General features: G+C 65.4%; 117 protein-coding genes and 1 other RNA gene (2 of these 118 only partly in view). 70 read left to right on the top strand and 48 right to left on the bottom strand.

Annotated elements, in window-relative coordinates:
- The 3 genes from ACYQR9_RS00960 to ACYQR9_RS00950 form a co-directional block, all read left to right on the top strand.
- Window positions 1-960 carry the 3' portion of a PepSY-associated TM helix domain-containing protein gene (locus ACYQR9_RS00960; protein WP_461228389.1) on the top strand. The gene continues 558 nt to the left of window position 1, outside the view, so 960 of the gene's 1518 nt are visible here — the last part of the coding sequence; the start codon falls outside the window, past its left edge; the stop codon is at window positions 958-960.
- Window positions 957-1295 (top strand): DUF3325 domain-containing protein, encoded by a 339-nt coding sequence (locus ACYQR9_RS00955; protein ID WP_461228388.1) that lies wholly within the window; start codon window positions 957-959, stop codon window positions 1293-1295. The genes ACYQR9_RS00960 and ACYQR9_RS00955 overlap by 4 nt, the downstream gene beginning before the upstream one ends.
- 75 nt (window positions 1296-1370) lie before the next feature.
- The gene (locus ACYQR9_RS00950; RefSeq protein WP_461228387.1) at window positions 1371-2666 is read left to right on the top strand and encodes an ArgE/DapE family deacylase; all 1296 of its coding nucleotides are present in this window, start codon (window positions 1371-1373) and stop codon (window positions 2664-2666) included.
- Between the two features lie 66 nt (window positions 2667-2732).
- Here ACYQR9_RS00950 and ACYQR9_RS00945 read toward each other — a convergent pair whose 3' ends face one another.
- The gene (locus ACYQR9_RS00945) at window positions 2733-3479 is read right to left on the bottom strand and encodes a glucose 1-dehydrogenase (protein ID WP_461228386.1); all 747 of its coding nucleotides are present in this window, start codon (window positions 3477-3479) and stop codon (window positions 2733-2735) included.
- A gap of 106 nt (window positions 3480-3585) precedes the next feature.
- On the opposite strand from ACYQR9_RS00945, the gene ACYQR9_RS00940 reads away from it, so the two are divergent.
- Both ACYQR9_RS00940 and typA read left to right on the top strand, forming a co-directional pair.
- Window positions 3586-3939, top strand: a complete 354-nt coding sequence (locus tag ACYQR9_RS00940; RefSeq protein ID WP_461228385.1) for a helix-turn-helix domain-containing protein — start codon at window positions 3586-3588, stop codon at window positions 3937-3939.
- 345 nt (window positions 3940-4284) lie between these two features.
- Window positions 4285-6105 (top strand): translational GTPase TypA, encoded by a 1821-nt coding sequence (gene typA / locus ACYQR9_RS00935; RefSeq protein WP_056434487.1) that lies wholly within the window; start codon window positions 4285-4287, stop codon window positions 6103-6105.
- Window positions 6106-6265: 160 nt separating this feature from the next.
- Here typA and ACYQR9_RS00930 read toward each other — a convergent pair whose 3' ends face one another.
- The 6 genes from ACYQR9_RS00930 to ACYQR9_RS00905 form a co-directional block, all read right to left on the bottom strand.
- Window positions 6266-7918, bottom strand: a complete 1653-nt coding sequence (locus tag ACYQR9_RS00930; protein ID WP_461228384.1) for an acyl-CoA synthetase — start codon at window positions 7916-7918, stop codon at window positions 6266-6268.
- A 150-nt stretch (window positions 7919-8068) separates the two neighbouring features.
- Complete coding sequence (locus ACYQR9_RS00925) at window positions 8069-8248, bottom strand: hypothetical protein (protein ID WP_056434484.1); 180 nt, start codon at window positions 8246-8248, stop codon at window positions 8069-8071.
- 25 nt (window positions 8249-8273) lie between these two features.
- Window positions 8274-8525, bottom strand: a complete 252-nt coding sequence (locus tag ACYQR9_RS00920) for a hypothetical protein (RefSeq protein WP_311276284.1) — start codon at window positions 8523-8525, stop codon at window positions 8274-8276.
- A complete protein-coding gene (locus tag ACYQR9_RS00915; RefSeq protein WP_461228383.1) occupies window positions 8522-8860 on the bottom strand; it encodes a hypothetical protein in 339 nt (112 codons plus the stop codon). The genes ACYQR9_RS00920 and ACYQR9_RS00915 overlap by 4 nt, the downstream gene beginning before the upstream one ends.
- Window positions 8861-9008: 148 nt before the next feature.
- Entirely contained in the window at window positions 9009-9983 is a 975-nt protein-coding gene (gene cysK / locus ACYQR9_RS00910) for a cysteine synthase A (protein ID WP_207412226.1), read from the bottom strand.
- A gap of 1000 nt (window positions 9984-10983) precedes the next feature.
- A complete protein-coding gene (locus ACYQR9_RS00905; protein ID WP_056434721.1) occupies window positions 10984-11478 on the bottom strand; it encodes an META domain-containing protein in 495 nt (164 codons plus the stop codon).
- A 321-nt stretch (window positions 11479-11799) separates the two neighbouring features.
- On the opposite strand from ACYQR9_RS00905, the gene ACYQR9_RS00900 reads away from it, so the two are divergent.
- Window positions 11800-12120: a helix-turn-helix domain-containing protein gene (locus ACYQR9_RS00900; RefSeq protein WP_244478154.1), complete on the top strand. Its 321-nt coding sequence runs from the start codon at window positions 11800-11802 to the stop codon at window positions 12118-12120.
- A 52-nt stretch (window positions 12121-12172) separates the two neighbouring features.
- Here the strand turns inward: ACYQR9_RS00900 and ACYQR9_RS00895 are convergent, their stop codons facing one another.
- Together ACYQR9_RS00895 and ACYQR9_RS00890 are read right to left on the bottom strand one after the other, a co-directional pair.
- Window positions 12173-13408 (bottom strand): NAD(P)/FAD-dependent oxidoreductase, encoded by a 1236-nt coding sequence (locus ACYQR9_RS00895; RefSeq protein WP_461228382.1) that lies wholly within the window; start codon window positions 13406-13408, stop codon window positions 12173-12175.
- Entirely contained in the window at window positions 13405-14361 is a 957-nt protein-coding gene (locus ACYQR9_RS00890) for a LysR family transcriptional regulator (protein WP_056434475.1), read from the bottom strand. Before ACYQR9_RS00890 ends, ACYQR9_RS00895 begins: the two co-directional genes overlap by 4 nt.
- A 198-nt stretch (window positions 14362-14559) precedes the next feature.
- Here ACYQR9_RS00890 and ACYQR9_RS00885 point away from each other — a divergent pair, with 198 nt between their 5' ends.
- From ACYQR9_RS00885 to ruvC, 6 genes are all read left to right on the top strand, one after another.
- Window positions 14560-15621 (top strand): class 1 fructose-bisphosphatase, encoded by a 1062-nt coding sequence (locus ACYQR9_RS00885; protein WP_461228381.1) that lies wholly within the window; start codon window positions 14560-14562, stop codon window positions 15619-15621.
- A gap of 34 nt (window positions 15622-15655) precedes the next feature.
- On the top strand, window positions 15656-16516 hold the full coding sequence (locus ACYQR9_RS00880) for a phosphoribulokinase (RefSeq protein ID WP_056434471.1): 861 nt from the start codon (window positions 15656-15658) through the stop codon (window positions 16514-16516).
- Window positions 16517-16589: 73 nt separating this feature from the next.
- Window positions 16590-17264 carry a ribulose-phosphate 3-epimerase gene (gene rpe, locus ACYQR9_RS00875; protein WP_207412288.1) on the top strand — a complete coding sequence of 225 codons (675 nt, stop codon included), beginning with the start codon at window positions 16590-16592 and terminating at the stop codon, window positions 17262-17264.
- Window positions 17258-18007, top strand: coding sequence for an HAD-IA family hydrolase (locus tag ACYQR9_RS00870; protein ID WP_207412229.1), 750 nt, complete (start codon window positions 17258-17260; stop codon window positions 18005-18007). Before rpe ends, ACYQR9_RS00870 begins: the two co-directional genes overlap by 7 nt.
- Window positions 18008-18286: 279 nt before the next feature.
- Complete coding sequence (locus tag ACYQR9_RS00865; protein WP_207412230.1) at window positions 18287-19033, top strand: YebC/PmpR family DNA-binding transcriptional regulator; 747 nt, start codon at window positions 18287-18289, stop codon at window positions 19031-19033.
- 682 nt (window positions 19034-19715) lie between these two features.
- A complete protein-coding gene (gene ruvC, locus ACYQR9_RS00860) occupies window positions 19716-20282 on the top strand; it encodes a crossover junction endodeoxyribonuclease RuvC (protein WP_056434462.1) in 567 nt (188 codons plus the stop codon).
- 57 nt (window positions 20283-20339) lie between these two features.
- Here ruvC and ACYQR9_RS00855 read toward each other — a convergent pair whose 3' ends face one another.
- Window positions 20340-20957 carry a YceI family protein gene (locus ACYQR9_RS00855; RefSeq protein ID WP_207412231.1) on the bottom strand — a complete coding sequence of 206 codons (618 nt, stop codon included), beginning with the start codon at window positions 20955-20957 and terminating at the stop codon, window positions 20340-20342.
- A gap of 78 nt (window positions 20958-21035) precedes the next feature.
- Here ACYQR9_RS00855 and ruvA point away from each other — a divergent pair, with 78 nt between their 5' ends.
- The 4 genes from ruvA (at window position 21036) to bfr (ending at window position 23976) form a co-directional block, all read left to right on the top strand.
- Window positions 21036-21653 (top strand): Holliday junction branch migration protein RuvA, encoded by a 618-nt coding sequence (gene ruvA / locus ACYQR9_RS00850; protein ID WP_056434458.1) that lies wholly within the window; start codon window positions 21036-21038, stop codon window positions 21651-21653.
- A gap of 172 nt (window positions 21654-21825) precedes the next feature.
- Complete coding sequence (locus ACYQR9_RS00845) at window positions 21826-22815, top strand: hypothetical protein (RefSeq protein ID WP_461228380.1); 990 nt, start codon at window positions 21826-21828, stop codon at window positions 22813-22815.
- Window positions 22816-23135: 320 nt separating this feature from the next.
- On the top strand, window positions 23136-23417 hold the full coding sequence (locus ACYQR9_RS00840; protein ID WP_056434454.1) for a (2Fe-2S)-binding protein: 282 nt from the start codon (window positions 23136-23138) through the stop codon (window positions 23415-23417).
- Between the two features lie 61 nt (window positions 23418-23478).
- The gene (bfr, locus tag ACYQR9_RS00835; RefSeq protein WP_056434452.1) at window positions 23479-23976 is read left to right on the top strand and encodes a bacterioferritin; all 498 of its coding nucleotides are present in this window, start codon (window positions 23479-23481) and stop codon (window positions 23974-23976) included.
- A gap of 99 nt (window positions 23977-24075) precedes the next feature.
- Here the strand turns inward: bfr and ACYQR9_RS00830 are convergent, their stop codons facing one another.
- Both ACYQR9_RS00830 and ACYQR9_RS00825 read right to left on the bottom strand, forming a co-directional pair.
- Window positions 24076-24933 (bottom strand): manganese catalase family protein, encoded by an 858-nt coding sequence (locus ACYQR9_RS00830; RefSeq protein ID WP_056434450.1) that lies wholly within the window; start codon window positions 24931-24933, stop codon window positions 24076-24078.
- A 532-nt stretch (window positions 24934-25465) separates the two neighbouring features.
- Window positions 25466-25642, bottom strand: coding sequence for a hypothetical protein (locus tag ACYQR9_RS00825; RefSeq protein WP_461228379.1), 177 nt, complete (start codon window positions 25640-25642; stop codon window positions 25466-25468).
- Between ACYQR9_RS00825 and ruvB the strand changes: the two genes are divergently transcribed.
- The 8 genes from ruvB (at window position 25635) to tolB (ending at window position 33661) form a co-directional block, all read left to right on the top strand.
- Window positions 25635-26723, top strand: a complete 1089-nt coding sequence (gene ruvB, locus ACYQR9_RS00820) for a Holliday junction branch migration DNA helicase RuvB (RefSeq protein WP_461228378.1) — start codon at window positions 25635-25637, stop codon at window positions 26721-26723. The genes ACYQR9_RS00825 and ruvB overlap by 8 nt on opposite strands.
- A gap of 183 nt (window positions 26724-26906) precedes the next feature.
- Window positions 26907-27851 carry a metallophosphoesterase gene (locus ACYQR9_RS00815; RefSeq protein ID WP_461228377.1) on the top strand — a complete coding sequence of 315 codons (945 nt, stop codon included), beginning with the start codon at window positions 26907-26909 and terminating at the stop codon, window positions 27849-27851.
- Complete coding sequence (locus ACYQR9_RS00810; protein WP_461228376.1) at window positions 27848-28822, top strand: metallophosphoesterase; 975 nt, start codon at window positions 27848-27850, stop codon at window positions 28820-28822. The genes ACYQR9_RS00815 and ACYQR9_RS00810 overlap by 4 nt, the downstream gene beginning before the upstream one ends.
- Window positions 28819-29232, top strand: coding sequence for a tol-pal system-associated acyl-CoA thioesterase (gene ybgC, locus ACYQR9_RS00805; protein ID WP_461228375.1), 414 nt, complete (start codon window positions 28819-28821; stop codon window positions 29230-29232). The genes ACYQR9_RS00810 and ybgC overlap by 4 nt, the downstream gene beginning before the upstream one ends.
- 249 nt (window positions 29233-29481) lie before the next feature.
- Window positions 29482-30198, top strand: a complete 717-nt coding sequence (gene tolQ, locus ACYQR9_RS00800) for a protein TolQ (protein WP_018041984.1) — start codon at window positions 29482-29484, stop codon at window positions 30196-30198.
- A 30-nt stretch (window positions 30199-30228) separates the two neighbouring features.
- Window positions 30229-30672 carry an ExbD/TolR family protein gene (locus tag ACYQR9_RS00795; RefSeq protein WP_056434437.1) on the top strand — a complete coding sequence of 148 codons (444 nt, stop codon included), beginning with the start codon at window positions 30229-30231 and terminating at the stop codon, window positions 30670-30672.
- A gap of 15 nt (window positions 30673-30687) precedes the next feature.
- On the top strand, window positions 30688-32112 hold the full coding sequence (gene tolA / locus ACYQR9_RS00790; RefSeq protein ID WP_461228374.1) for a cell envelope integrity protein TolA: 1425 nt from the start codon (window positions 30688-30690) through the stop codon (window positions 32110-32112).
- A gap of 217 nt (window positions 32113-32329) precedes the next feature.
- Window positions 32330-33661, top strand: coding sequence for a Tol-Pal system beta propeller repeat protein TolB (gene tolB, locus ACYQR9_RS00785; RefSeq protein ID WP_056434433.1), 1332 nt, complete (start codon window positions 32330-32332; stop codon window positions 33659-33661).
- A 157-nt stretch (window positions 33662-33818) separates the two neighbouring features.
- Here the strand turns inward: tolB and ACYQR9_RS00780 are convergent, their stop codons facing one another.
- Window positions 33819-35051 (bottom strand): MFS transporter, encoded by a 1233-nt coding sequence (locus ACYQR9_RS00780; protein WP_461228373.1) that lies wholly within the window; start codon window positions 35049-35051, stop codon window positions 33819-33821.
- Between the two features lie 173 nt (window positions 35052-35224).
- On the opposite strand from ACYQR9_RS00780, the gene ACYQR9_RS00775 reads away from it, so the two are divergent.
- Window positions 35225-36394: a hypothetical protein gene (locus ACYQR9_RS00775; RefSeq protein WP_461228372.1), complete on the top strand. Its 1170-nt coding sequence runs from the start codon at window positions 35225-35227 to the stop codon at window positions 36392-36394.
- A 13-nt stretch (window positions 36395-36407) separates the two neighbouring features.
- Here ACYQR9_RS00775 and ACYQR9_RS00770 read toward each other — a convergent pair whose 3' ends face one another.
- The 5 genes from ACYQR9_RS00770 to ACYQR9_RS00750 all read right to left on the bottom strand — a co-directional run bounded on the left by ACYQR9_RS00770 (window position 36408) and on the right by ACYQR9_RS00750 (window position 43483).
- On the bottom strand, window positions 36408-37040 hold the full coding sequence (locus ACYQR9_RS00770; protein ID WP_461228371.1) for a redoxin domain-containing protein: 633 nt from the start codon (window positions 37038-37040) through the stop codon (window positions 36408-36410).
- Window positions 37041-37045: 5 nt separating this feature from the next.
- Window positions 37046-39223: a protein-disulfide reductase DsbD family protein gene (locus ACYQR9_RS00765; RefSeq protein WP_461228370.1), complete on the bottom strand. Its 2178-nt coding sequence runs from the start codon at window positions 39221-39223 to the stop codon at window positions 37046-37048.
- A 142-nt stretch (window positions 39224-39365) separates the two neighbouring features.
- Window positions 39366-40640: an NAD(P)/FAD-dependent oxidoreductase gene (locus tag ACYQR9_RS00760; RefSeq protein ID WP_461228369.1), complete on the bottom strand. Its 1275-nt coding sequence runs from the start codon at window positions 40638-40640 to the stop codon at window positions 39366-39368.
- A 40-nt stretch (window positions 40641-40680) separates the two neighbouring features.
- Window positions 40681-42522, bottom strand: a complete 1842-nt coding sequence (locus ACYQR9_RS00755; RefSeq protein ID WP_461228368.1) for an aminopeptidase P family protein — start codon at window positions 42520-42522, stop codon at window positions 40681-40683.
- Window positions 42523-42565: 43 nt separating this feature from the next.
- Window positions 42566-43483, bottom strand: coding sequence for a 50S ribosomal protein L11 methyltransferase (locus tag ACYQR9_RS00750; protein WP_056434419.1), 918 nt, complete (start codon window positions 43481-43483; stop codon window positions 42566-42568).
- A 138-nt stretch (window positions 43484-43621) separates the two neighbouring features.
- Here ACYQR9_RS00750 and ACYQR9_RS00745 point away from each other — a divergent pair, with 138 nt between their 5' ends.
- The 4 genes from ACYQR9_RS00745 to ACYQR9_RS00730 all read left to right on the top strand — a co-directional run bounded on the left by ACYQR9_RS00745 (window position 43622) and on the right by ACYQR9_RS00730 (window position 46306).
- Window positions 43622-43810, top strand: a complete 189-nt coding sequence (locus ACYQR9_RS00745; RefSeq protein WP_056434417.1) for a hypothetical protein — start codon at window positions 43622-43624, stop codon at window positions 43808-43810.
- Window positions 43811-43923: 113 nt separating this feature from the next.
- A complete protein-coding gene (modB, locus tag ACYQR9_RS00740) occupies window positions 43924-44616 on the top strand; it encodes a molybdate ABC transporter permease subunit (RefSeq protein WP_207412243.1) in 693 nt (230 codons plus the stop codon).
- An 8-nt stretch (window positions 44617-44624) separates the two neighbouring features.
- Window positions 44625-45740: a molybdenum ABC transporter ATP-binding protein gene (modC, locus tag ACYQR9_RS00735; protein WP_461228367.1), complete on the top strand. Its 1116-nt coding sequence runs from the start codon at window positions 44625-44627 to the stop codon at window positions 45738-45740.
- 158 nt (window positions 45741-45898) lie between these two features.
- On the top strand, window positions 45899-46306 hold the full coding sequence (locus tag ACYQR9_RS00730; protein WP_461228366.1) for a hypothetical protein: 408 nt from the start codon (window positions 45899-45901) through the stop codon (window positions 46304-46306).
- A gap of 317 nt (window positions 46307-46623) precedes the next feature.
- Here the strand turns inward: ACYQR9_RS00730 and flaF are convergent, their stop codons facing one another.
- Window positions 46624-46983, bottom strand: a complete 360-nt coding sequence (flaF, locus tag ACYQR9_RS00725) for a flagellar biosynthesis regulator FlaF (RefSeq protein WP_461222359.1) — start codon at window positions 46981-46983, stop codon at window positions 46624-46626.
- A 300-nt stretch (window positions 46984-47283) separates the two neighbouring features.
- Between flaF and ACYQR9_RS00720 the strand changes: the two genes are divergently transcribed.
- Window positions 47284-47538: a hypothetical protein gene (locus tag ACYQR9_RS00720; RefSeq protein WP_207412247.1), complete on the top strand. Its 255-nt coding sequence runs from the start codon at window positions 47284-47286 to the stop codon at window positions 47536-47538.
- A 13-nt stretch (window positions 47539-47551) separates the two neighbouring features.
- Here the strand turns inward: ACYQR9_RS00720 and ACYQR9_RS00715 are convergent, their stop codons facing one another.
- The 7 genes from ACYQR9_RS00715 to ACYQR9_RS00685 form a co-directional block, all read right to left on the bottom strand.
- Window positions 47552-47707 (bottom strand): hypothetical protein, encoded by a 156-nt coding sequence (locus ACYQR9_RS00715; protein WP_207412292.1) that lies wholly within the window; start codon window positions 47705-47707, stop codon window positions 47552-47554.
- A gap of 190 nt (window positions 47708-47897) precedes the next feature.
- Window positions 47898-48161 carry a hypothetical protein gene (locus tag ACYQR9_RS00710; protein WP_246747951.1) on the bottom strand — a complete coding sequence of 88 codons (264 nt, stop codon included), beginning with the start codon at window positions 48159-48161 and terminating at the stop codon, window positions 47898-47900.
- Window positions 48162-48332: 171 nt separating this feature from the next.
- Window positions 48333-48857, bottom strand: a complete 525-nt coding sequence (locus tag ACYQR9_RS00705; RefSeq protein WP_461228365.1) for a metallophosphoesterase family protein — start codon at window positions 48855-48857, stop codon at window positions 48333-48335.
- Window positions 48858-48870: 13 nt separating this feature from the next.
- A complete protein-coding gene (locus tag ACYQR9_RS00700) occupies window positions 48871-49875 on the bottom strand; it encodes an energy transducer TonB family protein (RefSeq protein WP_461228364.1) in 1005 nt (334 codons plus the stop codon).
- A 5-nt stretch (window positions 49876-49880) separates the two neighbouring features.
- Window positions 49881-50363 (bottom strand): protein TolR, encoded by a 483-nt coding sequence (gene tolR, locus ACYQR9_RS00695; RefSeq protein WP_056434403.1) that lies wholly within the window; start codon window positions 50361-50363, stop codon window positions 49881-49883.
- Window positions 50364-50474: 111 nt separating this feature from the next.
- Window positions 50475-51167, bottom strand: a complete 693-nt coding sequence (locus ACYQR9_RS00690; RefSeq protein ID WP_461228363.1) for a MotA/TolQ/ExbB proton channel family protein — start codon at window positions 51165-51167, stop codon at window positions 50475-50477.
- Window positions 51168-51256: 89 nt separating this feature from the next.
- Window positions 51257-51733: a Tat pathway signal protein gene (locus tag ACYQR9_RS00685; protein WP_461228362.1), complete on the bottom strand. Its 477-nt coding sequence runs from the start codon at window positions 51731-51733 to the stop codon at window positions 51257-51259.
- 614 nt (window positions 51734-52347) lie between these two features.
- On the opposite strand from ACYQR9_RS00685, the gene ACYQR9_RS00680 reads away from it, so the two are divergent.
- Window positions 52348-52785: an Hsp20 family protein gene (locus tag ACYQR9_RS00680; protein ID WP_207412252.1), complete on the top strand. Its 438-nt coding sequence runs from the start codon at window positions 52348-52350 to the stop codon at window positions 52783-52785.
- Between the two features lie 78 nt (window positions 52786-52863).
- Window positions 52864-53148 carry a BQ00720 family protein gene (locus ACYQR9_RS00675; RefSeq protein WP_056434395.1) on the top strand — a complete coding sequence of 95 codons (285 nt, stop codon included), beginning with the start codon at window positions 52864-52866 and terminating at the stop codon, window positions 53146-53148.
- 15 nt (window positions 53149-53163) lie between these two features.
- Here ACYQR9_RS00675 and ACYQR9_RS00670 read toward each other — a convergent pair whose 3' ends face one another.
- On the bottom strand, window positions 53164-53943 hold the full coding sequence (locus ACYQR9_RS00670; RefSeq protein ID WP_461228361.1) for an alpha/beta hydrolase: 780 nt from the start codon (window positions 53941-53943) through the stop codon (window positions 53164-53166).
- Between the two features lie 177 nt (window positions 53944-54120).
- Between ACYQR9_RS00670 and ACYQR9_RS00665 the strand changes: the two genes are divergently transcribed.
- Window positions 54121-55347: a glycosyltransferase family 4 protein gene (locus tag ACYQR9_RS00665; protein WP_461228360.1), complete on the top strand. Its 1227-nt coding sequence runs from the start codon at window positions 54121-54123 to the stop codon at window positions 55345-55347.
- A 189-nt stretch (window positions 55348-55536) separates the two neighbouring features.
- Entirely contained in the window at window positions 55537-56058 is a 522-nt protein-coding gene (infC, locus tag ACYQR9_RS00660; protein ID WP_018042013.1) for a translation initiation factor IF-3, read from the top strand.
- A 163-nt stretch (window positions 56059-56221) separates the two neighbouring features.
- Here the strand turns inward: infC and ACYQR9_RS00655 are convergent, their stop codons facing one another.
- The gene (locus ACYQR9_RS00655; protein WP_461228359.1) at window positions 56222-58555 is read right to left on the bottom strand and encodes an amylo-alpha-1,6-glucosidase; all 2334 of its coding nucleotides are present in this window, start codon (window positions 58553-58555) and stop codon (window positions 56222-56224) included.
- Between the two features lie 289 nt (window positions 58556-58844).
- Window positions 58845-59978: a glycosyltransferase family 4 protein gene (locus ACYQR9_RS00650; RefSeq protein ID WP_056434388.1), complete on the bottom strand. Its 1134-nt coding sequence runs from the start codon at window positions 59976-59978 to the stop codon at window positions 58845-58847.
- A 460-nt stretch (window positions 59979-60438) separates the two neighbouring features.
- Between ACYQR9_RS00650 and ACYQR9_RS00645 the strand changes: the two genes are divergently transcribed.
- The 21 genes from ACYQR9_RS00645 (at window position 60439) to ACYQR9_RS00545 (ending at window position 82927) form a co-directional block, all read left to right on the top strand.
- Entirely contained in the window at window positions 60439-60804 is a 366-nt protein-coding gene (locus tag ACYQR9_RS00645) for an NADH-quinone oxidoreductase subunit A (protein WP_056434386.1), read from the top strand.
- A 53-nt stretch (window positions 60805-60857) separates the two neighbouring features.
- On the top strand, window positions 60858-61445 hold the full coding sequence (locus ACYQR9_RS00640) for a NuoB/complex I 20 kDa subunit family protein (protein WP_019906836.1): 588 nt from the start codon (window positions 60858-60860) through the stop codon (window positions 61443-61445).
- A gap of 9 nt (window positions 61446-61454) precedes the next feature.
- Complete coding sequence (locus ACYQR9_RS00635; RefSeq protein ID WP_056434384.1) at window positions 61455-62099, top strand: NADH-quinone oxidoreductase subunit C; 645 nt, start codon at window positions 61455-61457, stop codon at window positions 62097-62099.
- A gap of 16 nt (window positions 62100-62115) precedes the next feature.
- On the top strand, window positions 62116-63306 hold the full coding sequence (locus ACYQR9_RS00630) for an NADH-quinone oxidoreductase subunit D (RefSeq protein WP_056434382.1): 1191 nt from the start codon (window positions 62116-62118) through the stop codon (window positions 63304-63306).
- 22 nt (window positions 63307-63328) lie between these two features.
- Window positions 63329-64390, top strand: coding sequence for an NADH-quinone oxidoreductase subunit NuoE (gene nuoE / locus ACYQR9_RS00625; protein ID WP_461228358.1), 1062 nt, complete (start codon window positions 63329-63331; stop codon window positions 64388-64390).
- A 1-nt stretch (window position 64391) separates the two neighbouring features.
- Window positions 64392-65693, top strand: coding sequence for an NADH-quinone oxidoreductase subunit NuoF (gene nuoF, locus ACYQR9_RS00620; protein ID WP_207412258.1), 1302 nt, complete (start codon window positions 64392-64394; stop codon window positions 65691-65693).
- A gap of 43 nt (window positions 65694-65736) precedes the next feature.
- Window positions 65737-67818, top strand: coding sequence for an NADH-quinone oxidoreductase subunit NuoG (nuoG, locus tag ACYQR9_RS00615; RefSeq protein ID WP_461228357.1), 2082 nt, complete (start codon window positions 65737-65739; stop codon window positions 67816-67818).
- A 12-nt stretch (window positions 67819-67830) separates the two neighbouring features.
- A complete protein-coding gene (gene nuoH / locus ACYQR9_RS00610) occupies window positions 67831-68847 on the top strand; it encodes an NADH-quinone oxidoreductase subunit NuoH (RefSeq protein WP_056434374.1) in 1017 nt (338 codons plus the stop codon).
- Window positions 68848-68871: 24 nt separating this feature from the next.
- A complete protein-coding gene (nuoI, locus tag ACYQR9_RS00605; protein ID WP_056434372.1) occupies window positions 68872-69360 on the top strand; it encodes an NADH-quinone oxidoreductase subunit NuoI in 489 nt (162 codons plus the stop codon).
- Window positions 69361-69482: 122 nt separating this feature from the next.
- Window positions 69483-70103: an NADH-quinone oxidoreductase subunit J gene (locus tag ACYQR9_RS00600; RefSeq protein WP_461228356.1), complete on the top strand. Its 621-nt coding sequence runs from the start codon at window positions 69483-69485 to the stop codon at window positions 70101-70103.
- Between the two features lie 28 nt (window positions 70104-70131).
- On the top strand, window positions 70132-70437 hold the full coding sequence (nuoK, locus tag ACYQR9_RS00595; protein ID WP_056434368.1) for an NADH-quinone oxidoreductase subunit NuoK: 306 nt from the start codon (window positions 70132-70134) through the stop codon (window positions 70435-70437).
- A 103-nt stretch (window positions 70438-70540) separates the two neighbouring features.
- The gene (nuoL, locus tag ACYQR9_RS00590) at window positions 70541-72643 is read left to right on the top strand and encodes an NADH-quinone oxidoreductase subunit L (protein ID WP_461228355.1); all 2103 of its coding nucleotides are present in this window, start codon (window positions 70541-70543) and stop codon (window positions 72641-72643) included.
- A gap of 47 nt (window positions 72644-72690) precedes the next feature.
- Window positions 72691-74211: an NADH-quinone oxidoreductase subunit M gene (locus ACYQR9_RS00585; RefSeq protein WP_461228354.1), complete on the top strand. Its 1521-nt coding sequence runs from the start codon at window positions 72691-72693 to the stop codon at window positions 74209-74211.
- Window positions 74212-74224: 13 nt separating this feature from the next.
- A complete protein-coding gene (gene nuoN, locus ACYQR9_RS00580) occupies window positions 74225-75667 on the top strand; it encodes an NADH-quinone oxidoreductase subunit NuoN (protein WP_419951413.1) in 1443 nt (480 codons plus the stop codon).
- Window positions 75668-75773: 106 nt separating this feature from the next.
- Window positions 75774-76532 carry a biotin--[acetyl-CoA-carboxylase] ligase gene (locus ACYQR9_RS00575; protein WP_461228353.1) on the top strand — a complete coding sequence of 253 codons (759 nt, stop codon included), beginning with the start codon at window positions 75774-75776 and terminating at the stop codon, window positions 76530-76532.
- A gap of 12 nt (window positions 76533-76544) precedes the next feature.
- On the top strand, window positions 76545-78218 hold the full coding sequence (locus ACYQR9_RS00570; protein ID WP_056434357.1) for a ribonuclease J: 1674 nt from the start codon (window positions 76545-76547) through the stop codon (window positions 78216-78218).
- A gap of 150 nt (window positions 78219-78368) precedes the next feature.
- Window positions 78369-78773, top strand: coding sequence for a methylmalonyl-CoA epimerase (gene mce / locus ACYQR9_RS00565; protein WP_056434356.1), 405 nt, complete (start codon window positions 78369-78371; stop codon window positions 78771-78773).
- Window positions 78770-79114: a DUF1467 family protein gene (locus ACYQR9_RS00560; RefSeq protein ID WP_461228352.1), complete on the top strand. Its 345-nt coding sequence runs from the start codon at window positions 78770-78772 to the stop codon at window positions 79112-79114. The genes mce and ACYQR9_RS00560 overlap by 4 nt, the downstream gene beginning before the upstream one ends.
- A 444-nt stretch (window positions 79115-79558) precedes the next feature.
- Window positions 79559-80884 carry a proline--tRNA ligase gene (gene proS, locus ACYQR9_RS00555; RefSeq protein ID WP_056434352.1) on the top strand — a complete coding sequence of 442 codons (1326 nt, stop codon included), beginning with the start codon at window positions 79559-79561 and terminating at the stop codon, window positions 80882-80884.
- A gap of 7 nt (window positions 80885-80891) precedes the next feature.
- Window positions 80892-82196: a lipoprotein-releasing ABC transporter permease subunit gene (locus ACYQR9_RS00550; RefSeq protein WP_461228351.1), complete on the top strand. Its 1305-nt coding sequence runs from the start codon at window positions 80892-80894 to the stop codon at window positions 82194-82196.
- A gap of 17 nt (window positions 82197-82213) precedes the next feature.
- Entirely contained in the window at window positions 82214-82927 is a 714-nt protein-coding gene (locus ACYQR9_RS00545; protein WP_056434349.1) for an ABC transporter ATP-binding protein, read from the top strand.
- Between the two features lie 42 nt (window positions 82928-82969).
- On the opposite strand, the gene ACYQR9_RS00540 is transcribed toward ACYQR9_RS00545, so the two are convergent.
- The 8 genes from ACYQR9_RS00540 to ACYQR9_RS00505 all read right to left on the bottom strand — a co-directional run bounded on the left by ACYQR9_RS00540 (window position 82970) and on the right by ACYQR9_RS00505 (window position 89107).
- On the bottom strand, window positions 82970-84223 hold the full coding sequence (locus ACYQR9_RS00540) for a glycosyltransferase (RefSeq protein WP_461228350.1): 1254 nt from the start codon (window positions 84221-84223) through the stop codon (window positions 82970-82972).
- A gap of 462 nt (window positions 84224-84685) precedes the next feature.
- Entirely contained in the window at window positions 84686-85699 is a 1014-nt protein-coding gene (locus ACYQR9_RS00535) for a peptidoglycan -binding protein (RefSeq protein ID WP_056434347.1), read from the bottom strand.
- Window positions 85699-86664: a MotA/TolQ/ExbB proton channel family protein gene (locus ACYQR9_RS00530; protein ID WP_461228349.1), complete on the bottom strand. Its 966-nt coding sequence runs from the start codon at window positions 86662-86664 to the stop codon at window positions 85699-85701. The genes ACYQR9_RS00535 and ACYQR9_RS00530 overlap by 1 nt, the downstream gene beginning before the upstream one ends.
- A gap of 120 nt (window positions 86665-86784) precedes the next feature.
- Window positions 86785-87606 carry a TIGR00282 family metallophosphoesterase gene (locus ACYQR9_RS00525; RefSeq protein WP_461228348.1) on the bottom strand — a complete coding sequence of 274 codons (822 nt, stop codon included), beginning with the start codon at window positions 87604-87606 and terminating at the stop codon, window positions 86785-86787.
- A 9-nt stretch (window positions 87607-87615) separates the two neighbouring features.
- On the bottom strand, window positions 87616-88203 hold the full coding sequence (locus ACYQR9_RS00520) for a 5-formyltetrahydrofolate cyclo-ligase (protein ID WP_461228347.1): 588 nt from the start codon (window positions 88201-88203) through the stop codon (window positions 87616-87618).
- A non-coding RNA gene (gene ssrS, locus ACYQR9_RS00515) (6S RNA) lies at window positions 88193-88350 on the bottom strand. Before ssrS ends, ACYQR9_RS00520 begins: the two co-directional genes overlap by 11 nt.
- Before the next feature lie 69 nt (window positions 88351-88419).
- Window positions 88420-88779, bottom strand: coding sequence for a cell division protein ZapA (locus ACYQR9_RS00510; protein WP_056434337.1), 360 nt, complete (start codon window positions 88777-88779; stop codon window positions 88420-88422).
- Window positions 88780-88810: 31 nt separating this feature from the next.
- Window positions 88811-89107 carry a DUF4164 domain-containing protein gene (locus ACYQR9_RS00505; protein ID WP_461228346.1) on the bottom strand — a complete coding sequence of 99 codons (297 nt, stop codon included), beginning with the start codon at window positions 89105-89107 and terminating at the stop codon, window positions 88811-88813.
- Window positions 89108-89532: 425 nt separating this feature from the next.
- On the opposite strand from ACYQR9_RS00505, the gene gap reads away from it, so the two are divergent.
- The 7 genes from gap to ACYQR9_RS00470 all read left to right on the top strand — a co-directional run bounded on the left by gap (window position 89533) and on the right by ACYQR9_RS00470 (window position 96490).
- A complete protein-coding gene (gene gap, locus ACYQR9_RS00500; protein WP_056434335.1) occupies window positions 89533-90540 on the top strand; it encodes a type I glyceraldehyde-3-phosphate dehydrogenase in 1008 nt (335 codons plus the stop codon).
- 85 nt (window positions 90541-90625) lie between these two features.
- On the top strand, window positions 90626-91126 hold the full coding sequence (locus tag ACYQR9_RS00495; RefSeq protein WP_311276245.1) for a hypothetical protein: 501 nt from the start codon (window positions 90626-90628) through the stop codon (window positions 91124-91126).
- Between the two features lie 29 nt (window positions 91127-91155).
- Window positions 91156-92358 carry a phosphoglycerate kinase gene (locus ACYQR9_RS00490; protein WP_461228345.1) on the top strand — a complete coding sequence of 401 codons (1203 nt, stop codon included), beginning with the start codon at window positions 91156-91158 and terminating at the stop codon, window positions 92356-92358.
- 290 nt (window positions 92359-92648) lie between these two features.
- Window positions 92649-93719 (top strand): class II fructose-bisphosphate aldolase, encoded by a 1071-nt coding sequence (gene fba / locus ACYQR9_RS00485; protein WP_056434328.1) that lies wholly within the window; start codon window positions 92649-92651, stop codon window positions 93717-93719.
- A 119-nt stretch (window positions 93720-93838) separates the two neighbouring features.
- A complete protein-coding gene (locus ACYQR9_RS00480) occupies window positions 93839-94498 on the top strand; it encodes a thiamine phosphate synthase (protein WP_207412276.1) in 660 nt (219 codons plus the stop codon).
- Between the two features lie 32 nt (window positions 94499-94530).
- Window positions 94531-95544, top strand: a complete 1014-nt coding sequence (locus tag ACYQR9_RS00475) for a tetratricopeptide repeat protein (protein ID WP_461229697.1) — start codon at window positions 94531-94533, stop codon at window positions 95542-95544.
- 151 nt (window positions 95545-95695) lie between these two features.
- A complete protein-coding gene (locus ACYQR9_RS00470) occupies window positions 95696-96490 on the top strand; it encodes an inositol monophosphatase family protein (RefSeq protein WP_056434322.1) in 795 nt (264 codons plus the stop codon).
- Between the two features lie 21 nt (window positions 96491-96511).
- Here ACYQR9_RS00470 and ACYQR9_RS00465 read toward each other — a convergent pair whose 3' ends face one another.
- Both ACYQR9_RS00465 and ACYQR9_RS00460 read right to left on the bottom strand, forming a co-directional pair.
- Window positions 96512-96793, bottom strand: coding sequence for a type II toxin-antitoxin system RelE/ParE family toxin (locus tag ACYQR9_RS00465; protein ID WP_461228344.1), 282 nt, complete (start codon window positions 96791-96793; stop codon window positions 96512-96514).
- The gene (locus tag ACYQR9_RS00460; RefSeq protein WP_056434318.1) at window positions 96790-97014 is read right to left on the bottom strand and encodes a hypothetical protein; all 225 of its coding nucleotides are present in this window, start codon (window positions 97012-97014) and stop codon (window positions 96790-96792) included. The genes ACYQR9_RS00465 and ACYQR9_RS00460 overlap by 4 nt, the downstream gene beginning before the upstream one ends.
- A 187-nt stretch (window positions 97015-97201) precedes the next feature.
- On the opposite strand from ACYQR9_RS00460, the gene ACYQR9_RS00455 reads away from it, so the two are divergent.
- Window positions 97202-97747 carry an adenine phosphoribosyltransferase gene (locus ACYQR9_RS00455; protein ID WP_027170828.1) on the top strand — a complete coding sequence of 182 codons (546 nt, stop codon included), beginning with the start codon at window positions 97202-97204 and terminating at the stop codon, window positions 97745-97747.
- 149 nt (window positions 97748-97896) lie between these two features.
- Here the strand turns inward: ACYQR9_RS00455 and purQ are convergent, their stop codons facing one another.
- From purQ to ACYQR9_RS00430, 5 genes are all read right to left on the bottom strand, one after another.
- A complete protein-coding gene (gene purQ, locus ACYQR9_RS00450) occupies window positions 97897-98577 on the bottom strand; it encodes a phosphoribosylformylglycinamidine synthase subunit PurQ (RefSeq protein ID WP_207412279.1) in 681 nt (226 codons plus the stop codon).
- A complete protein-coding gene (purS, locus tag ACYQR9_RS00445) occupies window positions 98577-98816 on the bottom strand; it encodes a phosphoribosylformylglycinamidine synthase subunit PurS (protein WP_056434316.1) in 240 nt (79 codons plus the stop codon). Before purS ends, purQ begins: the two co-directional genes overlap by 1 nt.
- A gap of 151 nt (window positions 98817-98967) precedes the next feature.
- Window positions 98968-99207 carry a hypothetical protein gene (locus tag ACYQR9_RS00440; protein WP_056434314.1) on the bottom strand — a complete coding sequence of 80 codons (240 nt, stop codon included), beginning with the start codon at window positions 99205-99207 and terminating at the stop codon, window positions 98968-98970.
- A gap of 114 nt (window positions 99208-99321) precedes the next feature.
- Window positions 99322-99924 carry an ActR/PrrA/RegA family redox response regulator transcription factor gene (locus tag ACYQR9_RS00435; RefSeq protein ID WP_056434713.1) on the bottom strand — a complete coding sequence of 201 codons (603 nt, stop codon included), beginning with the start codon at window positions 99922-99924 and terminating at the stop codon, window positions 99322-99324.
- Window positions 99925-99964: 40 nt separating this feature from the next.
- Complete coding sequence (locus tag ACYQR9_RS00430) at window positions 99965-101350, bottom strand: ActS/PrrB/RegB family redox-sensitive histidine kinase (protein WP_056434312.1); 1386 nt, start codon at window positions 101348-101350, stop codon at window positions 99965-99967.
- A 194-nt stretch (window positions 101351-101544) separates the two neighbouring features.
- On the opposite strand from ACYQR9_RS00430, the gene ACYQR9_RS00425 reads away from it, so the two are divergent.
- On the top strand, window positions 101545-102813 hold the full coding sequence (locus ACYQR9_RS00425; RefSeq protein WP_056434310.1) for a polyhydroxyalkanoate depolymerase: 1269 nt from the start codon (window positions 101545-101547) through the stop codon (window positions 102811-102813).
- A gap of 80 nt (window positions 102814-102893) precedes the next feature.
- Window positions 102894-103628, top strand: a complete 735-nt coding sequence (locus ACYQR9_RS00420) for a M48 family metallopeptidase (protein WP_461228343.1) — start codon at window positions 102894-102896, stop codon at window positions 103626-103628.
- Window positions 103629-103961: 333 nt separating this feature from the next.
- Here ACYQR9_RS00420 and gstA read toward each other — a convergent pair whose 3' ends face one another.
- On the bottom strand, window positions 103962-104579 hold the full coding sequence (gene gstA, locus ACYQR9_RS00415) for a glutathione transferase GstA (protein ID WP_207412282.1): 618 nt from the start codon (window positions 104577-104579) through the stop codon (window positions 103962-103964).
- A 97-nt stretch (window positions 104580-104676) separates the two neighbouring features.
- Between gstA and ACYQR9_RS00410 the strand changes: the two genes are divergently transcribed.
- Complete coding sequence (locus ACYQR9_RS00410) at window positions 104677-105543, top strand: LysR family transcriptional regulator (protein WP_461228342.1); 867 nt, start codon at window positions 104677-104679, stop codon at window positions 105541-105543.
- Window positions 105544-105764: 221 nt separating this feature from the next.
- Here ACYQR9_RS00410 and ACYQR9_RS00405 read toward each other — a convergent pair whose 3' ends face one another.
- Window positions 105765-106172 carry a hypothetical protein gene (locus ACYQR9_RS00405; protein WP_056434305.1) on the bottom strand — a complete coding sequence of 136 codons (408 nt, stop codon included), beginning with the start codon at window positions 106170-106172 and terminating at the stop codon, window positions 105765-105767.
- A 296-nt stretch (window positions 106173-106468) separates the two neighbouring features.
- Between ACYQR9_RS00405 and ACYQR9_RS00400 the strand changes: the two genes are divergently transcribed.
- Window positions 106469-106927, top strand: coding sequence for an invasion associated locus B family protein (locus ACYQR9_RS00400; protein ID WP_056434711.1), 459 nt, complete (start codon window positions 106469-106471; stop codon window positions 106925-106927).
- Between the two features lie 44 nt (window positions 106928-106971).
- Entirely contained in the window at window positions 106972-107598 is a 627-nt protein-coding gene (locus ACYQR9_RS00395; protein ID WP_461228341.1) for a hypothetical protein, read from the top strand.
- A 91-nt stretch (window positions 107599-107689) separates the two neighbouring features.
- Here ACYQR9_RS00395 and purC read toward each other — a convergent pair whose 3' ends face one another.
- Window positions 107690-108484: a phosphoribosylaminoimidazolesuccinocarboxamide synthase gene (purC, locus tag ACYQR9_RS00390; RefSeq protein ID WP_026175628.1), complete on the bottom strand. Its 795-nt coding sequence runs from the start codon at window positions 108482-108484 to the stop codon at window positions 107690-107692.
- A 244-nt stretch (window positions 108485-108728) separates the two neighbouring features.
- Entirely contained in the window at window positions 108729-109511 is a 783-nt protein-coding gene (gene nth / locus ACYQR9_RS00385; protein WP_461222390.1) for an endonuclease III, read from the bottom strand.
- Window positions 109512-109531: 20 nt separating this feature from the next.
- Between nth and ACYQR9_RS00380 the strand changes: the two genes are divergently transcribed.
- Entirely contained in the window at window positions 109532-110068 is a 537-nt protein-coding gene (locus ACYQR9_RS00380) for a DUF2244 domain-containing protein (RefSeq protein ID WP_461228340.1), read from the top strand.
- A gap of 3 nt (window positions 110069-110071) precedes the next feature.
- On the top strand, window positions 110072-110542 hold the 5' portion of the coding sequence (locus ACYQR9_RS00375; RefSeq protein ID WP_207412287.1) for a DUF3016 domain-containing protein. 42 nt of this gene lie beyond the right edge of the window; 471 of the gene's 513 nt are visible here — the first part of the coding sequence; the start codon lies at window positions 110072-110074; its stop codon lies off the right edge, out of view.

Here is a 110542-nt window from a genome sequence, read left to right as displayed (position 1 = left end):
GTCACCGGTGTTCTGGCGCTGCCGTTCCACCTGATGATCATCTATACGGGCATCGTCTCGCTCGCGCTCATGTACATGCCGTGGGGAATGGTGAGCGCCTACAAGGGCGACGAGCTACGCTTCTACGTGGAGTCCGGTCAGATGCCGGCCTGGCGAGCCGCCGAGGGCAAGCCGGCCGAGCCGGCGCCGCTCGGTCCTCTCATCCGCCGCGCCCAGGCCGAGGTGAGCGAGCCGCTCGAGATGGTCTCGATCAACAATCCCGGTGATGCCAATGCCACCGTGGTGGCGGTGTTCGAGGAGCCCCACGGGCTCGCCCATCGCCATCCGCAGATCGCCTTACACGCGGTGACCGGGGAGGTGGTCGAACGGACCGGGCCATTGAAGCCGGCGGCGCATGCCTATACGAGCTTCGTCGGCCTGCACGAGGCGCATTTCGCCGGGCCGGCCCTGCGCATCCTGTTCTTCCTGTCGGGCCTAATGGGCTGTGCCGCCATCGCCACTGGCCTCGTCCTGTGGACCGTGGCGCGGGCGCCGAAGGCGGTCGTGCGGCCCACTCTCGGTTGGCGCATCGTCCATTCCCTCAATATCGGTACGATCCTCGGCCTTCCCATCGGCATGGCGGCGCTCTTCCTCGCCAACCGTCTGATTCCTGCAGGATGGGCCGCTCGTGAATCCTGGGAGGGTGGCGTGTTTTTTGCAGCCTGGTTCCTCGCCGCCCTGGTCTCCCACGCTCGCCCACATCGCCAGGCATGGGGCGAGATGAGCTATGCCGCCGCGCTGCTGTTCCTGGCCGTTCCTCTGGTCGATTGGGCACAGACGGGATGGCGCACCGAGTTCCTGGGTTTCAACGCCGCCATGGTGGCACTCGCACTGATTTTCCTCTTCGGCGCGCGAAAGCTCGGGCGCCATGAGGGATCGCGGAGAGCGGCCCGTACCACCGGAGATTTCGCCCGCGTATGACGCCACTTGCCGTCTCCCTCACCTCCCTCCTGAGCTTCTCCGGCCTCGCCTGCCTCTGCCTGAGCATGGACCGGCATGGCCGGACCCTGTTCCAAGGGCGCCCCTCCCGGCGGCGCGACACAGCGTTCCGTGTGGCGGGCTGGCTTTTCATCGCCCTGGCTTTCGCGGCCGCCGTCGTCACGGCGGACTGGAATTTCGGTCCGGTGCAATGGCTCGGCTCGCTCACCGGGGCCGCGCTCATCGTCGTGGCGCTGATGTCTTATCGTCCGGCCTGGATCCGTCCGGCAGCCATCGCCGCTCTTCCCCTCGCCATGGCCACCGCGTTCTTCGTCTGAACCGGGGCCGATTTTCCGACCGTCCGGATAGGCCTATCTGAAGGGTTGCCCGACAGGCTTTCACGAGGAGTATCCATGGCGCTCGACCCCGCTCTCGCGGATCGCATCTCCGCCTCGGTCGAACAGGGATTTGCCGATCAGGTCGCCCATATCCAGGACCTCGTCCGGTTCGGGTCGGTGCGCGGCGCCGAGCACGCGATTCAGGACCATGTCTTCCGATGCCTGGAGCAACGCGGCTATGCGATGGAGCGTATCCGCATGGATTCTACGGCCATCGCCGCGCATCCTGGCGGAGGCAGGATCGCACTGGGACACTCGGATGCGCCCATCGTTGTCGGCATCCACCGGCCTCGCCACGAGACGGGACGCTCCCTGATTCTGCAGGCACATGTGGACGTGGTGCCACCGGGCCCACTCGACCTCTGGAGCCAGCCGCCCTTCGATCCGGTGATACGGGGCGATTGGATGTACGGCCGAGGTGCCGCCGACATGAAGGCCGGGCACGCGGCCAACCTGTTCGCGCTCGATGCGCTCAGGCGGATCGGCCTTCAGCCGGCGGCGACGGTCACGATCCAGTCCGTGGTCGAGGAGGAATCCACCGGCAATGGAGCTCTCATGGCACATCTGCACGGTTACCGCGCCGATGCCGTGCTGATCCCCGAGCCGGAGGACGAGACGCTCGTGCGGGCCAATACCGGCGTGCTGTGGTTCACGGTCGAGGTGCAGGGCACGCCGGTCCATGTTCGCGAGATGGGTGCTGGCGCCAACGCCATCGATGCCACCTATCGGGTGATCGGTGCCTTGCGCGAACTCGAAGAGAATTGGAATGCCCGTAAGGCAGGCCGCCGCCATTTCGAAGGCGAGGCCCATCCGATCAACCTCAATGTCGGCCGGATCGAGGGCGGAGACTGGGCGTCTTCCGTCCCCGCCTGGTGCCGGATCGATTGCCGTATCGCCATTTATCCCGGTGTGAAGGCGGCGGATGCGGCGGAAGAGATTGAATCTGCGGTGGCGACTTTCGCCCGATCCGATCCGTTCCTGGCAAAGTCGCCACCGGTGGTGGCTTTCAACGGGTTCTTCGCGGAAGGCTACGAGTTGGACGAAGGCTCGGAGGCCGAGGCCGTACTCGCCGCCGCTCACAAGCGGGCCGTGGGCGTCGATCTTCAGAGCTTCATGTCACCGAGCTATCTCGATACCCGCGTCCACGCCCTCTACGACCGGGTTCCGGCCCTCTGCTATGGGCCGATCAGCGAGAACATCCACGGTTCCGACGAGCGCGTGAGCCTCGCCTCGGTGAAGCGCATCACCAAAGCCATTGCGTTGTTCGTGGCCGAGTGGTGCGGGACCGAACCGCTCGAGCATGTGAGGTAGGCATCGACATCGCGCTCATCGATCCCGCGCGTACCCGATTGTAAGCGCGCGGGCGTTGTGTCGTGCTTAGCGAATACCGCCGCTGGCGGTGATCACCTCGCCGGTCAGCCAGCGGGCATCGTCTGAGGCGAGGAACGCGACTACCCCAGCAATGTCGTCCGGCTGGCCCGCCCTGCCTAGCGGTGTCTGCGCGATGAAGCCGGCCTCCATGTCGGAGCCGACGACTCCGGCCGTATGGGTGCCTTCGGTCACTACGAAGCCGGGGCTGACCACATTGACCCGGATCTTGCGTGGCGCGAGCTCGTTGGCCAGCACGCCCGAGATAGCGTTCAATGCCCCCTTGGTCCCGGCATAAACCCCTGCGGCCGGTGTATGGACATGGGTGATGGCCGAAGAAATATTGACGATGCTTCCGTTCTCTCCAAGATGCTTCACTGCCGCTTGGGTCGTGAGCAATACGCCGAGCACATTCACGTCAAAGAGACGGCGATAATGCTCTTCGGTCACGTCCTCGATCGTCGCGAATTCGTAGATGCCGGAATTATTGACCAGCACGTCGAGGCGGCCGAACTGATTTACCGCCGCCTCGATCAGCCCCTGTGCCTCTTCCGCTTTGGAGACATCGGCCTTCACCGCGATAGCTTTGCCTCCAGCTGACGTAATGGCCTCGACGACGGCGTCGGCACCCGCCCTACTCGAGGCGTAATTGACCACGATCTCGGCACCGTGCTGTGCGAGATTTTTGGCGATCGCGGCACCGATGCCCTTCGATGCGCCGGTCACTACGGCGACCTTTCCGTCAAGCTTCGACATATGTGCTATCCTTCGACGGGAACTGGCTCGGACTGGTTGGCCTCAGTTCCATAGTTCGGAAATTCGGAACTAATGGAGCGAAGGTCAAGCCCCAAATGGATGAAATATGAGGCCGCTGTTTCACCCGGCGATCGAGGACGTCCAGCCACAGGCAATTCTGCATGCCTTGTCGGATCCCCGCCGTGCAGCGATCTTCGCCGCAATCGCAACGGCAGGCTGCGTTGAGGCCTGCTCGGCGCTGTCGGGTGTCGGGGAACGGACGATTCCGAAATCGTCGTTGTCCAGCCATTTCAAGGTACTGCGCGAAGCCGGCTTGATCCGGTGCGAGCGTCACGGCGTCGAGATGCGAAACCATTCGCGCTGCGCGGAGGTGAACGCACGTTTTCCGGGCTTACTCGCCGCGATCATGGCCGCTTATGCGTCGGGTGGAGAGCCCGGCGCCCCTGGGGCAGATGCGTAGGCGCTATCAGAATGCTCGCTTCGCCTCGATGATCCATGACGGAACGCTCCTTCGACCGCCGTCTCATTCCGATGCGATACGCCAATCCGCGCGATCGTGCGCCGACCCGGATTCACCCTATTTCCGTACGGATAAGTATCCGGTGGGATAGGTGCCGTTCGACGGGTTCCGGGCGATCTTGAGAGGCGGCGGCGCGAGATGAGAGGCAGACACGCAGTCACACCCCTTGCCGGAACGCTCTACACCTTATATTGCGACGCGATAGCTCGATCCCGTGACCCGGCGCTGCCGGCCGCATTCCTGCGGCCCGTCGCGTGACGGGCTCTACTCGCTTCCGGATACCTTATGAAGCTTCGCAACATCGCCATCATCGCCCACGTCGACCACGGCAAGACGACACTCGTCGACAAGCTGCTGTCCCAGTCGGGATCGTTCCGAGACAATCAGCGCGTCGAAGAGCGCGCGATGGACTCGAACGACCTCGAGAAGGAGCGTGGCATCACGATCCTGGCCAAGGCGACTTCGGTCGTCTGGAAGGATACCCGAGTCAACGTCGTCGACACCCCCGGCCACGCCGATTTCGGCGGCGAGGTGGAACGTATCCTCTCGATGGTGGACGGCGTGATCGTGCTCGTCGACGCCGCCGAGGGTCCGATGCCCCAGACCAAGTTCGTGGTCGGTAAGGCGCTCAAGATTGGCTTGAAGCCGATCGTGGCGATCAACAAGGTCGACCGTCCGGACGCTCGCATCACGGAAGTCGTCAACGAGGTGTTCGACCTCTTCGCCGCTCTCGATGCGACCGACGACCAGCTCGATTTCCCAATCCTTTACGGTTCGGGCCGCGCAGGCTGGATGGCGACGTCCCCCGATGGTTCTCAGGAAGACGGTCTGGCGCCGCTCTTCGACCTCGTGCTCACGCATGTACCTCAGGCCAAGGTCGAAGAGGGTCCGTTCCGGATGCTCGGCACCCTGCTCGAAGCCAATCCCTTCCTGGGTCGCATCATCACCGGCCGCATCGCGTCCGGCACTGTGAAGCCGAACCAGGCCATCAAGGTCATGGATCGCACGGGCAAGCTGGTTGAAACCGGCCGCGTCTCGAAGATCCTGGCCTTCCGCGGCCTGGAGCGCGCGCCCATCGACATCGGCGAGGCGGGCGACATCGTCTCCATCGCCGGCCTCGTGAAGGGCACCGTGGCCGACACCTTCTGCGACCCGCAGGTCGAGACCCCGATCCAGGCTCAGCCGATCGATCCGCCCACCGTCACCATGTCCTTCATCGTCAACGATTCGCCCCTGGCAGGCACCGAAGGCGACAAGGTCACGAGCCGCATGATCCGCGACCGCCTGTTCAAGGAGGCCGAGGGCAATGTAACGCTCAAGATCGAGGAAGCGGCCGACAAGGATTCGTTCTTCGTCTCCGGCCGCGGCGAGTTGCAGCTGGCCATCCTGATCGAAACCATGCGCCGCGAAGGCTTCGAGATCGCCGTGTCGCGTCCTCGCGTCGTGCTCTCCAAGGACGAGAACGACAATGTCCTCGAGCCGGTCGAGGAGGTCGTGGTCGACGTGGACGAGGAATACTCGGGCGTCGTCGTGCAGAAGATGTCCGAGCGTAAGGCCGAGATGATCGAGATGCGGCCCTCAGGCGGTAGCCGCCTGCGCCTCGTCTTCCATGCGCCGACCCGTGGCCTCATCGGCTACCAGGGCGAGCTCATGACAGACACGCGCGGCACCGCGATCATGAACCGCCTGTTCAAGGCCTACGAGCCCTACAAGGGCGAGATGCCCGGCCGCCGCAACGGCGTGCTGATCTCGAACGACAAGGGCGAGGCCGTGGCTTACGCCATGTGGAACCTGGAAGATCGCGGCCCGATGATGATCGAGCCCGGCGCCAAGGTCTATCAGGGCATGATCATCGGCGAGCACAACCGCGAGAACGACCTCGAGGTGAACGTGCTCAAGGGCAAGAAGCTCACCAACATCCGCACCACTTCGAAGGACGAGGCCGTGCGCCTCACCCCTCCGATCCGCATGACCCTCGAGCGCTCGCTGGCCTGGATCCAGGACGACGAGTTGATGGAAGTCACGCCGAAGTCGATCCGCCTGCGCAAGACCTACCTCGATCCCAACGAGCGCAAGCGCTTCGAGCGTTCGGGCGGCGTCGCGTAAAACGCCACGCATTCGAAGAGTAACGAAAAGGCCGGGCATCGCCCGGCCTTTTCCATTCATACTGCCAACAAGAATCGCCTCGATGCCGTTTCGCCTTCCCCGATCGTGAGGTGGGCTCGGACGTGGGCTTCAACACGAGGGGCTGGAGTGGATAGAGGCCTCACTCTTCCTTCGCCCGCTCTCGCAAGAGGTATTTCTGCACCTTGCCTGTCGAGGTCTTGGGGAGCTCGCCAAAAACGATCTTGCGGGGCAGCTTGTAGCCAGCGAGTCGTTCGCGACACCAGGCAATCAGGGCATCGGCTTCCACGGTCGCGCCGGCTTTGAGCTCCACGAAGGCCATCGGGGTCTCGCCCCATTTTTCGTCGGGTCGCGCCACTACAGCGGTGGCCGAGACGGCGGGGTGGCGGAACAGAGCATCCTCGACCTCAATGGAGGAAATGTTCTCGCCGCCTGAGATGATGATGTCCTTCGATCGGTCCTTGAGCTGGATGTAGCCGTCAGGATGCTTCACTCCGAGGTCGCCAGAGCGGAACCAGCCACCGGCGAAGGCAGCCTGAGTGGCGGAGGGGTTCTTGAGGTAGCCACGCATCACCACATTGCCGCGAAACATCGCCTCGCCCATGGTCTCACCTTCGGAGGGGACGGATTCACAGGTCTCCGGGTCTCGGATGTCGAAGCCTTCGAGCACAGAGTAGCGCACGCCTTGTCGCGCCATCCTGGCCGCTTTCGACTCGTCATCAAGAGCGTCCCAGTCGCGATGCCAAGCATTCACGACTGCGGGGTCGTACGTCTCGGTAAGGCCATAGAGGTGCGTGACGTCGAAGCCAGCCTTGCCCATGGCAGCGAGCACCGCCTGTGGCGGGGGTGCAGCCGCCGTGAGGAAGGCGACCCGGCGGGGGAGGGGGCGACGCTCGTCCTCGGACGCATTTAGCAGAAGCTGCATCACGACCGGCGCCCCGCACAAATGGGTGACACCGTGCTCCGCCAGTGCCGCGTAGAGTGCGCCCGCCCTGACCTGCCGGAGGCAGACATGGGTGCCAGCGACGACGGACAACGTCCACGGGAAGCACCAGCCATTGCAGTGGAACATGGGCAGCGTCCAGAGATAGACAGGGTGCTGCCCAAGCTGACCGGTTATGACGTTGCCGAGCGAGAGAAGGGCCGCACCGCGGTGGTGATAGACCACGCCTTTAGGGTCGCCCGTCGTGCCGGAGGTGTAGTTCAGCGAGATCGCATCCCACTCGTCCGCCGGCATGGCCCAGTCCTGTGCCGGATCCCCTTTTTCAAGAAACGCCTCGTAGCCAATCTGTCCGAGGATCGTGCCGTCCCCGGTATAGACCGGATCGTCGACATCGATGACCAGTGGGCTCACTCCCGCCCGTTCCAGGGCGGCACTAACGACGCGGCTGAATTCCCGATCCGCAATCAATACCTTGGCTTCGCCGTGGTCGAGACAGAAGGCGAGACCTGCAGGATCGAGGCGGGTGTTCAAGGTGTTGAGCACGGCGCCAGTCATCGGTATCCCGTAATGACACTCGATCATTTCGGGCGTGTTGGCGAGCATCACGGCGACCGTGTCCCCGCGTCCGATACCGTGCGCCGTCAGTGCAGCAGCAAGTCGTCTGCTCCGTGTATACAATTCGGCATAGGTTCGGCGCAGAGGGCCATGAATGACGGCGATATGTTCGGGAAAGACACGCGCCGAACGGTCCAGGTAGTTCAGCGGCGTCAGCGGCTGATAGTTCGCCGGATTCCGGTCGAGGTCTCGATCATAGATCGAAAGCTCAACCTGTGAGGCTGTAGTGGTCGCCATGGATGTATCTCCCTGTCGCGCATCGTATCAGGAGATCGACATCCGACAATCGACCGTTCGATACGACGGACCGACTTGGATCGCCACACCGAACGAAACCTATAGTTCGCTCGTGCTATGCTGCGAGAAGCGGAAGGAAGACACTAACTCTCAACCCCCGCCTGGATCAGTCTCGTCGTCGGGTGTCGTGCCGCCCTTTGAACCTTTGCCGGGCGTGGGCCCTTCACCCGGCTTGCCGTCGGTCTTTTCATTGGGATCCATGACGGCGTCGGGGGCCGAATTGGCTGGCTTACCCGTATTCTTTGCGGTGTTGCTCTCGGTCTCGCTCATGACTGCCCACCTTCTCGAGTGATCTTCAATCCTGCCGGCGATCGGATTGCCCGTTAGACGAGCCGCCTACCGGCGCCGGGTTTCGACCCTTCTGACCGCCGGCCTCGTTCCAGTTCTGATTACGCTCGGCATCTGTGACGCCACCGGCCCCCTGATCGCGCGCTGCCTCCTGTTCAGGCGTTTGTCGGCCGCCCCCTACGGCGGGTGCACCCTGCGAGCCGACATCGTCGTCGGGCTTGCGCGTCGCTGCATCCGTGGGATTGTCCTTCTCGCTCACGCGCCGTCCTCCGAATCCTTGCCGACCGGTGCGGTCGCGCGGTCGAGAGCCTCCGACACGGTGCTCGTCTGAGAAGCATCGCCGATGTGGCGCAGGTTCTCTGGCGGCGTCTCGGCCTCGGTGGCCTCGGTGGCCTCGGTGGCGTCCTGGCGCGGTGTGCCGGATGCGATGCGCGCAGCTTCGGCTTGGCCTGACGGATCGCTCTTCAGGTCGTGCTGGGTCCGGGCGGGAGTACCGATGTCGCGGGCATCGTCCTGGCCGAGACCCTGTCCGTTGCGATCGCTGTAAGCGTCAAAATCCTTCAGCGAGGGGCGCTCGCGCTGCTCGTTGCTCATGGTTTCCTCCAATGTTGGAGGTTCAACCTGTCGAAGGCTCGTGAGGTTGCCTGACGCTTGGAGAGCTCACTCCCTTCGGGGGACGACGCGCAGAAAAAAGGCGCTCCCGTGAGGGGGCGCCGATGATCGGGATGGGTCCAAGAAGAGGTCAGATCCCTTCGAAGAGTGCGGACGAGATGTAACGTTCGGCGAAGGAGCACGCGACGGTGACAATGCGCTTGCCCTGGAATTCCGGACGTGCCGCCAGCTTCAATGCGGCAGCGACATTGCCGCCTGTGGAGATGCCGCCGGGAATACCTTCCAGCTTGGCGAGGAGCCGCGCTGTGTCGAAAGCTTCCTGGTTCGATACGGTGATGACCTCATCGATGACCTCACGGTCGAGATTGCCCGGGATGAAGCCGGCGCCAATTCCCTGGATCTTGTGCGGGCCAGGCTGACCGCCGGAGATCACCGGGGAATCCGTCGGCTCGACGGCGATGACCTTGAGGTTCGGCAGGCGAGGCTTCAGCACGGAGCCGACGCCCGTGATCGTTCCGCCCGTGCCGACACCGGCGACAAAGGCGTCGAGCTGGCCCTGCGTATCGTTCCAGATCTCCTCGGCTGTCGTCTTGCGATGGATCTCGGGATTCGCCGGGTTCGAGAATTGCTGCGGCATGATCGAGCCAGGGATCTCGTTGAGAAGCTCCTCGGCCTTGCTGATCGCTCCCTTCATGCCCTGCGGACCGGGCGTGAGGGCCAGTTCCGCGCCGAGGAAGGCCAGCATCTTGCGGCGCTCCAGGGACATGGTCTCGGGCATGACGAGAATCAGGCGGTAGCCGCGCGCCGCCGCCACGAAGGCCAGGGCGATTCCGGTATTTCCAGAGGTAGGCTCCACCAGCGTGCCGCCGGGCTTCAGCTGGCCGGAGGCTTCGAGGGCGTCGATCATGTTGACGCCGATACGATCCTTAACGCTCGCGATCGGGTTGAAGAACTCGAGCTTCAGCAGGATTTCGGCATCGACGCCGCGCTCCTTGGTGATCCGGTTGAGCCGGACGAGGGGCGTGTTGCCGATCGTCTCCGTGATCGAGCCGTAGATATGGCCGTGGCCGGGTTTGCGGGACTGCGAGGGGCTAGTGTCGGCCATGACGAAATCTCCTGAGCGGCGTTTATGCGTTGTGCAGGCGTCGATCGACCTTGCACACGGTGCGCGCCGGGATATCGCGTCGTCCTAGGCGAAGCAATCGCTCATAGACTTAACGCAAAGACAAATCTTCTCTGTCGTCAAGTGCGAGTGTTGCCAGTAGACATTTTCATTTGCTTGATGCGTTGTCTGTGGGACATTGTTCTCCGGCGCCGCCTTCTATCCCGTCCCGTGAAGTATCTGCTCGGTCGCGCCCCAGCCATGGCGGCGAAGAGGCGGCGTCTACGTAAACAGGATCATCGCGGAGAGCACGAGAAAAGTCGCACAAAGCGGTGCCGACAATGCGATCCGGAATGCGGCCGGATGCAGGCTCGGCGAGCAAGTGTAGATCATCTCTTCGGAGACGCCATGCCGGACGATACTGCCGGTCGCCCATTCAAGCCGCTTCACCATTTCGCGTCCCCTGCGCTCAGCCGTGATGGGCAGAAAGCGACAGGGGCATTCAACGAGGGGTAAAGCTGAAGCCGCGACCTTGGATCGTCGTCAATGCGATCTTAAAGAGAGGCTGACAATTGCGAAGGAGTCGGCACTGGCCCCGGCCCGGCCCGGCCCGGCCCGGCCCGGCCCGGCCCGGTCTCGTTCTCTGCGACGCCTCTACCAGACCCGAAGACTTCGGAGGTTTAGCCGAGATGCTAAACGACCCGCGCGCCCGGGCCCGTACCTGTCTGCATGCCGATTCCCGAGAGCATGGGATGCGCTTCGTCCGGGCGATCCAGTTGCACCGCCGTGGTCGCAGGGCTCATGGCTCGGCTGTGCGGGGCAGCCCGCATCAGCAGTAGTCGCTGAAGCAAGTCGCAGACTGTCACGACACTGCCAGCCCCGGGGAAATCTCTCATGGTCCGCTCTACGGCTCGTGAGACGAGCCGTAAAAAGTGAGTGTCTTGCCGGCCCGCGTTTTCACGAGGGGCGGTATGGTCGGCGATTGCCGGTCAAGCGCAGAGATTTAGAGCGCGCGGTCGAACTTCAGTTCGCCCTTCTGGCTCTTGATCACCAGCTGCGAGCCTACGAGGTCCCATTGGGCAGCGGTTCGCAGGGCGATGAAGAAATCCTGCTCGCTCGCTCCGGTACCCTTGTCGCAAGGCTTCTTCGTCAAGGCGAGGGGGCCGACCGCAAGATGCTGCTCGCGCAGGGGGAAGGCCGTGGCGGCGAAGGTGTTGCACCCGCCATAGCCGCGTGCGCGATACTGCTTGTCGATGATGAAGCTCGGCCGGTCGGTGCCGTTGAACGGCTTGCCGTTCAGGCTCACGGCAGTCCAAGTCGCGTCGAGGGGAAACATCTTTTCCTGAGCCTTGGCGGCCGGAACATACTGTTTCTTCTCTGGCTTCTCGCGATTGTCCTTGCCGAAACCCGTGACGTTGGATCCCTGCGCCATTGCCTCCGTCATCGGCATCCCTGCCGTCGCGGCAAAAGCCATCACGGCGAACAGCATCGCTCTCATCGTCAGGCCCTCCTTCGTCATCATCAATCGAACTCGCGTCGTCGCGCGCCTCACCCCGGTTTCGAGGCGTGATCATTTGGACCGTGCGCCACACACCAGGGTCGGCGTCGGCCGATGCGTCGCGTGGACAGGGTGCAACCGCCCATCGGATAAGATTCCAGCACAAATATGGTCAAGACTGCGGGCGGCGAGATTTCATGATCATCCCCTCCTAAACGACGTTCCATGCTTGCTGTACGTGAACTATCCCGATGCCAGCCTCGTTAAGCCAGCTTAGAGGCTGCGGCAGGTGGAGCGCCGCCGAGGAAGGGGAGAGTTTCCGTGTCGGGACTGGACGAGAGCGGGCGTGGTGGATCAGGGCTGAATACGATGAGCCCTGCGCAATCGCGGGCCGCCCGCGGAATGCTGGGCTGGTCGGAAGCGGATCTCGCTGGCAGGGTCGGACTCGCAGAGCAGGATGTGAAGGATTTCGAGAGCGGAGCCAACGATCCTGCCTCGGGGCAGATCGAGGCGCTGAGAAGTGCTCTGATGAGCGCCGGCATCGTCTTTCACGAGGGGCGCGAGAACGGTGTGAGCCTACGCGCTAAGGGCGGAGACGAAGGTACGCGGCTCTCCTCGCTGACCACCGAAAACGATCACTGAAGTCCACAAAGGAAACCTTCGGGGCTCCGGGAATCGGTACTGAGTGAATGCGTTACGCGCCGCCTCGTCCCATGGCGAGAGCTTTCAAATCGAACGCGGGATCGGCGGCCTCGTCTGGCGTTGGTGAAAGGCCGCGCGCGATGATCCGACGGGCGGCCATGTGCTCGGTCGCCGAATCCACCGTCTCGATTCCTGTCAGGTATGCATCGCGATAGCGGAACACCGCGAAGCCTCCGGCGGTCGGGCGCCGTACCGAAACATCGCCTGGCAATGGCAACCCCACCATTTGCAGTTTGTGTCCGCCCTGATCGCTCCAGAACCACGGGACGGCATCGTAGGGCGCCGGGCGTCCGGCGATGCGGGCGGCGACACAACGTGCCTGGTCGATCGCGTTTTGGACGGATTCTACGCGCGCCACGCCATGCGCGGCGAAACGTGTTGGAAACCTGGCGCAATCGCCGATAGCCGAGATCGACGGATCGTCGGTGACGAGGACAGGATCGACGACGATGCCGTCTTCTACACGGAGCCCCGCCTCGGCTGCGAGCTCCTGGTTCGGAAGCACACCGATGCCGATCAGGACCAGATCCGCCGGGCACGCGGTGCCGTCGGACAGGCGGAGGGCCTCAACCCGACCGGTGCGGCCCTCGATGGCCTGGACGCCGCTGCCAAACAAGAAGCGGATACCGGCTTTCTCGTGAGTCTCTCGGAAGAAAGCGGCGATGGGTTCGGACACGGCCCGCGCCATGGGTCGGTCGGCGGCTTCGATGACAGTGACGCAAAGACCACGGGCGGCGCAGATACTGGCGAATTCGAGCCCGATGAACCCCGCACCGACGATGGCAATGTTGCGCGCCTCGCCGATGGCCTCCTGGATTCGATCTGCATCCGTGATCGAGCGCAACTGGTAGACGCCCGTAAGTTCGGCTCCCGATACGGGAAGAGGCCGGTTCCGCGAACCTGTGGCGAGGACGAGATGATCGTAGGCAATCTCGCGTCCGTCGCCGAGGCGGATTCGGCGCCCGCCACGGTCGATCGAGACGGCCATGGACGAGGTTTCGCAGCTGATGCGGTGCTCCACATAGAACTCGCGTGCACGCAGGAATAGGCCGGCGGCGTCCACCTTGCCAGCCAGATAGGCTTTCGAGAGCGGCGGTCGCTGATAGGGAAGGATCGGCTCGTCGCCAATCATCGTCACCGGTCCGTCGAAGCCCGACTCCCGAAGGGAGGCTGCCGCCTGCAAGCCGGCCTGACCGGCACCGATGATGACGATCCCGCTCTCGTTCACGCCTCGAACTCCGCGGTCACCGGGCTGACGGCTGGCGACAGCGCCAGACGCGGCAGTTTCCGTCCGCCTTCCTTCACCGTGAAATCCCAGAATGCCGCCGCCGCCGGACCTAGCACCTTGTCGGCGCGGCGGACCACGTACCAGTCGCGACGGATCGGCAGTCCCTGCACGTCGAGCAGGATCATGCGACCGCTTTCAACCTCGGCCGCTACCGTGTGGGCGGAGATGAGTGCGATACCGAGTCCGGCCATCACCGCCTGCTTGATCGTCTCGTTCGATCCCGAATCGATTCCGAGCTTCGCGCGCTGAATCATAATGCCCGACATGAACTCCTCGAACACCGTGCGGGTGCCGGACCCTTCCTCGCGAACCAGGAAGGATTCCTCGGCCAGATCCGCCCGCGTAAGATTGGTGCGCGTGCTGAAGCGATGGTTTGGCGCGGCGATGATGACGAGCGGATGTGCGCCGAACATCTCGGCCTCGATAGCGAAATCGCGGGGCGGCCGGCCCATGATCGCGAAGTCGATCTCGTAGTTGCGCAGGGCCTCGACCATGGCGCCGCGATTGCCGACAACGAGGTTGATCTCCACCGCTGGAAAGCGCGCGACGAAGCCCGCGATGATCTGAGGCGTAAAGTACTTGGCCGTCGAGACCACTCCCATGGCGACCCGGCCGCCGCTCCCGCCCTTGAGTGTCTGGAGCTTGTCGGCGCAGGTCTCGAGCACGGTGTTGATGCTGTCGATTGCCCAGAGCATTTCGCGCCCGGCATCGGTGGGTTTCAGGCCCGTCGGCGTGCGGTCGAACAGGAGCAGCCCCGCCTCCTCCTCGAGCTGGCGGATGCGTGCGTAAAGCGCCGCCGAGGTGACGTTGAGTTCCTGGGCCGCGCGGGTCATCGTTCCGAGGCGGGCGACCGCTGCGACGGCCTGGAGTTGCTTGAGCGAGAGGTTGCGCATTCGCCGTTTTTAGTTTTTTTGGAACTGCCCGCAAGTTTTTTCATAATTCCTTCTTTGCACGGGGATTGCCCGTCTGGCGCTCTGGTTGATGGCAGCGCTATCGTGCAAAGGGCGCTATCAGGCCGTGGAAGCTTGATGCTGGGTTAGGCGCTGAATGGCCGGGTTCTCCCGGCAGGTCGATGAAGAGGACGTGAGCCGATGTCGTTGGGGTCTCTGGAGATCGGGTCTCGTCTCGATGCATGCCTCGCTCAGGCCGTTGCGGCCAATCCGGCCCTGACCGATGTGGCGGCCGTGATCGCGGCCTGCGCCGAAGCGGCCGTGGATGTGAGCGAGGTCATCGGTCGCGGCGCCCTGGGCGGTGGCGATCTCGCTGCGCAAGGCGAGCAGAATAGCGACGGCGACGTTCAGAAGGCCCTCGACGTCCTCGCCCACGAGCGTTTCACCGAGGCTCTGCGCGGTGCGCCGGTGGCGGAGGTTGCCTCGGAGGAGGCGGAGGGGATCATGCTCCTGAACGCGGGCGCCCCCCTTGCCGTCGCGATCGATCCCTTGGACGGCTCTTCCAACATCGGCGTCAACATGGCGGTTGGGTCGATCTTCGGCATCCGTCCGGTCGCCGCCACCCCGGATAATCCGGCCAGTTCCTTCACGACACCCGGCACGGCACAGCTCGCCGCCGGCTTCGTCACCTACGGCCCGGCGACGTCCCTTGTCGTTACCCTGGGCTTCGGCACGCAAATCTACACCCTCGATCGGGCCGAGCGCGTATTCCGCCTTACCAGCCCGCGGATCGAAGTCGTGGCGACAGCCAAGGAATACGCAATCAACGCCTCGAATGCCCGTCATTGGGACACGCCGGTCAAGGCCTATATCCAGGATTGTCTGGCCGGCGCTGACGGCCCCCTCGACAAGAACTTCAACATGCGCTGGCTCGGCTCGCTGGTAGCGGACGCCCAGAGGGTTCTCATCCGCGGCGGAGTGTTCCTGTATCCAGGCGACAACCGGAAGGGCTATGCCCAGGGTCGTCTGCGCCTCCTCTATGAGGCAGCTCCCATCGCGATGCTGATGGAACAGGCCGGAGCCTCCGCCACGGACGGTGCCAACCGCATCCTCGACATCAGCGCCACCGGCATTCACGAGCGCGTGCCCTTGGTCTTCGGATCGACCGAGGAAGTCGCCTGCGTCGCGAAGTACTACGGCGGCCGCAATCCCGCTGCCGGCCGTTCACCCCTGTTCGGCCAGCGCGGCCTGATGCGCGGCTGACAGGGCAGAGACTGGAACCGGTCGGGCATCGTTCATGTCGGCGCGTCACCCCATCATCTCGGTGACCGGCTCGTCCGGGGCCGGCACGACATCCGTACGCAACACGTTCGAGCAGATCTTCCGCCGCGAGGATGTCAGTGCCGTCTATATCGAGGGCGACGCTTTCCACGCCCTCGATCGCAATGCCATGCGCAAGGCGATGGCGGAGGAGCCGACGCTCAGCCATTTCGCGCCACGCGCCAATCTTCTCCCCGAGCTGGAGGAGGTGTTCCGCACCTATGGCGAATCAGGCATCGGGCGGACGCGTCATTACGTCCACGACGCCGCCGACGCTCAGGCGTATGGTGCGGAGCCCGGCACGTTTACCCCCTGGGAGGATTTCCAGCCGGGTTCAGATCTGCTGTTTTACGAGGGACTCCACGGTTGCGTGGTCGACGACAATGTTGACATGGCCCGCTACGCCGATCTCAAAATCGGTGTAGTGCCGGTGATCAACCTCGAATGGATTCAGAAGCTGCACCGGGACCGCTCGTTCCGCGGTTATTCCACCGAGGCGGTCACCGACGTCATCCTGCGGCGCATGCCCGATTACGTGCAGACGATCTGCCCGCAATTCACTTGGACGGACATCAACTTCCAGCGCGTGCCCACGGTCGACACGTCGAACCCGTTCATCGCCCGCTGGATCCCCACCGCCGACGAATCGATGGTGGTCATCCGCTTCAAGGACCCGAAGGGCATCGATTTCTCCTACCTGATATCGATGATCCAGGGCTCCTTCATGAGCCGCGCCAATTCCATTGTGATCCCGGGCGGAAAGCTCGATATCGCCATGCAACTCATCCTCACGCCGATCATCATGCAATTGGTGGAGCGCAAGCGCCGGCTTGCCTGAGACCGCCGAACGTCCGGGCTCATGCTCTTGCCGGACCGACAGAGTGAACGAGATAGTCCGAATGACGACCCGCATGACCGGCCCCATCATCTCCCCGTCAATCCTCTCGGCTGACTTCGCCGCCCTTGGCAAGGAGGTTCGCGCGGTGTCCGAGGCGGGGGCGGACTGGATTCATCTCGACGTGATGGACGGGCATTTCGTGCCCAACATCACCTTCGGGCCCGATGTGGTGAAAGCGCTCCGGCCCCACAGCGACAAGGTGTTCGACGTTCATCTGATGATCGCGCCGGCCGACCCGTATCTCGCGGCGTTCGCCGAGGCGGGAGCGGATGCGATTTCGGTCCATGTGGAGGCCGGCCCGCACATTCACCGCTCGCTCCAGACTATTCTGAACCTCGGAAAGCGCGCCGGAATCGCGCTGAATCCGGGCACCCCTGCGAGCGCCATCGAACCCTTGATCGACATGGTTGACCTCGTCCTGGTGATGACGGTGAATCCAGGGTTCGGAGGGCAGAGTTTCATCCCTTCGACGCTCGAGACCATCGCCCGGATCAAGGCGATGAGCGCCGGACGCGACATCGATATCGAGGTGGATGGCGGCATCACGCCCGAGAATGTGGGCCTCGCCGCTGCCGCCGGAGCCAACGCGTTCGTGGCCGGCAGTGCCGTATTCAAGGGCGGGCCCGCCGGCTATGCCGGGCGCATCGCCGCCATCCGGGCGGGCGCCAGCGGCACCGTCGCATGCTGAAGGCGCTGATCTTCGACGTCGACGGGACACTCGCCGAGACCGAGGACCTGCACCGACAGGCATTCAACCGAGCCTTCGCCGAACTGGGGCTCGACTGGAACTGGTCGCCGGAGGCCTATGCCGACCTTCTCACCGTCATGGGCGGGAAGGAGAGGCTCGCGCATTACGTGCGGACCGAGCATGGCGAGCCGGATGCGCAGCGTCGCGTCCAGATGAGCGAGATCCACGACCGCAAGACCAGGATCTATGGCGATCTCGTCACGCAGGGGGCGCTCGCCCTGCGCCCTGGCATTGCGCGCCTGGTCGAGGAGGCGAAACGCGCGGGCCTACGTCTCGCGGTGGCCAGCACCACGAGCAGGCCCAATATCGATACCTTGATTGCCGTGAATTTCCCCGAGGGCAATCCGTTCGACGCCATCGCCTGCGGCGACGAGGCCGAGCGCAAGAAACCCCATCCAGACGTGTTCGTGCTCGCCCTGAAGCGCCTCGGAGTCGAGCCGGGCGAGGCCATTGCCTTCGAGGATTCCGCCCCTGGCATCCGCTCTGCCCTGGATGCCGGCCTGCCGGTCATCGCCACGCGCAGCCTCTATACCGGTGGTCACAGCCTGGAGGGCGCGTTCTCGGCCGTCTCCGATCTCGGCGAGAGGGAGGCGCCGCATAGCCATCTCGCCGGATCGGCATGGCCCGGCGACGTCGTCACTCTCGCGGCGTTGAAGGACTGGCACGCCCGGCACGCGGGGTGACCCCTTTCGCGGGCCGCGGAAACAAAGTCGAGCCCGCAACGATGCCGAGGCAGGCGGTAAAGGCGAGGCGCCAGCAGGGCCGCACCGCGCCGCCGTTTCCTTCGTCTGCCATCGCTTCTGTCCCCGTTGCGAGGAGAGAAACTCCCCTGCCGCATCAACGCCGGGGCCCTCACCGCGTTGCCTCGATGAGCGGACCCGGCCTATAACCCGGCCCAACCCCGCTGCGGTGACGCGCGCGCGCACTTCCGCTCCACCTCTGACACGACCCAAGGTCACGCTATGGCCGGCCATTCCCAGTTCAAGAACATCATGCACCGTAAGGGCCGCGTCGATGCGGTCCGTTCCAAGATCTTCGGCAAGCTCGCCCGCGAGATCACGGTTGCGGCCAAGCTCGGCATGCCCGACCCGGCGATGAATGCGCGCCTGCGCGCCGCCATCATCGCGGCACGGGCCGAGAACGTGCCCAAGGACAATATCGAGCGCGCGATCAAGAAGGCCTCGGGCGCCGACGCCGAAAGCTACGACGAGATCCGCTACGAGGGCTACGGCCCGGGGGGCGCTGCCCTCATCGTCGAGGCGCAGACCGACAACCGCAACCGTACCGCCTCCGACGTGCGCTCGGCCTTCACAAAGTCCGGCGGCAGCTTGGCCGAGACCGGCGCCGTCTCCTTCATGTTCGACCATGTCGGCGTGGTGGAGTTCGACGCCAAGGTGGCGGATGCCGACACGATGCTCGAGGCTGCCATCGAGGCGGGCGCCGACGACGTGCGCTCCTCCGAGGACGGCCACGAGATCACCTGCGCCCAGGATTCCTACGGCGAGGTCTCCAAGGCCCTGGAGGCCCGCTTCGGCGAGCCGCGCCGCACGGCCCTGATCTGGAAGGCCCAGAACACCATCGAGGTCGACGACGAGACCGGCGAGAAGCTGATCCGCCTCGTCGAAGTCATCGAAGACCAGGACGACGTCCAGAACGTCTACGTCAATTTCGCTCTCTCCGACGCTCTGGTCGCCAAGCTCGAAGGGTGAGCGGCCCGGAGCCACAAGCGATCATTCCAGATCCGATAGTCCCCTTCGTGATGGCGGATCCGGGATTCGGTCCGGTGCCGCGCGTGCTCGGCTGATCCGGCATCCGCTTCGTTCGAGCGGAGCCAGGATCAGGCTGCTTTTACGGTGTCGAGGAAGCGGTTGACCAACGCCAGCGCGTCAGCGTTCCGAGTCCCGCCAGAACGGTTGCCGCCAGGATCGGCCCTGTCGGAACGTTCCCGCTGAACTGAGCTCCGTGCCCGGCGATCGGCAGGATTAGCCAGAGCCAGATGCTCAGGAATCAGTCGGAGCTCCGCCGGCAAGTTTCGATATCCGCCATCGGAATTCTGATCTTTCGGATACGCCGGACTCGTGGCACCGGAGCTTATGTGCGCGTCGCCGGTATCCGCGACGAGCTACGCGCTGGAGACGTAGAGACGGGCGACGAGATCCGGTGGGACGGCGGTGACCACGACGCTGTGGCGCCGTCCCCCCATGGATAGGATCGTTTCCCGCCAGCTCAGGCGACGAGGGCGACAATGTCTTGCCCATGCCATCGCCCATGCCATCGCCCATGCCTTGGCACAAGACTTCGTTCACGATATGTCCTTAACGCTCAGATCGGCGCGGCGCTCGCGCCCGGACCTGTCCAACCCATGATTTTGTCACCTCTGGTTTTGAGCGCATGACCGGCTCCGTCCGCATCCTCGGCATCGATCCCGGCCTGCGCCGGACCGGCTGGGGTCTCATCTCCGTCGTCGGGACGAAGCTGACCTATGTCGATTGCGGCGTGGTGACGTCGGATGGGGACCTACCTCTCGCCCTGCGCCTGCGGGAATTGCACGAGGGCATCACCCGCGTCGTGTCGGGTTTCTCGCCCGACGAGGTCGCCGTGGAGGAGACCTTCGTCAACAAGGACGCGCAGGCGACGCTGAAGCTCGGCCATGCCCGCGCTATCGCCCTGCTGGTGCCGGCTCTGGCGGGTCTGCCGGTCTCCGAATACGCCGCCAACCTGGTGAAGAAGACCGTCTGCGGCTCGGGCCATGCCGAGAAGGTGCAGATCCAGGCGATGGTGAAGTTTCTGATGCCCAAGGCCGAGTTCAAGACGGCGGATGCCGCCGATGCCCTCGCCATCGCCGTCACCCATGCCAATCATCGCGGTGCGCATGCGCTGAAGAAGCTCCACGCTCCCGTCGCCGGGGTGAGCGGGCTTGCCGCCGCACGGATCGCGGCGGCTCTGGCGAAGAGGTGAGCATGTCCTCTCCCGGCGCTGGGCGCGGGGAGAGGGGGCTTTACGTCCTGGGCGGGTTTACTGGGCCTTGAACTCGCCCTCCAGGCGCAGGCTCACCTCGTCGCTCACTGCCGGCACGAAGGCCGAGACACCGAAATCCGAACGCTTGATCACGGCCCAGCCATCGAAGCCCACGGTGTAGCGCTTGTCGACGGGGTTGGTGCCGGCTTGGTTGAACGTGGCGTCGAAGGAGACGGGTTTCGTCACACCTTTCAGGGTAAGGGTGCCGGTGATCCGCGCCGTGGTCGGGCTGGTGGGCTCCACCAGGGTCGCCGTGTAGGTGGCGGTGGGGAACTTGGCCGTGTCGAAGAACTCGGGGGCCTGGAGATGCTTGTTCAAGGCATCGTTAAGGCCGTTGATGCTGGCCATGCCGATGGTGACGCTGAGCTGGCTCTTTGCCGGCTCCTTCGGATCGAGAACGGCCTTGGCCGCCACATCGGTGATCTGCCCATAATAGGTCGAGTAGCCGAGATGAATCACCGACCAGGTGATCTTGCCGTGTGCCGGATCGAGCACGTAGGTGCCGGGCTTGACCTGGGTCGGGTCGCGCGACGGACCGGCATCAGGTGGCGTCTCCTGCGCATAGGCGCAGGGCGAGGCCAGAAGCAGGAGGGCGAGGAGGCGCGTGCGCATCATGCGGTCACTTTCTCTATGGCTGGTCGGACAGGAGGGCCGGTCCCTGATAAGACCCTGTCTCTGATGACGAGATGATGCATGATCGGCAAGCTGAAGGGTGTGGTGGATTCCTACGGAGAGGATTTCGTGATCCTCGACGTGCAGGGGGTCGGCTACGTGGTGCATTGTTCCGCCCGGACCTTGCAGCGGATGCCGGGCGCGGGCGAGGCCGCTTCCCTCGCCATCGAGACCCATGTCCGCGAGGACATGATCCGGCTCTATGGTTTCCGCTCCGATGCCGAGCGCGAATGGTTCCGCCTGCTTCAGACCGTGCAGGGGGTCGGCTCAAAGGTGGCGCTAGGCTTGCTCTCCGTGCTGGAGCCGGAGGCTCTCGCCACCGCCATCGCCATGGGTGACAAGACCGCCATCGCCCGCGCGCCCGGGGTCGGGCCGCGCCTCGCAGCCCGCCTCACCGCCGAATTGAAGGACAAGGCCCCCGCCTTCGCGCCGATCGACCCCGCCGTCCTGGCCCTCTCCGGAGCGGTGGAGGATCGAACCGCGCCTCAGCCCGCCGCCGATGCCATCTCGGCCCTGGTCAATCTCGGTTACGCCCCGGTCCAGGCCTCCGCCGCCATCGCCGCCGCGATGAAGGGAGCCGGTGAGGGCGCCGAAGCCAAGACCCTTATCCGCCTTGGCCTGCGCGAACTCGCCCGGTGAATCGGATGGTCCAAGGTGCAAATCCGCGTCCGGCTCGACGCCTGTTTTAACGGTTTATGCTACATAGTTGCCCATCGTCCCACGGGAGAACCAGCTTTCGTCCTTCCGGTAAACTGTCTAATCCGCTATCGACCGGAGCCCCGACTGGGCGGACCGCGCTCCGGGATTGAATATGACGGGCTTCTGGACATTCCTGGCGACCGCGCTGGTCTCCTGCGCGGCAGTGGCACCGGCGCTGGCAGCCGATCCGGCCGGCGCGCAGCCACCCGTTCCGGATGCGCCTTCGACGTTCTTTCTCTTTACCGATACCCAGGTGAGCTATCACTACCAGTTCCCCGCCGCCGAGCCGGGTATACGGGTGCGGGACGCCGACGGGTCGTTCCGCTCGCGCGGTATCCCCAAACAGATCTTCAATGTCGCGCATGCCAATGCCTGGGCCTACGGCACCAATCTGTTCTCGCTCGACATCCTGAAATCCGGAACGCAGGAGCGAGCCGGTACTACCAACGCGCCTGGCGGGTTCCTGCTTCGCGATGAAGGTGCGACGGAAGTCTACGGCCTCTACCGCGGCACACTCAGCCTCAACGCGCTCACCGGGACCAAGGCGTTCGTGGTGCCCGGCCTCGTCAAGGATATCTCCCTGTCCTACGGGTTCGACGCCAACACGAAGGATACCGCCTTCGGCCCCCGCAAGCGCAATGTCGTCGGCGGTCTTAACTTTTCCTTCGACGTGCCGGCCGGTTTTCTCAACGCCTCGGTCCATGCCTACAAGGAGTGGAACCGCAACGGCTTCAATCCCTATCCGAACCGGGACATCAGCTACGATACCGTCCCCGAGATCGAGATCGCCTATAGTTTCCCGCTGGCCTTCACCGGCCTGCCGCTCAGCGTCACCGGCATCAACAACATTGTCCTGCCCAAGGGGCGCGGTGTCCGTAATCCAGCGATCTTCGCCTTCAATCGAGAGACGGGGCTCGAATTCGTCTCCCGCACCAATCTGGTGCTCGACCTCGGCAAGCTCGTCTACGACCAGCCCAACCGCGTCGATGTGTTCATCGGCTTCCAGTACTGGCTGAACAAGTTCGGCAATCTCGAAACGGCGACCCTGAAGGGTACGGAAGAGAAGAGCTTCCTCGCCGGCGTCGCGTTCCACGTCTTCTGAGCGGGTTCGTCCCCGCCAGGATATCGCTGCCGCGAGGACGGTCGCGGTACCGATGGCCACGGCTGTGTGACCTGCCCGACTTCGACCCGAGAGACTGCGCCCCAGAGACGGTGTTGCACGCCCACGGGGCTGGCTCCTGTCGTCGCAGGCAGGTCCGCGCGCCTTGCGCAAAAATCCCATGCCAGTTAAGTTATTGAGAATGCAGTAGATTTTAAGAGTTCTAAAGAGGCGCTCAAGTCGATGCACGAAACGGGGAATCTGCCTCGCGCACGATTCTTTCGTGGTCGATCGAAGCCTCTCATCCCGTCCAGCGAGCTGTCATGATCGTCTGTTCCTGTAACGTGTTGTCCGACGGCGCCGTCCGCGCCTGCCTCAAGGATGGGCCTGATTGTCCGCGCACGCCGGCACAGGTCCAGGCCTGTCTCGGTTGCAGCCCGAAATGCGGTCGCTGCGCCCGGACGATCCGCTCAATCATGCAGGCGGCCCTGCAGGGTGCTCTGCAAGACGCCGTGGCGGAAGCCGGCCATGCGTGCGGAACGGGTTGCGCCAGCGCTTGTAGTTTGGTTCAATTCCAAACTGCGGAGGAGGGGATCGCCGCCTGAGGGCCTGTGCGAGGCTCCACGCTCCCCTTCATGCTTGAGAAGCTGAACGGGAGTGAGTGTTATGAAGGGTGATGTGAAGGTCGTCGAGTACCTCAATCGAGGTCTCCGCAGCGAGCTGACGGCCGTGAGCCAGTACTGGCTCCATTTCCGGATGCTGAACGACTGGGGCTACATCGACCTCGCCAAGTTCTGGCGCAAGGAATCGATCGAAGAGATGAACCATGCCGACCGGTTCATCGACCGGATCCTGTTCCTCGATGGGTTTCCGAACCTGCAGGAGCTTGATCCGCTGCGGATCGGCCAAAATATCGAAGAGATCATTGCTTCTGATCTCGCGGCCGAGACCGAGGCCCGCGCGCTTTATCTCGAAGCCGCGCAGTATTGCGATTCGATCAACGACCGCGTGTCGAAGATCCTGTTCGAGGAGCTGGCCGCCGACGAGGAGGGTCATATCGATTTCCTCGAGACCCAGCAGACCCTGATCGCTCAGATCGGCCTGCCGCTCTACGCCCAGAAGCATATCGGCGGCCTCGAGGCGATCGCTCCCGAAAAGGACTGACATCACACCAACACCCCGGAATGCAGGCGGCATTCCGAGGGCTTTCGTGGGACGATGAAGGAAAGGCCCGGCCCGGAATGGGGCGGGCCTTTTTTGCATTCAGGACATCTGCTGCGTCTGGGCGCCACTATCCGGGCGTGCCGGACCAAGAACCGGCTCTTCGCCCATGGGGGCGTTCTTGACCACGTTGAACGTGCCCTTTCCGTCGAGAGACGGGCCGCTGGTCCAGCGTCCTTCGGGGAGAGGCGAATCGTCGGCGGTGGAGACGAAGAAGCTGTAGCTGTGCTTCTGGCTCTCCTCGCTCTGCGGGAAGCTGTTGGGGATCGGAAGGTTCGCTTCCATGCCGCCCATATCCTCGATGACGGCGAGCCATTGCTGCTGGTGCATCGTGTCGCGCGCGATGAGGAAGCTCCACATGTCGCGCATGCCCGGATCGTTCGTCGCGGTCATGAGGCGCACGGCGAGGGTTCGTCCCGTCGTCTCGGCGGCGACATTGCAATACATGTCCGCCGCGAGGTTTCCGCTCGCGTAGATGTGGGACATGTCGAAGGGAACGCCGTCGCAATTGGCCGGGAAGGCAGCCATGCCGGTGGAGAGGATGTGGCGGTGGAGCATGCCTTCCACCACATGGCGCGGATTCTCGCCATTCATCACGGCGCCGACCACGGCATCCTTCACGCCCGCTTCCTGCAGCTTGGTCGGAGCTGTCTCCAAGTTGAGGGCGACGGCGGTGGCAAGCATCTCGATATGCCCGATCTCCTCCGTCGCGGTGTTGAGGAGCATGTCGCGATACTTGGTCGTCGGGCCGCGCGCACCCCAGCCTTGGAAGAAGTACTGCATACAGACGCGGATCTCACCCTCGATCCCGCCGATGGCCTGCTGCAACATCCGTGCATAGACTGGATCCGGAGACTCGACCCGAACGGGATATTGCAGACGCTTGTCGAGATAGAACATGCTGGTCGGCCCTTTCGAGTGAGATGATGCGGCCATCGGCGGATTGGCCGCCGACGGATCGCCAATTTAAGAAGTTAGTCCTATAAGCGGCCGTAAAGTCGTTCGGCCGGCCCTGGCCCAGAGGTGAATCCGCCAGCCGCGATGCTGCCCGGAGCGCCAACGGTCTCCGGTCATCAAGTCGCGAGCAGATGTGTCGGAGATATCGCCGGTAAGGCCACGATCTCCAGAACTGCCATGGTTGTTGTAGACAAGACCATGTTGTCTTGCCGCAATCGCCCATCGTCCTGGCTTGATAAATCTCTCTGAAGCGTAGAGTTCCAGAAAATTGTCGTTGTGTCAGGCATAAGACATAGCAAAAATCGGCGTTAACCTGGATCATGCGCTGTGTTTACATAAGATAGTCGCTACCCCGGTTCGGGCTCGTCATAGGCGTTGCTGATCCGTGACGCTTGGAGCGAGGTCGTGCTGGACCGAGGCCACTCTGCTTTGTTCTTGCGGGAAGAAGGCGAGAGGGTGCCGATCCGTCACGCATTCAGGTGCGCAGGGTCACCGTGAGACCCTCGTGCCACGCATCCGCCTTCGTGGCGCCGGGCGCCTGTCGCCGGCCGGCGAAGTAGCGCGCGCGGCGGCGTTGTGCGACATCGGGCGAAACGCCCATCCACCGGAGCAGGCCCTGTGCCGGGCCCCGACCGAGAGCCCGTGTGAGCAAGCTCCCCAGATCGCCGAAATCGCCCACCCTTCATCCGCTGCCGGAATCGCTCCTGACGCCGGAGCGGCGGCCGGACGATGTGGAGCAGTCGATCCGTCCGCTGAGCCTTCCCGAATTCATCGGGCAGCGCGCGGCGCGGGCAAACATGCAGATTTTCATCGAATCCGCGAAGAAGACGGGTTCCGCCCTCGATCACGTCCTGTTCGTGGGGCCGCCGGGCCTGGGCAAGACCACCCTGGCGCAGATCGTCGCCCGCGAACTCGGGGTGAATTTTCGCTCCACCTCCGGCCCGGTCATCGCCAAAGCGGGAGACCTCGCGGCGCAGCTCACCAATCTCGAGGAACGCGACGTCCTCTTCATCGACGAGATCCACCGCCTCAATCCGGCGGTGGAGGAAATCCTCTATCCGGCGATGGAGGATTACCAGCTCGACCTCATCATCGGAGAGGGGCCGGCCGCCCGCTCGGTGAAGATCGAACTCCCGAAATTCACGCTGGTGGGCGCCACCACCCGGGCCGGCCTGCTCACCACGCCGCTTCGCGACCGGTTCGGCATCCCGATCCGCCTCGAATTCTACGATGTCGACGAACTCGAGCTCATCGTCTCGCGCGGCGCGCGGGTGCTCGGCATCGGCATGTCGGCGGAGGGCGCGAACGAGATCGCCAAACGGGCGCGGGGCACGCCGCGCATCGCTGGGCGCCTCCTGCGCCGGGTGCGCGACTTCGCCATCGTGGCCGACGCTCCCACCGTCACGCGGGCCATCGCCGACCGGGCGCTCCAGCTTCTCGACGTGGACCCGGCCGGCCTCGACGTGATGGACCGCAAATACCTGACCATGATCGCCACCTCCTTCGGCGGCGGCCCGGTGGGGATCGAGACCATCGCGGCGGCGCTTTCCGAGCCGCGCGACGCCATCGAAGACATCATCGAACCCTTCCTCATCCAGAAGGGCTTCGTCCAGCGCACGCCGCGTGGGCGCATGCTGACCCCGCACGCCTACAAGCATATGGGTTTTGCCGTGCCCCGGCGCGATCCGGCCTCGCAGTTCGGGCTGTTCGGGTCGGAGGATCCGGAGGGCTGAGGCAGCCGATGGCGTCTGCGTTCTGCTCCCTGCAAAGACAGTGCGATGACGGATGGGCAGCGTGTTTGAAGTGAGACGATGTGTGCACATCCCCTCTCCCCGTGGGCGGGAAGAGGGGGGATAACGTCGGTCCAAACAGCAAGTCCTCCGCGATAGAACCGGCCGAAAGGCGACTTCCACCCCATGAGTTCCGACCCCGCATCCTCCCCGGTCCGGATCACCCGCCGCACCGTCGTGCTCGGCCTCGGCGCAATGGCGCTGGCGGGCAGCGGCACGGCGGCCTACGGGATCGGGGTCGAGCCGATGCGTCTCGCCATCACGCACTACCGGATCACCCCGATGGCGCCGTGGCCGGCCGGCCTGACCCTGCGGATCGTGGCCGTCTCCGACGTCCATGCCTGCGATCCGTTCATGACCCCCGCGCATATTCGGCGGATCGTCGAGGCGGCCAACGGCCTCGGCGGTGACGTGATCGTGCTGCTCGGCGACTACGTGAGTGGCATGGACCGGCTCGCCGGCATCGTGGACTCCGCCGATTGGGCGCCCGTCCTCGGGGCGTTGAAGGCGCCCCTCGGCACCTTTGCCATCCTCGGCAATCACGATTGGTGGGCGGATCGCGCCGCCTGCGAGCGAGGGCACGGCCCGACCTTTGCCGGGGAGGCCCTGACCCGCGCCGGCATCCGCGTTCTTGAGAACGAGGCGTTGCCGCTTCGGGTGAGGGGACACGAAGTCTGGCTCGCCGGGCTCGGCGATCAACTGAGCTTCGAGCGCACATGGTGGCGCTTCGGTATCCCCCGGAAGGGCAGCGACGACCTGCCGGCCACTCTCGCGGCGATCCCCGACGGCGCGCCCTCCATCCTCCTCGCCCATGAGCCGGACATCTTTCCGCAGGTGCCCGCCCATGTGGCCCTCACCCTCTCGGGCCATACCCATGGCGGACAGGTCCGGTTCCTTGGCTACGCCCCCGTCGTCCCCTCCCGCTATGGGCGTCGCTATGCCTATGGCCATGTGCGCGAGCAGACCGACCTCGTGGTTTCCGGTGGCCTAGGCATGAGCGGCCTGCCGGTGCGCTTCGGGGTTCCGCCAGAGATCGTGGTGGTCGACCTGTCCTCGGAGCCCATGGCATGAACCCGGTTGACGATTGGATCGGCGAGAAGGCTCTGCCCTCCAGGACACAAGCGGTGAGGATCACGCGCCGAACGGTCCTCGCCGGTCTCGGCGGCATGGCCCTGGTGGGAGGCGCGACGGCGGCCTACGGCGTCGGTATCGAGCCCATGCGCCTGTCGGTCACGCGCTACGCCATCACGCCGAAGGGCCACTGGCCTGCCGGGCTGAAGCTCCGCATCGTGGCGCTGGCCGACATCCATGCCTGCGAGCCGTGGATGAGTGCTGCCCGCATCGCCGGGATCGTCGAGACCGCCAATGCGCTCGGCGGCGACCTGACGGTGCTCCTCGGCGACTACGTCACCGGGCAGAACTTCGTCACACGCACTGTCGAGGCCGCCGAATGGGCGCCCGAACTCGGCCGCCTCAGGGCGCCGCTGGGCACCTTCGCCATCCTCGGCAATCACGATTGGTGGGAGGACCGTACGGCACAGGCACGTGGCGCCGGCCCGACCATCGCCGGGGAGGCCCTGACGCGCGCCGGCATCCGCGTCCTCGACAACGAGGCGATCCGTTTGGAAAAGGACGGGCGCGCGTTCTGGCTCGCGGGGCTGGGCGACCAGCTCGCCCTGCTGCCGGGCGCCAAGCGTCACGGCCATGCCCGCATCGGGGTCGACGATCTCGACAAGACGCTCGCCGCCGTGCCGCAGGGCGCGCCGACAGTCCTGCTGGCGCACGAGCCGGACATCTTTCCGCAGGTTCCGGCCCATGTGGCGCTGACCCTGTCCGGCCATACCCATGGCGGCCAGGTGCGGCTGTTCGGTTACTCTCCCGTGGTTCCGTCGCGTTACGCCAACCGTTACGCCTACGGCCATGTCCGCGAGCAGGCGGACCTCGTCGTATCCGGCGGCCTCGGCAACAGCATCGCGCCGGTTCGCTTCGGCGTTCCCCCCGAGATCGTCGTGGTCGACCTATCCTCGGAAGCCATCGTATGACCTCTCATCGCATCGACATCCGCGTCTATTACGAGGACACCGATTTCTCCGGTTTCGTCTACCACGCCAATTACTTGCGCTACATGGAGCGCGGCCGCACCGAGCTGCTTCGCGCCCTCGCCATGGAGCAGGTCGACCTCGCGCGCGATGCCGGGTTGATCTTCGTGGTGCGGCGCATGGTGCTCGACTTCCTGAAGCCGGCGCGGATGGACGACATGCTCGCCATCATGACCACCGTCGTCGAACTGCGCGGCGCTTCGATGCCGATGATCCAAGAAGTGCGGCGCGGCGACGAGGTCCTGCTCAAGGCCGAGGTCACCGTGGCGGCGGTGCGGGATGGCCGCGCGGTTCGTCTTCCGGATAGCCTCCGCCGGGCCATGGCGCAGCGTTTCGAGACCCCGTCGCTTTAGGCTCCGGCAGGGCCGGCCCGGCTTTCGGTCGGTAAAGCGATGTGCCCAGGACAGCGAGAGGTCCGGCGAGAGAGAATCCGACACTTCCTCATGGTTCATTAACCTTGACGGCCGAGGAAGGTGCGGCGTGCATTTTGCGACGCACCCCATACTTTCGACAGATTCACCAGCGATCTGGGGAACATACCGCCCGGGTCAGGTGGAGCGCGGGAGTCGACCGCCCGGTCGACCCGGGACGAGGACGAACGCATGAATCCCGCCGATGCCATGCAGGCGCTGCCGCCGCCGGACATGAGCCTGTTCAACCTGTTCTGGCACGCCCATTTCGTGGTGAAACTGGTAATGGTGGGCCTGCTCGGCTGCTCCGTCTGGTGCTGGGCCATCATCGTCGACAAGACCCTGCTGTTCCGCCGCACCAAGACCGAGATGGACGCGTTCGAGGAGGCGTTCTGGTCCGGCCGTTCGCTGGAAGAACTCTACCGCTCGTTCAACGACCGCCCCGCCACCAATCTCGGCGCCCTGTTCGTGGCCGCCATGCGCGAGTGGAAGCGCTCGTTCGAGGGCTCCGGCCGGCAGATCCAGAGCCTGTCCCAGCGCATCGACAAGGTGCTCGACGTCACCATCCAGCGCGAGGTCGAGCGTCTCGAGTCGCGCCTGCTCTTCCTCGCATCCATCGGTTCGGCCGGTCCCTATGTCGGCCTGTTCGGCACGGTCTGGGGCATCATGACCTCCTTCACCGCCATCGCGGCGTCGAAGAACACGTCCCTGGCCGTGGTCGCACCCGGTATCGCCGAGGCCCTGTTCGCTACCGCCATCGGCCTGTTCGCGGCCATTCCCGCGGTGCTCGCCTACAACAAGCTGCAGTCGAACGTGTCCAAGGCCCAGTCGCGGCTCGAGGGCTTCGCCGACGAGTTCTCCGCCATCCTCTCGCGTCAGATCGACGAGCGCCTGTCGCTCGCCGCCTGATCCCGACCGACAACAGAGCGAGGCACGATCATGGGCATGGCCCACGGAGCGGCGCAGGGTGGCAGCAGGCGGCGTCGTGCGCGCCGCGGCGGCGCCATCAACGAGATCAACATGACGCCGTTCATCGACGTCGTGCTCGTGCTGCTGATCGTCTTCATGGTGGCCGCGCCGATGATGACGGTGGGCGTGCCCCTCGACCTGCCGCAATCCAAGGCGAGCCCTCTCAACTCTGATTCGACGCCGGTGACCCTGTCGATCCGCCAGACCGGCCAGGTCTTCATGGGCGAGGCCGAACTCACCGACGACACCATCGTGCCGAAGCTGGTAGAGACCTCAAAATCCGGCTTCGAGGAGCGGGTCTTCGTGCGCGGCGACAAGCGGGTGGATTATGGCCGCGTGGCCCAGGTGATGGCGATCGTGACCGGAGGCGGCTTCAAGAAGGTCGCCCTCGTCACCGAGCCGGACCAGAAGTAACGGGCGCGGCGGATCGTGAAGCTTCCCTCCAAATTCCGGGAACCGGGCGTCTGGGTGTCGAGCGGCGTGCATGTCGCCGTGCTCACCGTGGCGCTGATGTCCGTCGCCGCTCCCGCCCTGCCCGACGCCCAGGAAGGTGTGCCGGTGGAGGTGATGACCGAGCAGCAATTCTCGGAACTGACCAAGGGCGAGAAGAACGCCGACAAGCCGATGCCCGACGCCAAGCCCCGCGCCGACAAGGTCGCGGAGAAGGTCGAGGAGCGCGAGCCCGAGAATGCCAAGGTCGATGCGCCCGCGCCGCCGAAACGCCCGGCCGACATGAAGGTCGCCAGCGCCGAGGAGATGCCCCTGCGCATGCCCGACCACGAATCCGAGAAGGAGGCGGCAGAGGCCGCCGCCAAGGCCGAAGCGGCGAAGCTCGCCAAGGAAGCCGCCAAAGCCGATGCCGCGAAAGCGGCGGAAGCCAAGGCTGCGGCGGAAGCTAAGGCGGAGGCTAAGGCCGCCGCCAAGGCCGAGGCTGCCAAGGCGGAAGCGGCCAAGGCTGAAGCCAAGGCCGAGGCGGTGAAGGCCGCCAAGGTCGAGGCCGAGAAGCGCGAGAAACTCGCCGAGCTCATCGAGCGCCAAGAGGCCGAGGCCATCGCCAAGGCGGAAGCCGCCAAGGCCGAGAAAGCCAAGGCCCTGGCGGAAGCCAAGGCCCAGGCCGAAGCCAAAGCTCTGGCCGAGGCGAAGGCGCGGGCCGATGCGAAGGCCAAGGCCGAAGCGCTCGCCAAGGCGGAGAAGGCCGAAGCCGAGGCGGAAGCCAAGGCCGAAGCGAAGGCGAAGGCCGAGGCCGAACGTCAGCAGGCGGCCGCGGAGGCCAAGGCTGCGGCGGATGCCAAGGCCCAGGCCGAGGCGAAGGCCAGGGCGGATGCCGCCGCCAAGGCCAAGGCGAAAGCCATGGCGGATGCGCGCGCCAAGGCCGATGCGGAGGCCAAGGCGAAGAAGCAGGCCGAGCTCGCCGACAAGTTCAATTCCGGCGACATCAAGCAGCTGCTCGCCTCGCGGGCGCCCTCGCAATCCACCGGCGCTACCGGCCACGAGGTCCAGCGCACGGCCTCGCTGGGAGCCGCCAGCGGCACCTCGCAGCGTCTGTCGCCCTCCATGCGCGATTCGCTGATCGGGATGCTGACCCAGCAGATCGAGCGCTGCTACTCGGCGCCCCCCGGCGCGTCGCAGGGCGTGGTGCTGCCGATGCTCGATATCCGCCTCTCGGCCAACGGTTCGCTGAGCACCGAGCCGCGGATCATGCGCGGTGGCGCCAACGCCGTGGACCGCTCCCTCGCCGAGGCTGCGCTTCGTGCCGTGAAGCGCTGTGCGCCCTACAAGATCCCGCCCCAGTTCGCGCCGTATTATGACGACTGGAAGGCGATCAACGCGGAATTCGAGTTCTCGCGGGTGTGATACAGGTCGGTGATCCTTCCTTCGGATTCGTCCAATCCCTCTCCCTCGACCTGAGGTGCCGAAGCGTGAGCGAAGGCCTCGAAGGAGGCTTCCAGGGCCCTCGTGCTGTCTGGAAATCTCCTTCGAGGCCCGCTGACGCGGACACCTCAGGGTGAGGTCGAGGATAGGAAGAACCGACGCTCCCAGAATCCCTGTTCAAGGTTTTCGGAATCTCTTCATGACCGACATTCTCCATCGGCGGCTCGCCTCGCCCCTGGCGTCGCTCCTCGCGGTGCTGGCCCTCGTGCTCGCCTTCGCCGTGCCCGCCCAGGCGCAGCTGAACCTGCGGATCGGCGGCGGCTCGTTCCAGCCGATGCCCATCGCGGTGGCCGATTTCTCCGGCGATCCGAGCCTCGGCCTGCTGGTATCGAGCGTGGTCACGAACAATCTGAGGCGGTCCGGCTATTTCGTGCCCCTGGAGAAGGGGAAGTTCCCTGAGAACCCCGGCTTCGATGCAGTGCCGGGTTTCGACAAGTGGCGTGCCGCCGGAGCCCAGGCCCTCATCACCGGCCGGGTCGGGCGTGATCCTTCGGGCAAGCTCAAGGTCGAATTCCGGCTCTGGGACGTGACCTCGGGCCAGCAGCTCACCGGCCAGCAATACGGCGCGGATGTCGCCAATGCGCGCCGCACCGGCCACCTCATCTCCGACGTGGTCTATACCAAGATCACCGGACTCGGCGGCTGGTTCGACAGCCGCATCGCCTTCGTCGACGAATCCGGATCGAAGGAGAACCGCCGCAAGCGCCTGATGGTGATGGACCAGGACGGCGCCAATGTTCGCGCCCTCACCAACGGCGAATCCGCCGTGGTGGCGCCGCGCTACTCGCCCTCGACGCAGGACATCGCGTTCATGACCCAGTCCACCGGCCAGCAGCCGCGTGTCCAGGTGATCAACCTCGAGACCGGCGCGCGCCAGGCCATCGGCCGGATGGATTCGATGAGCACCAGCCCGCGCTTCGCGCCGGACGGTCACCACCTCGTCATGAGCGTACAGCAGGGCGGCAACGCCGACATCGTCAAGATGGATCTCGGCTCGAAGGCGCAGACGCCGATCACCAACGGCAACGCCATCGACACCTCGCCGACCTATTCGCCGGATGGGCGGCAGATCGTCTTCGAATCGGATCGCGGCGGCTCGCAGCAGATCTACGTGATGGGCGCCGACGGGTCGAACCCGACCCGTATCTCCTTCGGCGAGGGCTCGGCCTCGCAACCGGCCTGGTCGCCCAAGGGAGACCTCATCGCCTTCACCCGCCAGCGCAAGGGTGGCTTCGCCATTTGCGTGATGAAGCCGGACGGTTCCGGCGAGCGTGTGCTCACCGAAGGCTTCCACAACGAAGGGCCGACCTTCGCGCCGAACGGCCAGTACGTGCTGTTTTTCCGCGATCCGGGCGGCCAGGGTGGCGGAAAGCTCTACATGGTCGACATCACCGGCAAGGTGGAGCAGCCCGTCCCGACGCCGTCCTACGCCTCCGACCCGACCTGGTCGCCGCTGCTCGCGGGGAAATAGGGGGAGCGGCTGGCGACGATCTCGACCGGCATTCCCCCCAAGCCAAGTGCTTCCGTCGAAAGGCTTTATCCCTTGTCGAGCCCTTGCGTGACGGGAAAGGGATAATGCCACCACAGGACGTGGTGGGGATACGTACCCCGGGGCTACGGTGTCCCGATCACTCCGCCGCCAACAGCCGGTCCCGCGCCTTGAGCGCCGGGAACAAGCGGCCCCACAGCACCGCCACGAGGATCGTCGCGAGCCCGCCCGCCACGACCGCGGGTACCGCGCCGACCAGTGCGGCGAGCATGCCGGATTCGAACTCGCCGAGTTCGTTGGAGGCGCCGATGAACACCGTGTTCACCGCCGAGACCCGTCCGCGCATGGAATCGGGCGTCTCACCCTGGACGAAGGTCTGCCGCACGTAGACGCTGATCATGTCGGCCGCCCCCGTGACGAACAGGCAGGCCATCGAGAGCGGCAGGGATGTGGACAGGCCGAACGCCGTGATGGCGACGCCGAAGACGGCCACGGCCTGCAGCATCCGCTTACCGGCATGGCGTTCGAGGGGGCGATAGGCGAGGAGGATGGCGGTGACCACCGCACCGGCCGCCGGCATGCTTCGCAACGCCCCGAGCCCAAGGGGGCCGACATGAAGGATCTCGGCGGCGAAGATCGGCAGCAGAGCGGTGGCGCCGCCCAGCAGCACGGCCACAAGATCGAGGCTGATCGCGCCGAGCACCACCGGCTGCGAGCGGATGTAGGACAGGCCGGCCGAGAGAGTCGCCCAGGTCACGGGTTGACGCTCCGTCACGGCAGCGGGGCGAAAGCGGATCGCGACGACGAGGGCGCTCGCCAGGGCGAAGCTCGCCGCCGCTGCCCCGAACACCGCCGCAGGGCCGAGCATGTAGAGGAACCCACCGGCGGCCGGGCCGAGGATCGACGCGCTCTGCCAGAGCGAGGCGTTCCAGGCGATGGCCGATCCGAACAGGGGACGCGGAACCAAGGTCGGAAGAAGTGCCTGGAGCGCCGGGTTGGCGAAGGCGCGCGACGTGCCGATGACGACGACGAGGGCATAGATGGGCCAGATCGAACCGGTGCCGGACAGGGCGATGGCAACGAGGCCGAGATCGGCCGCGGCCAGGGTCGCATAGGCGACCGCCGTCACCAGACGCCGGTCGTAGGTATCGGCCACGTGCCCGGTGATCAGGGCGGAGAGCATCGCCGGAAGGAAGCTCGCGAGCCCCACGAGGCCGAGGGCGAGAGCCGAGCGGGTCAGGTCGTAGACGAACCATCCGACCGCCACGGCCTGCATCTGGTAGGCGAGGCCGGTGAGGAACCGTGCGGCTCCGTACAGTCGGAAATCGCCGTTGCGGAAGACTGACCAGCGGGGCGCGGCGGATGCTGTCATGAGCGATGGGCCAAGGGCGTGAAGGGAGAGCCGCACCGCATCGTCTCTACAACGCCGAGGGTGCGACAGTGATGCCGCAGCTATGCCGCATGCGAAGTGCGGCCTTGTCGAATTGCTAATCTATCGGCCGAATAATTGCTGGTCGGGACGGAGCGTCATCGGGTTGTGCCAGCATGAACCAAACTAGCCTTGGGCTGAACCCGGAAGGCCAAGCTCAGCTTCCGGCTGACGTTCAAAATATCGTGGCTTCGTCTTCACGCGGCTCGATCCGTGCGTTCCAGAGGAGCGATATTCCGCAGGTCTGTCACCTGTTTTCGCAGACGTTCCGCCTCGGCAAGACTTATCAGGCGGCCAAGCTCGCGGCCTGCCTGGAAGCGACCTATTTCGATTCGCCCGGCTATACCGAGGGCACCGGCTCCATCGTCCATCTGGATAGAAACGGGGCTGTGAACGGTTTCATGGGCGTCATCTCCATGACCATGGTCGTCGGGGAGCGGACCCTGCGCGCCGGCATCCTCAGCGCCTACATGGCCGCCGATCCCGACAACAACCCCGGCATCGGCGTTAGCCTCATCCGGGGCGTCACCGCCCGCGATTTCGACCTCCTCTTCACCGACACGGCCAACCGCACGTCCCTCGATATCGCCCGTGCCACCCGCTTCGTGATCCTGCCGGCGCAGAGCCTCGAATGGGTGAAGATCCATCGGCCCGTGGGGACGGCGGCGTATTTCCTGGGTAAGCGCCTGCCCCGGCTCGCGCTCTGGATCATCCCGATCGCCCGCGTGGCGGATAGCGTGCTCCGGCGATTCCTGCCCTTCGGCTCCCCGCGCCCCGACGGTATCGTCTCGCGCCCCATCACCGCCGCCGATTTCGCAGAGGCTGCCCGTCCCTTCCTGGCTCACTACGATCTCAAGCCGGACCCGGCCGAACTCGGCTGGTTCGTCGAACAGGCCGGTCTCCAGACCAAGTATGGCCCCCTCCAAATCCGCGAGGTGGTGGATCGGATCGGCCGCCGGATCGGGTTGTATCTCCTCTACGCCCGCCGCGACGGCGTCGCCTATGCGCTCCAGATCTTGGCACTGCCCAACCGCGAGGAACTCGTCGTCGGCCAGATGTTCGTCGATGCGGCTGAATTCGGGGCCGTGGCCGTACGCGGGGCGACCTCACCCGACCTGATGAAGGGGCTCTTCCGCCAGAAGGGCCTTCTTTATCACCACGTCATGGGAACGATCGCCTGGACGCGCGATCCGGAGGTGGCGGCGACACTTCGCGGAGGTAACGTGTTTCTCGGCGGTATCGCCGGCGAGACCTGGGCGCGGATCGTCACCGAAGATTTCTCGTGACGGGGCGGCGTCCCTACGAGGCGTATTTCACCGTGCAGCCATAGGGCTTTGCAGTCCTAACGCTCACCGGCTTGCCGGCGGCGATCTCGGTGAGGGCAAGGTCCACGTAGTTCTTCGCGGTCTTGAGGTCGTCGAGATTGGCGGAGGGCTTATCGTCGATGCCGCCCTGGAAGAGCAGGGTGCCGTCTCCCGAGACGATGAACATGTGCGGCGTCGTCCGGGCAGCGTAAGCCCGACCGATCGTGCCGGTTGGGTCGAGGATGACAGCGGTGGGGGAGGCGCCGCGGGTCTGTGTCAGACGGTTCGCTGCCTGCCCGTCCACCGCGCCCTGCTCGCCGGGAGCAGACGAGATGACCGACAGCCAGACGATCCCGGCCTCGGTCCACTTCTTCTGCAGGGCCTGCATCGCCTGGCCACCGTAATGCTTCATCACGAAGGGGCAATCGTGGTTGGTCCATTCGAGGACGACGGTCTTGCCCTTGTAATCCTCGAGCCGGACGGTCCGGCCATCGGCATCCGTGCCGGTGAAGAGGGGAGCGGGTTTACCCACCTGTGGGCCTGCCGCCATCGCTGCGTGCATGCACAGTGGACCGGCCAGTGCGGCGGCGATGGCGGCTCTGAGAAACATCCGGCGGGGCAGGGCCATGGCTCTCACCTTTTCGTGGTTTCCAGGGCGGCGCGCTGGTTGGCGGTATTCTCAGGGATCTTGGAGAGTTCGTCGAGGACGATTCCCGATGTCAGAATCTGCGGCAGCACAATCGGCTCGCCCGTCCCGGTATAGAGCAGGTAGAGCGGCACGCCGCTGCGGCCATGCTTCTCCAAGAGGGCGGTGATCTCTGGGTTCTGGTTGGTCCAGTCGCCCTTGAGATAGGTCACGTCACGCGCCTTGAACGCGGCCTCGACGCTCTTCGTGCGGAGCGCCGTGCGTTCGTTGACCTGACAGGTGATGCACCAGGCCGCCGTCATGTTGACGAAGACCGGCTTGCCTTCCGCCACAAGAGCATCGAGGCGGGCCTGGGTGAACGGGGTGATGCCCTCGGCCGTCGCATTCCTCATATCCGTCGAGGCCCGATCCTGGTCGAGGCCGAAGATCAGCGCGAGCGTCGCCGCCAGGGCCGCGACGGAGGTGAAGCGGGCGAGCCCGGCGCCTATGCCACCCGCGTGGCGAGCCCGCTCCCAGGCCCAGGCAGCGAGGCCTACGAGAACGAGGCCGATCAGCGCGGCCAGAAGGCCGGCCGAACCGACCTGCTGGGACAGCACCCAGACGAGCCAGGCCACGGTGGCGTAGATCGGGAAGGCGAGCGCCCCTTTCAGCGTCTCCATCCAGGCGCCCGGACGTGGCAGGCGCCGTACAGCCGCCGGCCATGTGGTAAGGACGAGGAAGGGTAGCGCGAGGCCGAGGCCGAGGCTCGCGAACACCGCGAGGCTCACCGGCGGCGTCTGCGTCAAAGCGAATCCCACCGCAGAGCCCATGAAGGGGGCGGTGCAGGGGGTGGCCACCACCGTTGCCAGGATGCCGGTGAAGAACGAACCTTCGAGCCCCGCCCGCCGGGTCAGCCCATCGCCGAGCCCGGCGATTCCGCCGCCCAGATGGACCACACCGGAGAGGCTGAGGCCCATCGCGAAGAGCAGGTAGGCGAGGCCCGCCACCACGAGGGGTGATTGCAGCTGGAAGCCCCAGCCGATCCCGGCGCCCGCGCCCTTGAGGGCGATGAGCAGCCCCGCCAGGGAGAGAAAGGCGGCGAGGACGCCGGCGGTATAGGCGAGACCGTGCAGGCGCACGCGGGAGGCCGGCTCGCCCGAATGCTTGACGAGGCTCAGCACCTTGATCGACAGCACGGGAAAGACGCAGGGCATCAGGTTGAGGAGGAGCCCGCCGAGGAAGGCGAGGCCGGCCGCACTCCACAGGGTCAGGCTCTCCTCCGGCGACGCCTGTCGCGCCGTGGGCGCTGTCTCCCCCGGAATTGCCCCACTGGGAGACGCCGCCGGCGCGTCGCCGATGGCATAGGAGCGCTGGACCGTGCCATCGGCGGTTTGCTCGTCGAAGGTGAGGACGCCGGGAAGCTCCGCCGGGGCGGGCTCGCCGGGTGTCGCTCGCGCGAGACTGAGGCTGAACCCCTTGTCGTCGATAGTCAGGGTCTGGGGAGCGGCGTTCTCGATCGCCGTCTCGGAATAGGGGAAGAAGGCGGGGTCGCGGATCGCGTCGGGTTTCAGGTCGGGCGCGGCGGCGGTGAGAAGCAGCCTTTCGCCCTCGCTCGTCAGTTTCACCGGCCAGGGGGCCGGAATGGGGAGGGCCGCGCGGGCATCCTCGAACAGCAGGATGTTGGTGGCCGAACTGCCGGTGCTGGTTCCTGGAGCGGCCACCGGTACGCTCAGCTTGAGGTCGGCAGATCCCGGAATGCATTCGCGCTCGCAGACGAGGTAGGTGAGCTTGGCCGTCAGTGTCACGGCCTTGCCGGGCGGCAGCACCGCCGGCGGGGTCACCTCGGCCAGCAGCACCGTCTCACCCTCGAAACCGAAATTCACCAGGTGAGCCACCGGGATGCGGCTCGGCGTCGGCCACTGGATCGCGCCCGCCGTGAAGCCCTGCGGCAGCGACCAGGCGACTTCCGGCGAAAGACCGGAATCGCCCGGATTGCGCCAGTAGACGTGCCAGTGCGGGCGCATCACCATGCGGATGCCGATGGTGAAGGGCTCACCGGCCCGGATCGCCCCCGGCTCGGCCACGAGATTCGCCTTGACGAGGTCGGCCGGCGGCTTGAGCCCCTGCGCCGAGGCGCCCGTGGCACCGATCAGCGCGAGGAGCAGGAGGGCGAGGGGCCGGATCATCGAAACCTTGAGGCGGAGGGGGCACCGAACATGGCACTCTGACGCCTAGATATGGCCGTTTGGTGCCGGGGTAAAACCAGCGGCACGCGATTGCCCGCGACGGAATCGCCGCGTTGGAGTGCCTCACCTGGGTCGGCGATGTTTACAGGAAGCGTCGGGGGTCGAAGGGCGCGAGGGGGATTTCCGGTGTCGCGCCGCCGACGAGCTGGGCGACGAGGCGTCCGGTCCGCGCCGAACCGACGAGACCCACATGGCCATGCCCGAAGGCGTAGACGACATCCGTGGTCTTGCGCGCCATGCCGATACAGGGTCGGCCATCCGGCATGCTCGGGCGATGGCCGAGCCAGATTTTCAGGCGGTCGGCCGGTATCGGGTTCGGCAATTCGGGAAACATCGAGATCAGGTGGTCGCGCAGGATCTCCGCGCGCTTCCAGTTGGGGGGCGCCGTCAGCCCGGCGAACTCCACCTGACCGGCCGCGCGCAGGCCGCCATTCATGAAGTTCACGATCATCTTGGCATCCGATGCCATGACGGGCGTGCGCGGCCCCGCCTCGGCACCGGTCACCATGACGTGGTAGCCGCGCTCGCTCTCCAGGGGGAGCGTGTCGCCGAGGGAGGCGGCGAGAGGCTTCGACCGGGCGCCCGCCGCGACGACGGCGCGGTCGCAGGGTATCTCGCCCTTTTCCGTCGTGACGGCGGCGAGGCGCCCGCGTTCAAGCCGGAATCCCGTCGCGCGGGTGGCGATCCGGGTGGCGCCGCGCGCCTGTGCCAGATCGGACAGGGCGGCGACGTATCCGCCGGGATCGCGGCAATGGCCGGCCTCCTCGACCACGAGGCCGAACGTGTAGCGCCGATGCAAGCTCGGCTCCCTCTGTCGCAACTCATCGGCCGAGAGCTCGAGCCACGTGATGCCGACCCTGCGCCTGATCTCCCAGGACCGCGCCTCGCGCTCGAAGGCCGCCCGGTCGGGATAGACATGCAGCACGCCGCGCCGCTCGACGAGCTGCGGAACCCCCGCCTCCTCGGCGAGCGTCGCGTGGAGCTTGGGCGCATCGACGAGGAGTGTCCGCATGGCGCGTGCGGTCCGCTCGATCCGGGGCGTGGTGGAGGCGGCGAGCAGAAACCGCGTGAGCCAGGGCATCACCTTCGGCAGGTAGGCCCACCGGATCGAGAGTGGCCCGAGCGGATCGAGGAGGAAGGACGGCACCCGCTTCCACATGCCGGGCTCCGCCGGCGGGATGACCGAATGCGACGAGAGCCAGCCGGCATTGCCATAGCTCGACGCCTGCTCGCCGCCAGGCGAGCCGGGATCGACTACGGTGACCCGGTGGCCCGCCCGCAGGCATTCGATGGCGCTCACCATCCCGACCGCGCCGGAGCCGATGACGACCACGTGAAGACCCGTCTGGGCGGTCATCGGCTCTGTTCCCGCGTGGATATGTCGATGAGCCTCGTCATCAAGCGCGGCGCCCGCTCGCCTGCAAAGGCTGCGTTGCTGCCTCGAGCCACGCCCGCGTCTCGCCGTCGAGATCGGCGCTCAGGGCGTCCCGCACCCGCGCCTGATACGCATCGATCCAGGCGATCTCGGCCTCGTCCAGCAGCGAGAGATCGATGAGGCTGGCATCGTAAGGGGCGTGCGTCAGGGTCTCGAAGCCGAGCATCGGCCGGTCCCCGCCGGGGATCGCGCGCTCCTCCACGAGAACGAGGTTCTCGATGCGGATGCCGTAGGCGCCGGCCCGGTAATAACCCGGCTCGTTGGAAAGGATCATGCCGGGCGAGAGGGCGGTGGTGCCTGTCTTGGCGATGCGCTGCGGGCCTTCATGGACGGAGAGAAACGCACCGACGCCGTGGCCGGTGCCGTGATCGAAATCGAGCCCCGCCTCCCAGAGCGGAGCGCGGGCGAAGGAATCGATCTGCGCACCCGTGGTGCCCTTCGGGAACATTGCCCGCGCGATGGCGACATGGCCCTTGAGTACGCGCGTGAAGCGGTCGCGCATCTCGTCCGTTGGCGTTCCAATCGCGACTGTGCGGGTAATGTCGGTGGTCCCGTCCGCGTATTGCGCGCCCGAATCCACGAGGAACAGTTCGCCCTCGCCGACCGTACGGTCTGTGTCGCGGGTGACGCGGTAATGCACGATGGCGCCGTTGGGGCCGCTGCCCGAGATGGTCGGGAAGGAGATGTCCCGCAACAGGCCGGTCTCGCCACGAAAATCCTCCAGAGCCTCCACAGCGGCGACCTCGGTGAGGCGGCCGCCCGGCGCCTGCCGCGAGAGCCAGGCGAGAAAGCGGGTCACCGCGATCCCGTCGCGATGATGGGCCGCGCGCGATCCGGCGATCTCGCCCGCATTCTTCACCGCCTTCATCAGCGTGATCGGATCCGGGCCGGGATCGACCCGGCCCCCGGCCTGTTCCACCAGTGTCGCCAGCGCCGACGCGCCGGTGGCGGAATCGAGCCTGATCCTGGACCCTCCGGCAGCGAGAGCGGCGAAGGCGGCGTCGAAATCCGCCCGCCCGGCGATGTCCGCGGCGGACGAGAGCGCGTCCCGCAAGGCGGGATCGATGGCGGACGAGGTCAGGTAGAGGGCGGCGCGTCCCGTCCGGGGGACGACGGCATAGCCCAGCGCCAGGGGCGTATGCGCCACGTCGCCGCCGCGCAGGTTGAAGGCCCAGGCGAGATTGTGCGGATCGGAGATCACCAGGGCGTCGCAGCCGCCGCGTCCCAATGCCTCGCGGATGCGGCTCAGCTTGGCCTCGACGGATTCCCCGGCGAGTTCGAGGGGATGCGCCACCACCGCGCCTGCGGGAGAGGCCGGCCTGCCGGTCCACACCGCATCGACGAGGTTCTCAGGGACCGGCGTGATGCGGGCCCCAGCCTTGGTCGCCGCCTTCTCCAATTTGGCGACGCCCTCGGCGGTGTGAAGCCATGGATCGTAGCCGAGTACGGAACCCTGCCTCAGATGCCGGCCGATCCAGGCTTCGACACTGGTTTCGGCGAGCTGAACCGGGGTGAGGATCGTGGTGTCCACCTGGGCGGGGGCCTGCAGCGTGTAGCGCCCGTCCACCACCAGGGCCGCTTCGTCGGCAAGGATCACGGCAGTGCCGGCCGAGCCGGTGAAGCCCGTGAGCCAGGCGAGGCGTTCGGCATTCGCGGGCACGTATTCCGACTGATGCTCGTCGGCGCGGGGCACCACGAACCCGTCGATCCCCGCCCGCCGCATCGCCTCTCTCAGGGCGGCGATGCGCGTCGCGCCTTCTCGGTGGCTCGGATCGTCGAAGGTCTGGAAGCGGGCGCGGCTCATGGCACCGAGAGTTACGCGCCGCCGGACGAGGCGGCAACCGCCCTCAGAGCGGGCGCGGTGCCGCTCCGCCGCGCTTGAGCACGAGCGTCGCCCAGCCTTCGATCAGGCCATGCCGGGCGAGATGGAAGCCGCGATGGCGATAGGTCGAGAGAACGCCGGGGACGTCGCGCTCGATCAGTCCGGAAAGGATGAGCACGCCGTGATCCGCCACCGTCGCGGTGAGGGTCGGTGCGAGGCGCTTCAGGGGCCGGGCGAGGATGTTGGCGAAGACCACGTCGAAGCGCCGGCTCCGGTTCGCGCTCGCATGGCGCACGCCGGGTCCGACATAGAGCCGGACGAGGCCACCGAGTCCGTTCAAACGGGCATTGCCCTTGGCGGTGGAGACCGCCTCGGGGTCGAGGTCGCCGGCATGGACCGGCTGGTGCAGGGCCTTGGCCGCCGCGAAGGCGAGGATGCCGGTGCCCGTGCCCACATCGAGCACATGCGCCGGTCGGCCTTTCTTCATGACATCGACCAGGGCCTTGAGGCAGCCCAGCGTCGTGCCGTGATGCCCGGTGCCGAACGCGAGAGCCGCCTCGATCTCTATGGCGAGGTCGTTCGGACGTATCGTGTGGCGGTCATGCGAGCCATGGACGAGAAACCGCCCGGCGCGGACCGGATTCAGCCCCTCCAGGGAAGCTCGAACCCAATCCTGCTGGTCGATCGTCTCGAAGATGGCGGCGTCCGCCTGTTCGCCCACGAGGGGGCGAATCAGGTCGCGGACCATCTCCTCGTCCGGTGCATCGGCGAAATAGGCCTCCAGCCGCCAGGTCTTGCCATCCTCCGCCTCGAAAGCGGCGACGGCCGTCTCCGTCGGGTCGAACATCTCGCCCAGGATATCGGTCATGGCCCGCGCCGACCTCTCGTCGGTGAGGAGGCGCAGCACGTGGGTCGGACGGTTGGGGTGAAGGCCTTCGAGCATGAAAGGGGCTCTAGCATCCGTGAGGATTCCCCGCCACCGTCACGGAACCGTGCGCCGCGATCGGCGTTTTCCTGCGCTTCTCCTGTCGTCCCCGTGGCGTTCGAGGGTGCGGTGTTGAGTACGAACCAGAAGAAAAACATGACCCGGGCCCCCGTGGCCATCGTCGGCAAGAGGACCGCCAGGCGTCTCCGTCGCAACGGAACGTCGGGCCTCCTGGATTCCGAGCCGAATTTCGAGCCTGTCCCGGGCTCGATGCTGGTGCTTCTCAGCCGGCTGCATCGCGCCGAGCGTCAGGCAGCGAGTGAGGACGACGTCTCGAAGCCCTGATCCTAGACAGGATTCCATGCTATCGACGCCTCCGGCGGATGAGGGAGCGCGCGTCGTCATGATCCAGTGCAGAGGCACCCGGTCCCCCGAGAGCCAGCGCTGATCCGTCGCCGGTGATCGCTCTGACACCCGACGAATGGACAGCCATCGGCCTCAGCCTACGGGTCGCTGCCGTGGCCACGCTGGCGAGTTTGATCCCCGGTCTCTTCGTCGCCATGCTTCTGGCGCGTGGGCGTTTTCCCGGCCGCGCCCTGCTCGATGGCCTCGTCCACCTTCCCCTGATCCTGCCGCCTGTGGTGACGGGATATCTTTTGCTCCTGTCGTTCGGGCGGCGCGGCACCTTCGGTGCGGCGCTCGCCGAGGTCGGGATCGTGTTCTCGTTCCGCTGGACCGGAGCAGCCCTGGCCTGCGCGATCATGGGGTTCCCCCTCATGGTCCGGGCCATGCGCTTGTCCATCGAGGCGGTGGACCGACGCCTCGAACAGGCGGCCGCCACGCTCGGAGCACGGCCGAGCGCGGTTTTCCTCACCGTCACCCTTCCGCTGGCCATGCCGGGGATTCTCGCCGGGGCGGTGCTGGCTTTCGCCAAGGCGATGGGAGAGTTCGGTGCCACCATCACCTTCGTCTCGAACATCCCCGGCGAGACCCAGACACTGCCATCCGCGATCTACAGTCTGACACAGGTGCCGGGCGGGGAGGCGGGTGCTCTGCGCCTCACCCTGATCTCGGTGGCGCTGTCGATGACGGCTCTTCTCGTGTCCGAGCTGCTGGCCCGCCGCCTCGCCCGCCGCCTTGGAACCGGGTGAGGCCCCCTATGTCCGCGACGCTCGATATCGACGTCTCGCTGAACCGGGGCGCCTTCAGCCTCGAAGTCGCCTTTGCCGCCGGCCCTGGCCTGACCGCCCTGTTCGGTCGCTCGGGCTCGGGCAAAACCACGGTGATCGATCTTATCGCCGGCCTGGCGCGACCGGATCGGGGTCGCATCGCGGTAACCGGTGAGACGTTGCTCGACACGGAGCGCGGGATCGCCGTGCCGGTTCATCGCCGGCGTATCGGCGTGGTGTTCCAGCAGGCGCGACTGATGCCGCATCTCTCGGTACGCCGGAACCTCGGCTATGGCCGAGCCTTCGCCCGCAGCCGCAGCGACGGCATCGCCTTCGAGGGCGTCGTCGACCTGCTGGGGCTTGGCCATCTGCTCGAACGGCGACCGGCGGGTCTCTCGGGTGGTGAAGCGCAAAGAGTAGCGATCGGCCGGGCCCTGCTCAGCCGGCCCCGGCTCCTGCTCATGGACGAGCCCCTCGCTGCCCTCGATGAGGGCCGCAAGGCGGAGATCCTTCCCTATATCGAGCGCCTGCGCGACGAGGCCGGCTTGCCCATCGTCTATGTCAGCCACGCGGTCTCGGAGGTGGCGCGACTGGCGCGCACCGTCGTCGTGCTCGAAGCGGGTCGCGTCGCTGCCATTGGAGCGGCCGATACCGTCCTCCGGCAGGCCGATCTTCTCGCTACGCAGGAGGCCGAAGCCGGTGCGATCCTCGACATGATCGTGGAGGAGACGGATTCCGAGACCGGCCTGACCCGTCTGAGCGGACGCGTCGGTCGCCTGTGGGTTCCCCGCTTGCTACGAAGCATCGGCACAGCCGTCCGCATCCGCGTGCCGGCGCGGGACGTTCTCCTCGCGACGCAAGCCCCTGTCGGCTTGAGCGCGCGCAATATTCTGGAAGGGCACGTCGTTTCGATCCATGCCTTTGGGGAGGCGGCCGCCATGGTTCAGATCGATTGCCACGGCGTGCTGCTCGCCGCCCGCCTGACCCGCGCCTCGGTGCGCGATCTCGCCCTTGCGCCCGGCCGCGCCGTCTATGCCGTGGTGAAAAGCATCGCTTTCGATCCCCATGGGGTGGGGACGGCCGGGCCCGCGCCGGTGGAGATCTGATGGCGGGCTGGTAGGATCGTTAAAATTTCATGCTTTCTCTGAACGACTTCTTTACCGTTCTGGTGAACAGCCGTGAGTAACCGGACCATCTTAAGAAGCGATTCATCCTCGCCATCGTTTTTGGTTGCATGACACGACCACCTTCGAAAGGGCGTGCAATGACGATCCTGAGTATTTCTTCGGTGTCGACGGCTCCCGTCGCTCCAAATAATCCATCCGTGAATTCACCGACGCCGGTGCGCAAGGCTGCGCCCGTGACGCGCGTCGCCACGCCTCTGGACCCGCCTGTGAAGTTCGATGTTCGCCGGGACGAAACACCCGCCGCCGATGAACCGGCGTCCAAGTCGGATATTGGACTGCCCACCGCGGATGAGCGTCGGGTCACCGTGGATCAGGATACCAAGAGCATCGTGTATCAGGTGGTGGACCCCGATTCCGGCGACGTGGTCGTGCAACTGCCCGAGGCCACTCTCCTGAGAGCGCGCGCCTATGCGGAGGCGACGGCGAATCGGGCCACCGCCTTCCGGGCGACGGAAGACGAGCAGCCCGTGGATCGGACCGCCTGATCAGGGCCGACGCATCGCCCCATTCATCGATAGGAAACACGTAAGGCTGGAGCGAAGGCTCCGGTCTTTTGGTACTTGCGCAGCACGTCCAACTCAGGCTCGCTGAGCCTGCGAACGATCGAAGCCGATCTGCTGCGGCCGAGACGAACCCTGTCTCCCAAATGGATGCATTCGGGCGGTGTGTGCGTCACAAGGCGCGGCGGGCTCGCCGCTCGAGCCCGCACTTATCCGGGCTCCGCCGACCTCGTAGCGAGGTACGTTCCGCTGCGACGGCAGTGATGGGCGTTCACTTCGGGTCGTAAAGGCCCAGCCAGGTGTCAGGTCCGTAGGCCGGCCGCGATCTGGTGGTTGATGTTGATGAGTGCCGTCAGTTTTTCAGCCTTGGGTTCGATCATCGTGTCGATCATGCGCTTGAACACGAAGGTCGAGAGTTCGGCGATGCTCGTCTTGATCGAATCCGGCAACGGATTCTCCGGTTCGGTCGCGGAGCCAGCGATGATGGTCCAGACTTTCTGGTTGAAGTTCAAGGCGTCATTCAAAGCCGGGCGCTGATTGTCCCAATCGGCCTGAATTGCCTGGAGCCTACCTGCCGCCTTGATAAGGACAGCTGCCTCGGCGCCGCGAGGCGTCAACGCGGTCTGCGCGACCCGCGCATAGGCATTGGCTCCATAGGACATGATCGCTCCTTCTCCCGACGCGGCCATGCCGATTCGTGCCGCTCGAATCAGACCGTAGTCGAGGTAAGGTTAAAAGACGGTAAGGTGGCGGGATCGCCCCAATCATGCCGGGAAGCTGGGGGAGGACGGATCGATGGGGCCGCGACCCTGATCAATCCGGTGGGGGCGACCTATACCGATGGCGTGCATTGCAACACATAGTCACCGAGATCCGGCTTTTTGCAACGCATCCGTCAGGTTTTGCGAGCATCATGGAGACGGGCCGAGTCGGGCCCCCGATGGGTACGCCCCTTCACTGACATGATGAATTTTCTGCTCGGTACGCTCGCCGGAGGTCTCATCGCCGGTATCGTAACCATCGTCGCCGTGCGTCATCCGGAGGTACAGACCAAGCTCGGTCTTCATCCGGTCTCGTCGGCGCTTCTGCTCCCCGCTGCACCGCCGCGGATCGAGCCTCCCTGCAGTTTGGTACCGGCTCGTCCCCAGGGGGACCAGAGCGTCGGCAACGCGGACATGCTGTTCTCCAGGCGACGGTTCTGGTTCGTCGCCCCGTAGCCGCGGCGCTCGATCAGAGGCTGCTGAGCAGGAACATCACCATCGTCGTAGCGACCGTCGTCGAGAGGAAGCCGCACAAGGCTGCGGCGAAGGAGGGGCCGGTCGCGGCGGAATGTGTAGCCTGGGACGAAAGCAGGGAGAGATCGCTATGCTGGGCGGATGCGTTCATGGGTTTGGCCTCCCGACGGACAAGTCCCCCGTCGTTCCTTGATCTGTGATGTGAACGGAAAAGCGTGGGTGTGCGTGGCCGCACCGGGTCGGCACGTGCGGAAAATATCCGCATATGGGAAAGTGTTGTCAGATACTGATATTCGGTAGCGCGTGGTCGGAAAGAAGTATCGGCATCCCGGCCGCAGAGTTCAGTCGCAGCGATTGACAGATTTTGCTGCGCGCAAAGCCCGCGTTTCGCTGCGCAGGTCGATGGCGACGATGCCGGCACCGCAATCCTCGAACGCGTCCTTGGCCTCCTCGTAGCGATCGCCCACTTCATCGAGTGTTTCGCAGACCCGGTCGCGATTACCAAGCCGCGCTTCTTCACGGGCCTGATAGCGAAGGGCCGCGGCTTCCTGGACCTTCCGTTCACCCTGGAGGCATGACGGCGCCGCCAGGGTCGGAGTGATCATGCACAGCACGAAGCCAAATGCGGCGATGGGCGTTGCAGGAGCGAAGCGCATGGGGAAATCCAATTGTGCGTCTCGTTGAAGGCGGATGTCCGTCTTTCGAGTTCAGTGCCAGAGCAAGGTTAGCGCCAAAGACACGTCCCTATCGTCCAGTCTGCGTCACAAACGGCGAACTCACGGCGAAGGTTCCGCAGGTTTCCTGCGTCTGCGAGAAACCAGAATTTCGTCGAGTCGCACCGGGGCGCAGGCATGAACGTCGACCCCGACATCGTACTGGCGCGGGGCCGGCGCGAGCTTGCCGTGCGAATGGCCGTGTAGGTTGAGTGCGCCACGCCCGATGCCGTTCCAGGTTCGGAACGCATAATGGCAGAGCACGAGCCGGCGTCCGTCCACGTCGATCTCGGCATAATGGCCCACCGAGGCCCAGTCCTGCAGCACCAGCGTGCCCGGCCCGTCATTGTTGCCGATGATGAGGTGCTTCACGCCGTTGAGTAAGCCGACGATCTCGGCGATGCGCGTGTCGGAGGGGCCGAGCGCGACGTCGCCGAGATGCCAGACCGTGTCGTCGGGTGCGATCCTCTCGTTCCAGTTGGCGATCAACTCGGCATCATGGGTCGCGAGGTCCGGATAAGGGCGGCGGTCGATATTCAGCGCACGCCGGTCGCCGAAATGCGTATCGCTGGTGAACCAGACCGCCACCGCCCCTCCCGGCTCAGCCGCCTGGCCGGAAGCGCATGGGGACGGTGACGGCGAGGCTGCTCACGGTGACGCCAGGAGGAGCCGCCGGCAGCGATCCGCGCACGGCGGCAAGCGCCGCCCCGTCGATGACGCTGATGCCGCTGCTGCTAGCCAGCCCGGCACTGAGCACCTGACCCGACCGCGAGACGGTGAAGCGCACCACGGCGGTACCGCCCGCCGTCCCCGCCGCCGCGTTACGGTTCATGCGCCCATTGATGGCCGAGGCGAGGGCTCCCTGCCATTGACGCAGGGCGCTGGGATCGTTGCCGGAGGCGGATGAGCCCGTGCTCGCCTGCCTCGCGGACGAGGCCGAGCTGCTCGGACCTCCCTCCTGAGCGGCGCGTCGGCTGGTCTCCCGCGCGGTCCTGAGCTTGGCCTCCTTGGCCGCCTTCAGTTTCGCCTCGCGAATGGCTTCGCGCTTGGCCTCCAGTTCCTCCCGACGCTTCGCCTCGATCTTGGGATCGGGCTTCGGCTTCGGTTTGACGATCTCGACTGGCTTGGGCGGCTTCACAGGCTCGGGCGGCTTGGCCACGACGGGCGGCGGGGGAGCGAGGGGCTCGGCCACCTCGGCGGTGGAGGTGACCACCTGCTCCTCCGGCGGCACCTCCGTGATCGTGTCGGGCGTGACGATGGGCTGAGTCTCTTCGGGTGGGACTTCCGCAGTCTCGGGCGGCGTCACCTCCGCCATCTCCGGCGGCTGCACCTCTTCGAGGACTTCCGGCGTCTCGACGGGGGATTCTTCCGCCGGGGGAGGCACCGCCTCCGTCATGGCGGGGGCGGACGGGGCTTCGGCTTCGGTCGATTGCGGCGCCAGATCGATGGTGATCGTGTTCTCGCCGGGGGGCGCCTTGGGCGGCTGGCCGAACAGCATCATGCCCGCCAGAACCGTCAGGTGCAGGACGAAGGCCACGAGGAAGGCCGCAGCGAGGCCCGTGGGACCTCGCTGTCCGGGCTCACGTGTCGAGACGAGGGCGTTCATCGGGTCTACCGCGTCGCTCCGCTCGCCGCAGGGGCCGCCGGAAGCGCTCCGCCCGGGGATTGCGCGATGAGGGACACCTTGGTGAAGCCAGCCTGGCCGACGAGGCCCATCACTTCCATGATCTTGCCGTAGGGCACGTCCTTGTCGCCGCGTACCAGCATGACCTGGGACGGGTCTTCCGCCGCCAGCGCCTTCAGGCGCGGCATGATCGTCTCCGCTGTCAGCTCGTCCTTGGCCAGGAACGGCTTGCCTTCCTTGTCGATGGAAATCTCCAGGGGCTTCTTCGCCTGTGCGACCTTGGCGGCGGTGGTCTTGGGCAATTGCACCGGCACGCCCGTCGTCATCAGCGGTGCCGCCACCATGAAGATGATCAGCAGAACCAGCATCACGTCCACCATCGGGGTGACGTTGATCTCAGACATCGGCGCGGAATCGAGGTCATCCTCGTCATCGCCGCCGCCGCTGGCGCGGACCGAACCCATACCCATCGTTTAGCCCTCCGGGGCTTCGGCGGCCGGCTCGACGGCCCGCCGCATGTCGTCATCGTGCCGTCGCGTCCGCGCCGACCATGGAATGTTCGTTGCTCGGGAGTCGCCGCGCTACTCGGCGGCCGCGGCGTGCGGCACGCTCTTGCGGTCCCGCGCGAGGCGGTTGCCGAGGGTACCGATGCTGGCGACGAAGGCGGATTGCACCCGGCCGAGATCGTTCGTGAGCTTGTTGTAGGCCATCACCGCCGGGATCGCGACGATGAGGCCGATCGCCGTGGCGAAGAGGGCCTCGGCGATGCCGGGGGCCACCACGGCGAGCGAGGTGTCCTGGCTCTGGGCGATGGACGAGAACGAGTTCATGATGCCCCAGACCGTGCCGAAGAGACCGATGAAGGGGGCGGTGGAACCGGAGGTCGCCAGGAGCGGCAGGCCCGTCTGAAGGCGTTTGATCCGCAGCGTCAGGGCGGCCCGCATGGCGCGCTCGATGCGTTCGCGCCGCTCGGCGCGGGTCTCGGTGGCGTCCTGGTCGCGCCAGGCTTCGAGCCCGGCCTGCACGATACCGGCATCGATACCCGATCCCGTCGTTTCGAGGGAGCCGCCCGAGCGCACCAGCGTGTCGAAGGCCTTGGCCTGACGCTTGGCGGCGGCGAAACGCACCAGCTTCTCGAACACCACCGTCCAACAGGCGATCGAGGCGATCACCAGTAGAATCATGACGCTTTTGACGATCGGGTCTGCCTGAAGGAACAGGCCGATGAAGGAAAAGTCGTGGGCGACAGCGGCCGGCGCGGAAGTCGGATCCATGGCGGGCTCCTCGGGGTTCGTTGGGTGGTGGCGATCGCCGAGGGGCGACCGGATCGGCAATCAGAAGGTCGGCGTGTCAGCCCGTGGGGTCAGCGCGTGAAGCTCGCGCTCGTCTTGCTCTCGGTCTCGATCCGGTCGAGGCATGTCTCGCGGCTGGCCTCGCCGCCTTCGCAGGCGAGCACGTCGTTCAGGAGGACGCGGCCGATCTTCGGGCAGGAAAGGGCCGGGAAATCGAACAGCCGCACCATGGTCTTTCGGTCTTGGATGGGGCCGAGTTCGACGGCGAGGCGCTTCTGCGCGACGCCTTCCGTATCGAACGCGAAGAGGTCGAGCTTGAGGGATTTCAGCGCGGGGCCGCGGCTGTTGTCCACGAGGAGATAGGTGCGGCACGCCTCGCCCGCCGGCTCGAGACGGTTGAGTTCGAGCTTCAGAGGGCTGGGTTTCGCATCCTGGGCGACGGCGGGCGCGCCCCATCCCACCGAAAGGGCAGCGGCGACCAGTGCGGCGCCAATGGCACGGCCGGCCGGGACGGATGGGAATTCGGTCACGCAGTGCGCCTCGTTCATAACGGTCCGATTCTCCTCGGTTACGGCAGTCCCAAGTCGCATGCCCAAGTTGCCTGCCCAGGTCGCCTGCGTCGATGCGCCTTCGCGAACGGCAATCGCAGAGACCCCCAGGGGGATCGTCTTCGGCGGTTCCTCTGGCATTGAAGGCGACGCTCGCGGTGCGGTGCCGCTCCAACCTGACGCATGACGCCCGGCGCTCGCACCGCCGCATCGTTCGACGTGGCGCGGAGTATCCGAGTTGTCCCTGTAAGATCAAGCTTTGCGCTGAAAATCAGAGCAGTTCCAAACTGTTACTGCGACGCTCGGCGCAGCGAAGGGATTGCCTAATGCTCCCATGTCCATTGCTTGATCATCCCAGGTTTCCCTTTTTGGCGACATCCACAGCCTCTTCCTGTCCGCTCCGCTGATCTTCGGGCTCGACATTTCCGTGCGGTCAGGGAGGCGAGTCGACGCGAGGACCGGTCTGAGAGCGGTGCCCTTGATGCCGCTTTTCCACATCTCCATATCGCGGTGACCGGCAGACGACCGCCGGGAGGAGTGCTGCTTCAGGCGGGCTCCGACAGATCGAAGTGCCTCATCTATCGACCCCGGGGCTTCGCCAAGGACTAGATCACGTGACCACACGGCCTTCACCGTTCGGACATCCGTTTCTTCTCGGCTTCGACGAAATCGAACAGGCCCTCGACCGCGTGTCGAAGGCGGCCAATGACGGGTATCCGCCCTACAATATCGAGCGGGTGGCCCGTTCCGACGATCAACCGGAGCGGCTGCGGATCACTCTCGCGGTGGCCGGGTTCACCCGGGACCAGCTCGACGTGATGCTGGAGGAGAACCAACTCGTGGTGCGAGGGCGGCAAGTCGACGACAAGGCGCGGCAATTCCTGCACCGAGGCATCGCCGCGCGTCAGTTCCAGCGTGCGTTTCTTCTCGCCGACGGCATGGAGGTGATGGGCGCGGACCTTTCGAACGGGCTCCTGTCCATCGATCTGACCCGCCCCGAGCCGGAGCGGATTGTCCGCAAGATCACCATCGCGTCGCGCGACGAGGTCTAAGGGCACACTGAGTTTTCACCCGGATACGGGCCGAACGCGGCGCCGATCCTATACGCTCTGCCTCGAAAGGAGGGCATCATGACCGATTTCAATGCGAACCCGATCACCCAGGCCGATCTCGACCCGGCCGAATTCAACGCTGCCGATCTCGCCGCCCTCGGCGAAGGCCACATTGCCTATGTGCGCCCGATCCGTTCCGATGAGGTGAAGCGGCTGTTCCCGCAGGCTCCCGAACTGTCGCCAGGCCTCGACCTGTTCGCCCTGCTCTCGGCCAGCGGGGCTCCGATCCTCCTCGCCGATTCGCGGGATGCGATCGTCGCCAACGCCATGGCCAACGACCTTTTCGCCGTCAGCCTCCACTGAGGCGCAAGGGGGCGCTCAGGCGATCTCGGCCACCGCTGCCGTCAGCCGGGCTAGATCCTGCGGACGAGACAGCCGGTGGTCACCATCGGCTATGAGGGTGAGGACTGTGTCGGCGGCCGGCAGCCGGCCCACCGTCGCGATCGCGTGTTCGTAAGGCACATCCTGGTCCTTCATGCCCTGCAGGATGTGGATGGGGCAGCCCGGATCGATCGGCGCATCGAGCAGCAGGTGCCGGCGTCCGTCCTCGATCAGCGACATGGTAGTGGGGACAGGGTCGGGCCCGTATTCCGTCGCCCGCCACCAGACGCCGTCCCGTTCCATCGTCGCCCGGATCTCCGGCGGGAAACGCTCCCACATCAGCGTCTCGGTGAAATCGACGGCCGGTGCGATCAACACCATTCCGGCCGGTGCGGCGTCGCCGCGCAAGGCTCGGGCTCGCGCGACCAGACAGGCGATCCAGCCCCCCATCGACGAACCGATGAGGATCGGTGGCCTCGTCACGGTCGCGTCCAGCACCGCCATGGCGTCTTCCAGCCATGTGGAGATGGTTGAGGCAGCGAACTCGCCTTCCGATTCTCCATGTCCGGTATAGTCGAACCGGATGAGGGCACGGCCCTGGTCCCGCGCCCAAGCGTCGAGGACTGTCGCCTTGGTCGCCCCCATGTCAGATCGGAATCCCCCGAGCCAGACGAGCGGAGGCCCGTCCCCCTCGCGGATCCGTATCGCGATGCGGCGCGCGGCGTCTCCCTCTCCAACCGAGATGAAGATCGGGTTCTGGCGGGTCGCGAAATCCATGCTTCATCCGTAATCCGAAGAAAACGAGAATTGAATGCCTCGGAGTCGCTTTTCGTTTACCGAGACGTAAAGCGTGCCCCCGATGCTGGAGACCATGATCGAGACACGAGACGAATACCGGGCCTGCGCCGAAAACCAATGTCCGTCGTGTCTCCGGTTCCGAAAAGGATCACCGGAGTGAACGGCGGCGAGCGGTCGGGCGCAGGCTTTCCCGGTGATATCCAGCCTCTGGCGGGCGCAACGATCCTGCAGATCATTCCCGCCCTCGATGCCGGCGGCGCGGAGCGCACGACGGTGGATGTAGCAGCGGCATTGGCCGCCGTCGGGGCCCGTGCCCTGGTGGCGACGGAAGGCGGGCGGCTCGTGGGCGAGATGCAGGCCAAGGGCGGAACCTGGCTCCCCTTTCCGGCTGCCTCCAAGAATCCCCTCGCCATGGCCGTGAATATCGGCCGCCTCGCCAGCCTGTGCCGGCGCGAGGGAGTTCAGATCGTCCATGCCCGCTCACGTGCCCCCGCCTGGGTGGCACTCGGCGCGGTACGGCGGCTGAAGATCCCCTACGTGACCACCTATCACGGCAGTTATTCGGGCCGGACCGGGGTGAAGGTGCTCTACAATTCGGTCATGGCGCGGGGCGACGTGGTCATCGCCAATTCCCACTACACCGCCGATCTCATCCGGTTGCTTCATCCCGAGCAGGCCGGTGACCGCGTGCGTGTCGTCCATCGCGGTACCGACCTCGCCCAGTTCTCGCCCGGCGCTGTGGCACCGGCGCGCGTCGAGACCCTGCGCCGATCCTGGGGGGTCGCCCCGCACCAGCGCGTTGTTCTTCTCGCCGCCCGGCTGACGGCCTGGAAGGGCCAGCGCGTACTGATCGAAGCGGCGGCCGTCCTGCGGGACCGGGGTGTCGCCGATGTCGCCTTCATCCTGGCCGGAGACCCGCAGGGTCGCTCTGCCTACGAACGTGAGCTCGATGCGCTGATCGAGGCCCGCGGACTCCGCGATATCGTGCTGCGGGTCGGTCATTGCACCGACATGCCGGCCGCCTTCCGGGCGGCCTCGGTGGTGGCCGTCCCCTCCGTGGAGCCCGAGGCATTCGGGCGTTCGGCCGTGGAGGCCCAGGCTCTCGGAACTCCAGTGGTGGTCTCGGACCTCGGCGCGGTGCCCGAAACGGTGCTTGCCCCGCCGGAAGTGCCCGCCGCGCAGCGCACCGGCTGGCGCGTGCCTCCAGGCGACGCACCGGCCCTGGCAGAGGCCTTGCTCGAGGCGCTGAATCTCGGGGCTAGTGCGCGGGACGCCATGACCCGCCGGGGACGTGCGCATGTGGAAGCGCATTTCTCCCTCGACGGCATGGTGGGCGCCACTTTGGACATCTATGCGGAGCTCCTTGCGGGCCGCGCGCGATGATGCCGTATCGACGGGTTCGTGAACCAAAGCGGTTCGAGCCTGTTGACACGGGACGCAGTTCGGACATGGTGTCCGCAACCGGATTGCCGGAGCGATTGGTGGCCAGGTCTAGCCCTCGGGGCGATGTCCGCAGGCTGCCGTTTCGTCGTTCACGAGGAGATTGAAGCCATTCGTAGACCAATGAGAGCCATGCCGGCCCCGCAGAAGGACGGGCCGCGCGCCAACAGGGACATCCGTGGCGTCCGCGAAGTGCAGCTCATCGATGATACCGGGCAGAACCGCGGTGTCGTCGCCTTCTTCGACGCGTTGGCCCTCGCCGAAGAGGCGGGCCTCGATCTCGTGGAGATCGCGCCGAACTCCGTTCCTCCCGTCTGTAAGCTGCTCGATTACGGCCGCTTCCGCTTCAACGAACAGAAGAAGCAGAACGAGGCCCGTAAGAAGCAGAAGACGGTCGAGGTCAAGGAGATCAAGCTCCGCCCCGGCATCGACAAGCACGATTACGACACCAAGATGAAGGCCGTCATCCGGTTCTTCGAGGAAGGCGACAAGGTGAAGGTCACCCTGCGCTTCCGCGGCCGTGAGATGGCTCACCAGGATATCGGCCTGCGCCTGCTGGAGCGGGTGAAGAACGAGACCCAGGAAATCGCCAAGGTGGAAAGCGAGCCGATGCTCGAAGGCCGCCAGATGATCATGATCCTGGCGCCGCGCTGAGACGCTTTCCGTCCCTTCACTGGACTTGAGAACATTGAAAGCCGCTTCCCGATCCGGGAAGCGGCTTTTTTATCGCCTCGTGGCCACTCACGGTATCCCGTGATTCGGCACGGCTTTGCATCCGCGGAGAGGGGAGGGGCGGCGTGTGAACCGCCCCCGAGGGTTACTTCACCACCGACACCTGCGCGTCGCCGACACGCCTGAGCACGTTGACCGTGACATCGCTTCCGTAGCGCTGGACACGCAGGTCGATCCGCGATTCGCCCAGCTTGAGGTTGAAGATCGAGACGCCTTCGAGGAAGTCCGGCAGGGTGGGGTTGCGGAGCCGGATGCGGTTGCGGTCGTGCTGGATCTCCAGGCCGATACAGGCGGAGAGGAAGGCGAACGGTGCCGCCGCCGCCCAGGCCTGCGGCGAACAGGCGACCGGATAGGAGACCGGTCCGCGCTGGTTGCGCCGCATGAAGCCGCAGAACAGCTCCGGCAGGCGCTTCTGGTCCTGGTAGAGCGCAGTATCGAACATGCCCTGGAAGATGCGCGACGCTTCGGGCTTCAAGTCGTAGCGAGCGAGGCCCATCGCCACCATGGCGTTGTCGTGCGGCCAGATCGAGCCGTTATGATACGACATCGGATTATAGCGGGCCTCGCCACGCGCGATGGTCCGCACGCCCCAACCGTTGAACCCGTCCTTCGACAGGAGATTGGCAGCGACGCTCGCGGCCCGCTCCGGCAGGGCGATGCCGGTGAAGAGGGCGTGGCCGGCATTGGACGAGCGCACGGCGCATTGCTTCTTCGCCCCGTCGAGGGCCAGCGCGTAGGTGCCGATCTCCTCGCACCAGAATGCTTTGTCGAAATTCTCACGCAGGTGCCGGGCCTCGTCTCCGAGGCGGGTGGCGAGAGCGTCATGGCCGAGCAAGGTCGCGAGTTTGGCCATGCCGTTCTTGGCGGCATAGACGTAACCCTGGACCTCACACAGAGCGATCGGCCCCTTTGCGAGCTGTCCGTCGGTGTGGAAGATCGAATCGTGGCTGTCTTTCCAGCCCTGGTTCTCCAGGCCCTTGTCGGTGTCGCGGGCGTATTCGACGAAACCGTCGCCGTCCCGGTCGCCGTACTTGTTCATCCATTCGACGGCGAGTTCGAGGGCCGGCCAGATCCGCGCAATGGTCTCCCGGTCGCCGGTGACGGCATAATACTCATAGGCCAGCATGACGAAGAGCGGCGTGCCGTCGATCGTGCCGTAATAGTGGCGGAACGGCACTTCGCCGAGCATCGCCATCTCCCCGCGCCGGGTCTCGTGTAGCACCTTGCCCGGCTGGGCATCGGCGGCGGGGTCCACGGCCTTCGCCTGGGTCGAAGCCAAGTAGCGCAGGACGCCCTTGGCGAAATTCGGGTCGATCCAGAGGGCCATCATCGCGGTGATGATGCCGTCGCGGCCGAACACGGTGGAGTACCAGGGGATGCCGGCGAAGGGGTAGATCCCCTCGGGCGTGCGGCTCGCCAGCATGTAGAGGTCGGCGGTGGCGCGGCAGGCCGCCTCGTTGAACTGGTCGTTCGACGAGATGATCGTGGTGATGCCGGCGGTGAGTTGGCGCAGGTCCCGCCGCGCGTCGCGATAGGCGCGGGCGAAAATCACGCCTTCGCCGAGGCCCTTCGGGTGCCGTGCACCGGCCCCGCTGCCCGCCGCCTGCGACAGACCGGCCGCTGCATCCTCGCCCACCTTTTCGGCGGCCGGGGCACTGGTGAAGGCGCGGTGCGATTCGCAGACCACGCGGATGAACAGCGACGTCCGGCCGCCAGGGGGCAGCGAGACTTCGAACTCGGCCCGGCCCGGCTCGATATGTTTCGGCTTCGGCCCGAAATGCAGGCTCGTGGTGCGGACCACCTCGTCGAGTCCGACATAGCGGAACTGGACCTCGGTCTCGCTCGCCACCTGGACGCTACGCTTGCCCCGGATGGGACGGTCCATTCCGCGCACCTCGAACAGGTCGCGGTAATCGGCGTCGAAGGTGATGCCGATCTTCAGCTTCCAATGCCGAGAATCGTAATTGCGCAGGCCGATCCGGTCGTAGCAGGCCCCCTTGAACAGGAACTTGGTACGCTCGATCGCGATCAATTCGCGCGGAATCGTGGTCTCGTCGTGAGCGTCGATGCGGATGTCGGGCGTCGTCATGTCGACGCTCAGCGCACCGTTATCGTCCTGCATCACCGAGGACAGGAGCAGCGGCCGCTGCTCCTCGATGGTGAAGCCGAGGCGCGAGAGGTAGCGCGTATCCTGGAAATACAGGCCTTCCGGCCCAGGTAGCACGCCGATATCGCCGTAACTGTCGAGGACAGCGAAGGCCTCTCCGTACTTCAGTGAGCGCAAGGGACGCTCCACCAGCGAGGTCTGCGCCTCGATATGATATTGCGGCAGCACCGCGTCGGCATCCTGGAAGCCTTGCCCCAGGCCATTCGCGCTGGAACCGTCCTGTGTCGTCGCCGTGGAAGTGTTCGCCGCCATGCCTGAACGTCTCCGGGAAGTGGGCTGCCGGACCTGCAGCATCGAGGCGAAGCCATACCCGGCCCGATGCCGCAGATCATTGTTTAAGTTCGGACTCGCATGAAACGCGGCCATGCGTTTCGGCCCGATACGCTCGATCGTAGCCCGCGAATCAAAAGGCCGCCGATCGCGACCAGGCGACTCGGCGGCCTTCTGGAACCGGTCTCGGCGGATCCGCTCGAAGCGGCACCGATACGGGGAAGGTTAGCAAGGCTGATGCCCGATGGCATCAGCCTTTCGCTAGAGATTTTCAGGCGGGCATCGCCGCGGCTGAGAGCGAGGGGCGGGCCGAACCGTTCAAGTCGCCATAATGCGGAGTGAAGGCGCCCGCATGCGGCATCGTGATCACGTTGGGCTGACCCGCGATCAACTGCTCGTAGACCGCCACGTACTTCTTCACCATGCACTCGGCGGTGAACTGGGTTTCGAAGTGGCGACGGACACCGGCGCGGCTCATGGTCTTCACCTTGTGCACGGCCGCGATGGCATCATCCATCGTGTCGCAAAGGACACCGCTGACGCCGTCGGCGATGACTTCGGGAACCGAGCCGTTGCGGAACGCGATGACCGGCGTACCTGCTGACATCGCCTCGATCATGACGAGGCCGAAAGGCTCCGGCCAGTCGATCGGGAAGGCGAGCGCCAGCGCGTTGCCGAGGAAGTCCTTCTTCTGTTCTTCGTTGATCTCGCCGATGAACTCGACGAGCGGGTGATGGATCATCGGCTCGATGACCTCGTCCCAGTAATCCTGGTCTGCCTTATCGACCTTCGCGGCGATCTTGAGCTTCACGCCGGACTGGATCGCCATCTGGATCGCGCGGTCGGGACGCTTCTCCGGAGAAATGCGACCGAGGAAGGCGAGGTAGCCACCTTTGGCGTCCGGGTAATACGGGCAGTTCTCGGCCGGCAGACCGTGATGGATCGTCGACTGCCAGTTCGAGTTGGAGGGCATCGGTTCACGCTGATTGTCGGAAATCGACACCAGCGGCATGCCCGTGAAGGTACGGTAGACCGGCATGAAATCAGGCACGTCGAGGCGACCATGCATGGTCGTCACGCACTTATGGTAAAGATCTTCGAACATCGGATACTGAAGCAGATCGATGTGGAAGTGCAGCACGTCGAATTCGTGGGCCCGCTTGTGCACGTTGTGCAGCATGGCGAGATGGCTGGCGGTATGGTCCCGGTAGCCGAGAAGGCGAAGGCCCTCCGGCGTGCAGGCAGCCAGCTTAGCCGACGTCTCGGAATCACCGCTGGCGAACAGCGTGACGTCATGGCCCTGGCGGACGAGTTCTTCCGTGATCCACGATACGACGCGCTCGGTGCCGCCATAGAACTTGGGAGGCACGGCCTCCGAGAGCGGAGCAATCTGGGCAATGCGCACGAAACGTCTCCTGTAAGGTCGAATGTTGCGACGACCTAACGCCAGCCGGCCTGAGTGGGACATGAACGGAACTCACGGCCAAGGTTATGGTTCCGAGCGCTTGCCGAGCGCCATGTTTACCTTTGCGTTAACCTTGGATGTCCCCGGTATCCTCGTTTCCACCCGGCCCATCGACCCGGTCCGGCGAGGCGCGGTGCCATGCAGGAAGCCGGCCAGAATTCCCGGTCGGCAGGCCCGGTGATGCCCATCTTGGAGGGGCCTGCGCGGATCGGTCGTGTTGAAGGATGCGATCCTTGGCATACCTCCGTGTCATGCCTGGATTTGTGCGACGCAGGTCGCCCTTGTTTCGCTCAAGGGGGTCGTCTAAGCCTCGCGCCTGCGCAGTCTGGCATTGGAGCAATTCCATACCATCCCGGCGCTCGCGAGGCGTTTCGCTCGCCACGAACACGAGAGGTGTCGCATGACAGGCCTGTTGGCGGATTATCTGCCCCTCATCGTCTTCATCGGCGTGTCGCTCTTCATTGCTGTGGCGTTGCTCGTGGCTCCCTTTCTCGTGGCCTATAACAGCCCTGATCCGGAGAAGCTTTCGGCCTACGAGTGTGGCTTCAATGCCTTCGATGACGCCCGCATGAAGTTCGACGTGCGGTTCTACCTCGTTGCTATTCTTTTCATCATCTTCGACCTGGAAGTGGCATTCTTGTTCCCCTGGGCGATCACCTTCGGTGAGCTCGGCTGGTTCGGGATGTGGTCGATGATGGCCTTCCTCGGCGTGCTCACGGTCGGGTTCGTCTACGAGTGGCGCAAGGGCGCCCTCGAATGGGACTAACTATCCCGTCGACCTGACATTCGCATTGCCCGAAGCCTGATCCCGAGAAACCGATGGCCTTCAGCCCCGATATCACCCGGATCCCCGCCGTTGCACCGGCACCGAAAGGGATCATCGACCCGAATACCGGTCGCCCTATCGGCGCCGACGATCCGACCTTCCTGTCGATCAACAGCGAACTCGCCGACAGGGGTTTCCTGATCACCTCGACGGACGACCTCATCAATTGGGCCCGCACCGGGTCGCTGATGTGGATGACATTCGGCCTCGCCTGTTGCGCCGTCGAGATGATGCAGATGTCGATGCCGCGCTATGATTGTGAGCGCTTCGGCTTCGCTCCGCGCGGTTCGCCCCGGCAATCCGACGTGATGATCGTCGCCGGCACGCTGACCAACAAGATGGCTCCGGCCCTGCGCAAGGTCTACGACCAGATGCCCGAGCCCCGCTACGTGATCTCCATGGGCTCCTGCGCCAATGGCGGCGGCTACTATCACTATTCCTACTCGGTGGTGCGCGGCTGCGACCGGGTGGTGCCGGTGGACATCTACGTGCCGGGCTGCCCGCCCACGGCGGAGGCGCTACTCTACGGAGTGCTTCTGCTCCAGAAGAAGATCCGCCGTACCGGCACGATCGAGCGCTGAGGATTCGCGATGAGCAACGGCATCTCGATCCTCGCGCATACGGCCGCCCCCGCCGACGGTTCGCTCCAGGCGCTCAGCGACCATGTGGGCGCGGCCCTCGGGCCGGCCATCGTCTCGCGCGCCATCGCCTTCGGTGAGCTGACGTTGAACGTTCAGGCGAGCGATATCGTCTATGCGCTCACCTATCTGCGCGACGACCCGACCTGCGCGTTCCGCTGCTTCATCGATATCTGCGGCGTTGATTATCCCAACCGGGCCAAGCGCTTCGACGTGGTCTACCACCTGCTCTCACTGCGCCATAACAGCCGCATCCGGGTGAAGGTGCAGGCCGACGACCAGACCGCCGTACCCTCCGTCATCGAGGTGTTCCCGGCGGCAAACTGGTTCGAGCGCGAAGCCTACGACCTGTATGGAATCCTGTTTTCGGGACATCCGGACCTGCGCCGGCTGCTCACCGATTACGGTTTCGAGGGCCACCCCCTGCGCAAAGACTTCCCGCTCACCGGCTTCGTCGAGGTTCGATACGACCAGGACGAGGCCCGTGTCGTGTACGAGCCGGTGAAGCTGACCCAGGAATTCCGGAACTTCGACTTCCTCTCGCCGTGGGAGGGCACCGAATACGTGCTCCCGGGCGATGAGAAAAAGTCGGCTTGAGCAGCGGAGCGAGGCCATGACCGAGCACAATATCCGCAATTTCGCGATCAATTTCGGGCCGCAGCACCCGGCGGCACACGGCGTTCTGCGTCTCGTGCTGGAACTCGACGGCGAAATCGTCGAACGCGTCGACCCGCATATCGGCCTGCTCCATCGCGGCACCGAGAAGCTGATCGAGCACAAGACCTACCTGCAGGCGACGCCGTATTTCGACCGGCTCGACTATGTCTCGCCGATGAACCAGGAGCATGCCTTCTGTCTCGGCATCGAGAAGTTGCTCGGGCTCCAGGTGCCGCGCCGGGCTCAGCTGATCCGCACGCTGTTCTGCGAGATCGGCCGCATCCTGTCTCATCTCCTCAACGTCACCACGCAGGCCATGGATGTGGGCGCGCTGACGCCGCCGCTCTGGGGCTTCGAGGAGCGTGAGAAGCTGATGATCTTCTACGAGCGCGCGTCGGGTGCTCGTCTCCATGCCAATTACTTCCGGCCCGGCGGCGTGCACCAGGACCTGCCGCCCGCGCTGATCGACGATATCGAAGCCTTCATCGACCCGTTCCTGCAGGTGGTCGACGATCTCGACGACCTCGTCATGTCGAACCGCATCTTCAAGCAGCGCAACGTCGATATCGGCATCGTCACCGTGGACGAGGCCATGGCCTGGGGTTTCTCGGGCGTGATGGTGCGCGGCTCCGGCATCCCGTGGGACCTGCGTAAGTCGCAACCCTATGAATGCTACGAGGAGATGGAATTCGACGTCCCCGTGGGAAGGAACGGCGACACCTACGATCGGCAGGTCATCCGCATGGAAGAGATGCGGGAATCGGCCAAGATCATGCGCCAGTGCTGCATCAAGCTGCGCGAGCCGGCGGGAATGGGGGCGATCGCCGCCACGGACGGCAAATTCGCACCGCCGCCGCGCCGGGAAATGAAGCGCTCGATGGAAGCGCTGATTCATCATTTCAAGCTCTACACCGAGGGCTTCCACGTGCCGGCCGGCGAAGTCTACGCCGCCGTCGAAGCGCCCAAGGGCGAGTTCGGCGTCTATCTCGTGGCCGACGGCACCAACAAGCCCTACCGCTGCAAGATCCGCGCTCCGGGTTTCGCCCATCTCCAGGCCATGGACTGGATGTGCCGCGGCCACATGCTGGCCGACGTGTCCTGCGTGCTCGGCACGCTCGACATCGTGTTCGGCGAGGTGGACCGGTGACGGTATTCGAGGTTTCGCACTGATGGCCAATCGCAGACTCGCCCCCGCTTCCGAGCAGCCGGCCAGCTTCGCTTTCTCGCCTGAGAACGCCGAATGGGCCAAAGGGCAGATCGAGAAGTATCCCGAAGGCCGTCAGGCCTCCGCGGTGATCCCGCTGCTGTGGAAGGCGCAGGAGCAGAATGGCGGCTGGCTTCCGCAGAAGGCCATCGAGGCGGTGGCCGCCGAACTTGGCATGCCGCATATCCGCGTGCTCGAAGTCGCGACTTTCTACACGATGTTCGCCCTTGAGCCGGTGGGCCGGTTCTGGATCCAGCTCTGCGGCACGGTGCCGTGCGATTCCTGCGGTGCGCGCGAATTGAAGGGCTATCTTCGGGAGCGCCTCGGCGCACCCGGCCATGTCAGCGCCGACGGCAATTTTTCCTGGCTCGAAGTCGAGTGTCTCGGCGCCTGCTGCAACGCGCCCATGGCCCAGATCAATCAGGATTACTACGAAGACCTGACGCCCGAGCTCCTCGGCAAACTGATGGACGACCTCGCGGCTGGACGCCCGGTCAAGATCGGTTCGCAGGTCGGGCGCACGTCATCCGAGCCGATGGGCGGGGCCGACACGTTGAGCGACGAGACCTTGTTCGATGGGTCGCGCGTGGGCGCATGGCGGAAGCGGTTCGAAGATCAGGCCGCGAAATCCGACGATGCAGTGGGCAAGTCCGAAGCTGTCTCGTCCGAGCAGCGCGCGGCGTCCGACCCGAAGCCGGCTAAGCCCGATTCGGGCCGCGCCGTGGAGGAGCCGCCGACCGACGCCCCAGCTCAGCGTAACGCATCCGGCGAGACGCCGGTGAAGCCGGGCGACAAGGCCGATGCGGCTGACCCGAAGGAATCGACGGCCCAGCCGAACAAGCCGGCTCCGTCCGCGCCCGAGACGATCGCCGAGGCCGAGGCCGCTGGAGCCGAGGCGGGTACGCAATCCGATATGCCACGCGATGAACCGCCGCCGCAGCCGGTCGCCTCCGGCGCGAGCGCGGACGAATCCTCACCGAAACCGACCGAGCCGAAGACGCCGTCCGCCAACGCGAAGGAGATCTGACATGCTCTCAGATCAGGATCGCATCTTCACCAATCTGTACGGTCTGCATTCGCCCGGTCTGGAAGAGGCCAGGAAGCGCGGCGCGTGGGACGGCACCAAGTTCCTGCTGGAAATGGGCCGCGACTGGATCATCGACGAGATGAAGGCGTCCGGGCTGCGCGGGCGCGGCGGTGCCGGCTTCCCGACGGGCCTGAAATGGTCCTTCATGCCCAAGAAGTCAGATGGGCGTCCGCACTACCTCGTGGTCAATGCCGACGAATCCGAGCCGGGGACCTGCAAGGACCGGGAGATCATGCGGCACGATCCGCATCTCCTGATCGAGGGCTGCATGCTGGCCTCGTTCTCCATGGCGGCCCATGCCTGCTACATCTACATCCGTGGCGAGTACGTGGCCGAGAAGCATGCCTTGCAGAAGGCGGTCGACGAAGCTTACGCGGCCCGTCTCGTGGGCAAGAATAATGTCCACGGCTACCCGTTCGACATCTACGTCCATCACGGCGCCGGCGCCTACATTTGCGGCGAGGAAACCGCCCTGCTGGAAAGCCTCGAAGGCAAGAAGGGTATGCCGCGGCTGAAGCCGCCTTTCCCCGCCAATATGGGCCTCTACGGTTGCCCGACGACCGTGAATAACGTCGAGTCGATCGCGGTAGCGGGGACCATCCTGCGCCGGGGCGGGGCCTGGTTCGCCGGTCTCGGCGGCAAGAACAACACCGGCACCAAGCTGTTCTGCGTCTCCGGCCACGTCAACAAGCCTTGCAACGTCGAGGAAGAACTCGGCATCACCTTCCGCGAGCTGATCGACAAGCATTGCGGTGGCATGCGCGGCGGCTGGGACAACCTGCTCTGCTCCATCCCTGGCGGCTCTTCAGTGCCCCTGGTGCCGGCTGAGCAGATCATCGACGCCAAGATGGACTTCGACACCCTGAAGAATCTCGGCTCCGGTCTCGGCACGGCGGCGGTCATCGTCCTCGACCGTTCCACCGACATCGTGTCGGCGATTGCCCGCATCGCATATTTCTACAAGCACGAATCCTGCGGCCAGTGCACGCCTTGCCGCGAGGGCACGGGCTGGATGTGGCGTGTGATGCTGCGCATGGCCGAAGGCCGCGCCCAGCGCCGCGAGATCGACATGCTCCTAGACGTGACGAAGCAGATCGAGGGCCACACGATCTGCGCGCTCGGCGACGCGGCGGCCTGGCCGATCCAGGGCCTCATCCGCCATTTCCGTCCCGAGATCGAGAAGCGCATCGACCGCTACAGCGCCAACCCGCACAGCGATCCTGTGCGGATCGCCGCGGAGTGATCGCCATGTCGTTCGGACCGAAATTCGTTACCGAGAAGCACGCATGACAAAGCTCATCGTCGACGGCACCGAGGTCGATGTTCCGGCCGAGTACACCCTCCTGCAAGCTTGCGAAGTCGCGGGCGCGGAGATCCCGCGCTTCTGCTTCCACGAACGGCTGTCCATCGCGGGCAATTGCCGGATGTGTCTCGTCGAGCTGAAGGGGGCGCCTAAGCCCGTCGCCTCATGCGCCTATGCGGTAAAGGACTGCCGCCCCGGACCCAATGGTGAGCCGCCGGAGATCCTGACGCGGTCCGGAACCACGAAAAAGGCCCGCGAGGGGGTGATGGAGTTCCTCCTCATCAATCACCCCCTCGATTGTCCGATCTGCGACCAGGGCGGCCATTGTGACCTGCAGGATCAGGCGATGGCCTACGGCGTGGATTCGACCCGTTACGGCGAGAACAAGCGCGCCGTCGAAGAGAAATATATCGGCCCGCTGGTGCGGACCGCCATGAACCGCTGCATCCATTGCACCCGCTGCGTCCGCTTTCTCGCGGAAGTGGCCGGCGTGCCGGATCTCGGCGCCATCGGCCGCGGCGAGGACATGGAGATCACGAGCTATCTCGAGAGTGCCATGGGCTCCGAGCTTCAGGGCAACGTCGCCGATCTCTGCCCCGTGGGCGCCCTCGTCCACAAGCCACAGAGCTACGAGGTGCGGCCCTGGGAGCTGTCGAAGACCGAATCCATCGACGTGATGGACGCAGTCGGCTGCGCCATCCGTGTGGACGCCCGTGGCCGTGAGGTCATGCAGATCGAGCCTCGGGTGAACGAAGACATCAACGAGGAGTGGATCTCCGACAAGACCCGCCATGCGGTGGACGGGCTTCGGGCGCAGCGTCTCGACCGTCCCTACCTGCGTGAGAACGGCCGCCTGCGCCCCGCCTCCTGGGGCGAGGCGTTCGCCGCCATCGCCGCCCGGATGAAGAGCGCCGACCCGAAGCGTGTTGGCGCCATCGTCGGTGACCTTGCCGCCGTGGAGGAGATCTATGCCCTGAAGACCCTGATGGGGTCGCTCGGCGTGACCAATCTCGATTGCCGTCAGGCCGGCGAGGCGATCGACCCGGCTTGGGGGCGCGCCGCCTACACGTTCAATCCCACCATTCCGGGTATTGAGGAGGCGGATGCGATCCTGCTCGTCGGGACGAACCCGCGCCTGGAAGCCTCGCTTCTCAACGTTCGTATCCGCAAGCGTTGGCGCATGGCGCCTCTGGCGGTGGGCCTGATCGGCGAGGCGGTGGATCTTACCTATCCCCATACCTATCTCGGCGCCGGCCCCGAAACCCTGGCCGATATCGCCGCCGGAAAGCATAGCTTCTCCGAGGTGCTGAAAAGCGCCAGCCGACCCCTCGTGATCGTGGGAACCGGCGCGCTGACCCGGCCCGACGGCGCTGCCATCCTCTCGTCGGCGGCGGCGCTCGCCAAGGATATCGGTGCGGTCACCGCCGAGTGGAACGGCTTTGCCGTGATCCAGACTGCTGCAGCCCGCGTCGGCGCGCTCGATCTCGGCTTCGTGCCGGGGGAGGGGGGCTTGGCTCTCGGGCAGATGGTCGAGCCCGGAGCGCTTGACGTGCTGTTCAACCTCGGAGCCGACGAGGTCGAGATCGGCGCAGGCGCGTTCGTGATCTACCAGGGCACCCATGGCGATCGCGGCGCGACCCGCGCGGACGTGATCCTGCCGGGCGCGGCCTATACCGAGAAGAACGCCACTTTCGTCAATCTCGAAGGCCGTGTTCAGACGATCAACCGCGCCGGTTTCCCGCCGGGTGACGCCCGCGAGGATTGGGCGATCCTGCGGGCGCTCTCCGATGTCCTCGGCAAGCGTCTTCCCTTCGATTCGCTCGGGGCCCTGCGTCGCGACCTCTATGCGGCGTACCCGCATTTCGCTGCCCTCGACGCGATAGCCACGAGCGACGTGGCCGCCACTGTCGACACGCTTGCGGGGCTCGGAGGCGAGCCGGGCCGTTCGGCCTTCGTGTCCGCCGTTCCGGATTTCTACCTCACCAACGCTATCGCCCGCGCTTCGCGGGTCTTGGCCGAATGTTCGAGCCTCGCGCAGACGCGCGGTCTCGAAGCGGCGGAATAAGGGCTGCCGACCATGCTGGAAATCGTCGGCACCGTCCTACTGCTGATCCTGAAGAGCTTCGTGCTCCTCGCCTTGCTGCTGGTATTCATTGCCTATGCGCTGCTGGCCGATCGTAAGATCTGGGCGGCGGTGCAGCTGCGGCGCGGCCCTAACGTCGTCGGGCCATGGGGCCTGTTCCAGTCCTTCGCCGATCTGCTGAAGTTCGTGCTGAAGGAGCCGGTGATTCCGGCAGGCGCCAATAAGGGCCTGTTCTTGCTGGCACCGCTTGTCTTCGCCACCTTGGCTCTCGCCGCCTGGGCGGTGATCCCGCTGGCGGAAGGCTGGGCCATCGCCGACCTCAATGTCGGCATTACCTACATTTTCGCGATCTCGTCACTCGGCGTCTACGGCGTGCTGATGGGCGGCTGGGCCTCGAACTCGAAATACGCCTTCCTCGGCGCGCTCCGCTCTGCAGCGCAGATGATCTCGTACGAGGTCTCCCTCGGATTCGTCATCATTTGCGTCCTGCTCTGCGCCGGGTCGCTCAACCTCTCGCGCATCGTGATGGCGCAGGACACCTCACTGGGCATCCTCGGCTGGTACTGGCTCTGGCTGTTTCCGATGTTCGTGGTGTTCTTCGTCTCGGCGCTCGCCGAGACCAACCGCCCACCCTTCGATCTGCCGGAAGCCGAATCGGAGCTCGTGGCCGGCTACATGGTCGAGTATTCCTCGACGCCCTACCTGCTGTTCATGCTCGGCGAGTACGTGGCGATCATGACCATGTGCGCATTGGGAACGGTGCTGTTCCTCGGCGGCTGGCTCTCGCCGATCCCGTTCGCGCCCTTCACCTGGGTGCCGGGCCTGATCTGGTTCGCCCTGAAGGCCAGCTTCCTCTTCTTCATGATCGCCATGGTGAAGGCCATGGTGCCGCGCTACCGCTACGACCAGCTCATGCGGCTCGGCTGGAAGGTGTTCCTTCCGCTTTCCCTCGTCTCGGTCGTGGTCGTCGCCTTCGTCCTCAAGCTGACCGGCCTTGCGCCGGGCGTCTGACAACCCCTCACGGAGATCCGAGCCATGAAGCTCGATCAAGTCGCAAAGGGTCTGCTGCTGAAGGAGTTCGTGTCGGGGTTCGCCCTCGCCATGCGCTACTTCTTCAAGCCCAAGGCCACGATCAACTACCCCTTCGAGATGGGGCATCGCGGGCCGCGCTTTCGCGGCGAGCACGCGCTGCGCCGCTATCCGAACGGTGAGGAACGCTGCATCGCCTGCAAGCTGTGCGAGGCGATCTGTCCCGCGCAGGCCATCACCATCGAGGCCGGTCCGCGCCGCAACGACGGCACGCGCCGCACCACACGCTACGACCTCGACATGGTGAAATGCATCTATTGCGGCATGTGCCAGGAGGCCTGTCCGGTGGATGCCATCGTGGAAGGGCCGAACTTCGAGTTCTCCGTGGAGACCCGCGAGGAGCTTCTCTACGACAAGGAGAAGCTTCTCCTGAACGGTGACCGCTGGGAGCGCGAGATCGCGCGCAATCTCGCAGTGGACGCACCATACCGGTGATGACACGGCGCTCCGGCGGTTGTGCGCCGCAGGGGTGGGTTCTATAGACGGGCGGCCTGCACGGGCTGGTTTGAATTTAGGCAGAAGGGGCCGTCCTCGGGACGGCTGATCTCCATAATCGCATGAGTGCAGCCGCAGCCTTCTTCTACCTGTTCGCCGGTGTCGCGATCGCGTCCGCGTTCATGGTCATCACCTCGCGCAACCCTGTCGCGTCGGTGCTCTTCCTCATCCTCGCCTTCGTCAACGCGGCCGGCTTGTTCGTGCTGATGGGGGCCGAGTTCCTGGCGATGATCCTGGTGGTCGTCTATGTCGGCGCCGTCGCCGTGCTGTTCCTCTTCGTCGTGATGATGCTCGACGTCGATTTCGCGCAGCTGCGCCAGGGCTTCCAGCAGTACCTGCCGATCGGCGCATTGATCGGCGCGATCTTCCTCATCGAGCTCCTGCTGGTGGTCGGCTCCTGGACGATCGATCCCGGCCTGATGCAGGCGCCGCTCGGTCCTCTCGCCAATGTCGAGGGTGTCACCAACACCCAGATGCTCGGGCGCGTGCTCTATACCGACTACGTTTTCTTCTTCCAGCTGGCCGGTCTGATTCTGCTGGTGGCGATGATCGGGGCCATCGTGCTCACCCTGCGTGACCGGCCCGGCGTGAAGCGCCAGAACATTGCCGTGCAGAATGCACGGACGCAGGGGATGGCGGTGGAAACCCGCAAGGTGCCGTCTCGCCAGGGCGTCGAGGTCTGATGTCGGCTCAACACAAGGATCAGCGCTCATGATCGGCTTGAGCCATTACCTGACGGTGGCGGCGATCCTGTTCACGCTCGGCGTGCTCGGCATCTTCGTGAACCGCAAGAACATCATCGTCATCCTGATGTCGGTCGAGCTCATCCTACTCGCGGTGAACATCAACCTCGTGGCGTTCTCCACCCATCTGAACGACATCACTGGCCAGATCTTCGCCCTGTTCGTGCTCACGGTGGCGGCGGCGGAGGCAGCCATCGGGCTCGCCATCCTCGTTGTGTTTTTCCGAAACCGCGGCTCCATCGCGGTGGAGGACGTGAACATGATGAAGGGCTGAGCTTCACCCAAGCCGAGCCGCGCGGCTTCCCGCGCGATCCCATTGACGAGAATGGAGCGATGCCGGGTATCCGGCACGCTTCCGGAGGCCGGGCCAGCCAGCGATGTATCACGCGATCGTCTTCTTCCCGCTCATCGGCGCCCTGCTCGCCGGCCTGTTCGGCCGGCAGCTCGGCCCTCGCGTGTGCGAGTACATCACCACCGGCTTCCTCGCCTTCTCCGCCCTCCTGTCCTGGGGCGCCTTCTTCGAGGTGCCTGGCTCGGATCACGCGACCCGCGTGCAGGTGGCGACGTGGTTCACCGCCGGTGACCTCGTGGTCGACTGGGCTTTCCGGATCGACACGCTCACCGTGGTGATGCTGGTGGTGGTGACGACGGTCTCGACCCTCGTCCACCTCTACTCCGTGGGCTACATGGCGGAGGATCCGCACCGGCCGCGCTTCTTCGCCTATCTGTCGCTGTTCACCTTCGCCATGCTGATGCTGGTGACGTCGGACAACCTCGTTCAGATGTTCTTCGGTTGGGAGGGCGTCGGCCTCGCCTCCTACCTGCTGATCGGGTTCTGGTATGAGAAGCCTTCAGCCAATGCGGCGGCGATGAAGGCCTTCATCGTCAACCGGGTCGGCGATTTCGGCTTTTCGCTCGGCATCTTCCTCGTCTTCGTCCTGTTCGGTTCGGTGGCCTTCGACGGCATCCTGCCGCGCGCCGCGGAGCTCAAGGACGCCACGTTCCACTTCCTCGGCTATGACTGGAACGCCATGACCCTGGCGTGCCTGCTCCTGTTCATGGGCGCCATGGGCAAGTCGGCGCAGTTCCTGCTCCATACCTGGCTGCCGGATGCCATGGAGGGACCGACACCGGTCTCCGCCCTGATCCACGCCGCCACCATGGTGACGGCGGGCGTCTTCATGGTGGCGCGCCTGTCGCCTTTGTTCGAAGTGGCGCCAAACGCTCTCATCGTCGTGACGATCATCGGCGGTATCACCGCGTTCTTCGCGGCCACGATCGGCATGGTGCAGAACGACATCAAGCGGGTCATCGCCTACTCGACCTGCTCGCAGCTCGGCTACATGTTCGTGGCGCTGGGCGTCGGCGCCTATTCGGCCGCCGTGTTCCACCTCTTCACCCACGCTTTCTTCAAGGCGCTTCTGTTCCTCGGCGCCGGCTCGGTCATCCACGCGATGCATCACGAGCAGGACATGCGGAACATGGGGGCGCTCCGCCGCTACATCCCCTTCACCTCCGCGATGATGACCATCGGCACCCTGGCGCTGATCGGCTTCCCCTTCACTGCCGGCTACTATTCGAAGGACGCGATCATCGAAGCGGCCTATGCCTCGACGCGGCCCGGCCACACGCTCGCCTTCCTGTGCACGGTCGTGGCCGCATTGATGACCTCGTTCTATTCCTGGCGCCTGTTCTTCATGACGTTCGAGGGTCCGGCCCGCTGGGCGGGCCACGGCGCCGCTCATCATGACGATCATCACGCTGCACCTGCTTTGGCTCACGCCGCCTCTGCTACCGCCGACGGCGCACCGGGACACCACGAGGGTGTCGCGCACGACGACAAGGGCCATGACGTAGAGCCGGCGTCACACAGCGCTATCGAGCATCACGACCATGTGCACACGCCGCATGAGAGCCCGTTGGTGATGACGATTCCCCTGGCGATCCTGGCCTTCGGTGCCCTGTTCGCCGGTCTGCTCTTCAAGAACCGCTTCATCGGCGAGGGCATGGAATCGTTCTGGGGCCACGCCCTCGGTCACGGTCCCGACAACCACATCATGCACGACATCCATTCGGTGCCGGCTCTTGTGGCCTACTCGCCCTTCATCATGCTGGTGATCGGCTTCTTGCTGGCCTTCTGGATGTATATCCGCCGTCCCGAACTGCCGGGCCGGCTCGCCGCCCAGCAGCCAAGCCTGTACCAGTTCCTGCTCAACAAGTGGTATTTCGACGAACTCTACGACCGGATCTTCGTGCGCCCGGCCAAGAACTTCGGCAAGTTCCTCTGGAAAGAGGGTGACGGCCGGGTCATCGACGGACTAGGCCCCGACGGCATCGCCACCCGCGTGCTCGACGTCACTCGCGGGGTCGTCCGATTGCAGACCGGTTACGTCTATCACTACGCCTTCGTCATGCTCATCGGCGTCGCCGCCATTGTCAGCTGGTACATGCTCACCGGCCTGCCCAAGGTCGGACACTGATGTCGCGCGCAATGACGGCCGCCAACCCGTATCGGAGTGCCCGCTAGATGTTCGGCCTCGGCATTCTCTCCGGCCTGCTGATCGTGCCGCTCTGCGGCGCGGCCTTCATCCTGACCCTCGGCAATGAATCCGAGAGCGTGAAGCGCAATGCCCGCTGGGCGGCGCTCGCGACCACTATTGTCACTTTCCTCCTCAGCCTCGTCGCCTGGGGCCGGTTCGACCCGTCGACATCGAGCTTCCAGCTTGTCGAGACCCATGGCTGGCTCGCCGAGACGATCAAATTTAAACTCGGTGTCGACGGATTCTCGATGCCGTTGATCCTGCTCACCACGTTCCTGATGCCGTTCTGCATCGGTGCGTCGTGGCTCTCGGTGAATACGCGGGTGAAGGAGTATTTCGTCGCGTTCCTCGTCCTCGAGACGACGATGATCGGCGTGTTCTGCTCTCTCGACCTCGTGCTGTTTTACCTGTTCTTCGAGGCTGGCCTGATCCCGATGTTCCTCATCATCGGCATCTGGGGCGGCAAGCGCCGGATCTACGCGAGCTTCAAGTTCTTCCTCTACACCCTGCTCGGCTCGGTGCTGATGCTCCTCGCCATCATGGCGATGTACTGGCACGCTCGCACCACCGACATCCCGACCCTGCTGCAAACCCGCTTCCCCGTCGGCATGCAATACTGGTTGTGGCTCGCCTTCTTCGCCTCCTTCGCGGTGAAGATGCCGATGTGGCCGGTCCATACCTGGCTGCCCGACGCCCACGTGGAAGCGCCCACCGCCGGCTCGGTGATCCTCGCCGGCATCCTGCTCAAGATGGGCGGCTACGGCTTCATCCGGATCTCGCTGCCGATGTTCCCGGATGCCAGCGCCTATTTCGCGCCGATGGTCTTCGCCCTCTCGGTCATCGCGATCATCTTCACGTCGCTGATCGCGCTGATGCAGACCGACATCAAGAAGCTCATCGCCTATTCGTCTGTGGCGCATATGGGCTTCGTGACGCTGGGCCTGTTCACCCTCAACGAGCAGGGCATCCAGGGCGCCCTGTTCCTGATGATCTCGCATGGCATCGTCTCGGGCGCGCTCTTCGTCTGCGTCGGCGTGGTCTACGACCGGATGCACACCCGCGAGATCGCGGCCTATGGCGGCCTCGTGAAGCGGATGCCGCTCTATGCTGCAGCGATGATGGTGTTCACCATGGCCAATGTCGGCCTGCCCGGCACGTCGGGCTTCGTCGGCGAGTTCCTGGCCATGATGGGGGCCTTCAAGGCCAACCCGACGGTCGCGTTCTTCTCGGTCTTCGGCATCATCCTTTCGGCCGGCTATGCCCTCTGGCTCTATTCCAGGGTGATCTATGGCAAGCTCGAGAAGCCCAACCTGCAGGGCATCCTCGATCTCGACCTGCGGGAGAAGCTCATCCTCGCGCCTCTCGTCGCCCTGACGATCTATTACGGCGTGCATCCCGCGCCCATCCTCGACACCTTCGCCCCCTCCACGGAGGCGCTGATGCAGAGCATGAAGTCCGCGCTCTCGAACACGCAGACCGCGGCGGTTCTTCCGCCCGTGGCGCGCTGAAGGTCGACGTAAGATGACCGCTATCCAGGCCGTCCTGCCCTCGCTCTCGCCGGTGATGCCGGAGCTGATCCTCGCGATCGGCGTGCTCGGGCTGATCCTCTACGGCGCCTTCCGCGGCGAGCGCTCTGTCGAGACCATCAATGTCGGCGCACTCATCCTGTTGATTCTCGCCTTCTTCGTGGTCGTGTCGCAGTCGGGTGCCAAGGTCACGACCCTCAACGGGTCGTTCATCATCGACAACTTCTCGAAGGTGATGAAGGCGCTGATCCTGCTCGGCTCGGCCGCCACGATCCTGCTCTCGCGCGACTATTTCCAGCGCGAACGCATCGACCGGTTCGAGTTCCCGATCCTGATCGTGCTCTGCACCATCGGCATGATGGTGATGGCCTCCGCCAACGATTTGATCGCGCTCTATCTCGGCCTCGAATTACAGTCGCTGGCCGCTTACGTGATCGCCGCCTTCCACCGGGACAACCTGAAATCCACCGAGGCCGGGCTGAAGTATTTCGTCCTCGGAGCCTTGTCCTCCGGCATGCTGCTCTATGGCTCGTCACTGGTCTACGGCTTCACCGGCACCGTCTCCTTCCCCGGTATCGTCTCGGCGTTGAACGACAATGCCGGTTTCGGCATCGTGCTCGGCATCGTGTTCGTGGCCGCCGGCGTCGCCTTCAAGATGTCGGCCGTGCCGTTCCACATGTGGACACCGGACGTCTACGAAGGGTCGCCCACTCCTGTGACGGCGTTCTTCGCCTCGGCGCCGAAGATGGCCGCCGTCGCCATGACCGTACGCGTCTTCATCGGCGCCTTCCCGGACGTGACCGCGATCTGGCAGCAGATCATCGTCTTCGTCGCCATCGCTTCGATGACGCTCGGTTCTTTCGCGGCCATCGGCCAGCGCTCGATCAAGCGTCTGATGGCCTATTCCTCCATCGGCAATATCGGTTACGCCCTCATCGGTCTCGCCGCTGCCTCGGAGGAGGGGATCCGAGGCGTGGTGATCTACATGATCATCTATCTCGCCATGACGCTCGGCGCCTTCGCCGTGCTTCTCTCGCTGCGTCGCGGCGGCCAGATGTACGAGACGGTCGACGATCTTTCCGGTCTTTCCCGGACACATCCGGTCATGGCCTTCTGCCTCGCCGCGATGATGTTCTCACTCGCCGGCATTCCGCCGCTCGCCGGCTTCTTCGGCAAGTTCTATGTCTTCGCCGCCGCCATCAAGGCCGATCTCGTGGGCCTCGCGGTGATCGGTGTCGTGACCTCGGTGGTCGGCGCGTTCTATTACCTGCGTCTGGTCAAGGTGATGTATTTTGACGAGCCGCAAGCTCCCTACGAAGTGATGCCGCCCGGCCTGCGCATCGTGCTCGGTCTCTCGAGCGCCGTCGTGGTCCTGTTCTTCCTGGTGCCCTCTCCCCTTGTCAGCGCGGCAGGCGCCGCGGCCAAGTCGCTGTTCTAGGATTTTGTCTCTCGAAAGGCCGGATTATCGGCTCGGCCCGGCTGCGAGAGCGGCCGGGCATCGGCTTCACGTTTACGAGAGCCTCGGCTCCACCAACACCCGGGCGATGGAGCTGTCACGCGAGGGTGAAAGGGGCCCCCTGTGGGTTGTCGCGCTCCGGCAGGAAGCGGGGCGTGGCCGCAGGGGGAGCGCATGGACGTCGTTGCCGGGCAACCTCAGTGCCAGCTTGCTCTGGCCGGTTTCGGACGTCGATCCGGAACAGGTTCCGAGCTTGGGCTTCGTGGCGGGCGTCGCGTTGATTTCCGCCTTGAAGAGAACGATCGGGCCACGCCACCTCGAGGCGGCCGGCATGACACCTCAGGATGGGATCGAGGATCGGAAGTCCGGTCGGGCAAGCCCCTTCCGCCTCAAATGGCCCAATGACGTGCTGGCATCGGGTGCCAAGCTCGCGGGCCTTCTCCTGGAGGCGGAAACTCATCCGGGCGGGCGTCGCTCCGCGGTGATCGGGTTCGGCGTCAACGTCGCCGCGTCACCGCAGGACTTGCCTTATCCCGCGACAAGCCTCAGTCAGATAAAGCACGAACCGCGCGCCGAGGATCTGTTCGACCATCTGTCGGATGAGATCGTCGTTGCAGCGCGACGATGGAATCGAGGCCGCGGGTTTTTATCGATCCGTGAGCTTTGGCTCGATGACGCCGCCGGGATCGGCGCACCGGTCTCGGTGCGAACGGGCGGCGAGATCGTGCAAGGAATTTTCGAGACGATCGACGAGGCGGGGCGGCTCGTCGTCCGATCGGATGATGGGACGCGACGGACCGTGACGGCGGGCGAGGTGCATTTGGGTTCGGCCGCGACGGCGGCTTGAGGTTGAACAGTGATGACGACAGGGCAAGACGAACTCGTCTTCGTGCCGCTCGGCGGCGTGGGCGAGATCGGCATGAATGCGGCACTCTACGGCTTCGGGCCGGAAAAGCGCCGGAAATGGATCATGGTCGATTGCGGAATGGGCTTTGCCGGGGAAGAGGGCTTCCCGGGCATCGACCTGATGTTTCCCGATCTCAGCTTCATCGAGGAGCGCAAGGACGATCTCCTCGCCATCTTCATTACCCACGCGCACGAGGATCATATCGGCGCGATCGGTGAATTGTGGCCCAAGCTGAAGGCTCCGGTCTACGCCACACGCTTCGCCAAAAACCTGCTCGAGGCGCGTCGCCTGAGTGAGCCGGGCGCGCCGAAGGTGATCCTGCGCGAGATCGCGGCGCACAAGCCGGTAACGGTCGGACCGTTCGAGATCGAATACGTTCCGGTTTCGCATTCGATCCCGGAATCGAACGCTGTCGCGATCCGCACCGCCCATGGCCTCGTCCTGCATACGGGCGACTGGAAGCTCGACGCCACGCCGATCCTCGGCGACGTCACCTCGGAAGCCTCGTTCCGCAAGCTGGGCGACGAGGGCATCATCGCCATGATCAGCGATTCGACCAACGTCGTACGCGAGGGCCGCAGCCCGAGCGAGGCCGAGGTCGCCGCCACCCTGCGTGAGCTCATCGCAGAAGCGCCTCACCGGGTCGCCGTCACCACCTTCGCCTCCAACGTTGCCCGCATGCGGGCGGTGGCGGAAGCCGCGCGTGATTGCGGCCGCGAGGTCGTCGCCGTCGGCAGGGCCATGGACCGGGTGATCGGTGTCGCCCGCGAATGCGGCTTCCTCGACGGCCTGCCCGATTTCCGCTCGGCCGACAGCTACGGCTACCTGCCGCGCGACAAGGTGGTCTGCCTGCTCACCGGGTCGCAGGGCGAGGAGCGCGCTGCGCTCGCCCGCGTCTCCCGCGACGACCATCCCGACGTGACGCTGGCCGCCGGCGACCGCGTGATCTTCTCGTCTCGCGCCATTCCCGGCAACGAGCGGGCGGTGGGTGCGATCATCAACGATCTGGTCAATGCCGGCATCGAGGTGGTGACCGACCGGACGAAACTCGTCCACGTCTCCGGCCATCCCCGTCGCGACGAAATGGCCGAGATGTATGCGTGGACCCGGCCGAGGACGGCGATTCCCGTCCACGGCGAGGCGCTCCATCTCGACGAGCATGCCCGCTTCGCCCTGGCCCAGGGTGTCGGCAACGTGGTCAAGGCCCGCAACGGCAGTGTCGTGCGCCTCGCCCCCGGCACGCCGGAGATCACCGACCACGTGAAAGCCGGGCGTCTGTTCAAGGATGGCAACATCCTGATCGATGCAAAGGATCGCGCGATCCCTGAGCGGCGCAAGCTGTCTCAGGCCGGTGTCGTCTCGGTCGCCATCGCCATCGACGTCCAAGGTGAGGTTCTCGGTGAGCCGGCCATCGACATCATGGGCCTGCCCAATCGCGGCAAGAACGGCCAGCCGATGCTCGACGTCGCCGTCGAAGCCGTGTCGCGGACCCTCAGCGGCCTGTCGAAGCAGAAGCGTAAGGATGCCGAAGCGGTCGAGAAGGCCGTCGATCGTGCGATCCGCTCGGCCGTGAACGAAGCCTGGGGCAAGAAGCCCGCCTGCCACGTGCAGGTCGTGGAGGTGTGATGCTGCCTCCCTCCCCCTTGTGGGGAGGGAATGAGGGTGGGGGTGGTTCAGGACAGGGCGCAACCTCTTCGGAGCCACCCCCACCCCTAACCCCTCCCCGCAAGGGGGAGGGGAATGCGCGCACAGATGACGCAGAGAAGGGAGCAGACCATGATCGGACGCCTGAACCACGTGGCCATCGCCGTGCGCGACCTCGACGCGGCCTGTGCCATCTATCGTGACACCCTCGGCGCCACGCTCACCGAGCCCCTGCCGCAGCCGGAGCACGGCGTCACGGTGGTTTTCGTGAACCTGCCCAACAGCAAGGTCGAGCTGATGTCGCCTTTGGGCGAGGGTTCGCCCATCGAGAGCTTCGTGGAGCGCAACCCCAATGGCGGCGTGCACCATGTCTGCTACGAGGTCGACGACATCATCGCCGCCCGTGACAAACTGAAGGCTCAGGGCGCCCGCGTCCTCGGTACCGGCGAACCGAAGATCGGCGCTCATGGCAAGCCGGTGCTGTTCCTCCACCCCAAGGATTTCCTCGGCACCCTGGTTGAACTGGAGCAGGTGTGAGCGGCGTGACCGCCCTCGTTCAGACCGTCTCGGCCACGATCTGGCGGACGCTGGCCACCATGATCGTCATCGTCTCGGCGGTGGCGATCCTCTCCGTCGTATTGTTCAAGCTGACGGTGTTCGGAGCCTTTGCCCTCTATTTCGTGGTCTGGTGGACGCTGCTCTTCGTCATTCTGCCCATCCGCAATCAGGTCGAGACGGACCCGTCGCTGATCGTGCCGGGACAGGACCCGGGGGCGCCCGCGGCGCCGCGGCTGCGCGAGAAGGCGATTTGGACGACGCTCCTCGCCAGCGTCGTGTTTCTCGTCGTCATCCCGATCTTCGAGTTGTCGGGGCTCTAGCGCCGCGATCCGGCGAGGTGTCGGATCGTCCTGCGTCCACACCCGGAGAACCACGTCGGCCATAAAAAAAGCAAGGCTCGCGCCTTGCTTTTTGAGACGACAGATGACGTGTCAGCCTATTTTATCTCACGCATTTCTGACGGCGTGGCGGCTGAAATTTCCTCCCGAGACTCGGACCTCGCGCTGCCTCTCCGGGCGTCGCGACCATCACGGTGGCGCTTATAGGAACTGGATTGCGCATTGTCACGTCTCAGGAGATGGTTCCTGGCGTTTTTTTGCAAGAGTTGAGCGTTTTTCGCTCTCGTTTCGCGGAATGCCCGAGTTTCGGACCACCCGGCGTTTTTCTCGACGCCGCAGGACGCTTGTATTTTCCCGACGCAATGTGTTGTGTGCCCCGCAACGATGCGCGGTACGATCGCGCTCCAAAACGATCCAGGGCCCCCGATGCGTCTCTCCCGCTATTTCCTGCCGACCCTGCGCGAGACGCCCAAGGAGGCGGAGATCGTCTCCCACCGCCTGATGCTGCGGGCCGGCCTGATCCGTCAGGAAGCGGCGGGCATCTATGCCTGGCTGCCCTTGGGGCTGCGCGTGCTCAACAGGGTCTGCGCGGTGGTCCGCGAGGAGCAGGATCGGTCCGGCGCCATCGAACTTTTGATGCCGTCGATCCAGTCGGCGGAGTTGTGGAAGGAATCCGGCCGCTACGAGGCTTACGGCAAGGAGATGCTGCGCATTTCCGACCGGCATGACCGTGAAATGCTGTTTGGCCCCACGGCCGAGGAGGTCATCACCGAGATCTTCCGCGGCAGCGTTCGCTCCTACAAGGACCTGCCGAAGAACCTCTACCAGATCTCGTGGAAGTTCCGGGACGAAGTACGCCCGCGCTTCGGCACCATGCGCTCGCGCGAATTCCTGATGAAGGACGCCTATTCGTTCGATCTCGACCAGGCCAACGCCCGGCACGCCTACAACAAGATGTTCGTCGCCTACCTGCGCACTTTCGCCGGCCTAGGCCTCAAGGCGATCCCCATGCGCGCCGATACCGGACCGATCGGCGGTGATCTCAGCCACGAATTCATCATCCTGGCCCAGACCGGCGAGAGCGAGGTGTTCTGCGACCGGCAGTATCTCGATTTCGACGTCCCGCCGGTGACTACGGATTTCGATGATGTCGCCGGCCTCCAGGGCACTGTCGACCGCTGGACCTCGCTCTACGCCGCCACCTCCGAGATGCATGAGCCGGCGGCCTTCGCCGAGGTCGGCGAGGACAAGCAGATGGCCGCGCGCGGCATCGAGGTCGGGCACATCTTCTATTTCGGCACCAAGTATTCCGAGGCCATGGGCGCGAAGGTGACCGGACCGGACGGAGTCGATCGCCCCGTTCATATGGGTTCCTACGGCATCGGCCCGAGCCGGCTTGTGGCGGCGATCATCGAAGCTTCGCATGACGAGGCCGGCATCATCTGGCCGGATTCCGTGGCGCCCTTCGACGTCGCTCTCATCAACCTGAAATCCGGAGACGCGGCGACCGATGCCGCTTGCGCCGAGATCCAGACCAACCTCGAGGCCAGCGGCCTGACGGTGCTCTACGACGACCGCGACGAGCGTCCGGGTGCGAAATTCGCCACCGCCGATCTGATCGGCCTGCCCTGGCAGGTCGTGGTGGGCCCGCGCGGCCTTGCCGAGGGCAAGGTCGAGATCAAGCGCCGCGCCGGGGGCGAGCGTGAGAGCGTGGCACCGATCGACCTGATTTCGCGCTTGAAGCGGAACTGAGGCCGGCATGGCTCTGGCAGAGACGGTGAGGGAACGGCTGGCGGGTCTCTCCGGCCTGTTCAAGCGCGGCAGCACGCCGCCCTTCGCGGCCTTCGAATGGATCATTGCCGGGCGCTACATGCGGGCCCGGCGGCGCGGCGGCGGCGTCTCCGTCGTGGCCTTCTTCTCGGTCCTGGGCATCGCCCTCGGCGTCGCCACCCTCATCATCGTCCTCTCGGTGATGAACGGGTTCCGCACCGAACTGCTCTCCAAGATCGTCGGTATCAACGGCCACGTCTTCGTCACGCCCATCGACAAGCTGTTCACCGATTACGTCGACCTTTCCGACAGGCTCTCCAAGGTGGCCGGCGTCCGCTCGGCGATCCCGCTGGTGGAAGGGCAGGCCTTCGCGTCCTCGCCTTATGGCGGCAGTGGCGTGCTGGTCCGGGGTATCCGCGGCGAGGACATCGGGTCCATCGGGTCCATCGCCAAGACCATCCGGGGCGGCACCCTCGACGGATTCGACGACGGAACCGGGGTCGCCATCGGCCGAAGGCTCGCCGAGTCCCTCGGCGTCCAGGCCGGCGACCAGATCACCCTATCCACCCCGAAGGGGGCGACGACACCGTTCGGCACCGCGCCGCGCACCAAGGCCTATACGGTGAAGGCGATCTTCGAGATCGGCATGACCGAGTTCGACGCCACCTTCGTGTTCATGCCGCTGGCCGAATCCCAGGCCTTCTTCAACCGTGACAGCGATGTCAGCCTCATCGAGGTCTATCTCGACAACGCCGATGCGGTGGCGCAATTGCGGCCCGACCTTGAAATGGCGGCCGAGCGGCCCGTGCTTCTCACCGACTGGCGCCAACGCAACCGAACCTTCTTCGGGGCGCTGGAGGTGGAGCGGAACGTGATGTTCCTCATCCTCAGCCTGATCGTTGTGGTGGCGACCCTCAACATCGTCTCCGGCCTGATCCTGCTGGTGCGTGACAAGTCCAGCGATATCGCGATCCTGCGGACGATGGGCGCCACGCCCGGCACGGTGATGCGGGTCTTCCTCATCAACGGGGCGCTGATCGGCGTCGTCGGGACGCTGAGCGGACTCGCCCTCGGTGTCCTCATCACCCTCAACATCAAGCCGATCCAGCGGGTCCTGTTTCCCTCCGCCTGGGATCCGACCGTGCGGTTCCTCGCGGAGATTCCGGCCGAGATGAATTCCAGTGAGATCACCGTGGTGGTCCTCACCTCCATCGCCCTGTCGCTCGTGGCGACGCTCTATCCCTCCTGGCGCGCCGCCCGGCTCGATCCGGTCCAGGCCCTGCGTTACGGCTGAGGGGAGATTCAACCATCATGACCACCTCTGCCGACGAGGCCGGCGCGCCGCCGGTCCCGGCCCTGTTCTTCGCCAAAGTCGAACGCCGCTACGCGCAAGGAACGGGAGCCCTCGACATCCTGCGGGGGGCCGATCTCGCGATCTGGCCGGGCGAACTCGTGGCTCTGGTGGCACCCTCAGGGGCCGGAAAATCGACGCTTCTGCATCTCGCGGGCCTGCTGGAGCGACCCGATGGCGGCGAGGTCTATATCGGCGGCCAGCCCACGGCGGCGATGCCCGATGCCGAGCGCACGCGGTTCCGCCGCGAAGAGATGGGCTTCATCTATCAGTTCCACCATCTCCTGCCGGAATTCTCGGCCCTGGAGAACGTGGTGATGCCCCAGCTCATCCGTGGCCTCGGCGCCAAGGAGGCCAAGGCGCGCGCCACCGAACTTCTGAGCTTCCTCGGCCTGAAGGAGCGCCTTGTTCACCGCCCGGCCGAATTATCGGGCGGCGAGCAGCAGCGCGTCGCCATCGCTCGTGCGGTCGCCAACGGCCCGCGCCTGCTGTTGGCCGATGAGCCCACCGGTAATCTCGACCCGCACACGGCGGCTCATGTGTTCGGCATTCTTGTCTCGCTGGTGCGTGCCTCCGGCCTCGCGGCCCTCGTCGCCACCCACAACATGGAGCTCGCCGCCCGCATGGACCGACGCGTCACCATCCGCGACGGCATGATCGAGCAGTTGGCCTGAAGCCCAATCTGCAGCTGCATTTGTATAATGGAGCTGCCCCCGTCAGCGACGGCGGGGCGCCATTCGTTCGATCGCGTCGCAGGCGGCCGACACGCCGTCCACCCCGTTGAAGCGCAACCTGAGCTCCTGGCAGGCCTGGGCCACCTCTGGCGACGCGAGGAGGCGGCGGAGCCGGCGCGCGCCGCGCCCGGGCGTGAAACGCCGCCGGCTGAGGCTCGTGCCGGCACGAAGGTGTTTCACCCGCGCCGCCTCGTCGAAATGGTCGAACGCCACCGGCACGATCATCTGCGGCGTTCCGGCGGCCAAAGCCTGCGCCACGGTGCCGATGCCGCCATGATGGATCAGCGCCGCCGCGTGCGGCAGCAAAGCGCTGAGCGGCGCGTAGGGGACATGGATCACGGTTTCCGGGAGGATCTCGGGCACCTGTCCCTGTTCCGGTGCGAGGAACACCCCGCGCCGTCCCAGGCGCTGGCAGATCGCGAGGGCGGTACGGAAGAAGGCGGTCGCCTGGCGCATCGCCGATCCATAGGTGAAGACGAGCGGGGGATCACCCGCCTTCAAGAACCGTGAGAGATGGAGCCCGAGGCGATCCGTGTCGCCGAACCGGTCGGCGATGGGAAAGCCCACATGCACGGCCTGCTGCGGCCAATCCGGCTGAGCACGGGCGAACCAATCGGGAAACAGGAGCAGGATACGGGAAGGGCTATTCCACCAGTATCGCAGCCGTCGCACCGGGTTGAGGCCCAGTTCCTGCCGGAACGCGTTGATGGAAGGCAAAGCGGCCGGGCCGATCACGTATCTGTCTGCGCCCCGGCCGATCCAGTGCCGAAGTCGGGATGGCGCCCAAGAGGGGAGCGGTACGCCCGGTAGGATCGGGGAGGCGTAGCGGCTCTCCATCACCATGGGCATCGCGTGGATCGTGATGACGGGGAGGCGCAGCTTCTCCTGCGCTACCCGCGCCCCGAAGGCCAGGGTCGAAGCGACGACGATCGAACGGCCCTTGCGCGCATTCTCGGCGATCCAGCGATAGGTCTGCTCCGTCGCCGCCGCCATGTTGCCGAACAACGCGGCCGCCCCCTGCCTCGGATGCCAGAGCCGGGGATCGGATACAATCTGACGGTAATCGTCAGAATCGCCAAGGGAGTGGAACGGCAGACCGATGCGCGTTGCGTGGTCGGCAAAGGGGGCAGGGGCCGCGAGGATGACATCGTGCCCGCGACGCAGGCATTCGGCGCCGATGGCGAGAAACGGAAGAACGTCGCCATAAGAACCAAGGGCGATGAGATGTATTCGCATCCGGTCATTCACATTTGACAGAAAAATCAGCCGAAGATGAAGTAGCGCCAGAGATTTTTCGCGCTGATTGTTCTGTCAATTGCTTCGCCGGCCACGGAGTTGCCGTGCGATCGCTCTTGGTAAGATTTCGGACAGACTCGGAATCGTTCGCCAAGACTGCGCGGTCGAAACGATATCGGCGTCTGAGAGCGTGGTTCGACGACGCCGTTGGCCGAGCGAATCGCGTTAGGGAAGACGTCCGAGCTTTGTTAAGGGGCCGGTAACCCAGTTTCGAACCGCCTTGAATGCCCGCTTTACACAGAACAAAACAAGAACAAAGATCGTCGCGTCAACGAGAGGCGATCACAATGCTCAAGCGGATGATCCTGACCGGCGCGGTGGAATTCATGGCCTTCGGGTTGCTCTCCGGCGCATTCGTCGTGTGGGCAGTGGCGCTGGCACCACTACGGTAGGGGCCCTGCCTTAACGTTCGGTGAGCTTCAGTTCGATGCGGCGGTTGCGGGCGTAGACATCGTCGCTGGTACCGGCCTCGATGGGTTGGAATTCACCGAAGGCGGCGGCAAGCAGACGTTGGGGCGGAATGCCCTTGCCGGCCATGTACTGCACCACCGCGATGGCGCGCGCTGCCGAGAGCGACCAGTTCGATGGGAATTGCGAACTGGCGATGGGACGGGCATCGGTATGCCCGTCGATACGCAGGACCCAAGGAATGTCCGCCGGGATCTGCTTCGACAGATCGAGGATGGCCGTGGCGATCCGGTCGAGCTCGGGCGCCGCCTCGGGCTTCAGGCTCGCCGAGCCCGCCGGGAACAGCACCTCAGATTGCAGGACGAAACGGTCGCCGACCACGCGGATATCGCTGCGGTTGCCAAGAATCTGGCGCAGGCGGCCGAAGAAGTCCGAGCGATAGCGTGCGAGTTCCTGCACCTTCTGGGCGAGCGCCACGTTCAGCCGGCTGCCGAGATCGGCGATGCGGGCCTGGCTCTCGCGGTCGCGGCTCTCGCTCGCGGCGAGCGCGTCCTCGAGGGCGGCGAGCTGGCGGCGCATGGCGCCGATCTGTTCGTTGAGGAGATCGATCTGCGACGCGGCGCGTGCATTGGTGGCACGTTCGGCCACCAACTGCTTGTCGACTTCGCCCTGGCGACCGTCACTGCTCGCAGCAGCGCCCGCCTGTTCCTTCAGCTTGTCGCGCTCGGCCTCGGTGCCGAGAAGCGTCGTGCGCAGGTTCGAGGCCTTCTCCTCCTGCGCCCGCCGATTGGAGCGTTCCAGGGCGAGAAGATCGGTGAGATCCGCGATCTGCCGGTTGAGCCGGTTCAGCACCGAATCGCGGCCGGTGATCTCCTGGGACAGGAAGAACTGTCCGACCACGAAGATCGTCAGCAGGAAGACGACGGCGAGCAGCAGCGTCGCCAGGGCATCGACATAGCCCGGCCAGACGTTCAGGCTCCGGTCCCGGCGCGTGCGCAGCGAAGCCATCAGGCCTTCTCGCGGCCGAGCCGGTCGAGCACCTGCTTGAGTTCACGTTCCCGCGTCGCCTGCGCCTCGACCCAGTCGCGGATCATCTGCTGCTCGGCCCGCATGTGCTGGACGAGACCCTGGATACCCTCGGCGAGGTTGGTCATCGCCTGAGTCGCCACGCGGCCGTTGGCGCCCTCCGAGATGATGGCCGCCAGCCTGTCTACCGCCTCGGTGAGTTCACGGGCCGAGGCCGGCTCTTGCGCTGTCACGGGACGCGCCACCGCGGCCTGCTCCTCGCCGGAGACCAGCCAATCCTCCAGCTCGTTGTGGAAGCGGGCGTGAGCCTGGCCTGCCTGTAGGTCGAGGAAGCCGGTGATGAGCGAGCTCGCGAGGCCGAACAGCGAGGCCGAGAAGGCGAGGCCGATGCCGGAAAGCGGTTTGGCGAGGCCGCTCTTCAATTCGTCGAACATCGCGCTGGCTTCGCCGCCGCCGCGCATGCTCTGGATCACGCTGCCCACCGCGCCCAGCGTGTCGATGAGACCCCAGAATGTGCCGAGCAGTCCGAGCAGGATGAGAAGCCCGGCGACGTAGCGCAGGATCTCGCGCCCCTCGTCGAGGCGGGCGGCCACGGTGTCGAGATAGGAGCGGACGCCGGCCTGAGTCGTCCCCTCACGGCGCGCCAGGATCGCCGGGGAGAGCGGCGCCAGCAGCGAGGGCGGCTTGGCCGACCCCTCACCGGCTGCGACCGCGTTGACGTAGGCGACCTCGCGGAAGAGGCGGATCACCTGGCCGAAGGCGAGCAGAATGGCGATGAGGAGGACGCCGAGGATCAGCCCGTTCAACCCGGCATTGGCCAGGAAAGCCGGCGTGATCTGCCGGAACAAGACGAAGGCAAGGAACCCGACGAGGGTCAGGAAGACCAGCATCCGGACCAAGTAGATGCCCGGGCGGCTCAGGGGGGCAGTCGCGGAGCGGGTCGCCATGGGTTGTCTGGGACTCTTCTGCGCTGGGGCATAAAACGGGCGGGGCGAATGTGCCCGCACATTGGCTTCATGCCACCGCACGATCAAGCCGCCGCGAAACTCATCACCAGCTCAACAGGGTTAATCCCAGGCGCGAGGCCAAGTTTCTTCCAGATGAGGCCCGAGGCGTACTGCCGAGACCATGGTGGCGAGCCCCGTGGCATTGTCGGTCTCGACGGCGATCCCGCTTAATGTGCCCTTACCCTGCGCCGCTTCCAGGCGCGCGCCGGGGGTCTTCTGCAGGAAGCGCCTCATGGGCTCGTCCTTCTGCATGCCGAGAATCGAATCGTAATCGCCGCACATGCCCGCATCGGACAGGTAGGCGGTGCCGCCGGGGAGAATGCGGTGGTCGGCGGTGGGCGTGTGCGTATGGGTGCCGACGACGAGGCTGGCGCGGCCATCGAGGAAGTGGCCGAAAGCCTGCTTCTCGCTGGTGGCCTCGGCATGGACATCGACGATGACGGCGTCCGCCACCTCGCCGAGGGGGCAGGCGGAGAGTTCGCGTTCGGCGGAGGCGAAGGGATCGTCCAGCGCATCCATGTAGATGCGGCCCATGACGTTGAGAACGAGGACGCGGGCGCCGCCCCGCGTCTCCACCACGGTGGCGCCGCGTCCCGGCGTGCCAGGCGGATAGTTCGCCGGGCGGACGAGGCGCGTCTGCCGCTGGATGAAGACGAGGGCTTCGCGCTGGTCGAAGGAATGGTTGCCCAGCGTCACCGCATCGGCGCCCGCCTGGAGGAGTTCGTCGCAGATCGCCTCGGTGATGCCGAAGCCGCCGGCCGCGTTCTCGCCGTTGATGACCACACAATCGAGGCGCCAGCGCTCACGCAGCTTTGGCAGCCGGTCCATCACCGCATTGCGGCCGGGGCGGCCCACTACATCGCCGAGGAAGAGAAGTCGCATGCGTCGCTGTCAGTCCCGGACGAGCGGAACCGGTCCCGCTTCCGTAATGAGGTGGTCGAGGGGTTGGTCGTGCGGCTCGGAGGGCACGTGCTCCACCTCTTGCACGGAAAAGGCGATACCGATCGTCAGGACGGGGCCGTTGCGGGAGAGCCGGTCGATGGCCTGATCGTAATAGCCGCGTCCGTAGCCGATGCGGTGCCCGCGCCGGTCGAAGGCGGCGAGCGGAACGATGAGGGCGGTAGGATCGAGGGGGGGGAGGTCGTCGCGCGGTTCGCTGAGACCGAAGGAACCCGGAACCAGCGCCTCACCGGCGCGCCATTCGCGGAAGACGAGGCCCTCCGGCGTCACCTTCGGCAGGGCGACTCGCTGGCCGCGCGCGAACAGCATCCCGATGAGAGGGAGGGGATCGACTTCGCTGCGGATCGCCCAGAAGGCACCGACGATGGGAGCCTGGGCGAGGGGCTCGACCTGCATCACGCTCTCGGCGATCCGTAATCCGCCGACCCGGCGAGTCTCGGGGTCGAGGCCATCGCGGCAGGCGAGGGCATCCTTGCGAAGAGCGGCCTTCAGGGCGGGGAAATCAGAGTGCGGAGCCACGTGAGCCGTTGGAGTTGCGATCCCGGGAAACCTACAGTGTAGGTGGGCGCCGTGTTGGCCAAGTCCAGGGACAGGGCCAGGGACAGCTCCCTGGGGAGTCGATAAGGCCCCGGGGAAAAGTACTCCTGACGAACCCCGCAGCACCGCATCACTCATGTAGCGTCGGCCGGCCGTGGGCGCCAGGGGGGAGCGCGCGCAATCATGCGCCAGAGGCCCTCATCCCGCCGCCAGCGCGTGAGCCAGACGCTCGATCCGGTCCGCCGCACGGCCGAGCCCGTCTGCGATGCGAGCCTCCTCTTCGGCACGGAGGGAATCCGCACTCTCGACGCGGTCCCGGAGGGCCGCCGTCTCTGTCTCGAGGTCTGCGAGACGGCGCTTCAGTTCCGCCAATTCGTCCGCCTGAGTCAGGGCGGCCATGACGTGAAGACGCATGTCGCCGATCTCGCCGAAGGATTTCCGCATCCCGGTCACGCGGGTGTCGAGTTCCGCGGCCAGCGCCGAGAGATGCGCCTCTTCGCCTTCGGCGCAGGCCATCCGGTAGCTCTTGCCGTCGATGGTGACGCTGATCTGAGGCATGTCCGATAGGGTTGGTGTGAGAGAGGCGGGTTTAACGCGCGGCGCGGGGATGGGCCAGCACGCCCTCCACCGCTTCGATCGCCCGGCCGAGGCGGTGGCCGACATCGCTGGTCGTCGCCTCCACCGTGGCGAGGCGGGCGCTGGCAGCGTCGAGCTCCGCCGCGAGGCGCGCCCGGTCCTCCGCCATGATCGCGAGTTCCGTCTCCAGGTCGCCGGGCTCGCGCTCGGCTTCGAGGCGATGGGTCACCGACGCTTCCAGCCGGGTCAGGGCCGTCTCCAGCCGGGCAAGGGCGTGGTCGACGTTCGGCCGCTCGGGCGTCGGGGTCATCGTTGTACCTTCCGCCGGGTCATGGATCTGCCCGTCCACTTGTTTCGGAAAATCGGATTTGTAGCCAAATCGCTACCGATACGCGCGCGAAATCGCTGCTTTGCCATCATATGCGGGGAAGGAGAACGAATCGATCAGGCAAAACCTTTGCCAGCGGTTTCCCTCATGTTAGAGACCGCGCGCTCCTCGAACCGACCGTCAGATTGGGAATTCGAGCCCGTGACCCGTTCAATACTCGTTCCCGCATCGGTCCATTCATGGGCGCATGAGGGGTCGAGGACGGGCGATGCGGTTCATCTGACGTTCAACGGTGCACATGACACAGCGACGCCGAATGGCGGCTCCGCCCCTCCGGCCCGCTGTCTCGCTCTTGCTGCTTACGGGTTCCGCGAGGTCGGCGCCCGGTACATAGAAGGATTCACGCCGTGTCGGTGAAGGTTGCCATCAACGGGTTCGGACGCATCGGCCGCAACATCCTGCGCGCCATCCACGAGGCCGGCCGCAAGGATATCGAAGTCGTCGCGATCAACGATCTCGGCCCCGTCGAGACCAATGCCCACCTGCTGCGCTTCGACTCCATCCACGGCCGTTTCAACGCCAAGGTCGAAGTGGATGGCGAGTTCATCGTCGTCGACGGTCAGCGCATCAAGGTCACGGCCGTGCGCAACCCGGCCGAGCTGCCGCACCGCGAGCTCGGCGTCGACATCGCCCTCGAATGCACCGGCATCTTCACCTCGAAGGACAAGGCCAAGGCCCATCTCGATGCTGGCGCCAAGCGCGTCATCGTCTCGGCCCCCGCTGACGGTGCCGACCTGACCGTGGTCTACGGCGTCAACCACGACAAGCTGACAGCCGACCACCTCGTCATCTCGAACGCCTCCTGCACCACCAACTGCCTCGTGCCGGTGGCGAAGGTGCTCAACGATCTCGTCGGGATCGAGCGCGGCTTCATGACGACGATCCATTCCTACACCAACGATCAGCCCTCCCTCGACCAGATGCACAAGGACCTGTACCGGGCCCGTGCCGCCGCGCTGTCGATGATCCCGACTTCCACGGGGGCCGCCAAGGCCGTCGGCCTCGTCCTGCCGGAGCTGAAGGGCAAGCTCGACGGAACCTCGATCCGCGTGCCGACCCCCAACGTTTCGGCGGTCGACCTCGTGTTCACCGCCAAGCGCCAGACCTCCGTCGAGGAGATCAACAACGCGATCCGCGCCGCAGCCGATGGTCCGTTGAAGGGCGTGCTGGCCTATACCGACCAGCCCAACGTCTCCATCGACTTCAACCACGATCCTCACTCGTCCACGTTCCACCTCGACCAGACCAAGGTGATGGACGGCACGTTCGTGCGTATCCTGTCCTGGTACGACAACGAGTGGGGCTTCTCGAACCGCATGGCCGACACGGCCGTGGCGATGGGCAAGCTGCTCTGAGAGCGGCGCTCCGGGGCGGCCTTCGGGCCGCCCGACAAGCCTCGCCAACGATATCCTGTGATCGACCAGCAACGGTGCGTCTGAAATGACCGAGCCTTCGCCGACCCCGTCCACCGGAAACACCTTCATCCCGGGCGCCAAGCCGCTCGAGAACAAGCCACTCGAGAATAATCCGCCCCCGTCGACCGGTATCGTGCCCGAGACCCAGGCCATCGCCAACCAGAAGGCGACACCGCCCGCCGTCGTCGGCAAGGCCGAGCCTGTGTCCTCCTCGCCCGGCAGCGATCAACTCGCGCGGATCGAGGACAAGTGCGCGCGGATCGAGGACAAGTACGCCCGCTCCGAGGCTCTGCTCTCCCGCGTGGAGGAGAAGATCGAAGGTGCGACCACTCGCATGAGTGAGGCGGCGCGCCAATCCGATCTGGCCGCCCTGCGAAGCGAAGTCCGCGCCGTCGCCGACAGGACCCGCCGGTTGCCCGGTTCCGGCGCGCTGGTGCTGACCGCGGTCATCACGGCCGTGCTCACCGTGGCGTTGACCATCGCCGCACAGCGCTTCCATCTCGACGGGCTTCTCCCTCCGCGCTGATAGTTTCCTCAACGACATTGAAGGCCAGGATGACCGCTTTCCGCACCCTCGACGATGCCGGCTCTCTTCAGGGCAAGCGCGTACTGCTCCGCGTCGACCTGAACGTGCCGATGGAGGGGGAGCGCGTCACCGACGCGACCCGCATCGAAAGGATCGTCCCGACGATCCGGGAGATCGCCGATGGCGGCGGGCGCGTGGTGCTCCTGGCGCATTTCGGTCGCCCCAAAGGCAAGCCGGTGGTGGCCGATTCGCTCAGGCAGGTGGTCTCCGCGCTATCCCAGCATCTCGGCCGCCCGGTCGCCTTTGCGGAGGATTGCATCGGGGAGACGGCGTCGTCGGCCGTGTCGGCGCTGAAGGATGGCGACGTCCTCCTCCTGGAGAACACCCGCTTCCACGCCGGCGAAGAGAAGAACGAGGCCGATTTCGTGGCGGCGCTCGCCGCCAACGGCGACGTCTTCGTCAACGAGGCCTTCTCGGCCGCGCATCGCGCCCATGCCTCGACCGAGGGCCTCGCCCATGTACTGCCGGCCTATGCCGGCCGGCTGATGCAGGCGGAGCTCGACGCCCTGACCAAGGGGCTCGAGTCGCCGACACGGCCGGTCATCGCTCTGGTCGGCGGCGCCAAGGTGTCGTCGAAGATCGATCTCCTGCAGAACCTCGTCGCCAAGGTGGACATGCTCGTCATCGGCGGCGGCATGGCCAACACCTTCCTGCACGCCCAAGGGAAAGCCGTCGGCAAGTCCTTGTGTGAAAAGGATCTCGCCGAGACGGCGCTCCGCATCCTCGACGCTGCTGCAGCCGCCAAGTGCCGCATCATCCTGCCGGTCGACGCGGTGGTCGCGGCCGAGTTCAAAGCCAACGCGGCGCATGAGACCGTGGGTGTCGACGCCGTGTCGGAGACCGGCATGATCCTCGATGCCGGCCCGGCCTCGGTCGCCGAGATCGATGCCGCCATCGACGAGGCTGCGACCCTGGTCTGGAACGGCCCTCTCGGCGCCTTCGAACTGACGCCCTTCGACGCCGCGACGGTGGCGGCGGCGCGCCACGCGGCCGAACGCACCAAGGCCGGCAAGCTCGTCTCGGTGGCGGGCGGCGGCGACACGGTGGCCGCCCTCAACCATGCCGGCGTCGCCGACGATTTCTCCTACGTATCCACCGCCGGTGGTGCGTTCCTCGAATGGCTGGAAGGCAAGGTCCTGCCCGGCGTCGAGGCCCTGCGCGTCAAGGGGTGACCGGTTCCATCCCAGGTCTCATCACCTCGCGCTGAGGCGCCCGCGGCAGCGGGCCTCGAAGGAGGGCTCCGGCATCCTCCGGGCGAACTGGAGGGCTCCTTCGAGGTCTTCGCTCCGCTTCGGCACCTGAGGATGAGGTGTTTGGGTCGGATTTTGGGATGACGACACAGCGTTCTGTCGCCGAAGGCTTCGGGATGGAGTTGCGACGGACCCGGTAAGGTCCGACAAGGCAGACATATTTCAGTGGATGGCGGCCCATTGCGTCGGCCCCATCGTTTGAGGAGACACCAATGGCACGCATCACCCTGAGGCAGCTCCTGGATCACGCCGCCGAATACGAATACGGCGTGCCGGCCTTCAATTTGAACAACATGGAGCAGGGGCTGGCCATCATGGCGGCAGCCGATGCCACCGATTCGCCGGTGATCCTGCAGGCGAGCAGGGGCGCGCGCGCCTATGCCAATGACGTGGTTCTGGCCAAGCTCATCGACGGCCTCGTGGAGATCTATCCCCACATCCCCGTCTGCATGCATCTCGACCACGGCAACAACGAAGCCACCTGCGCCACCGCCATCCAGTACGGCTTCACCTCGGTGATGATGGATGGCTCCCTGAAGGCCGACGGCAAGACCCCCGCCGACTACGCCTACAATGTCGAGATCACCGGCAACGTCACCCGCATGGCCCATTGGGCCGGCGTCTCGGTGGAGGGCGAGCTCGGCGTGCTAGGTTCGCTGGAGAGCGGCCAGGGCGAGGCCGAGGACGGCCACGGCGCCGAGGGCGTGCTGAGCCACGACCAGCTCCTCACCGACCCGGAAGAGGCGGTGAAGTTCGTCACCGCCACCAAGGTCGACGCGCTCGCCGTCGCCATGGGCACGAGCCACGGTGCCTATAAGTTCACCCGCCAGCCCGATGGCGACGTGCTGGCCATGAACGTGATCGAGGAGATCCACCGCCGCCTGCCGACGACCCACCTCGTCATGCACGGCTCCTCCTCGGTGCCGCAGGACCTGCAGGACATCATCAATTCCTATGGCGGCCAGATGAAGCCGACCTGGGGCGTGCCGGTGGCCGAGATCCAGCGCGGCATCAAGCACGGCGTGCGCAAGATCAACATCGACACCGACAACCGCATGGCCATGACCGGCCAGATCCGGAAAGTGCTCACCGAGAACCCGGCCGAGTTCGACCCGCGCAAGTATCTGAAGCCCGCCATGGACGCGATGACGAAGCTCTGTCGCCAGCGTTTCGAGGAGTTCGGCACCGCCGGCCAGGGCTCGAAGATCCGCCCGATCTCGGTCTCCGAGATGGCCAAGCGCTATGCCAACGGCTCGCTCGACCCGAAGATCGGCGCGGCCTGAGCCCCTGTATCATGGGGCCGGTCCGCATCCGGAACCATGCCGTGACGCGGTGATCTCGCATCGCCTGTCCCCGAGACGCGGAGCACGCGTCTCGGGATGATGCTGTTAGGACGAGAAGAATGGCCGAACCCCGCACCCGCCTCGCCCTGCTGTCTCCCCATCGGGTGGATTCCGACCGGGCCGATGCCCTCGCCGAAGCGCTGACCGCCGCCTGTGCGGCCGGAGACGTGGCGGCGGTGCTCCTGCGGCTCGCCCCGGCCGACGAGCGCAGCCTCGTGAACCTCGTCAAGCGCCTCGCTCCGGCGGCGCAGTCGACCGGCGCCGCCCTGGTCATCACGGTCTCCGACTTCGCCGGCGATGTCGTCAGCGTGGCCGCGCGGGGCGGGGCGGACGGCGTTCACCTTGACAAGGCGCGGGATGGTGCCCTGCAGGATCTGCGCGAACGCCTCAGCGACGGTCGCATCCTCGGGGCCGGCGGGCATGAGCAGAAGCATGCGGCCATGGAGGCTGGCGAGGCCGGTGTCGATTACGTGATGTTCGGGGGGATCTACTCGGACGGGATCGCACCCGATGCCGATACCGTGCGTGAGCGCGCGCAATGGTGGGTCGAGATCTTCGAGACACCGTGCATCGCCGTTGCCCATGACCTCGCACAGGTGGAGGGGCTGCTGGCGACGGGAGCGGAATTCCTCGGGCTCGAGAGCCATCTGTGGATGGGAGAAGGGGCTGATATCCGCGCCATCCAGGCACAGGTCGCAGCTTCGGAGGCTGATACGTGAGGGCGCTTCGCAAGCTCGCCCTCGCTCTCGCCATGGCCGAGGCTTGGTCGTCCGCCGCCTTGGCAGAAGCGCCGAAGGTGATGCCGACCGATCCGGCCGTGCCGCAATCCCTGACATCTCGTCCCAAGGAAACTCTGAAGGGGCAGCTGCGGGACCTCCCGACCCCGTATTCCATCGGCGCGGCTGGCGCCGTGCCACCCCGCTCGAAGACGGAGCCGGATATCGCGTTCGGCGCTTACCAGCGCGGGCAATATACCACCGCCTTCCGCGAGGCGACGAAGCGGATCGCCGCCGACAATAAGGACGCCGCGGCGATGACGCTGCTCGGCGAGCTCTACAACCAGGGCCTCGGTGTGAAGCAGGACCCGGTGAAGGCGGCGGAATGGTATCGCCTCGCCGCCAACCAGGGCGACACCCACGCCATGGCCTCTCTCGGCCTGATGTCGATCGATGGCCGTGGCGGCACGAAAGATCCGAAAGCCGGGCGACGCTGGCTCGAACAGGCCTCCCTCAAGGGCGACACCACTGCCGCCTACAACCTCGCCCTGATCCTGATCGGGACGGGAACTGAGCCGGACGAGGCCAAGGCCGCCGAGTTGTTCCGAAAGGCGGCCGAGGGCGAGATCGGTCCGGCGCAGCACGATCTTGGCGTGCTCTACCTCCAGGGGAGGGGAGTACCGAAGGATCCCAAACAGGCGGCCGAGTGGTTCCGGCGCGCGGCCGATAACGGCGATCTCGCCGGCGAGGTCGAGTTCGCGATCCTGCTGTTCAACGGCATCGGCGTCGAGAAGGACGAGGCCCGCGCGGCCCGCTACTTCCTCCACGCCGCGTCGCGCGGCAACGCCATCGCGCAGAATCGCGTGGCCATCCTCTATGCCCTGGGACGGGGTATCCAGAAGAACCCTGTCGAGGCGGCTGCCTGGAATCTCGCCGCCGCAGCCCAGGGGCGCTCCGACCCGAAGCTGGACGAGACCCTTGCCGGCCTCACCGCCGAAGAGCGAAGCCGGGCCGAGCGACTGGCTGAGGCGCGGATGAAGGTGGAGTAAGCCCGCGCAACGCGGGCAAGTGTCAATTCGGCATCCATGAGAGCCTGCGCGCGTTTCTCTTCTGCCCCGCATCGGCGAGGGGTGAGACGCGCCGCAAACATGCTATGGCCGCGCGAGACCGTTCTTTGAATCGACCCGGACCTTTGCATCGATGATCAGCTCACCCCTCATGACCGTCATGGTCGACGCCGTCCGCAAGGCCGCCCGCGGCCTCAAGCGTGACTATGGCGAGATCGAGAACCTCCAAGTTTCGCGCAAGGGCCCCGGCAACTTCGTCTCCGCCGCCGACCGCAAGGCTGAGGAGGTCCTGCGCGACGCCCTGATGAAGGCACGTCCCGGCTATGGCCTGATTCTTGAGGAATCGGGAAACATCGAAGGGCAGGACAAGAGCCACACCTGGCATGTCGACCCTCTCGATGGCACCACCAATTTCCTCCACGGCATCCCCCATTTCGCGATCTCGGTGGGTCTCGAACGCGAGGGCCAGATCGTCGCCGGCGTCATCTACGATCCGGCCAAGGACGAGCTGTTCGTGGCCGAACGCGGGAAGGGCGCTTATCTCAACAACCGCCGCCTGCGCGTCTCCGGCCGGACGGACATGGCCGACGCCCTCGTGGCTTATGGCTCGCCTTATCTCGGACGCGGCGACCACCCGAAGCTCCTGCGCGAGGTCGCGGCCGTAATGGCGGTGACCGGCGGCGCCCGCCGCTTCGGCTCGGCCGCCCTCGATCTCGCCTACGTCGCCTGCGGTCGCTCGGACCTTTACTGGGAGCGTGACCTGCAGACCTGGGACATCGCGGCCGGCATCATCCTGGTGCGCGAGGCCGGTGGCTTCGTCACCAGCGCGGATGGCGGCGCAGAGCCTCTTGCCGCCCGCTCGGTGGCCGCCGGCAACGAGAGCCTGCACGGCGACCTCGTGAAGATCCTGCGTCGCGCCAACGCTTGAAGGTGCGAAGCCGGGCCTAGGTCATGTGCTCGGGCGCCGGGCTCCGTGTCTGACTGTCAGGATGACGACCGCGTCCGCGCGCTCGTCGACCGTGTAGTAGATAAGATAGGGCAAGCGAGGCACTGCGAACCGGCGCACGCGCTTCGGCAGACGCCGCCCCACCTCCGGATAGCGGCCGACGAGGTCGAACGCATCTTCGATGGCCCTACCGACGCTTCGCGCGGCAGCGGGATGCCGTGCATGGATATAATCCGCGATCTCTCGCAGCCTCCGCGTGGCCGTTGCGGAGACGAGGAGCTTCACCGTTCGAAGCTCCGAAAAGCCGCTGAGACTTCTTCGGCCGAGGCGTATTCACCGCGGCCGACCTCCGCCATGGCGTCCAGCACGTCTTGGAGATGGTCCGGGTCGATATCGTCCGCGCCGCCGATCTCCGTCATGCTGATGATGGCCTGTGCAATCGTGTCCTGATCTGCAGGCGGCATCCGCCGGACTGCTTCGACCGCCTTCTCCAGTAAATCCGTCATGTTTCACCTCGCTGGCGCATCATAGTCAGTTCCAACTGTCCACGAGAAGGGGGCGAGGGCGGGGAACACTGACCGCGATGGCGCCATGCGGCGCCGGGATCGGCGACCGGACGGGTATGCCCCTCTGGTCCCGGGGCACCGCATCTGATCTAAGCCGCGACAGAATTTGCTGAAGAGAGCCACCCGAATGGAAGCCCGCCGCCACTCCGCGCTGAAGGATTCGATCCGCTCGATCCCGGATTACCCGAAGCCCGGCATCGTCTTTCGCGACATCACCACGCTGCTGAGCGACCCGCGCGCATTCCGCCGGGCCGTGGATTCGCTCGTCCACCCTTTCGCGGGCGGGCGGATCGATCAGGTGGCGGGAATCGAGGCGCGGGGCTTCATCCTCGGCGGCGCGGTGGCGCATCAGCTCTCATCGGGCTTCGTGCCGATCCGCAAGAAGGGCAAGCTGCCCCACAAGACCGTCTCCATCGCCTACGCGCTGGAATACGGCACCGACGAGATGGAAATCCACGTGGACGCCATCAAGCCGGGCGACAAGGTGCTGCTGGTGGACGACCTCATCGCCACCGGCGGTACGGCCTGCGCGGCGGTGAACCTGCTGCGCCAGATCGGCGCCGAGGTGGTGGCTGCCTGCTTCGTCATCGACCTGCCCGAGATCGGCGGAGCGCAGAAGCTTCGCGACCTCGACGTTCCGGTGCGGACGCTGATGGAATTCGACGGGCATTGAGTGCGCGACGCTTCCTTCTCTCCTGTGCGGGAGAAGGTGGCCCGCGCCGGCGGGTCGGATCAGGGAAGTGCCATCTTCGGAAGAAGTCTTCCCCTCTCCCGCCTGCTTCGCAGGCACCCTCTCCCGCAAAGGGGAGAGGGGCTCTCGCACTAAGCCGCGAGGCTTTCGAACAATCCGCGCCCGTCGACCCCGCCGATGAGACCTTCGACGAAGTTCTCCGGGTGGGGCATCATACCGAGCACGTTGAGCTTTTCGCTGTAGATGCCGGCGATGGAGTTCAGCGAGCCATTGCGGTTGGCATCCACGGTCAGCTCGCCAGCCGCATCGGCATAACGGAAGGCCACGCGGCCTTCGCCTTCGAGCCGGGAGATGGTCTCGGGATCCGCGAAGTAATTACCCTCGCCATGCGCCACGCAGACGTCGATCACCTGTCCCTTGGTATAGGCCGAGGTGAAGCGGGTATCGGCGCGCTCCACCCGCAGCATCTGGCGATGGCAGATGAAGCGCCGATCGACGTTGCGCATGAGCACGCCGGGCAGCAGGCCCGATTCGCACAAGATCTGGAAGCCGTTGCAGATGCCGAGAACCAGTCCGCCGCGCGCGGCATGGTCACGAACGGCGTCCATGGCGGCTGCGCGGCCAGCAATGGCGCCACAGCGGAGATAGTCGCCGTAAGAGAAGCCGCCGGGCAGGACCGCGAGATCGGTTCCGGCGGGAAGCGCCGTATCGGTGTGCCAGACCTTGACCACCTCCGCGCCGGCGAGGCGCAGGGCGCGGGCGACGTCACCGTCGCGGTTGGAGCCGGGAAAGACGACGATCGCGGCGCGCATCAGACGATCTCGATCTCGTAATTCTCGACGACCGTGTTCGCCAGAAGCTTCTCGCAGGCGCTCTTCAGAATCGCTTCGGCGCTGGCAGGATCGGTGTCGGCGATCTCGACATCGAACACCTTGCCCTGGCGGACACCTTCGATCCCTGAAATGCCGAAGGACGAGAGCGCGGCTTCGATCGCCTTGCCCTGAGGGTCGAGCACGCCGGTCTTCAGGGTGACGATGATGCGGGCTTTCATGGGTTCGGACTCGATGCTGTGGCTCGGCCCGTCAGGCGATAGTCGGGAAATGCCGACCATGCAACGCGGCGGGGCCATCGTAGCGGTGGTGCGCAGTCCAGCGAGAGACGCAGAGCGGACCCGAGTTCGAGATACGACGCGTATCGCCCGATCAGCGGCGTGCCGCGGGCGCGGCGTTGCGAATCGGTTCGATGCTCACCGCCCGGCGCCAGAGCTGGAGCATGATCCAGGCGGCGATCGAACTGAACAGGACCATCAGCACATGGCCAACGGTGTCGCCGAGATCGAACAGACCGGCCAATGCCCAGCCGGCAGCGATAGCCACTGCGAAAACTTCGGTGCCCACCAGCACCATCATGCTGACGATCGTGATCAGGTTGCGCGTGTTCACGGGGATACGTCTCCGTCGGCCCCGGTGCAGCGATTGCGGCGGGAGACCGGTGCTTTACAGCGCCGGTCCGGTTCCACGCAACATCACGCCACCGAGCCCGTCGTCGGGGTTGGATCAGCGCGGCGCGCGCTTGGCCAGGATACGCTGCAGCGTGCGACGATGCATGTTGAGCCGGCGGGCAGTCTCGGAGACGTTCCGGCCGCACAACTCGTAGACGCGCTGGATATGCTCCCAGCGCACGCGATCGGCCGACATCGGGTTTTCCGGCGGGTCGGCCCGCTCGCCCGGCTGGGCCATCAGCGTACCATGGATCTCGTCCGCATCGGCCGGCTTAGCGAGATAGTCGAACGCGCCGAGTTTCACCGCCGTTACGGCGGTGGCGATGTTGCCGTAGCCGGTCAGGATGACGCCCCGCGCTTCGGGGCGCTTCTCCTTCAGCCGCGCGATCACATCGAGGCCGTTGCCGTCGCCGAGCCGCATGTCGATGACCGCGAATGCGGGTGCGCGGTTCTCGACGAGCGAGACGCCTTCGGCGACGCTTTCGGCCACCTGCACGTCGTAGCCCCGCGCTTCCATCGCCCGCGCCAGGCGGGTCGAGAACGGCCGATCGTCATCCACGATCAGCAGCGAACGGTCGGAAAAAGCCGCCAGCGGATCGGATTCCGAAGTCTGCAGCACATCGGCGGCAGGCGCCGGACTTCCACTCTGCGTCAGCATCTGACGCTCCTCCATTTTCCAAGATCGAATTGTTAGCAACTTATATAGGGGCCGTACTGCGTTCCGTCAGGGGCACCTGAGCGCTCATTTCGGTACCGCGCCTCGGAATCGTGTCACGCTCGAAGATGTGGCGCGCCCAGGATACGCGGACTACGGCTCCGGTTGCTTGGTGTCCGGATACGTTTGAGAGCGTAAGCTGTGCGCCGGAGCGTTCGATCAGTGTCTTTGCAATGAACAATCCAAGGCCGAGGCCGGCGCCGACGCTGTTCCCGCCACGCGTTTTGTCGGGGCTGCGGGTGGTGACATAGGGCTCGCCCGCCCTCAGCAGGATCTCGCTCGAGAAGCCCGGGCCGTCGTCGCTGATCTCCAGGGAGACCCTGTCGAGGGTCCAGCGCGCTTCGATGACGACGCGGCTGGTAGCGAAGTCCACGGCGTTGTCGACGATGTTGGCGAGCCCGAACAGGACCCCCGGATTACGCCGGCAGGCAGGTTCGACCCCGTCGCCACGGCTGGTGACGTCGAGCGCGATGCCCATGGCGCGCTGGGGCGCTACCAGTTCCTCCACGAGATGGCTCAGCGTGACGGTCTGGAGGATGCCGGCTTCGTCGCCATCGAGGGATGTCAGTTTCGACAGGATGCCGCGGCAGCGGTCCACCTGATCGCGCAGGAGGTTGAGGTCGTCCTTCACTGCGGGGGACGCCGTGGGGGCGAGCTGGCGCGTGAGTTCCTTGGTGACGAGCATGATCGTGCCGAGTGGCGTGCCGAGTTCATGCGCGGCCGCTGCCGCCAACCCGTCGAGCTGCGACAGGTGCTGTTCCCGCGCCAGCACGAGTTCCGTGGCCGCGAGGGCCTGCGCGAGCTGCCGCGTCTCGTCGGCGACCTTCCAGGCATAGACGCCGGTGAAGGCGGTGCCGAGGAGGATCGCCGTCCAAACCCCCGAGACGTAGAGGAAGGGGAGTTCGAGCCGCCCGTCCGCGAACCACGGCAATGGCCGGTGGATCAGCGCCAGCATGGTGGCGAGACCCACAGCGAGAAGTCCGAGCGCCAGGGTCCGCTCCGGCGGCAGGGCCGTCGCCGAGATCAGGACCGGGGCGAGGAAGAGCAGCGAGAACGGGTTCTGCAAGCCGCCGGTGAGGAACAGGAGGGCGGCGAGCTGAATGATGTCGAAGGCGAGGAGCAGGGCCGCCGAATCGTCGCTGAGACGGTAGCTCGCCGGAAACCGGATCCTCAGGGCGAGATTCAGCCAGGACGACGCCGCGATGACGAGGAAGCACCAGCCGAAGGGCAGAGGCAGGCCAAGGCCGAATTGCGCGCCGACCACGGCCGCACTCTGCCCGGTGATCGCGAGCCAGCGCAGGCGCACGAAAGTGTCGAGACGGAGATGCCGGGCATCGCGAACGAAGCCGTTGGTGCTCATGTCGATCATGTCTGCTCAACGATAGTGCTCGGCTGGCGGGAATCCATGGCTCGCCCTCCGATTGCACCCGTCCCTGCGCAATCATGCCCCGCGCGGTCTCACCTCGCACACGCGTCGATCCGAACGTTTCCCGGCGCGCGGCGTTCTCTAGCGCGCCCGGTCGCGAGGGACGACGCGACGCGGGACGACGAGGAGGGGCGGATATGAGCTTGGCCTACACCTGGTATGAGTTCGGGCGGATGATGACGGCGCCGGCCCGTCTCACCGCGGACATGGTCAAGCACAGCCTGCAGAATCCCGCCAACCCGCTCGCCTACTCGCCCTACGCGAAGTCCATGGCCGCCGCCTGCGAGATGTTCGAGCGCGGAACCCGCCGTTATGCCAAGCCGGCCTTCGGGCTCACCGGAACCTGGATCGACGGCGCCAGCGTGCCGGTGAGCGAACGGGTGGTGTGGGAAAAGCCGTTCTGCCGGGTCCTGACCTTCGACCGCTCGTTCGCGCGCGGTCCCTCCGAGCCGCAGCCCAAGCTCCTGATCGTAGCGCCGATGTCTGGGCACTACGCCACGCTCCTGCGCGGAACCGTGGAGGCGATGCTCCCCAACCATCAGGTCTTCATCACCGACTGGACGGATGCGCGCCTCGTGCCGATCACCAGCGGGCGGTTCGATCTCGACACGTATATCGACTACCTGAAGGAGATCTTCGTCGCTCTCGGGCCGGACCTTCACGTCATGGCCGTCTGTCAGCCGGCGGTGCCGGTGCTCGCTGCCGTGGCACTGATGGAGGCGCAGGGCATCACGCCGGTGCCGCGCTCAATGACCCTTATGGGCGGCCCCATCGATACCCGCCGGTCGCCCACCGCCGTCAATGGCCTGGCGCAGGAGCGCGGCACGGAATGGTTCGAGCGCAACTGCATCACCATCGTGCCGCTAACGTATCCGGGCGCCTTGCGGAGCGTCTATCCCGGCTTCTTCCAGCTCGGCGGCTTCATGGCGATGAACCTCGATCGCCACGTCAACGCCCATACCGAGATGTTCGACCATCTCGTGACCGGCGACGGCGATTCCGCCGAGAAACATCGAGAATTCTACGACGAGTATCTAGCGGTGATGGATCTCACGGCCGAGTTCTACCTGCAGACGGTCAAGACCGTCTTCGTGGACCACGCCCTGCCCAAGGGTGAGATGCTCCATCGCGGCGAGCGAGTGGACCTTGCTGCCATCCGGACCTGCGCGATCCTCGCCATCGAGGGCGAGAACGACGATATTTCCGGCGTCGGGCAGACCAAGGCCTCCCTCGACCTGACTCCGAACCTGCCGCCCGAGCGCAAGGCTTATCACCTGCAGGAACGCGTGGGGCATTACGGGGTGTTCAATGGCTCGCGCTATCGCACCATCATCGCGCCGAGGATCGCTTCCTTCATCCGCGACATGCAGGCCCTTCCGGCCATCGAAGAACGCCCGGCAGCGTGATGCGGGCGGGGCGCGCGAAAGTTCTGGACGTGAACCACGCACAGATGGCGGTGGCGGGAGGCTGCCGTTAAGCTGACCCGATGAGAGTCGCCCTGCTGCGCGGGTCCGATCCCGACCATATCGACATCCTCCACGAGGGCGTGAAGTTCCGTGTCGTCCTGCGCCGCCGCCCGACGGCGCGCAGGCTGACATTGCGCGTCTCGAGCGCCACCGGCGAGGTGGTGATGACCTTGCCGGCGCGGACCTCCCTGGCCGTGGCCCGCACTTTCGCGGTGAGCCATGGTGGCTGGATCGCCATGCGGCTCGCCAAGGTTCCGGATCGGGTGGCGTTCGAGGCGGGGGCCGAGCTTCCCTTGCGCGGCGTGCCTCATCGCATTCTCCATCGCAGCGAGCGCAGCGGGATAACGCTCGTGACGGAGGCGGAGAACGGACCTGCGCTCTCCGTGGCGTGCGAAGCTCCCCACCTGCCGCGCCGTGTCATGGATTTTCTCGAACGGGAGGTGCGCAAGGATCTCGCGCGGTCGGTCTCCCAGTATACGGAAAAGCTCGGGCAGGGGCCGAAACGGATCACCGTCCGCGACACCCGCTCGCGCTGGGGATCCTGCACCGCGCGCGGCGAGCTGAACTTCTCATGGCGCCTGATCCTGGCGCCACCCCTGGTGCTCGATTACCTCGTGGCGCACGAGATGGCCCACCTGCGCGAGATGAACCATTCCTCACGCTTCTGGTCCCTGGTGGGATCCCTGTGCCCGCATGTGGAAGAGGCCGAGTGCTGGCTCAAGCGCAACGGCGCCAGCCTCCATCGCTACGGCTGAGGCGCAACCGGACACCCGTCGGTCCGGAACCGGCATCTGGTACCACCCGCCTCCGCCCCCAATGCGTCTCGAGGCAGTGAAGCACCGTCGGATGCAGGTTCGTATTGGCAAGCCGATGCTTCACCTCGCGGAGACCTTTGGAGCATCATGGATTTTCGAACGTAAAACCGATGAGCGCGTTCGCGAAACCTGTCCGCAAGCGAACGTATGCCATCCCCACTGCACATCCGGGGCATTGCGGATCCCGTCGGGCGTGCGCCTACCATGCGTGTCCTCGACGAAGCCGTGTTTGGTCCACGAGTACGGGAATCTCATGGAGACAGTTGGCTTGGATCAAGAAACGGACGACAGTTGTGCTTCACGCATATGAGCTCGGACGACCGATGGTCGCCTCGCGATCCGGCTATGGTAGTCGTCGATCCTCGGCCAACGCATGAGGTCGATCGAAAAGCCCGGCATCCAGCCGAGGACCGTGTAGAGGTAAGCATCCGCGACCGTAAAGCGGTCGCCCAAGAGATATGCCTTCTTGAGCAATGTCGCATCGATCAGATCGAGCCGCCTGAAAAGGCGTGTCTCGAAGGTGCTTCGTACAGGTTTGGGCAGGGTCTGGTTGAACAGGGGCGCAGCACCCGCGTGGATCTCGCTCGTGATGAAGTTGAGCCATTCCTGCAGACGGACCCGTTCCAGCGTTCCGTTCGCCGGCGCGAGACCTAGTTCCGGCCGGAGGTCGGCCAGATACTGAACGATGGCCGGTCCCTCCGTTAGCACCTCCCCATCATCGAGTTCGAGCGCAGCGACATATCCTTTCGGATTGACGGCGAGGAAGTCGCGGCCCTCCGAGGTCCGCTTGGTGCGATTGTCCACCCGCACGAGATCGTAGGACAGATTCAACTCCTGCAATACGATGTGCGGCGAGAACGAGCACGTGCCGGGTGCGAAGAACAGCTTCATAGGATCGCCTGACGAGAAGAGGAACGTACTCGACATTGACTAGCGATTCTGGTGAAGGGAAATTAATTGGAGAGAATGTCTCATAAGCTGAGCTACTATGAACCTGACCCAACTCCGCGGCTTCATCGCTGTCGCTGAAGCGGGCAGCTTCACAGCGGCAGCGGCCGCCATGGGCATCACCCAATCCGGCCTAAGCCAAGCGCTCGCCGCCCTCGAGGAGGCGCTCGACATGAAGCTCCTCGTGCGGCAGCGGCAAGGGGTCGAGTTGACCGCATTCGGCGAGCGGGCGCTCGAACATGCGCGGACCGCCTGCGCACATCTCGATGCGATCGGGCGCGAAGCGCGAGAGGCTGCCGGCCAAGAGCATGGATCGCTGCGGATCGCTGCTTTTCCCAGCGTCATCGCGACCGTTTTACCTCCGCTCCTGCGGCGCTTCCACGCGCTACATCCTGGCATCGAGACCGTCATCCTGGAGACGGATGACCGGGAGGTTGAAACGTGGCTAGAGAGTGGCGCCGTCGATCTCGGGGTTGTTCTCAACCCGCCGCGGGACGTCGAAGCGATTCCCCTTGGGGAGGACGCGTGGGTCGGCGTCTTGCCGGCGGCTCATCGTTTCGGACGACATGGCAAACTGTCGCTCGCTACGCTTGTGGCCGAGCCGTTCGTCCTGGCTACGGGTGGGTGCCATCATCATGCGCGTACGCTCGCCGAGCAAGCGGGTCTGTCGCTGGCGGATATTCGGATCGAGGTTCGGGACTGGTCGAGCGCCATCGCCTTCATACGAGAGGGGCTCGGCAGCGGCATCGTACCGGAATCTACGTTGCCCGAGACGCGGAAAGGGTTGAAGGTCGTCCGGCTGGATCCCGCGATCTCCCGGCATTTCGGCTTGCTGGCGACCTTGGCTCGCAAGCCATCCCGGCCTGCCGAACTGCTAATGGCGCTCGCGCGGCATCGAGCCGTGTGACCGGTCCCATCGGTCTTAGCCTGGCAGGCGCTTCGTGCGGCGGCTTCCAGAGTATGTCGCTGTATGACGCGTGCGATCAGCAAACCACGCGTCATGAGCCGCCGCTTTCGCTCCGTACTCATACGACCGCATACGGATGGTAGCTTACTGGCAACCAATCTGGACACGGACTGGCGAGAACCCATCCGAGGCGGACGATGTCCGTCGTCGGGTCTGGGAGGCTACCCGCGAGCGCGCAAGATCCGGCGTCGCTCGACCTGCTCGACCGGCCAGGTCGGGCGGGCGTCGACATCGCCCGGTCGCATGGTGCGAGGGGCGACGCTGTCGCAGACCTCACGCTGGCGCAGGATCGTCGGGTTGCCGAACTCGTCGAGGCGGCGGACATATCCACCATCACGGCAGAAACCGGCGATCTCGGCCGAATTGCTGTTCACGCGGCCGCCCGGCATGCGCCGGATCGGCCGATGCTCGACCACGAGCGGACCGTCGCGGTTGAGGGACCGCTCGACATAGGTGGTCTCGTCCACCGGCAGCGACTGAGCCGCGGCGGAAGTAATGCCGGCGAAAGAGCCGCCGGCCAGACAGGCACTGGAAAGGATCAGGAACGCGGCGGTAGCAGGATATCGCATGGGCTCGGTCCGTTGGAACTGGTGGCTTTACACTCGGAACTAGGGCGTGTTCCCGCGAAACGATAGTCCGTGTTCGTAAACTAGTGGTCACGCTTGACACAGAATAGCCGCGCATGGTCGGAACACCGCTGGTTTCATCCGGTGCCCCTGGCCAGAAGGGGTGAGGCGAGAGGGATCGGCGCGTGGGTTTTCGAGGAATGCTGAGGCGCGCAAGGCGGGTCGCCAAGGGGCGGGCGACCGATGCGGGGCGTCTCGCACGGATCGGCCTCTTTTGCCTGGCTGGATTGGCCGGTGCGATGCTGGCGGGGAGCGACCGCGCCGAGGCGCAGGGCATGGTCCGCAACACATTCGGTGATTGGCAGCTTCGCTGCGAGACGCCGGCGGGGGCGAAGGCCGAGCAATGCGCCCTGGTCCAATATCTGGCGGCTGAGGACAGGCCGAACCTGACCCTCGTCGTCATCGTCCTCAAGACAGCGGACAATCGCGGGTACCTGCTGCGCGTGGTGGCACCGCTCGGCGTGCTGCTGCCCTCGGGCCTCGGGCTGAAGATCGACAAGACGGATGTCGGGCGGGCCGGGTTCGTGCGCTGCCTCACCACTGGCTGCGTCGCCGAGGTGGTCATGGACGAGAACCTCATCAAGCAGTTCAGCGCCGGGGTGCAGGCCACGTTCATCGTGTTCCAGACCCCGGAGGAGGGGGTCGGCATCCCCCTTTCGATGAAGGGCTTCGGCGACGGGTTCACCAGCTTGAAATAGGTCTGTTCCGGCGCCCCGCGCCGGCAATTCAGCGGGATCTGAGGATGCGGACACGCGCGAAAACGGTAGGCATCGCCCTGATGGCGGTCCTCCTGCCCTGGTCAGCCAAGGCCGAGGACGGCAACTGGTTCACCAATATGCTGAAATACGGCGGGACCACAGTCCCGCCGTCGCAGCCGGCCGACCTCGGCGAGGTCTATTGCCCCACGGTCGATGTCGCGGAAAACGGTGCCGCCCTGCGCAGCTATGGTGGCCGGGCCGACGACAATGCGGGCCTGCGCAGCCAGATCACCTTGGGACGACTCGCCCGCGAATGCGTGCGGCTGGCCGATGGCTCGGTGAGCGTGAAGGTCGGTGTCGAGGGGCAGGTCCTCCTCGGACCAGCTGGCCGACCGGGTCGGTTCGAGGCCCCGGTCTATTTCACCATCAAGGCCGGGGACCAGATCATAGCGACCAGGGCGCGCAAGGTGTCGGTGTCGATCGGGCCGAATGAGGCGCAGGGGCTGTTCACGGTGATCGAGGAAAATCTCGTGGTCCCGCGCCCCTTGAGCGAGAGCTACGACATCGGCGTCTCGCTTCACGGAGCGCCGGGCAAGGCCGCGGTAAAGCGCAAGCGCAAAGCCGCGCCGGCTGCCGCCCAGGCCGAGACCAGTCCCGAAGCGGCGCAGTAGCCTTCGGCCACGAGCTTCGATCGATCACGCATGGAAAAAGGGGCCACCGCTCGCGCGGGGCCCCTTTTTCATACCGTTCCGGTAGAAGCTTCTACTGAACCAGGCGTGGACCGCCCGACTGAACCTTCTCGTTCTCGGACATGATGCCGAGACGCTTGGCCACTTCCGTGTAAGCCTCGATCAGGCCGCCGAGATCCTTGCGGAACCGGTCCTTGTCGAGCTTGTCCTGGCTCTTGATGTCCCACAGCCGGCACGAATCCGGGGAGATCTCGTCGGCCACGACGATGCGCATCAGGTCGCCTTCCCAGAGGCGGCCGGTCTCGATCTTGAAGTCCACGAGGCGGATGCCGACGCCGAGGAAGAGGCCCGACAGGAAGTCGTTGACGCGGATGGCCAGGGCCATAATGTCGTCGATCTCCTGGGGCGTCGCCCAGCCGAATGCGGTGATGTGCTCTTCCGACACCATCGGGTCGTTGAGCGCGTCGTTCTTGTAGTAGAACTCGATGATCGAACGCGGCAGCTGCGTCCCTTCCTCGAGGCCGAGGCGGGTGGCGAGCGAGCCGGCGGCGACGTTGCGCACCACGACTTCGAGCGGAATGATCTCGACTTCGCGGATCAGCTGCTCGCGCATGTTGAGCCGGCGGATGAAGTGGGTCGGCACGCCGATATCGTTGAGGTGCTGGAAAACGAACTCGGAAATCCGGTTGTTCAGCACGCCCTTGCCGTCGATGACCTCGTGCTTCTGCGCGTTGAAGGCGGTGGCATCATCCTTGAAATGCTGGATGAGCGTTCCCGGCTCGGGTCCTTCGTACAGGACCTTCGCCTTGCCCTCGTAGATGCGACGGCGGCGGTTCATAGGCGTATACCGTGGTTTGAGGAAGTCCATGGCCGTGACTCCTTCGGACAGTCGATGTGCGGAATCCGCGGCGTGGCGGTCTCGATTGAGACCGGGCCGCGAGAACACATCGTTTGTCGAAAGCCTCGACGACCGTGGCGCAAACTACCCGAAGCGGGTTTGCAGTACAACGCGTCCGCCCGCAGCCCGGCCCTGCAGGGCGAGCCGGATGTGTATGGCGGTGGGCGACCACGCAGTCCCGCGAATCCCACGGCCGATGGATGAGCCAAACCCCTCAGGCGACGACGGTCTTGCTGGGATAGCGACAGAGGTCGGCGATGAGGCAGGTCGGGCATTCGGGGCGCCGCGCCTTGCAGACGTAACGTCCGAACAGGATCAGCCAATGATGCGCGTTCAGGCGGAACGGCTCCGGCACGATCGCTTCCAAACCTGCCTGGACCTTGTCGGTCGTCGGCGCGACGACGAGGGGAATGCGATTCGAGACCCGAAAGATGTGGGTGTCGACGGCGATGGTAGGCACTCCGAAGGCGACGTTCATCACCACGCTTGCGGTCTTGGTGCCGACACCCGGTAGGATTTCGAGATGCTCTCGCGAAGCCGGGACCTGCCCGTCATGCTGGTCCACCAGGATGCGGGACAGTGCGATGACGTTCTTCGCCTTGGTGTTGAACAGTCCGATCGTGCGGATGAACGCGCGGACGCGCTCTTCCCCCAATTCCAGCATTGCGGCCGGCGTGTCGGCAATGGCGAAGAGGGGTGCGGTGGCGAGGTTCACGCTTTTGTCGGTGGCCTGGGCCGACAGCACCACCGCGACCAGAAGCGTGAACGGGTTGAGATATTCCAGCTCCGCCCTCGGTTCCGGATTGGCGGCGCGTAGCCGGGCGAAGATCTCGGTGACTGTCGCGGCATCGACAGGGGAGGGGGCCGTCTCAACTTTCGCAATGAGCGGCTCGGTGATGGTCGCGGCGATCTTCTTCCTTGTCCGAGGAGCTCCCGGAGCGGGTGATGTCGTCGCGGTCGCGGACTTCTTTGGGCGCTTCGACTGTCGGCTCTTCATTGGTGGGTTATATGTGTCCCATGGAGAGCGGCAACATGGTTCGCGACACGATCCCATCCCATCCCGACGGGCTCGACCCCAACAGCGTCGACGTCCCGGTTTTCCAGGCCACCATCCGTCCGCACCAATCGCTGAGCCATATCGGCTTCCGCAATGTGATGATCGGATGCGGGGCGGCTTCCCTCGTCACGTCCATCGCCTGCGTTCAAGCCGGATTCTGGCCGGTGGCCGGGTTCTTCGGTCTCGATATGATCGCGCTCTACATGGCGTTGAAGACGAGCCTGAAGCGCGGGCGCTCCTTCGAAGAGGTCATGATTTCGCCGATCGAGGTGATGCTGGCCCGAGTGACCCATCGCGGCGAGCGTCGCGAATGGCGCTTCAATCCCCTGTGGACCAAGCTGACCAAGGTCGAGGATGAGGAATACGGCCTCCAGACCCTGACGCTGGTGTCGCGCCGGGAATACGTGGTGGTGGCACGCGATGCCTCTCCGCCGGTCCGTGAGCGGATCGCCGAGGGACTGACGCGGGCATTGGCGGATGTAAAGAGGGGGTACTGAACCTTGCAAGCGGCCCTCGTTAAGCTCGCCCTGGTTCTGATCGGCTTTGCCGGCTCCGCGATCGCGGCACCCGGCGGATCGGTCGAGATACGCTTCATCGAGCCCGACCGTTACGTCGATGCCAACAACCGGTTCAGTTCAGGGATTGGGCCCCAGGCGACGCTCACCGAGCTGCGCAGATTGATGGAGCAGTCGGCATCCCCCTACCTCGCTCCTGGCGAGCGACTGGTCATCGATGTGTTGGACGTGGATCTCGCGGGCTTCCCCAATCCCGGAGCCAATTTCCCATACGGCCTGCGGGTCGTCACCGATGCGACTCCGCCCTCCTTTCGGCTGCGATATTCGCTGTTGAACCAACGGGGTCAGCGCATCGCGACGAACGATGAGCGCGTGAGCGATATCAATTTCCTGCTCGGTGCCCGAACCACGCAAGCCGGCAGCTTTCCCTATGAGCGCGAACTTCTCCGGGAATGG

Source organism: Methylobacterium sp. CM6241 (assembly GCF_054817845.1).
The sequence above is the reverse complement of the archived record's forward strand: the minus strand, read 5'-3'. Positions and strand labels throughout refer to the sequence as shown.

What these genes read in the sequence shown, in the direction of transcription:
- ACYQR9_RS00530 (WP_461228349.1), bottom strand. Translation starts at nt 86,664, where the DNA reads ATGGCGACCCGCTCCGCGACTGCCCCCCTGAGCCGCCCGGGCATCTAC.
- modC (WP_461228367.1), top strand. Translation starts at nt 44,625, where the DNA reads ATGTCCGCGACGCTCGATATCGACGTCTCGCTGAACCGGGGCGCCTTC.
- ACYQR9_RS00435 (WP_056434713.1), bottom strand. Translation starts at nt 99,924, where the DNA reads ATGCTGACGCAGAGTGGAAGTCCGGCGCCTGCCGCCGATGTGCTGCAG.
- ACYQR9_RS00880 (WP_056434471.1), top strand. Translation starts at nt 15,656, where the DNA reads ATGTCGGCGCGTCACCCCATCATCTCGGTGACCGGCTCGTCCGGGGCC.
- nuoH (WP_056434374.1), top strand. Translation starts at nt 67,831, where the DNA reads ATGCTGGAAATCGTCGGCACCGTCCTACTGCTGATCCTGAAGAGCTTC.
- nuoL (WP_461228355.1), top strand. Translation starts at nt 70,541, where the DNA reads ATGTATCACGCGATCGTCTTCTTCCCGCTCATCGGCGCCCTGCTCGCC.
- ACYQR9_RS00505 (WP_461228346.1), bottom strand. Translation starts at nt 89,107, where the DNA reads ATGACCCCGACGCCCGAGCGGCCGAACGTCGACCACGCCCTTGCCCGG.
- ACYQR9_RS00510 (WP_056434337.1), bottom strand. Translation starts at nt 88,779, where the DNA reads ATGCCTCAGATCAGCGTCACCATCGACGGCAAGAGCTACCGGATGGCC.
- ACYQR9_RS00950 (WP_461228387.1), top strand. Translation starts at nt 1,371, where the DNA reads ATGGCGCTCGACCCCGCTCTCGCGGATCGCATCTCCGCCTCGGTCGAA.
- ACYQR9_RS00750 (WP_056434419.1), bottom strand. Translation starts at nt 43,483, where the DNA reads ATGCTCGAAGGCCTTCACCCCAACCGTCCGACCCACGTGCTGCGCCTC.
- ACYQR9_RS00885 (WP_461228381.1), top strand. Translation starts at nt 14,560, where the DNA reads ATGTCGTTGGGGTCTCTGGAGATCGGGTCTCGTCTCGATGCATGCCTC.
- tolB (WP_056434433.1), top strand. Translation starts at nt 32,330, where the DNA reads ATGACCGACATTCTCCATCGGCGGCTCGCCTCGCCCCTGGCGTCGCTC.
- ACYQR9_RS00585 (WP_461228354.1), top strand. Translation starts at nt 72,691, where the DNA reads ATGTTCGGCCTCGGCATTCTCTCCGGCCTGCTGATCGTGCCGCTCTGC.
- ACYQR9_RS00540 (WP_461228350.1), bottom strand. Translation starts at nt 84,223, where the DNA reads ATGCGAATACATCTCATCGCCCTTGGTTCTTATGGCGACGTTCTTCCG.
- ACYQR9_RS00700 (WP_461228364.1), bottom strand. Translation starts at nt 49,875, where the DNA reads ATGAACGCCCTCGTCTCGACACGTGAGCCCGGACAGCGAGGTCCCACG.
- ACYQR9_RS00810 (WP_461228376.1), top strand. Translation starts at nt 27,848, where the DNA reads ATGAACCCGGTTGACGATTGGATCGGCGAGAAGGCTCTGCCCTCCAGG.
- ACYQR9_RS00575 (WP_461228353.1), top strand. Translation starts at nt 75,774, where the DNA reads ATGGAGCTGTCACGCGAGGGTGAAAGGGGCCCCCTGTGGGTTGTCGCG.
- ACYQR9_RS00775 (WP_461228372.1), top strand. Translation starts at nt 35,225, where the DNA reads ATGAACCAAACTAGCCTTGGGCTGAACCCGGAAGGCCAAGCTCAGCTT.
- purS (WP_056434316.1), bottom strand. Translation starts at nt 98,816, where the DNA reads ATGAAAGCCCGCATCATCGTCACCCTGAAGACCGGCGTGCTCGACCCT.
- rpe (WP_207412288.1), top strand. Translation starts at nt 16,590, where the DNA reads ATGACCGGCCCCATCATCTCCCCGTCAATCCTCTCGGCTGACTTCGCC.
- ACYQR9_RS00430 (WP_056434312.1), bottom strand. Translation starts at nt 101,350, where the DNA reads ATGATCGACATGAGCACCAACGGCTTCGTTCGCGATGCCCGGCATCTC.
- ACYQR9_RS00765 (WP_461228370.1), bottom strand. Translation starts at nt 39,223, where the DNA reads ATGATCCGGCCCCTCGCCCTCCTGCTCCTCGCGCTGATCGGTGCCACG.
- ACYQR9_RS00400 (WP_056434711.1), top strand. Translation starts at nt 106,469, where the DNA reads ATGCTGGCGGGGAGCGACCGCGCCGAGGCGCAGGGCATGGTCCGCAAC.
- ybgC (WP_461228375.1), top strand. Translation starts at nt 28,819, where the DNA reads ATGACCTCTCATCGCATCGACATCCGCGTCTATTACGAGGACACCGAT.
- ACYQR9_RS00645 (WP_056434386.1), top strand. Translation starts at nt 60,439, where the DNA reads ATGACAGGCCTGTTGGCGGATTATCTGCCCCTCATCGTCTTCATCGGC.
- ACYQR9_RS00710 (WP_246747951.1), bottom strand. Translation starts at nt 48,161, where the DNA reads ATGATCACTCCGACCCTGGCGGCGCCGTCATGCCTCCAGGGTGAACGG.
- purQ (WP_207412279.1), bottom strand. Translation starts at nt 98,577, where the DNA reads ATGCGCGCCGCGATCGTCGTCTTTCCCGGCTCCAACCGCGACGGTGAC.
- ACYQR9_RS00690 (WP_461228363.1), bottom strand. Translation starts at nt 51,167, where the DNA reads ATGGATCCGACTTCCGCGCCGGCCGCTGTCGCCCACGACTTTTCCTTC.
- ACYQR9_RS00675 (WP_056434395.1), top strand. Translation starts at nt 52,864, where the DNA reads ATGACCGATTTCAATGCGAACCCGATCACCCAGGCCGATCTCGACCCG.
- nuoE (WP_461228358.1), top strand. Translation starts at nt 63,329, where the DNA reads ATGGCCAATCGCAGACTCGCCCCCGCTTCCGAGCAGCCGGCCAGCTTC.
- ACYQR9_RS00425 (WP_056434310.1), top strand. Translation starts at nt 101,545, where the DNA reads ATGAGCTTGGCCTACACCTGGTATGAGTTCGGGCGGATGATGACGGCG.
- ACYQR9_RS00715 (WP_207412292.1), bottom strand. Translation starts at nt 47,707, where the DNA reads ATGAACGCATCCGCCCAGCATAGCGATCTCTCCCTGCTTTCGTCCCAG.
- ACYQR9_RS00940 (WP_461228385.1), top strand. Translation starts at nt 3,586, where the DNA reads ATGAGGCCGCTGTTTCACCCGGCGATCGAGGACGTCCAGCCACAGGCA.
- nuoN (WP_419951413.1), top strand. Translation starts at nt 74,225, where the DNA reads ATGACCGCTATCCAGGCCGTCCTGCCCTCGCTCTCGCCGGTGATGCCG.
- ACYQR9_RS00395 (WP_461228341.1), top strand. Translation starts at nt 106,972, where the DNA reads ATGCGGACACGCGCGAAAACGGTAGGCATCGCCCTGATGGCGGTCCTC.
- ACYQR9_RS00600 (WP_461228356.1), top strand. Translation starts at nt 69,483, where the DNA reads ATGAGTGCAGCCGCAGCCTTCTTCTACCTGTTCGCCGGTGTCGCGATC.
- ACYQR9_RS00930 (WP_461228384.1), bottom strand. Translation starts at nt 7,918, where the DNA reads ATGGCGACCACTACAGCCTCACAGGTTGAGCTTTCGATCTATGATCGA.
- ACYQR9_RS00670 (WP_461228361.1), bottom strand. Translation starts at nt 53,943, where the DNA reads ATGGATTTCGCGACCCGCCAGAACCCGATCTTCATCTCGGTTGGAGAG.
- ACYQR9_RS00380 (WP_461228340.1), top strand. Translation starts at nt 109,532, where the DNA reads ATGGAGAGCGGCAACATGGTTCGCGACACGATCCCATCCCATCCCGAC.
- ruvC (WP_056434462.1), top strand. Translation starts at nt 19,716, where the DNA reads ATGACCGGCTCCGTCCGCATCCTCGGCATCGATCCCGGCCTGCGCCGG.
- ACYQR9_RS00475 (WP_461229697.1), top strand. Translation starts at nt 94,531, where the DNA reads ATGGCCGAGGCTTGGTCGTCCGCCGCCTTGGCAGAAGCGCCGAAGGTG.
- bfr (WP_056434452.1), top strand. Translation starts at nt 23,479, where the DNA reads ATGAAGGGTGATGTGAAGGTCGTCGAGTACCTCAATCGAGGTCTCCGC.
- tolR (WP_056434403.1), bottom strand. Translation starts at nt 50,363, where the DNA reads ATGGGTATGGGTTCGGTCCGCGCCAGCGGCGGCGGCGATGACGAGGAT.
- ACYQR9_RS00480 (WP_207412276.1), top strand. Translation starts at nt 93,839, where the DNA reads ATGGCCGAACCCCGCACCCGCCTCGCCCTGCTGTCTCCCCATCGGGTG.
- ACYQR9_RS00780 (WP_461228373.1), bottom strand. Translation starts at nt 35,051, where the DNA reads ATGACAGCATCCGCCGCGCCCCGCTGGTCAGTCTTCCGCAACGGCGAT.
- ACYQR9_RS00535 (WP_056434347.1), bottom strand. Translation starts at nt 85,699, where the DNA reads ATGGCTTCGCTGCGCACGCGCCGGGACCGGAGCCTGAACGTCTGGCCG.
- nuoI (WP_056434372.1), top strand. Translation starts at nt 68,872, where the DNA reads ATGAAGCTCGATCAAGTCGCAAAGGGTCTGCTGCTGAAGGAGTTCGTG.
- ACYQR9_RS00460 (WP_056434318.1), bottom strand. Translation starts at nt 97,014, where the DNA reads ATGACGGATTTACTGGAGAAGGCGGTCGAAGCAGTCCGGCGGATGCCG.
- ACYQR9_RS00830 (WP_056434450.1), bottom strand. Translation starts at nt 24,933, where the DNA reads ATGTTCTATCTCGACAAGCGTCTGCAATATCCCGTTCGGGTCGAGTCT.
- ACYQR9_RS00685 (WP_461228362.1), bottom strand. Translation starts at nt 51,733, where the DNA reads ATGAACGAGGCGCACTGCGTGACCGAATTCCCATCCGTCCCGGCCGGC.
- ACYQR9_RS00815 (WP_461228377.1), top strand. Translation starts at nt 26,907, where the DNA reads ATGAGTTCCGACCCCGCATCCTCCCCGGTCCGGATCACCCGCCGCACC.
- ACYQR9_RS00455 (WP_027170828.1), top strand. Translation starts at nt 97,202, where the DNA reads ATGGAAGCCCGCCGCCACTCCGCGCTGAAGGATTCGATCCGCTCGATC.
- ACYQR9_RS00795 (WP_056434437.1), top strand. Translation starts at nt 30,229, where the DNA reads ATGGGCATGGCCCACGGAGCGGCGCAGGGTGGCAGCAGGCGGCGTCGT.
- ACYQR9_RS00840 (WP_056434454.1), top strand. Translation starts at nt 23,136, where the DNA reads ATGATCGTCTGTTCCTGTAACGTGTTGTCCGACGGCGCCGTCCGCGCC.
- ACYQR9_RS00865 (WP_207412230.1), top strand. Translation starts at nt 18,287, where the DNA reads ATGGCCGGCCATTCCCAGTTCAAGAACATCATGCACCGTAAGGGCCGC.
- typA (WP_056434487.1), top strand. Translation starts at nt 4,285, where the DNA reads ATGAAGCTTCGCAACATCGCCATCATCGCCCACGTCGACCACGGCAAG.
- ACYQR9_RS00925 (WP_056434484.1), bottom strand. Translation starts at nt 8,248, where the DNA reads ATGAGCGAGACCGAGAGCAACACCGCAAAGAATACGGGTAAGCCAGCC.
- gstA (WP_207412282.1), bottom strand. Translation starts at nt 104,579, where the DNA reads ATGAAGCTGTTCTTCGCACCCGGCACGTGCTCGTTCTCGCCGCACATC.
- cysK (WP_207412226.1), bottom strand. Translation starts at nt 9,983, where the DNA reads ATGGCCGACACTAGCCCCTCGCAGTCCCGCAAACCCGGCCACGGCCAT.
- tolQ (WP_018041984.1), top strand. Translation starts at nt 29,482, where the DNA reads ATGAATCCCGCCGATGCCATGCAGGCGCTGCCGCCGCCGGACATGAGC.
- ACYQR9_RS00550 (WP_461228351.1), top strand. Translation starts at nt 80,892, where the DNA reads ATGGCTCTGGCAGAGACGGTGAGGGAACGGCTGGCGGGTCTCTCCGGC.
- ACYQR9_RS00730 (WP_461228366.1), top strand. Translation starts at nt 45,899, where the DNA reads ATGACGATCCTGAGTATTTCTTCGGTGTCGACGGCTCCCGTCGCTCCA.
- ACYQR9_RS00470 (WP_056434322.1), top strand. Translation starts at nt 95,696, where the DNA reads ATGATCAGCTCACCCCTCATGACCGTCATGGTCGACGCCGTCCGCAAG.
- nuoK (WP_056434368.1), top strand. Translation starts at nt 70,132, where the DNA reads ATGATCGGCTTGAGCCATTACCTGACGGTGGCGGCGATCCTGTTCACG.
- ACYQR9_RS00855 (WP_207412231.1), bottom strand. Translation starts at nt 20,957, where the DNA reads ATGATGCGCACGCGCCTCCTCGCCCTCCTGCTTCTGGCCTCGCCCTGC.
- ACYQR9_RS00490 (WP_461228345.1), top strand. Translation starts at nt 91,156, where the DNA reads ATGACCGCTTTCCGCACCCTCGACGATGCCGGCTCTCTTCAGGGCAAG.
- ACYQR9_RS00945 (WP_461228386.1), bottom strand. Translation starts at nt 3,479, where the DNA reads ATGTCGAAGCTTGACGGAAAGGTCGCCGTAGTGACCGGCGCATCGAAG.
- ACYQR9_RS00640 (WP_019906836.1), top strand. Translation starts at nt 60,858, where the DNA reads ATGGCCTTCAGCCCCGATATCACCCGGATCCCCGCCGTTGCACCGGCA.
- nuoG (WP_461228357.1), top strand. Translation starts at nt 65,737, where the DNA reads ATGACAAAGCTCATCGTCGACGGCACCGAGGTCGATGTTCCGGCCGAG.
- ACYQR9_RS00420 (WP_461228343.1), top strand. Translation starts at nt 102,894, where the DNA reads ATGAGAGTCGCCCTGCTGCGCGGGTCCGATCCCGACCATATCGACATC.
- proS (WP_056434352.1), top strand. Translation starts at nt 79,559, where the DNA reads ATGCGTCTCTCCCGCTATTTCCTGCCGACCCTGCGCGAGACGCCCAAG.
- ACYQR9_RS00720 (WP_207412247.1), top strand. Translation starts at nt 47,284, where the DNA reads ATGATGAATTTTCTGCTCGGTACGCTCGCCGGAGGTCTCATCGCCGGT.
- ACYQR9_RS00845 (WP_461228380.1), top strand. Translation starts at nt 21,826, where the DNA reads ATGACGGGCTTCTGGACATTCCTGGCGACCGCGCTGGTCTCCTGCGCG.
- ACYQR9_RS00570 (WP_056434357.1), top strand. Translation starts at nt 76,545, where the DNA reads ATGACGACAGGGCAAGACGAACTCGTCTTCGTGCCGCTCGGCGGCGTG.
- ACYQR9_RS00405 (WP_056434305.1), bottom strand. Translation starts at nt 106,172, where the DNA reads ATGCGATATCCTGCTACCGCCGCGTTCCTGATCCTTTCCAGTGCCTGT.
- ACYQR9_RS00410 (WP_461228342.1), top strand. Translation starts at nt 104,677, where the DNA reads ATGAACCTGACCCAACTCCGCGGCTTCATCGCTGTCGCTGAAGCGGGC.
- ACYQR9_RS00495 (WP_311276245.1), top strand. Translation starts at nt 90,626, where the DNA reads ATGACCGAGCCTTCGCCGACCCCGTCCACCGGAAACACCTTCATCCCG.
- ACYQR9_RS00870 (WP_207412229.1), top strand. Translation starts at nt 17,258, where the DNA reads ATGCTGAAGGCGCTGATCTTCGACGTCGACGGGACACTCGCCGAGACC.
- nth (WP_461222390.1), bottom strand. Translation starts at nt 109,511, where the DNA reads ATGAAGAGCCGACAGTCGAAGCGCCCAAAGAAGTCCGCGACCGCGACG.
- ACYQR9_RS00545 (WP_056434349.1), top strand. Translation starts at nt 82,214, where the DNA reads ATGACCACCTCTGCCGACGAGGCCGGCGCGCCGCCGGTCCCGGCCCTG.
- infC (WP_018042013.1), top strand. Translation starts at nt 55,537, where the DNA reads ATGCCGGCCCCGCAGAAGGACGGGCCGCGCGCCAACAGGGACATCCGT.
- ACYQR9_RS00630 (WP_056434382.1), top strand. Translation starts at nt 62,116, where the DNA reads ATGACCGAGCACAATATCCGCAATTTCGCGATCAATTTCGGGCCGCAG.
- ACYQR9_RS00745 (WP_056434417.1), top strand. Translation starts at nt 43,622, where the DNA reads ATGACCCGGGCCCCCGTGGCCATCGTCGGCAAGAGGACCGCCAGGCGT.
- ACYQR9_RS00890 (WP_056434475.1), bottom strand. Translation starts at nt 14,361, where the DNA reads ATGCGCAACCTCTCGCTCAAGCAACTCCAGGCCGTCGCAGCGGTCGCC.
- ACYQR9_RS00760 (WP_461228369.1), bottom strand. Translation starts at nt 40,640, where the DNA reads ATGACCGCCCAGACGGGTCTTCACGTGGTCGTCATCGGCTCCGGCGCG.
- ACYQR9_RS00755 (WP_461228368.1), bottom strand. Translation starts at nt 42,522, where the DNA reads ATGAGCCGCGCCCGCTTCCAGACCTTCGACGATCCGAGCCACCGAGAA.
- ACYQR9_RS00915 (WP_461228383.1), bottom strand. Translation starts at nt 8,860, where the DNA reads ATGAGCAACGAGCAGCGCGAGCGCCCCTCGCTGAAGGATTTTGACGCT.
- ACYQR9_RS00770 (WP_461228371.1), bottom strand. Translation starts at nt 37,040, where the DNA reads ATGGCCCTGCCCCGCCGGATGTTTCTCAGAGCCGCCATCGCCGCCGCA.
- ACYQR9_RS00655 (WP_461228359.1), bottom strand. Translation starts at nt 58,555, where the DNA reads ATGGCGGCGAACACTTCCACGGCGACGACACAGGACGGTTCCAGCGCG.
- ruvA (WP_056434458.1), top strand. Translation starts at nt 21,036, where the DNA reads ATGATCGGCAAGCTGAAGGGTGTGGTGGATTCCTACGGAGAGGATTTC.
- flaF (WP_461222359.1), bottom strand. Translation starts at nt 46,983, where the DNA reads ATGTCCTATGGAGCCAATGCCTATGCGCGGGTCGCGCAGACCGCGTTG.
- fba (WP_056434328.1), top strand. Translation starts at nt 92,649, where the DNA reads ATGGCACGCATCACCCTGAGGCAGCTCCTGGATCACGCCGCCGAATAC.
- ACYQR9_RS00635 (WP_056434384.1), top strand. Translation starts at nt 61,455, where the DNA reads ATGAGCAACGGCATCTCGATCCTCGCGCATACGGCCGCCCCCGCCGAC.
- mce (WP_056434356.1), top strand. Translation starts at nt 78,369, where the DNA reads ATGATCGGACGCCTGAACCACGTGGCCATCGCCGTGCGCGACCTCGAC.
- ACYQR9_RS00955 (WP_461228388.1), top strand. Translation starts at nt 957, where the DNA reads ATGACGCCACTTGCCGTCTCCCTCACCTCCCTCCTGAGCTTCTCCGGC.
- ACYQR9_RS00905 (WP_056434721.1), bottom strand. Translation starts at nt 11,478, where the DNA reads ATGAGAGCGATGCTGTTCGCCGTGATGGCTTTTGCCGCGACGGCAGGG.
- ACYQR9_RS00525 (WP_461228348.1), bottom strand. Translation starts at nt 87,606, where the DNA reads ATGCGACTTCTCTTCCTCGGCGATGTAGTGGGCCGCCCCGGCCGCAAT.
- purC (WP_026175628.1), bottom strand. Translation starts at nt 108,484, where the DNA reads ATGGACTTCCTCAAACCACGGTATACGCCTATGAACCGCCGCCGTCGC.
- nuoF (WP_207412258.1), top strand. Translation starts at nt 64,392, where the DNA reads ATGCTCTCAGATCAGGATCGCATCTTCACCAATCTGTACGGTCTGCAT.